This window comes from Trebonia kvetii, from assembly GCF_007827045.1.
Taxonomy (GTDB): domain Bacteria; phylum Actinomycetota; class Actinomycetes; order Streptosporangiales; family Streptosporangiaceae; genus Trebonia; species Trebonia kvetii.
Genome location: NZ_RPFW01000002.1, coordinates 224,526 through 335,387 on the forward strand (window position 1 = coordinate 224,526; position 110,862 = coordinate 335,387).

At 70.9% G+C, this 110,862-nt stretch carries 114 protein-coding genes and 1 pseudogene (2 of these 115 running past the window's edge); 64 read left to right on the forward strand and 51 right to left on the reverse strand.

The window, feature by feature from the left end; genetic code table 11:
• A protein-coding gene (locus EAS64_RS09725; RefSeq protein ID WP_145852615.1) for an NAD-dependent epimerase/dehydratase family protein crosses the window boundary here: on the forward strand, positions 1–670 show its 3' portion. It extends 164 nt beyond the left edge of the window; the window shows 670 of its 834 coding nt (coding positions 165–834); the start codon falls outside the window, past its left edge; it ends in the stop codon at positions 668–670.
• A gap of 82 nt (positions 671–752) precedes the next feature.
• Here the strand turns inward: EAS64_RS09725 and EAS64_RS09730 are convergent, their stop codons facing one another.
• The 3 genes from EAS64_RS09730 to trpS form a co-directional block, all read right to left on the reverse strand.
• Positions 753–2,231, reverse strand: a complete 1,479-nt coding sequence (locus EAS64_RS09730) for a DUF8094 domain-containing protein (RefSeq protein WP_145852616.1) — start codon at positions 2,229–2,231, stop codon at positions 753–755.
• A 113-nt stretch (positions 2,232–2,344) separates the two neighbouring features.
• Entirely contained in the window at positions 2,345–3,490 is a 1,146-nt protein-coding gene (locus EAS64_RS09735; protein WP_145852617.1) for a hypothetical protein, read from the reverse strand.
• An 87-nt stretch (positions 3,491–3,577) separates the two neighbouring features.
• Entirely contained in the window at positions 3,578–4,681 is a 1,104-nt protein-coding gene (gene trpS, locus EAS64_RS09740) for a tryptophan--tRNA ligase (protein WP_145852618.1), read from the reverse strand.
• A 182-nt stretch (positions 4,682–4,863) separates the two neighbouring features.
• Here trpS and EAS64_RS09745 point away from each other — a divergent pair, with 182 nt between their 5' ends.
• The 3 genes from EAS64_RS09745 (at position 4,864) to EAS64_RS09755 (ending at position 8,539) form a co-directional block, all read left to right on the forward strand.
• Positions 4,864–6,225, forward strand: coding sequence for a GGDEF domain-containing protein (locus EAS64_RS09745; protein ID WP_145852619.1), 1,362 nt, complete (start codon positions 4,864–4,866; stop codon positions 6,223–6,225).
• Positions 6,226–6,251: 26 nt separating this feature from the next.
• On the forward strand, positions 6,252–7,259 hold the full coding sequence (locus EAS64_RS09750) for an aldo/keto reductase (protein ID WP_145852620.1): 1,008 nt from the start codon (positions 6,252–6,254) through the stop codon (positions 7,257–7,259).
• Positions 7,260–7,366: 107 nt separating this feature from the next.
• A complete protein-coding gene (locus tag EAS64_RS09755) occupies positions 7,367–8,539 on the forward strand; it encodes a hypothetical protein (RefSeq protein WP_145852621.1) in 1,173 nt (390 codons plus the stop codon).
• Positions 8,540–8,546: 7 nt separating this feature from the next.
• On the opposite strand, the gene EAS64_RS09760 is transcribed toward EAS64_RS09755, so the two are convergent.
• The 3 genes from EAS64_RS09760 to EAS64_RS09770 form a co-directional block, all read right to left on the reverse strand.
• Positions 8,547–8,759 (reverse strand): hypothetical protein, encoded by a 213-nt coding sequence (locus tag EAS64_RS09760; protein WP_145852622.1) that lies wholly within the window; start codon positions 8,757–8,759, stop codon positions 8,547–8,549.
• Between the two features lie 217 nt (positions 8,760–8,976).
• Positions 8,977–10,356, reverse strand: a complete 1,380-nt coding sequence (locus tag EAS64_RS09765) for an RNA polymerase sigma factor (RefSeq protein ID WP_145852623.1) — start codon at positions 10,354–10,356, stop codon at positions 8,977–8,979.
• A 162-nt stretch (positions 10,357–10,518) separates the two neighbouring features.
• The gene (locus EAS64_RS09770) at positions 10,519–11,793 is read right to left on the reverse strand and encodes an AMP-binding protein (protein ID WP_246115611.1); all 1,275 of its coding nucleotides are present in this window, start codon (positions 11,791–11,793) and stop codon (positions 10,519–10,521) included.
• 353 nt (positions 11,794–12,146) lie between these two features.
• Between EAS64_RS09770 and EAS64_RS09775 the strand changes: the two genes are divergently transcribed.
• Both EAS64_RS09775 and menD read left to right on the forward strand, forming a co-directional pair.
• The gene (locus tag EAS64_RS09775) at positions 12,147–13,139 is read left to right on the forward strand and encodes an o-succinylbenzoate synthase (RefSeq protein ID WP_145852624.1); all 993 of its coding nucleotides are present in this window, start codon (positions 12,147–12,149) and stop codon (positions 13,137–13,139) included.
• 154 nt (positions 13,140–13,293) lie between these two features.
• Positions 13,294–15,165, forward strand: a complete 1,872-nt coding sequence (menD, locus tag EAS64_RS09780; RefSeq protein WP_145852625.1) for a 2-succinyl-5-enolpyruvyl-6-hydroxy-3-cyclohexene-1-carboxylic-acid synthase — start codon at positions 13,294–13,296, stop codon at positions 15,163–15,165.
• A 61-nt stretch (positions 15,166–15,226) separates the two neighbouring features.
• On the opposite strand, the gene EAS64_RS09785 is transcribed toward menD, so the two are convergent.
• The 3 genes from EAS64_RS09785 to EAS64_RS09795 form a co-directional block, all read right to left on the reverse strand.
• A complete protein-coding gene (locus EAS64_RS09785; RefSeq protein WP_145852626.1) occupies positions 15,227–16,966 on the reverse strand; it encodes a GH25 family lysozyme in 1,740 nt (579 codons plus the stop codon).
• A gap of 206 nt (positions 16,967–17,172) precedes the next feature.
• Complete coding sequence (locus EAS64_RS09790) at positions 17,173–18,627, reverse strand: MFS transporter (RefSeq protein ID WP_145852627.1); 1,455 nt, start codon at positions 18,625–18,627, stop codon at positions 17,173–17,175.
• A 117-nt stretch (positions 18,628–18,744) separates the two neighbouring features.
• Positions 18,745–19,725, reverse strand: coding sequence for an ABC transporter substrate-binding protein (locus EAS64_RS09795; RefSeq protein ID WP_281283258.1), 981 nt, complete (start codon positions 19,723–19,725; stop codon positions 18,745–18,747).
• A gap of 232 nt (positions 19,726–19,957) precedes the next feature.
• Between EAS64_RS09795 and EAS64_RS09800 the strand changes: the two genes are divergently transcribed.
• The gene (locus EAS64_RS09800) at positions 19,958–20,221 is read left to right on the forward strand and encodes a TOBE domain-containing protein (RefSeq protein ID WP_222849161.1); all 264 of its coding nucleotides are present in this window, start codon (positions 19,958–19,960) and stop codon (positions 20,219–20,221) included.
• A gap of 43 nt (positions 20,222–20,264) precedes the next feature.
• Here EAS64_RS09800 and EAS64_RS44615 read toward each other — a convergent pair whose 3' ends face one another.
• A complete protein-coding gene (locus EAS64_RS44615; RefSeq protein ID WP_222849162.1) occupies positions 20,265–22,109 on the reverse strand; it encodes a glycosyl hydrolase family 28-related protein in 1,845 nt (614 codons plus the stop codon).
• Between the two features lie 200 nt (positions 22,110–22,309).
• Between EAS64_RS44615 and argG the strand changes: the two genes are divergently transcribed.
• A complete protein-coding gene (gene argG, locus EAS64_RS09810) occupies positions 22,310–23,755 on the forward strand; it encodes an argininosuccinate synthase (protein ID WP_145852629.1) in 1,446 nt (481 codons plus the stop codon).
• Between the two features lie 139 nt (positions 23,756–23,894).
• The gene (locus EAS64_RS09815; protein ID WP_145852630.1) at positions 23,895–25,418 is read left to right on the forward strand and encodes an MFS transporter; all 1,524 of its coding nucleotides are present in this window, start codon (positions 23,895–23,897) and stop codon (positions 25,416–25,418) included.
• A 241-nt stretch (positions 25,419–25,659) separates the two neighbouring features.
• Here the strand turns inward: EAS64_RS09815 and EAS64_RS09820 are convergent, their stop codons facing one another.
• Entirely contained in the window at positions 25,660–26,157 is a 498-nt protein-coding gene (locus EAS64_RS09820) for a GNAT family N-acetyltransferase (RefSeq protein WP_145852631.1), read from the reverse strand.
• Between EAS64_RS09820 and EAS64_RS09825 the strand changes: the two genes are divergently transcribed.
• Both EAS64_RS09825 and EAS64_RS09830 read left to right on the forward strand, forming a co-directional pair.
• Entirely contained in the window at positions 26,156–26,797 is a 642-nt protein-coding gene (locus EAS64_RS09825) for a helix-turn-helix domain-containing protein (protein WP_246115612.1), read from the forward strand. The genes EAS64_RS09820 and EAS64_RS09825 overlap by 2 nt on opposite strands.
• Before the next feature lie 199 nt (positions 26,798–26,996).
• Positions 26,997–27,233 carry a DUF3099 domain-containing protein gene (locus EAS64_RS09830; protein WP_246115613.1) on the forward strand — a complete coding sequence of 79 codons (237 nt, stop codon included), beginning with the start codon at positions 26,997–26,999 and terminating at the stop codon, positions 27,231–27,233.
• Between the two features lie 99 nt (positions 27,234–27,332).
• On the opposite strand, the gene EAS64_RS09835 is transcribed toward EAS64_RS09830, so the two are convergent.
• From EAS64_RS09835 to ileS, 4 genes are all read right to left on the reverse strand, one after another.
• Entirely contained in the window at positions 27,333–27,548 is a 216-nt protein-coding gene (locus tag EAS64_RS09835; RefSeq protein WP_145852632.1) for a hypothetical protein, read from the reverse strand.
• A 325-nt stretch (positions 27,549–27,873) separates the two neighbouring features.
• Positions 27,874–28,962: a mandelate racemase/muconate lactonizing enzyme family protein gene (locus EAS64_RS09840; RefSeq protein ID WP_222849163.1), complete on the reverse strand. Its 1,089-nt coding sequence runs from the start codon at positions 28,960–28,962 to the stop codon at positions 27,874–27,876.
• Positions 28,963–29,014: 52 nt separating this feature from the next.
• Positions 29,015–30,175 (reverse strand): PP2C family protein-serine/threonine phosphatase, encoded by a 1,161-nt coding sequence (locus EAS64_RS09845; protein WP_187365815.1) that lies wholly within the window; start codon positions 30,173–30,175, stop codon positions 29,015–29,017.
• Between the two features lie 7 nt (positions 30,176–30,182).
• The gene (gene ileS, locus EAS64_RS09850; RefSeq protein ID WP_145852634.1) at positions 30,183–33,302 is read right to left on the reverse strand and encodes an isoleucine--tRNA ligase; all 3,120 of its coding nucleotides are present in this window, start codon (positions 33,300–33,302) and stop codon (positions 30,183–30,185) included.
• A gap of 434 nt (positions 33,303–33,736) precedes the next feature.
• Here ileS and pyrF point away from each other — a divergent pair, with 434 nt between their 5' ends.
• Positions 33,737–34,579, forward strand: coding sequence for an orotidine-5'-phosphate decarboxylase (gene pyrF, locus EAS64_RS09855; RefSeq protein ID WP_222849164.1), 843 nt, complete (start codon positions 33,737–33,739; stop codon positions 34,577–34,579).
• A 9-nt stretch (positions 34,580–34,588) separates the two neighbouring features.
• On the opposite strand, the gene EAS64_RS09860 is transcribed toward pyrF, so the two are convergent.
• From EAS64_RS09860 to EAS64_RS09870, 3 genes are all read right to left on the reverse strand, one after another.
• Positions 34,589–35,857 (reverse strand): cytochrome P450, encoded by a 1,269-nt coding sequence (locus EAS64_RS09860; protein ID WP_145852636.1) that lies wholly within the window; start codon positions 35,855–35,857, stop codon positions 34,589–34,591.
• A gap of 69 nt (positions 35,858–35,926) precedes the next feature.
• Positions 35,927–36,733, reverse strand: a complete 807-nt coding sequence (locus tag EAS64_RS09865; protein WP_145852637.1) for a class I SAM-dependent methyltransferase — start codon at positions 36,731–36,733, stop codon at positions 35,927–35,929.
• A gap of 31 nt (positions 36,734–36,764) precedes the next feature.
• Positions 36,765–37,343 (reverse strand): TetR/AcrR family transcriptional regulator, encoded by a 579-nt coding sequence (locus tag EAS64_RS09870; protein WP_145852638.1) that lies wholly within the window; start codon positions 37,341–37,343, stop codon positions 36,765–36,767.
• A gap of 107 nt (positions 37,344–37,450) precedes the next feature.
• Between EAS64_RS09870 and EAS64_RS09875 the strand changes: the two genes are divergently transcribed.
• The 4 genes from EAS64_RS09875 (at position 37,451) to EAS64_RS09890 (ending at position 39,389) form a co-directional block, all read left to right on the forward strand.
• Positions 37,451–37,819, forward strand: coding sequence for a DUF2218 domain-containing protein (locus tag EAS64_RS09875; protein ID WP_187365816.1), 369 nt, complete (start codon positions 37,451–37,453; stop codon positions 37,817–37,819).
• Between the two features lie 145 nt (positions 37,820–37,964).
• Entirely contained in the window at positions 37,965–38,330 is a 366-nt protein-coding gene (locus EAS64_RS09880) for an ArsR/SmtB family transcription factor (protein WP_145852640.1), read from the forward strand.
• Positions 38,327–38,809, forward strand: a complete 483-nt coding sequence (locus tag EAS64_RS09885; RefSeq protein ID WP_145852641.1) for an SRPBCC family protein — start codon at positions 38,327–38,329, stop codon at positions 38,807–38,809. The genes EAS64_RS09880 and EAS64_RS09885 overlap by 4 nt, the downstream gene beginning before the upstream one ends.
• Positions 38,802–39,389 carry a TIGR03086 family metal-binding protein gene (locus EAS64_RS09890; RefSeq protein WP_222849165.1) on the forward strand — a complete coding sequence of 196 codons (588 nt, stop codon included), beginning with the start codon at positions 38,802–38,804 and terminating at the stop codon, positions 39,387–39,389. Before EAS64_RS09885 ends, EAS64_RS09890 begins: the two co-directional genes overlap by 8 nt.
• Here EAS64_RS09890 and EAS64_RS09895 read toward each other — a convergent pair.
• Positions 39,386–41,329, reverse strand: coding sequence for a purple acid phosphatase family protein (locus EAS64_RS09895; protein WP_145852642.1), 1,944 nt, complete (start codon positions 41,327–41,329; stop codon positions 39,386–39,388). The two genes, EAS64_RS09890 and EAS64_RS09895, sit on opposite strands and share 4 nt — an antisense overlap.
• A 92-nt stretch (positions 41,330–41,421) precedes the next feature.
• Positions 41,422–42,018, reverse strand: a complete 597-nt coding sequence (locus EAS64_RS09900) for a TIGR03086 family metal-binding protein (RefSeq protein ID WP_145852643.1) — start codon at positions 42,016–42,018, stop codon at positions 41,422–41,424.
• Positions 42,019–42,204: 186 nt separating this feature from the next.
• Between EAS64_RS09900 and EAS64_RS09905 the strand changes: the two genes are divergently transcribed.
• Positions 42,205–44,550, forward strand: a complete 2,346-nt coding sequence (locus EAS64_RS09905) for an ABC transporter permease (protein ID WP_145852644.1) — start codon at positions 42,205–42,207, stop codon at positions 44,548–44,550.
• A gap of 79 nt (positions 44,551–44,629) precedes the next feature.
• On the opposite strand, the gene EAS64_RS09910 is transcribed toward EAS64_RS09905, so the two are convergent.
• Positions 44,630–45,190, reverse strand: a complete 561-nt coding sequence (locus EAS64_RS09910; RefSeq protein WP_145852645.1) for a hypothetical protein — start codon at positions 45,188–45,190, stop codon at positions 44,630–44,632.
• Positions 45,191–45,214: 24 nt separating this feature from the next.
• Entirely contained in the window at positions 45,215–46,846 is a 1,632-nt protein-coding gene (locus tag EAS64_RS09915) for an MDR family MFS transporter (RefSeq protein WP_222849166.1), read from the reverse strand.
• Positions 46,847–46,921: 75 nt separating this feature from the next.
• Between EAS64_RS09915 and EAS64_RS09920 the strand changes: the two genes are divergently transcribed.
• The 7 genes from EAS64_RS09920 to EAS64_RS09950 all read left to right on the forward strand — a co-directional run bounded on the left by EAS64_RS09920 (position 46,922) and on the right by EAS64_RS09950 (position 54,141).
• Entirely contained in the window at positions 46,922–47,857 is a 936-nt protein-coding gene (locus EAS64_RS09920; RefSeq protein ID WP_145852647.1) for a LysR family transcriptional regulator, read from the forward strand.
• 56 nt (positions 47,858–47,913) lie between these two features.
• A complete protein-coding gene (locus EAS64_RS09925; RefSeq protein ID WP_145852648.1) occupies positions 47,914–48,405 on the forward strand; it encodes a hypothetical protein in 492 nt (163 codons plus the stop codon).
• A 274-nt stretch (positions 48,406–48,679) separates the two neighbouring features.
• Positions 48,680–50,158 carry an APC family permease gene (locus tag EAS64_RS09930; protein ID WP_222849167.1) on the forward strand — a complete coding sequence of 493 codons (1,479 nt, stop codon included), beginning with the start codon at positions 48,680–48,682 and terminating at the stop codon, positions 50,156–50,158.
• Between the two features lie 47 nt (positions 50,159–50,205).
• On the forward strand, positions 50,206–51,156 hold the full coding sequence (locus EAS64_RS09935) for a fructosamine kinase family protein (RefSeq protein WP_222849168.1): 951 nt from the start codon (positions 50,206–50,208) through the stop codon (positions 51,154–51,156).
• 126 nt (positions 51,157–51,282) lie between these two features.
• Positions 51,283–51,792, forward strand: coding sequence for a carboxymuconolactone decarboxylase family protein (locus EAS64_RS09940; protein ID WP_145852649.1), 510 nt, complete (start codon positions 51,283–51,285; stop codon positions 51,790–51,792).
• Positions 51,793–51,795: 3 nt separating this feature from the next.
• Complete coding sequence (pdxR, locus tag EAS64_RS09945) at positions 51,796–53,253, forward strand: MocR-like pyridoxine biosynthesis transcription factor PdxR (protein WP_222849169.1); 1,458 nt, start codon at positions 51,796–51,798, stop codon at positions 53,251–53,253.
• Positions 53,254–53,256: 3 nt separating this feature from the next.
• Positions 53,257–54,141: an arylamine N-acetyltransferase family protein gene (locus EAS64_RS09950; RefSeq protein ID WP_145852650.1), complete on the forward strand. Its 885-nt coding sequence runs from the start codon at positions 53,257–53,259 to the stop codon at positions 54,139–54,141.
• On the opposite strand, the gene EAS64_RS09955 is transcribed toward EAS64_RS09950, so the two are convergent.
• Complete coding sequence (locus tag EAS64_RS09955; RefSeq protein WP_145852651.1) at positions 54,062–54,664, reverse strand: amidohydrolase family protein; 603 nt, start codon at positions 54,662–54,664, stop codon at positions 54,062–54,064. The genes EAS64_RS09950 and EAS64_RS09955 overlap by 80 nt on opposite strands.
• 32 nt (positions 54,665–54,696) lie before the next feature.
• Here EAS64_RS09955 and EAS64_RS09960 point away from each other — a divergent pair, with 32 nt between their 5' ends.
• On the forward strand, positions 54,697–55,653 hold the full coding sequence (locus EAS64_RS09960; RefSeq protein WP_145852652.1) for a DUF4037 domain-containing protein: 957 nt from the start codon (positions 54,697–54,699) through the stop codon (positions 55,651–55,653).
• Here EAS64_RS09960 and EAS64_RS09965 read toward each other — a convergent pair.
• The gene (locus EAS64_RS09965) at positions 55,650–56,177 is read right to left on the reverse strand and encodes a maleylpyruvate isomerase N-terminal domain-containing protein (RefSeq protein WP_145852653.1); all 528 of its coding nucleotides are present in this window, start codon (positions 56,175–56,177) and stop codon (positions 55,650–55,652) included. The genes EAS64_RS09960 and EAS64_RS09965 overlap by 4 nt on opposite strands.
• Positions 56,178–56,236: 59 nt before the next feature.
• Here EAS64_RS09965 and EAS64_RS09970 point away from each other — a divergent pair, with 59 nt between their 5' ends.
• Positions 56,237–57,001: an alpha/beta fold hydrolase gene (locus tag EAS64_RS09970; protein ID WP_145852654.1), complete on the forward strand. Its 765-nt coding sequence runs from the start codon at positions 56,237–56,239 to the stop codon at positions 56,999–57,001.
• Here the strand turns inward: EAS64_RS09970 and EAS64_RS09975 are convergent.
• Complete coding sequence (locus tag EAS64_RS09975; protein WP_145852655.1) at positions 56,973–57,611, reverse strand: TIGR03086 family metal-binding protein; 639 nt, start codon at positions 57,609–57,611, stop codon at positions 56,973–56,975. The genes EAS64_RS09970 and EAS64_RS09975 overlap by 29 nt on opposite strands.
• 55 nt (positions 57,612–57,666) lie before the next feature.
• Between EAS64_RS09975 and EAS64_RS09980 the strand changes: the two genes are divergently transcribed.
• Positions 57,667–58,110, forward strand: coding sequence for a MarR family winged helix-turn-helix transcriptional regulator (locus EAS64_RS09980; protein WP_222849170.1), 444 nt, complete (start codon positions 57,667–57,669; stop codon positions 58,108–58,110).
• Here the strand turns inward: EAS64_RS09980 and EAS64_RS09985 are convergent.
• Together EAS64_RS09985 and EAS64_RS09990 are read right to left on the reverse strand one after the other, a co-directional pair.
• A complete protein-coding gene (locus EAS64_RS09985; protein WP_145852656.1) occupies positions 58,103–58,852 on the reverse strand; it encodes an MBL fold metallo-hydrolase in 750 nt (249 codons plus the stop codon). The two genes, EAS64_RS09980 and EAS64_RS09985, sit on opposite strands and share 8 nt — an antisense overlap.
• 143 nt (positions 58,853–58,995) lie before the next feature.
• A complete protein-coding gene (locus EAS64_RS09990) occupies positions 58,996–60,300 on the reverse strand; it encodes a WD40/YVTN/BNR-like repeat-containing protein (RefSeq protein ID WP_145852657.1) in 1,305 nt (434 codons plus the stop codon).
• Positions 60,301–60,375: 75 nt separating this feature from the next.
• On the opposite strand from EAS64_RS09990, the gene EAS64_RS09995 reads away from it, so the two are divergent.
• The 3 genes from EAS64_RS09995 to EAS64_RS10005 are packed head-to-tail and all read left to right on the forward strand — an operon-like array spanning position 60,376 to position 62,558.
• A complete protein-coding gene (locus tag EAS64_RS09995; RefSeq protein WP_145852658.1) occupies positions 60,376–60,648 on the forward strand; it encodes a hypothetical protein in 273 nt (90 codons plus the stop codon).
• A 34-nt stretch (positions 60,649–60,682) separates the two neighbouring features.
• Positions 60,683–62,062, forward strand: a complete 1,380-nt coding sequence (locus EAS64_RS10000) for an alpha/beta hydrolase domain-containing protein (RefSeq protein WP_145852659.1) — start codon at positions 60,683–60,685, stop codon at positions 62,060–62,062.
• Positions 62,063–62,078: 16 nt separating this feature from the next.
• Positions 62,079–62,558 carry a heme-degrading domain-containing protein gene (locus tag EAS64_RS10005; protein ID WP_222849171.1) on the forward strand — a complete coding sequence of 160 codons (480 nt, stop codon included), beginning with the start codon at positions 62,079–62,081 and terminating at the stop codon, positions 62,556–62,558.
• Between the two features lie 153 nt (positions 62,559–62,711).
• On the opposite strand, the gene EAS64_RS10010 is transcribed toward EAS64_RS10005, so the two are convergent.
• The 4 genes from EAS64_RS10010 to EAS64_RS10025 all read right to left on the reverse strand — a co-directional run bounded on the left by EAS64_RS10010 (position 62,712) and on the right by EAS64_RS10025 (position 66,793).
• On the reverse strand, positions 62,712–64,100 hold the full coding sequence (locus EAS64_RS10010; protein ID WP_145852661.1) for an outer membrane protein assembly factor BamB family protein: 1,389 nt from the start codon (positions 64,098–64,100) through the stop codon (positions 62,712–62,714).
• 254 nt (positions 64,101–64,354) lie between these two features.
• Positions 64,355–64,765 (reverse strand): hypothetical protein, encoded by a 411-nt coding sequence (locus tag EAS64_RS10015; RefSeq protein WP_145852662.1) that lies wholly within the window; start codon positions 64,763–64,765, stop codon positions 64,355–64,357.
• 181 nt (positions 64,766–64,946) lie between these two features.
• A complete protein-coding gene (locus tag EAS64_RS10020; protein ID WP_222849172.1) occupies positions 64,947–65,777 on the reverse strand; it encodes a sugar phosphate isomerase/epimerase family protein in 831 nt (276 codons plus the stop codon).
• Positions 65,774–66,793, reverse strand: a complete 1,020-nt coding sequence (locus tag EAS64_RS10025) for a Gfo/Idh/MocA family protein (RefSeq protein WP_222849173.1) — start codon at positions 66,791–66,793, stop codon at positions 65,774–65,776. Before EAS64_RS10025 ends, EAS64_RS10020 begins: the two co-directional genes overlap by 4 nt.
• A 62-nt stretch (positions 66,794–66,855) precedes the next feature.
• Between EAS64_RS10025 and EAS64_RS10030 the strand changes: the two genes are divergently transcribed.
• Together EAS64_RS10030 and EAS64_RS10035 are read left to right on the forward strand one after the other, a co-directional pair.
• Positions 66,856–67,995 (forward strand): aminotransferase class V-fold PLP-dependent enzyme, encoded by a 1,140-nt coding sequence (locus EAS64_RS10030; RefSeq protein WP_187365817.1) that lies wholly within the window; start codon positions 66,856–66,858, stop codon positions 67,993–67,995.
• Positions 67,996–68,048: 53 nt separating this feature from the next.
• A complete protein-coding gene (locus EAS64_RS10035; protein WP_145852666.1) occupies positions 68,049–68,243 on the forward strand; it encodes a hypothetical protein in 195 nt (64 codons plus the stop codon).
• Between the two features lie 83 nt (positions 68,244–68,326).
• On the opposite strand, the gene EAS64_RS10040 is transcribed toward EAS64_RS10035, so the two are convergent.
• On the reverse strand, positions 68,327–68,731 hold the full coding sequence (locus tag EAS64_RS10040) for a VOC family protein (protein ID WP_145852667.1): 405 nt from the start codon (positions 68,729–68,731) through the stop codon (positions 68,327–68,329).
• Positions 68,732–69,091: 360 nt separating this feature from the next.
• Between EAS64_RS10040 and EAS64_RS10045 the strand changes: the two genes are divergently transcribed.
• A complete protein-coding gene (locus EAS64_RS10045) occupies positions 69,092–71,233 on the forward strand; it encodes a DEAD/DEAH box helicase (protein WP_145852668.1) in 2,142 nt (713 codons plus the stop codon).
• Here the strand turns inward: EAS64_RS10045 and EAS64_RS10050 are convergent.
• The gene (locus tag EAS64_RS10050) at positions 71,227–71,664 is read right to left on the reverse strand and encodes a helix-turn-helix transcriptional regulator (protein ID WP_145852669.1); all 438 of its coding nucleotides are present in this window, start codon (positions 71,662–71,664) and stop codon (positions 71,227–71,229) included. The two genes, EAS64_RS10045 and EAS64_RS10050, sit on opposite strands and share 7 nt — an antisense overlap.
• 66 nt (positions 71,665–71,730) lie before the next feature.
• On the opposite strand from EAS64_RS10050, the gene EAS64_RS10055 reads away from it, so the two are divergent.
• Positions 71,731–72,483, forward strand: coding sequence for a phosphotransferase (locus tag EAS64_RS10055; protein WP_222849174.1), 753 nt, complete (start codon positions 71,731–71,733; stop codon positions 72,481–72,483).
• 256 nt (positions 72,484–72,739) lie between these two features.
• Positions 72,740–73,324 carry a DUF1062 domain-containing protein gene (locus EAS64_RS10060; RefSeq protein ID WP_145852670.1) on the forward strand — a complete coding sequence of 195 codons (585 nt, stop codon included), beginning with the start codon at positions 72,740–72,742 and terminating at the stop codon, positions 73,322–73,324.
• Positions 73,325–73,327: 3 nt separating this feature from the next.
• Here EAS64_RS10060 and EAS64_RS10065 read toward each other — a convergent pair whose 3' ends face one another.
• Entirely contained in the window at positions 73,328–73,693 is a 366-nt protein-coding gene (locus tag EAS64_RS10065; RefSeq protein WP_145852671.1) for a YciI family protein, read from the reverse strand.
• A gap of 136 nt (positions 73,694–73,829) precedes the next feature.
• On the opposite strand from EAS64_RS10065, the gene EAS64_RS10070 reads away from it, so the two are divergent.
• From EAS64_RS10070 to EAS64_RS10075, 3 genes are all read left to right on the forward strand, one after another.
• Positions 73,830–74,354 carry a DinB family protein gene (locus EAS64_RS10070; RefSeq protein WP_145852672.1) on the forward strand — a complete coding sequence of 175 codons (525 nt, stop codon included), beginning with the start codon at positions 73,830–73,832 and terminating at the stop codon, positions 74,352–74,354.
• 313 nt (positions 74,355–74,667) lie between these two features.
• Positions 74,668–74,829 (forward strand): hypothetical protein, encoded by a 162-nt coding sequence (locus EAS64_RS43445; RefSeq protein WP_187365818.1) that lies wholly within the window; start codon positions 74,668–74,670, stop codon positions 74,827–74,829.
• Between the two features lie 129 nt (positions 74,830–74,958).
• On the forward strand, positions 74,959–75,942 hold the full coding sequence (locus tag EAS64_RS10075; protein ID WP_246115614.1) for a YaaA family protein: 984 nt from the start codon (positions 74,959–74,961) through the stop codon (positions 75,940–75,942).
• A gap of 35 nt (positions 75,943–75,977) precedes the next feature.
• On the opposite strand, the gene EAS64_RS10080 is transcribed toward EAS64_RS10075, so the two are convergent.
• Positions 75,978–76,202, reverse strand: a complete 225-nt coding sequence (locus EAS64_RS10080) for a hypothetical protein (RefSeq protein WP_145852674.1) — start codon at positions 76,200–76,202, stop codon at positions 75,978–75,980.
• Between the two features lie 174 nt (positions 76,203–76,376).
• On the opposite strand from EAS64_RS10080, the gene EAS64_RS10085 reads away from it, so the two are divergent.
• The 5 genes from EAS64_RS10085 (at position 76,377) to EAS64_RS10105 (ending at position 81,660) form a co-directional block, all read left to right on the forward strand.
• Positions 76,377–78,197, forward strand: a complete 1,821-nt coding sequence (locus EAS64_RS10085) for a thiolase family protein (protein WP_145852675.1) — start codon at positions 76,377–76,379, stop codon at positions 78,195–78,197.
• Complete coding sequence (locus tag EAS64_RS10090; protein ID WP_145852676.1) at positions 78,190–79,047, forward strand: DUF6999 family protein; 858 nt, start codon at positions 78,190–78,192, stop codon at positions 79,045–79,047. The genes EAS64_RS10085 and EAS64_RS10090 overlap by 8 nt, the downstream gene beginning before the upstream one ends.
• A gap of 25 nt (positions 79,048–79,072) precedes the next feature.
• Entirely contained in the window at positions 79,073–80,266 is a 1,194-nt protein-coding gene (gene macS / locus EAS64_RS10095) for a MacS family sensor histidine kinase (RefSeq protein ID WP_246115615.1), read from the forward strand.
• A 17-nt stretch (positions 80,267–80,283) separates the two neighbouring features.
• A complete protein-coding gene (locus EAS64_RS10100) occupies positions 80,284–80,937 on the forward strand; it encodes a response regulator (RefSeq protein ID WP_145853485.1) in 654 nt (217 codons plus the stop codon).
• Between the two features lie 189 nt (positions 80,938–81,126).
• Positions 81,127–81,660, forward strand: coding sequence for a hypothetical protein (locus EAS64_RS10105; RefSeq protein ID WP_145852678.1), 534 nt, complete (start codon positions 81,127–81,129; stop codon positions 81,658–81,660).
• A 127-nt stretch (positions 81,661–81,787) separates the two neighbouring features.
• Here the strand turns inward: EAS64_RS10105 and EAS64_RS10110 are convergent, their stop codons facing one another.
• Positions 81,788–82,090, reverse strand: a complete 303-nt coding sequence (locus EAS64_RS10110; RefSeq protein WP_145852679.1) for an antibiotic biosynthesis monooxygenase — start codon at positions 82,088–82,090, stop codon at positions 81,788–81,790.
• A 96-nt stretch (positions 82,091–82,186) separates the two neighbouring features.
• Between EAS64_RS10110 and EAS64_RS10115 the strand changes: the two genes are divergently transcribed.
• The 3 genes from EAS64_RS10115 (at position 82,187) to EAS64_RS10125 (ending at position 85,745) form a co-directional block, all read left to right on the forward strand.
• A complete protein-coding gene (locus EAS64_RS10115) occupies positions 82,187–82,702 on the forward strand; it encodes a hypothetical protein (protein WP_145852680.1) in 516 nt (171 codons plus the stop codon).
• Positions 82,703–82,986: 284 nt separating this feature from the next.
• Positions 82,987–83,862 carry an Fpg/Nei family DNA glycosylase gene (locus tag EAS64_RS10120; RefSeq protein ID WP_145852681.1) on the forward strand — a complete coding sequence of 292 codons (876 nt, stop codon included), beginning with the start codon at positions 82,987–82,989 and terminating at the stop codon, positions 83,860–83,862.
• A gap of 47 nt (positions 83,863–83,909) precedes the next feature.
• Complete coding sequence (locus EAS64_RS10125) at positions 83,910–85,745, forward strand: glycoside hydrolase family 15 protein (RefSeq protein ID WP_145852682.1); 1,836 nt, start codon at positions 83,910–83,912, stop codon at positions 85,743–85,745.
• 394 nt (positions 85,746–86,139) lie between these two features.
• Here the strand turns inward: EAS64_RS10125 and EAS64_RS10130 are convergent, their stop codons facing one another.
• The 3 genes from EAS64_RS10130 to EAS64_RS10140 all read right to left on the reverse strand — a co-directional run bounded on the left by EAS64_RS10130 (position 86,140) and on the right by EAS64_RS10140 (position 87,496).
• Positions 86,140–86,322 carry a hypothetical protein gene (locus EAS64_RS10130; protein WP_145852683.1) on the reverse strand — a complete coding sequence of 61 codons (183 nt, stop codon included), beginning with the start codon at positions 86,320–86,322 and terminating at the stop codon, positions 86,140–86,142.
• Between the two features lie 63 nt (positions 86,323–86,385).
• A complete protein-coding gene (locus tag EAS64_RS10135) occupies positions 86,386–86,583 on the reverse strand; it encodes a hypothetical protein (RefSeq protein ID WP_145852684.1) in 198 nt (65 codons plus the stop codon).
• Positions 86,584–86,911: 328 nt separating this feature from the next.
• Complete coding sequence (locus EAS64_RS10140) at positions 86,912–87,496, reverse strand: DinB family protein (protein ID WP_145852685.1); 585 nt, start codon at positions 87,494–87,496, stop codon at positions 86,912–86,914.
• A gap of 124 nt (positions 87,497–87,620) precedes the next feature.
• On the opposite strand from EAS64_RS10140, the gene EAS64_RS10145 reads away from it, so the two are divergent.
• From EAS64_RS10145 to lepB, 3 genes are read left to right on the forward strand one after another with little or no spacing between them, the layout of a single operon-like run.
• Positions 87,621–87,947, forward strand: a complete 327-nt coding sequence (locus EAS64_RS10145; protein ID WP_145852686.1) for a PadR family transcriptional regulator — start codon at positions 87,621–87,623, stop codon at positions 87,945–87,947.
• Positions 87,947–88,318: a hypothetical protein gene (locus tag EAS64_RS10150; RefSeq protein WP_145852687.1), complete on the forward strand. Its 372-nt coding sequence runs from the start codon at positions 87,947–87,949 to the stop codon at positions 88,316–88,318. Before EAS64_RS10145 ends, EAS64_RS10150 begins: the two co-directional genes overlap by 1 nt.
• Entirely contained in the window at positions 88,302–88,934 is a 633-nt protein-coding gene (gene lepB, locus EAS64_RS10155) for a signal peptidase I (RefSeq protein WP_145852688.1), read from the forward strand. The genes EAS64_RS10150 and lepB overlap by 17 nt, the downstream gene beginning before the upstream one ends.
• Here lepB and EAS64_RS10160 read toward each other — a convergent pair.
• The gene (locus EAS64_RS10160; protein WP_246115616.1) at positions 88,931–89,353 is read right to left on the reverse strand and encodes an SIR2 family NAD-dependent protein deacylase; all 423 of its coding nucleotides are present in this window, start codon (positions 89,351–89,353) and stop codon (positions 88,931–88,933) included. The genes lepB and EAS64_RS10160 overlap by 4 nt on opposite strands.
• Positions 89,354–89,398: 45 nt before the next feature.
• On the opposite strand from EAS64_RS10160, the gene tnpB reads away from it, so the two are divergent.
• Positions 89,399–90,628, forward strand: a complete 1,230-nt coding sequence (tnpB, locus tag EAS64_RS10165; RefSeq protein WP_145852689.1) for an IS607 family element RNA-guided endonuclease TnpB — start codon at positions 89,399–89,401, stop codon at positions 90,626–90,628.
• A gap of 14 nt (positions 90,629–90,642) precedes the next feature.
• On the opposite strand, the gene EAS64_RS10170 is transcribed toward tnpB, so the two are convergent.
• The 4 genes and pseudogenes from EAS64_RS10170 to EAS64_RS10185 all read right to left on the reverse strand — a co-directional run bounded on the left by EAS64_RS10170 (position 90,643) and on the right by EAS64_RS10185 (position 92,371).
• Positions 90,643–90,918, reverse strand: a complete 276-nt coding sequence (locus EAS64_RS10170; RefSeq protein ID WP_222849176.1) for a Sir2 family NAD-dependent protein deacetylase — start codon at positions 90,916–90,918, stop codon at positions 90,643–90,645.
• Entirely contained in the window at positions 90,915–91,034 is a 120-nt protein-coding gene (locus EAS64_RS46675; protein ID WP_222849177.1) for a Sir2 family NAD-dependent protein deacetylase, read from the reverse strand. Before EAS64_RS46675 ends, EAS64_RS10170 begins: the two co-directional genes overlap by 4 nt.
• 10 nt (positions 91,035–91,044) lie before the next feature.
• Positions 91,045–91,671: pseudogene (locus EAS64_RS10175) on the reverse strand (VIT1/CCC1 transporter family protein).
• 37 nt (positions 91,672–91,708) lie between these two features.
• Complete coding sequence (locus EAS64_RS10185; RefSeq protein WP_145852692.1) at positions 91,709–92,371, reverse strand: lysoplasmalogenase; 663 nt, start codon at positions 92,369–92,371, stop codon at positions 91,709–91,711.
• Positions 92,372–92,526: 155 nt separating this feature from the next.
• On the opposite strand from EAS64_RS10185, the gene EAS64_RS10190 reads away from it, so the two are divergent.
• Together EAS64_RS10190 and EAS64_RS10195 are read left to right on the forward strand one after the other, a co-directional pair.
• On the forward strand, positions 92,527–92,934 hold the full coding sequence (locus EAS64_RS10190; RefSeq protein ID WP_145852693.1) for a YciI family protein: 408 nt from the start codon (positions 92,527–92,529) through the stop codon (positions 92,932–92,934).
• A complete protein-coding gene (locus tag EAS64_RS10195; protein ID WP_145852694.1) occupies positions 92,931–94,076 on the forward strand; it encodes an RNA polymerase sigma factor in 1,146 nt (381 codons plus the stop codon). Before EAS64_RS10190 ends, EAS64_RS10195 begins: the two co-directional genes overlap by 4 nt.
• A 161-nt stretch (positions 94,077–94,237) precedes the next feature.
• Here EAS64_RS10195 and EAS64_RS10200 read toward each other — a convergent pair whose 3' ends face one another.
• A complete protein-coding gene (locus EAS64_RS10200) occupies positions 94,238–95,200 on the reverse strand; it encodes a threonine ammonia-lyase (RefSeq protein WP_145852695.1) in 963 nt (320 codons plus the stop codon).
• 167 nt (positions 95,201–95,367) lie between these two features.
• Positions 95,368–96,654, reverse strand: a complete 1,287-nt coding sequence (locus EAS64_RS10205; RefSeq protein WP_145852696.1) for a lanthionine synthetase LanC family protein — start codon at positions 96,652–96,654, stop codon at positions 95,368–95,370.
• A gap of 200 nt (positions 96,655–96,854) precedes the next feature.
• Between EAS64_RS10205 and EAS64_RS10210 the strand changes: the two genes are divergently transcribed.
• Genes EAS64_RS10210 through EAS64_RS10245 form a run of 8 tightly spaced genes read left to right on the forward strand, consistent with a single transcriptional unit; the run spans position 96,855 to position 103,360 of the window.
• The gene (locus EAS64_RS10210; protein ID WP_145852697.1) at positions 96,855–97,634 is read left to right on the forward strand and encodes an ABC transporter ATP-binding protein; all 780 of its coding nucleotides are present in this window, start codon (positions 96,855–96,857) and stop codon (positions 97,632–97,634) included.
• On the forward strand, positions 97,627–98,394 hold the full coding sequence (locus EAS64_RS10215; RefSeq protein WP_222849178.1) for an ABC transporter ATP-binding protein: 768 nt from the start codon (positions 97,627–97,629) through the stop codon (positions 98,392–98,394). Before EAS64_RS10210 ends, EAS64_RS10215 begins: the two co-directional genes overlap by 8 nt.
• Positions 98,395–98,427: 33 nt before the next feature.
• Positions 98,428–99,306, forward strand: a complete 879-nt coding sequence (locus tag EAS64_RS10220) for a branched-chain amino acid ABC transporter permease (RefSeq protein WP_145852699.1) — start codon at positions 98,428–98,430, stop codon at positions 99,304–99,306.
• Complete coding sequence (locus EAS64_RS10225) at positions 99,303–100,349, forward strand: branched-chain amino acid ABC transporter permease (RefSeq protein ID WP_145852700.1); 1,047 nt, start codon at positions 99,303–99,305, stop codon at positions 100,347–100,349. The genes EAS64_RS10220 and EAS64_RS10225 overlap by 4 nt, the downstream gene beginning before the upstream one ends.
• Positions 100,346–101,704: an ABC transporter substrate-binding protein gene (locus EAS64_RS10230; protein WP_145852701.1), complete on the forward strand. Its 1,359-nt coding sequence runs from the start codon at positions 100,346–100,348 to the stop codon at positions 101,702–101,704. The genes EAS64_RS10225 and EAS64_RS10230 overlap by 4 nt, the downstream gene beginning before the upstream one ends.
• Before the next feature lie 57 nt (positions 101,705–101,761).
• Positions 101,762–102,499, forward strand: coding sequence for a class I SAM-dependent methyltransferase (locus EAS64_RS10235; RefSeq protein WP_145852702.1), 738 nt, complete (start codon positions 101,762–101,764; stop codon positions 102,497–102,499).
• Between the two features lie 29 nt (positions 102,500–102,528).
• The gene (locus EAS64_RS10240; protein WP_222849179.1) at positions 102,529–102,888 is read left to right on the forward strand and encodes a hypothetical protein; all 360 of its coding nucleotides are present in this window, start codon (positions 102,529–102,531) and stop codon (positions 102,886–102,888) included.
• Entirely contained in the window at positions 102,845–103,360 is a 516-nt protein-coding gene (locus EAS64_RS10245; RefSeq protein WP_246115617.1) for a GNAT family N-acetyltransferase, read from the forward strand. The genes EAS64_RS10240 and EAS64_RS10245 overlap by 44 nt, the downstream gene beginning before the upstream one ends.
• Before the next feature lie 13 nt (positions 103,361–103,373).
• Here the strand turns inward: EAS64_RS10245 and add are convergent, their stop codons facing one another.
• Positions 103,374–104,321, reverse strand: a complete 948-nt coding sequence (add, locus tag EAS64_RS10250; RefSeq protein ID WP_187365820.1) for an adenosine deaminase — start codon at positions 104,319–104,321, stop codon at positions 103,374–103,376.
• Positions 104,322–104,401: 80 nt separating this feature from the next.
• Between add and EAS64_RS10255 the strand changes: the two genes are divergently transcribed.
• The gene (locus EAS64_RS10255; RefSeq protein WP_145852704.1) at positions 104,402–104,917 is read left to right on the forward strand and encodes a putative immunity protein; all 516 of its coding nucleotides are present in this window, start codon (positions 104,402–104,404) and stop codon (positions 104,915–104,917) included.
• Positions 104,918–104,995: 78 nt separating this feature from the next.
• Here the strand turns inward: EAS64_RS10255 and EAS64_RS10260 are convergent, their stop codons facing one another.
• Together EAS64_RS10260 and EAS64_RS10265 are read right to left on the reverse strand one after the other, a co-directional pair.
• Positions 104,996–106,429: a M20/M25/M40 family metallo-hydrolase gene (locus EAS64_RS10260; RefSeq protein ID WP_145852705.1), complete on the reverse strand. Its 1,434-nt coding sequence runs from the start codon at positions 106,427–106,429 to the stop codon at positions 104,996–104,998.
• A 60-nt stretch (positions 106,430–106,489) separates the two neighbouring features.
• A complete protein-coding gene (locus EAS64_RS10265; protein WP_145852706.1) occupies positions 106,490–106,864 on the reverse strand; it encodes a TIR domain-containing protein in 375 nt (124 codons plus the stop codon).
• A 59-nt stretch (positions 106,865–106,923) separates the two neighbouring features.
• Here EAS64_RS10265 and EAS64_RS10270 point away from each other — a divergent pair, with 59 nt between their 5' ends.
• The gene (locus tag EAS64_RS10270) at positions 106,924–107,697 is read left to right on the forward strand and encodes a DeoR/GlpR family DNA-binding transcription regulator (RefSeq protein WP_145852707.1); all 774 of its coding nucleotides are present in this window, start codon (positions 106,924–106,926) and stop codon (positions 107,695–107,697) included.
• Positions 107,698–107,730: 33 nt separating this feature from the next.
• Here the strand turns inward: EAS64_RS10270 and EAS64_RS10275 are convergent, their stop codons facing one another.
• Positions 107,731–109,173, reverse strand: a complete 1,443-nt coding sequence (locus tag EAS64_RS10275; RefSeq protein WP_222849180.1) for a DHA2 family efflux MFS transporter permease subunit — start codon at positions 109,171–109,173, stop codon at positions 107,731–107,733.
• A 97-nt stretch (positions 109,174–109,270) separates the two neighbouring features.
• Between EAS64_RS10275 and EAS64_RS10280 the strand changes: the two genes are divergently transcribed.
• Positions 109,271–110,314, forward strand: a complete 1,044-nt coding sequence (locus EAS64_RS10280) for a sigma-70 family RNA polymerase sigma factor (protein WP_222849181.1) — start codon at positions 109,271–109,273, stop codon at positions 110,312–110,314.
• Here EAS64_RS10280 and EAS64_RS10285 read toward each other — a convergent pair.
• The gene (locus EAS64_RS10285; protein WP_145852709.1) at positions 110,286–110,615 is read right to left on the reverse strand and encodes a hypothetical protein; all 330 of its coding nucleotides are present in this window, start codon (positions 110,613–110,615) and stop codon (positions 110,286–110,288) included. The two genes, EAS64_RS10280 and EAS64_RS10285, sit on opposite strands and share 29 nt — an antisense overlap.
• Positions 110,616–110,683: 68 nt before the next feature.
• Here EAS64_RS10285 and EAS64_RS10290 point away from each other — a divergent pair, with 68 nt between their 5' ends.
• A protein-coding gene (locus EAS64_RS10290) for a TetR/AcrR family transcriptional regulator (protein ID WP_145852710.1) crosses the window boundary here: on the forward strand, positions 110,684–110,862 show its 5' end (the start). 409 nt of this gene lie beyond the right edge of the window; the window shows 179 of its 588 coding nt (coding positions 1–179); its start codon is at positions 110,684–110,686; its stop codon lies off the right edge, out of view.

Consider the following 110,862-nt stretch of genomic DNA (forward strand, 5'->3'; position numbering starts at 1 on the left):
CGCGATGACCGCCGCCTGCAAAGGAGCCGACGCGATCATCCACCTGGGCGGCATCCCGTCGGAGGCCGCGTGGGCGCCGGTGCTCGACGTCAACATCAACGGCACCTACACGGTCTTCGAGGCCGCCCGCAGGGCCGGAGTGCCGCGGGTGGTCTTCGCCTCCTCCAATCACGCGGTCGGGTTCGCGCCGCGCGAGTCGTTCCCCGTCCCCGACGCCGCCTATCCCGCGCCCGACACCTACTACGGCGTCTCCAAGGCGGCCGGCGAGGCCGTCGCGGCCCTGTACGCCAGCCGCTATGGCCTCAATGCCGTCTGCGTCCGCATCCTGTCCTGCTTCGAGCGGCCGCTGAACGCGCGGATGCTGTCCACCTGGCTGTCGCCTGACGACGCCGGCCGGCTCTTCGAGGCCTGCCTCACCGCGCCCGCGCCCGGCTTCCGCGTCATCTACGGCGTGTCGGACAACACCCGCGGCGGCTGGGTGTCACTCGACGGCGCCCGGGCTCTCGGCTACGAGCCGCGAGACGACGCCGAGCACTACGCCACCGACGTCCTCGCCGCCGCCGGCGACCCAGCCGGCCCCGACCCCGCCGACCCGGTCTTCCGCTACCTGGGGGGCGACTTCACCCTGCCGTCCCGCGACGCCCCCATCCCGCCCGCCGCTGACAGCTAACCCTCCGCCCGCCGGCGCCGTTGCCGGCCGATGCTCACACGTCCGGCTGACCAGCCGCCGGCCGCGGGCATGGACGGCGGGCCTAGTTCGTGCCGGTGATCCCCGAGTAGTCGGCCACCACGCGCACCGTGCCCGCGCCGACTTGGGGGTCGTAGGTGGCGACCTGCTCCAGGTAGCTCATCCCCGCACGGGACAGTGCCTGGCCGGGGGAGAAGAAGCCGGGGACCGTCAGGTGCAGCATGGTGCCCGGCCGTGCGGTGATCGTCAGCTGCGCGGCGTCGGTGTAGAAGACGAGCGCGCCGCCATCGCTGGTGCGCAGCGCGAACTCCTGTCCGTTGATCCCCGAGGCGGGTGCGTGCGTGTCGGTGACGGCCGCGCCAGGCAGCTTGCCGCGCCAGAACCGCTGGTCGGCCATGTCGGACAGGTTCCCGGGATCGGCCACCTCGTTGCCCATGCCGTCGAGCGTCGCCGCGGTGACCGCGGGGAGCTGGCCAGGGGCGACGGCGAGGGACAGGTCGGTGGGGGAGACCGCCGTGGCAAGCCCGTTGGCGCCGACGTCGATCCGCGGTGCGCTGGTGCCGGGCAGCAGGTAAGGCTCGATCGCGTTCCGCCAGGCCCCGCCGGGGGTGGCCTGGGTGAACAGCAGGTACTCCATGGACGTGACCTGCTTGGGATGCGCGGAGAACGCGTTGGCCACTTGCACCACGAACCAGCGCGGACCGGCCGCCGGCTCGTTGCGCGGGATGTAGTAGGTCGCCTGGACCGGCCCGAACGCGGGGTAAGGCGCCACGCCGAGGCCGCGCTGCCGCTGGTACAGGCCCGTGTCGATCGCGAAGCTCGAGCCGGTCTCCGCCACGGCGAGCAGCGTGTCGCTGCGCTCGGCGTTCGCGCCGTTGTTGACCGTCGTGTACCCGGCGAGCACCCCGTGGGCCTGCCCGAGAGTCAGCGGGCCGGAGGAAGCGGCCGGCGAGGCCGGCGCGCTGGCAGAAGCGGAAACAGTCGGCGTCGCGGTCGGGGCGGTGAAACCGCCGCCGCCCTGCGCGGCATGACCGTTCGGGTGCCCGCTGGTGAGCAGGATCGCGCTGGCGCCGGTGGCGGCCGCGAGCACGATCACCCCGGCCGGGATCAGCCAGCGCGGTCGGGCCCCATGAATAAGGCTGTTGCGGCTGCGGCGGGAAGGGCCCGGCCGTCCCCGGCGGCCGCGCCTGGCGCCGCCGCCGGGGAGGTAGAAATCGCCGGTGTCGGGTTCGTCCTGATCCCCGCGACCTGGGTAGGGCGCGGGAGGCCACGGCCCATAGGACAGGTCCGTGTCCGGCTGGGGGCTCGCCGACGGCCAGGGCTCGCGCTCATAGGTGATCGGATAGGGAGCCGTGCCCTCGTCAAGCACGTCGTCTTCCGCGGGCCAGTCGCCCTCCGCCTGCCAGTCGCCCTCGGCCTGCCAGCCATCGCCTGGCGCCCAGAAATCGTCCGCGGCCCAGGCCCCTGAGCCGCCGCCCGCGCTGGACGCAGGTGCGGGGTCGCGCTGACCCGACGGCGGTCGGCCGAAATCCCAGTGACTCATCGTGCTCCAGAGCTAAAGGCCCGATGTCATGTACTACGCACCGCCCGCCGCCGCGGTTCACGAATCTCCGTTCACGTTAACACCCGCGACGCGCCGTTATCGCGGGAACGCGATCACCGCCACGCACTGCCGTTCCAGCGCAGGATGAAGGTCTTCGTGGCGTTTCCGTTGACGGTGAAGCCGACCGCCCAGGCGTTGCCAGGCGAACTGGCGGCCACACCGCCGAGCTGGACGCTCCCGCCCAGGGTCGGGCTCGCCGTCCGCACCCAGGACGTCCCCGTCCACCGCTCGAGCAGCGGAACGACAGCGGAACCCCGGTAGGCCTCGCCGCCCGCCCACGCGGTCCCGCCGGGCACGGCCGCGACCGCGACGAACCCGGCACTCTTCGGGCTCGGGATCTTCACCCAGCTGCTGCCGTTGAAGTACATGCTGATCGCCGCGTTGGTCAGGGTGTCGGCGTCGCTGCCGACCGCCCACGCCGTGCCGCCGCGGCCCTCCGCCATGCCGTTGATGGTCCAGAAGCGCCCGCGGATCGGGAAGCGTGGCACCAGCGACCACGTGGCGCCGTTCCAGCGCATGAGCATGTCGGAGATCTGCGTGCTCTCCGTGGCGTCACCGCCCGCCCAGGCGCTGGTCGCCGACCGCGCGGCGATGCCGTTGACGCCGCCGCCGCCCGGGATGGCGGGCACCCGCGTCGTCGCCCAGGCTCGGCCGGTCCAGCGCCAGATCAGTCCGTTGCCCGCCGCGGTCGAGCCGGCGGCGAACGCGTATGCCGCCGTCGCGGTCACGGCGCTGAAGGCGCCGTCCACCGGCTTCGGCGTGGTCACCGTGGCCCACTTCCTGCCGTTCCAGTGCAGCAGCAGTGTGCGCGCGGGCACCTTGCCGTAGCCGCCGCTGAAACCGGCCGCCCACGCGTTCGACCGGGAGACGGCGGCCACCGCGAGCAGGCCGCCGGTGCCCGGGGTGAAGCCGGGCGACTTCGCCCAGCTCCTGCCGTTCCAGTGCAGGATCAGGGTCTTCTGGCGGAAGATCGAGCCGCTGTAGCCGACAGCCCACGCGTTACTCGCGGACGTGGCGGCCACGCCGCTCAGCCCGCCCGCGACGGTGTAGCCGGCCGGGGTGGTCACGGCCGCCGTGAGCCTGGCCTGGGACTTGCTGGCCTGCGCGGCATGAGCCGTGCCGCCCCCCGCCGCCACGGCGGCGGTCAGCCAGATCACTCCGGCGACGGTCACGATCCTGGTCGTCCAGCGAATGCGCACGACCGGATATTAACCGCGAAACGGGCGGCGAGCCACGGGCCACGCGCGCGATCGGACAGCTGCCGGCCGGGAACGCCAGCAGCGCCGTCAGTACCGCGTGCCCATCGCGTCCCCGACCTCCTCAAGGGTGTCCACCGCGATCGCGCGGGCGCGGGCGCAGCCGTCGCGCAGCACCTCGCGGGCGTAGCCGGGATCCGCGGCCAGTTCCGTGCGCCGGGCGCGAATGGCAGCGAACCGTTCGTTGACCGCCTCCGTCACGACTCGTTTGAGCGCCGCCGCCCCGCCGCCGCCGATCTCGTGGGCGACCGTCACCGGGTCGCGGTCCAGGCACAGCGCGGCAAGCAGCACCAGCGAGGACACCGCGGGCCTTGCCTCCGGGTCGTAGCTGATGTGCCTGATCGGATCCGTCCGCGCGCCCCTGATCAGCCGGGCGGTCTCGTCCGCGGTGGCGCGCAGGGCGATCGCGTTGCCCCGCGACTTGGACATCTTCCCGCCGTCGGTGCCGAGCAGCAGCGGCGCGTTGGACAGCAGCGCGTCCGGCTCGGGGAAGACGGCAACGCCGCCCGGGCCCGGGTAGCGCTCGTTGAACCGGCGCGCGATCAGCCTGGTGACCTCCAGGTGCGGCAGCTGGTCCTGGCCGACTGGCACCAGGTTCCCCTTGCAGAACAGGATGTCGGCCGCCTGGTGCGCCGGGTAGGTGAACATCAGGCCGCTCACCGACGCCTGCCGCGAATGGGCGATCTCGTCCTTCACGGTCGGATTGCGGCCAAGCTCGGGCACCGTGACCAGGCTGAGGAAAGGCAGCAGCAGCTGGTTCAGCTCGGGGACCGCGCTGTGCGCGAAGATCACCGAGCGGGCCGGGTCGATCCCGATCGCCAGCTGGTCAAGGACGAGGCCGTCGACCCGCTCGCCGAGCCGCTCCGTGACGTCCCGGTCGGTGAGCGCCTGGTAGTCGGCGACGAGGATGAACGTCGCCGCACCGGCGTCCTGCAGCCGCACCCGGTTGCGCAGGCTGCCGAAATAGTGCCCCAGGTGCAGGTCGCCGGTGGGCCGGTCTCCGGTGAGGATCCGGAACGAGTGCGGGTCCTCGCCGATCCGCCGCTCGATGCCAGCCGAGCGCCGCAGCGCGGCGGCGAGGCTTCCCGAGATGGTCGGGGAGATCTCCGGCATCTCGGTGAGGGTGCTTGTCATGGGCTTCTCCTTGCCAGGTTCGTGAGGCGAGGGGCAGCCCGGAAAACGAAAAGGCCGTCCCCTTCCGGCGGACGGCCGTTGATCTAGCGCATGCTCAGTTCGGCAGCCGTCCCTGTCGGGGACGCCACCAGCCCTGGAGCACATACGCGCGCATGCTTTCATGGTAGCGCGCAGGCCCATGGGTGGCCGCCATCGACCAGAATGTGTCTTACAGTGATCATTTGTGCGTGTACAGTTATCACTTCGCATCATGCAGCGTTCGACAGTTCGAGATGAAGGGGTATGACCCGGATGCGCGGCCCAGGGCGGGCGCCAAGCGTGTCCGGCGTCGAGCGGAAGGTCACGGGAAGATGAACCAAGACGTGAGTTCGGAGCGACAGATACCGCGATCTGCTCTGCTGACCGTCAACCGTGCCCTGTCAGCCATCCACTCCGCGGTCGGGTTGCGCCCCACGCTCGAGGCGATCGCGGCCGGCGTGACCGTGTCGACGCCGTACCAGGACGTCGCCGTCACCGTCGCCGAGGAGCCGAACGCGGCTGAGCTGCGTGTCATCGCCGTCATCGGTCCGCCAGACGCTGTGGGGCTGCTGCTCAACACGACGTCTCAACGCACGGCGCTGGTGAAGCACCTAGCCGGTGGGGAGGCCTGGGGATCGCTGCGATTCCTGCCACATGTTGAGACCATCGACGGCATCATCACCTATAGGCCCGAATACCAGCCGCTCGCCGGCCCGGACGCCTGGCAGCCTGAGTATGAGCTGGCAGCGCCGTTGTACGCGCCGGACGGCGAGCTGATCGGTATGTTGTCGATGGACCGCCCGAGGGACGGGCGCATCCCGCCGGCCTGGGTCAACGACGTGCTGGAGCTGTTCGCCGAGCAGGCCGCGATCGCGATACTCAACGCCCGCCGGCACGAGCAGGCACTGCGGGCAATGCAGACGCTGGAACGTGAGAAGGCCGAACTGCACTGGGCATTCGCGCAGCAGCGCGCCCGCGAGACGCACCTGCGTCACGAGGCCCGACGCGACCCGCTGACGGGCCTGGCGAACCGGGTCCAGCTCCAGGAGCGACTCCAGGAGCTGCTGGCCGCGCAGACACCGGTGACGGTGCTTTTCTGCGACCTCGACCACTTCAAGGAGATCAACGATACGTACGGGCACGCCATCGGTGACGAGGTGCTTAAGGTGACTGGCCGGCGTCTGGCTCAGCACTTTGCTGACGCCGAAGTGGTGGCCCGGATCGGCGGCGACGAATTCGTGGTGGTGCTCAGCGGGGCGGACCAGGCAGACACGGAACTGCTGCTCGAGCGCGTCGATGAGGCATTCGCCGGCGAGCCCGTGCATGCCGGAGGGCTCTCGCTTGAGGTGACTTCCTCCGTGGGCCTGGTTCGCGAGCCGGACCGGCCGGAGCGCCGGCTCGCGCCGGGGCGGCGGGTCGAGGAGCTGCTCAGCCGCGCGGACCGGGAAATGTACGCGCACAAGCGCTCGCGGGCCGCGATGGACCGGCTGCTGACGCGTATGGAGACACAGAAGCCGACCGGGTAGCGCCCGGGCTGTGAAAGGCTGGCGGCATGGAGTACACGCACCTGGGACGCTCGGGCCTTACCGTCAGCAGGCTCTGCCTCGGCACCATGAACTTCGGTTCGCTGACGCCGCCCGGCGACGCGCACGTGATCATGGACAGGGCGCATGACCTCGGGATCAACTTCTTCGACACGGCCAACACCTACGGCAGGCGCCAGTCGCCGCCCGGGCAGGTGGCGAACAACGATGAGTCGCACGCCGGATGGACCGAGGAGATCATCGGCGACTGGTTCGCGCTCGGCGGCGGCCGCCGAGAGAAGACGGTGCTCGCTTCCAAGCTCTACGGCGATATGGGCGACTGGCCGAACGAGGGCCGGCTCTCCGCCCTGAACATCCGCCGCGCCTGCGACGCGTCGCTGCGCCGGCTGCGGACCGACTACGTCGACCTGTACCAGATGCACCACGTCGACAGGGACACCCCGTGGGACGAGATCTGGCAGGCGATGGAGGTCCTCACCGCCCAGGGCAAGGTCCTGTACGTGGGCTCGTCGAACTTCGCCGGCTGGCACATCGCGCGCGCCTGCGAGACCGCCCGGGCTCGCGGCCTCGTCGGCCTGGTCAGCGAGCAGTCGCTGTACAACCTGGCCACCCGGTGGATCGAACTCGAGGTGCTGCCCGCGGCCCGCGAGTACGGCGTGGGCGTCATCCCGTGGTCGCCGCTCGAGGGCGGCCTGCTCGGCGGCGTGCTCGCCGCCGAGCGCGAGGGCCGGCGCCGTCTCGCCGGGCGCGCCAAGACAATCGTCGAGGAGCACAGGGACCGCATCGAGGCCTGGGAGGAGCTGTGCGCCAAGCTCGGCGAGGCGCCCGCGCACGTGGCGCTCGCCTGGCTGCTGACCCAGCGGGGCGTGACCGCGCCGATCATCGGCCCTCGCACCCTTGAGCAGCTGGACAGCGCACAGCGCGCGCTTGGCATCACCCTCGACGACGCCGTGCTGGCCAGGATCGACGAGATCTTCCCCGGTTATAAGACGGCTCCCGAGCACTACGCCTGGTAGCGGTTTCTAGCCGGTACCCGGCCATCGGGCGGCCGTGGGCCGTGCCGTTAGAATCGGCTGCCTATGCCGAAGACGCGTTGCCTCCCCCCGGCTGCCTGGAACGCGTTATGCGTCCGGGGACCACGTCAGGAAATGACCCGGCCACCAGGCCGGCGGATCTGTTCAACGACCCGAATCTGGCCGAGCGGTTCGCCGCGGCCCTGGCAGCTGGCGGCGCGTCTTCCTCGGCACGGCCGCGCCCGCGCGACTGGGCGGAGTACCTCGACGAGTGCGCGGTGCGGATCGGCCGGCCGCTGCTGCATTTCGCGCTCGGGCTGCCGCAGCCGTCACCGGTCGACAGCGCGAGCGAACTGGACACGGGCGGCGCCTCCAGGGACGGCAACGAGGAAGGCATCGATGTCCCCGAGCAGGTGCGCGCCCGGTACCGGCGGTGGGCAGCCAAGATGGCGGAACTCAGCCAGGCGCTGCCCATCGCTGAGCGGCTGCTCGCCATCCAGTCGGTGCTATGCGTGGTCGCTCAGGGAGCGTGGGACGACGACGACCAGGGCTGGTATCTCCTGCTGGCCGGGGCGCTGCGCGGACTGTCCGACAGTGACCTGCCCGTCGAGGCGGAGGCAGCCGCGGGGAGCCTGGCGGCGGTCGCGCTGAGCATCCTGCGCGCGAGCACGCCCCGCTACTGGCAGACCCGCGAGACGCATGACTACCTCGAGACCTCGAGGGCCGTCTCCTACCTCCTGCTGGCCGCGGACGAGGACCGGATCGCGGAGTATGCCGGCTGGCTCGGGACCGCGTTCGGCTCCGCCGCGCTGCCCGCCGTCGTGCTCGATGTGGCCACCGAGGTCATGGACCCGGAGCCGCTCGCGGACGCGATCAGCGGGCTGGCGGAAATTGGCCGCGAGGCGCACGCGCACGGCCCGCGGCTCCTGCACCTGACAGGCAAATTCGGCAACCCGGTGCTCGCGGCGCTCGAAGGCGTGGGCGCGGTCCAGGACATGGACTTCACCGGTGTCTGGGCCACCTCGACCACCGGACCGTGGGCGCTGATCATCTGGCGCAGCCCCGACATGGTGATCGTTGACGGGCGTTCGGCTGTGCCGCTGTGGCAGCACAGGCGGCTGACGCCACTGCAACGGCCAAAGGCGCTGGCGGGGGGCAAGAACCTGTCCAGCGCGCCGCTGGTGTCACACGGTCCGCAGAACCGCCCCTTCCCCGAGGCGAGCGCGCTGCTGCACCTGCTGGGGCTGTCCTCGCCGAACCCGCCGGCGGACTGCTCTCCCTAGCAACGGGTTACTCGTCCTCGTCGGACTCCATGACAACGCTGACCGAATCGTTGGACAGCAGGAACGAGATGTCCTCGAGCGACTTGGCGATCGAGAACAGCAGATAGGGAACCGCTGCCTGGGCGTCGCCGCTGAGCATGCCCGCCGCGAGGCGCAGCTGCGGGCTGTAGTCGCCGCCGAGGTCTTCCTGGATCTCGTCAAGCAGGCCGTCGTCGTCCATGGCTGCCCCTCCCCGCGTGTGGCGGTGCTTGGTCCTGGCCCGCCCCGTTTCGGGTCGGCTTGGGAATACTAGTCCAGCAAGGCCGTGAGTGCGCGCCGACCTCGCCCCAACCGCACACAGGCATGGAAAAGCCGCGTGGCCCTGACCCGGCAGAAGCCTGGGTCAGGGCCACGCGGCTGTGGCACGCTCCGTCATTAAGGACGGGGTGCGGCCGTGACTAGGATGCGAAGTCGAGCAGCGGCTGCGCCCGTGACGGGTGCCGCAGCTTCGACAGCGACTGCTTCTCCAGCTGGCGGATCCGCTCCCGGGTCAGCCCGAGCGCGCGGCCGATCTCGTCGAGAGTGTGCGGGTTGCCGTCGTACAGTCCGAACCGCATCGCCATGATCGTCGCCTCGCGCGGGGTGAGCGCGTCGAGGGCCGACCGCAGCTGCTCGGCCATAAGCTGCCGGTCCACGAGCTCGGAGGCCTCGGGCGCGTCGACGTCCTCGATGAGGTCGCCGATCGACGTCTCGCCATCCTCGCCGATCGTGGAATCGAGGGAGATCGGCTGCCGCGAGGTCCGCAGCAGCTCCTCGATCTGATCCGGGGTCCGGTCCAGCTCGACGGCCAGCTCCTCAGGCGTGGGCTCACGGCCGAGGCGCTGGTGCATGTCACGCTCGACGCGCGACAGCTTGGACAGCATCTCGAGCACGTGCACGGGCAGCCGGATGGTCCGCGCGGAGTCTGCGAACCCGCGCTGAATGGCCTGCCTGATCCACCACATCGCGTAGGTGGAGAACTTGTAGCCCTTGGTGTAGTCGAACTTCTCGACGGCACGGATCAGGCCCAGGTTCCCCTCCTGCACGACGTCGAGTAGGGAAAGCCCGCGGTCGCTGTACTTCTTCGCGACCGACACCACCAGGCGCAGGTTGGCCTCGAGCATGTGCGACTTGGCGCGCCGGCCGTCCTCGGCCACCATCTCAAGGTCGTGCCGGAACTCCGGCGACAGGTCAAGATCGGTGTCCAGCTTGTGCTCGGCGAACAGCCCTGCCTCGATTCGCTTGGCCAGGTCCACTTCCTGCTCGGCGGTGAGCAGGCTAGTCCGGCCGATCGACTTGAGGTAGGTGTGCACCGAGTCGCCCATGGCGGGCGTCTGGTCGTCCAGGTCCACCGTGTCGGCGAACGCGGCGACGTCTGCCTCGATCGAGGCCGCGTCGTCATCGCCGAAGTCGCCGTTCGCGTCACCGTCGGCGGCCGTGGTGCTCGCCGCGGCCGCGGCCGGTGCCGCCTCCGTGGTCTTCTTGGCACGCGTCTTGCGTGCGACGGTCTCGGTTGCGGCGGCCTTGCCGGCCGGCGCCTTCGCGACGGTCGCGGCCTTGGTCCTGCCGCGCGGAGCCGCCTTAAGCTCAGTCTCCTCGTCGGCAAGCCGCACTCCGGCCTCGCTCAGCTCCCGCAGAATGGACCGGGCCTCACCGGGCGTCAGCCCGGCCTGCTCGAACGCCGTCCGCAGGTCCGAAAGGGACAGGTGGCCCTGGCTGCGACCACGCTGGATCAGGTCGTCTACGCGAGACGAGCTCGCCTCCTCGTCAGCCGAGGCGGCAGTTGCGATCCGCGGCATGAGGCACCTCCCTCCTTCTGTGTACGTGCGCATTCCATGCGCCGTTCAACATCAACACGTCTTACGGTCCCCGTTGACAATGAGTAACCCAGCTCCGTATGACCGGCTTTCGCTGGGGGCACTTTAAATAACGCTCCGCGCCCGGGATTGTTCCCGTTGGCGTCACGTTCTTGCCACCTTGAGGCTTGCCAGGTCCGGTTTGCCGCTGGGAAGCACAGGGATAGCCTCCGTCAGCACGACCTCGCTTGGGCAAGCGTAACGCGGAAGGCGCGCGCTTACATGCATACGCAGCAATTCTAGACCAGGCGGGTCAGCCGGATCAGCCGGGACTACCACCGCGGTGACCCGTTCGCCCCACTCCCGGTCTGGCCGTCCGACCACCACGACCTCACGCACCCCGGGACACGTCGAAAGCACCGCCGACACTTCGCCGGGGACCACCTTGTGACCACCCGTGATGATGACGTCGTCGGCGCGCCCGCGGATCACCACCCGCCCGCCGCCGTCGACGTACCCGAGGTCGGACGTGACGAACTCACGGCCGCCGTCGGGACCGTGCTCGAAGGCGGCCGCCGTGAGGTCGGGCCGCTCGTGGTAGCGGCTCATGAGCACCGGGCCGGAGATGCGCAGCCGCCCGTCGCCGCCCTCCCGCACCGCGACGCCGTCCAGCGGGACACCGTCGTAGACGCACCCGCCGCAGGTCTCGCTCATCCCGTACGTGGTGACGACCGCGATGCCTGCCGCACGGGCCTCCTCGAGTGCGGCGGCGCCCGCCGCGGCGCCGCCCACCAGGACGGAGGAGAATCCGGCGAGCGCCTCGCGGCCGCCCGGCTCGCCGAGCAGCCGCACCAGCTGCGTCGGGACGATCGACAGGTGTGCGCACCCGGACGCGGCCAGCGCGCCGGCCGACGCGTCCGCGGCGACCGCCGGCCTGGTACCGCCGACCAGCGAACGGACGAGCACCTGCAGTCCTGCCACGTGCGACACGGGCAGGCAGACCAGCCACTGCTCGCCGGGGCGCGCGCCCACCCGGGCCAGCGACGCCCGGGCGGAATGCGTGAGCGCCGCCGCGCTCAGCTCGACACCCTTGGGCTCCCCGGTGGATCCCGAGGTGCCGATGATGACCGCGGTGTCCGCCGCCACCCCCGATGATCCGGAACGCGTTCGTGCTTCGCCATCAGGCCCGATGACCGCGTCCGGCTGGAAGGCGTCGAGCAGCTGCGAGATTCTCGCCGCCGGCAGGGCGGCGTCGACGGGCAAGACGGCGGGCCCGCTGCCGTCGAGCGCGCGGGAGAGCGGGTCGATCAGCCGCTCCGCGTCCGCCACGCCGCGCAGCAGCACGGCGTGCAGCGGCCGCCGCTCGCCGTCGCCCGCTCGCCAGGTAAACCCGGCCCGTGCCGCGAGCCCGGGCAGGCTCGCGGGTTTGCTCATCGTCATCCCGTCCATCACCTCACATGACCGCGCGCGGCCCGCCGGCATTCCCGGTTCCGCCGCTGCGACGCTGACCCCGGTCCGCTACCCGCGGCGCCGCCCGTGATTCCCGTCGGCGCGAATTCGCGCAAAACTCCCCGGCAGTGCCCGCAACGGTACGCGCGCGGCGCGCGGCCGCTGCCGCCGCCCCCACTGCGTCGGCCCCGCTGGCCGCGCCGACGTTCGAGGAGGCGGGCGAGGGGCCGTCACGGTCACGGTCGATAAGGTGAGAGCCCGGACAACGGAAGGTTGCGAGTGGTGAAGACTCACACCGGCGCCGGCCCGCCTGTGCCGTGCTCCCTGGCCAGGTCTGGCCGCCCGTGACGACCGACCTGGCGGAGCTGCTTGGCACGCTGCGGGCGTTCGCCATCCCGATGCGGACCAAGTTCCGCGGCATCACCGTGCGCGAGGGCGCGCTCATTCACGGCCCGGCGGGCTGGGGCGAGTTCTCGCCGTTCGCCGAGTACGGTCCCGCGGAATCAGCGCGCTGGCTGGCCAGCGCGATCGAGTCGGCGACCGTGCCCTGGCCGGCGCCGCTGCGCGATTCGGTGCCCGTCAACGTCACGGTGCCCGCCGTCGGCCCGGACCGGGCCTACGAGATCGTCGCCGCGTCCGGCTGCCGCACCGCCAAGGTCAAGGTGGCGGAGCCGGGCCAGGCCGAGGTCGAGGACGTCGAGCGGGTGGAGGCGGTGCGCGACGCGCTCGACGCAACCGGAGCCGACGGCAGGATCCGCGTGGACGCCAACGGCGCGTGGAGCGTGGAGCAGGCGGCCCGCGTGCTGCGCGAACTGGACCGCTACGGACTTGAGTACGCGGAGCAGCCCTGCGCCACCCTCGGCGAGCTCGCGTCGCTTCGTCGGCTTATCGACATTCCGATCGCGGCGGATGAGTCGATACGCAAGGCAGAGGACCCGCTGCGGGTGCGCGCGGCGGGCGCCGCCGACATCGTCATGGTCAAGGTGCAGCCGCTCGGCGGCGTCCGCGCGGCGCTGCGGGTGGCGGAGGCGTGCGGCCTGCCGGTTGTCGTGTCAAGCGCGGTCGACACCTCGGTGGGCCTGGCCGCGGGCGTGGCGCTCGCGGCGGCGCTGCCCGGACTGCGCCACGCATGCGGCCTGGCCACCATGTCCCTGCTGACCGGCGACGTCACCGCGCACCCGCTGCACGAGACCGGCGGCGAACTGCCCGTCCGCCGCCCCGCCGTCGATGAGGACGCCCTCGCCCGCTTCGAGACCGACCCTGAGTCGTGGCGGCGGCGCGCCCTGGCCGCCGCCCAGTACCTGACCGACGTGCAGGGAACGGAACCCGTCCCGTGATAACAGCAAGAAGCGGCGCCAAGCCGCTCATGGTGGACGTTTGGGTACATCGACGTGTACCCAAACGTCCACCATCCGCCCGCCGGGTCGGCGACACGGCGCTCCACAGCCTGATAACAGCAACAGGCGCCCGCGCCCGAGGCGGGAGGTACCGGTGAACCCGTCGACCGCCTTCGGCACCGTGCTGGCCGATGAGCTCGCGCGGTGCGGGCTGCGCGAGGTGGTCATCGCGCCCGGCTCGCGGTCCACGCCGCTCGCCATCGCCTTCTGGGACCTTGAGCGGGCCGGGCGGGTCCGGCTGCACGTGCGGATCGACGAACGGTCCGCGGCCTTTACCGCCCTCGGCCTGGCCAAGGCCTCCCGCCGTCCGGTCGCGGTGGTGTGCACCTCCGGTACGGCCGCGGCCAACTTCCACCCCGCGGTCATCGAGGCCGACGAGTCCGCCGTTCCGCTGCTGCTGCTCACCGCCGACCGGCCGCCCGAGCTGCGCGGCACCGGCGCGAGCCAGACGGTGGACCAGGTCAAGCTGTACGGATCGGCGGTCCGCTGGTACGCGGAGTCTGGCGTCCCGGAGCGGCGTGCCGGCCTGGCCGGCTACTGGCGCTCGCTTGCCTGCCGCGCCTGGGCGCACGCCGCGGGCGCCCTCGGCACCCTGCAGGGACCGGTCCACCTCAACCTCCCCTTCCGCGACCCCCTCGTCCCCGACGCGCCCCCTGCGCACACCCCGGCCCGCGCCACTCCCCTATCTGATAACAGCAACAAGCGCGCGAGCGCCAATCGGGGCGCCGACGGCTCGAGCGGCGGCCAGGTCGACTGGCCGGAGCCGCTTGACGGGCGGCCGGACGGGCAGCCGTGGACGCGGATCAGCGACGACGCGCCCGCCGCCGTGCCGCTTGAGCTGCCGTGGACCGAGCGCGGCGTCGTGGTGTGCGGCGACGGGGACTACGACGCGGACGCGCTGATCGAGCTCGCGGAGCGGGCCGGCTGGCCAGTGCTCGCCGAGCCGTCCTCCGGTGCGCGGCGCGGGCCGAACGCGCTGACCGGCTACCAGTACCTGCTCGCGTCGCCTGAGTTCATGGCGGCGCTCCGCCCCGCGGTCATCGTCGCCGCGGGGCGTCCCGGGCTGACCAGGCCGCAGTCCGCGCTGCTCGCGCTCGCCCGCCAGCCGGGAGACGGCCAGCCAGGAGCGGCGGACGCGGTCCGGCACATCGTCGTCGCGCAGGGGCCGGGGATGTGGGCCGACCCGCAGCGGGCCGCCACCGACGTCGCCGCCGCCATCCGGCTGACGGGCGTGCCTGGTGCGGTTTCCGGCCGCTGGCTCGCGGCGTGGCGGGACGCGGACGCGGCGGCCACGCAGGCGGCGGGCGCGGTGCTCGACGACTGGCGCGGTGACCCCGGCGAGGGTGCGCTGTCGGAGCCTGAGGTCGCACGCGAGCTGGCCGCCGCGCTCCCGGAGGGTGCGCTGCTGTGGTGCGGGAACTCGCTATCCGTTCGGGATGTCGATCTGCTCATGCCACCGCGAGCCGACGTCCGGGTGATCGCGAGCAGGGGCGCGAGCGGTATCGACGGCACGTTCTCCACGGCCGCGGGCGCCGCCATGGCGCATGCCGCCGACCGCCCCGGTGCGGTCGCGTTCGGGCTGATCGGTGACCTGTCGCTGCTGCACGACGCGCCCGGCCTGGCGATCGGGCCCGGGGAACCGCGGCCCGACCTGTGCGTGGTCGTGGTCAACAACGACGGCGGCGGGATTTTCGCCGGGCTCGAGCCCGCGGCCTTCACCGGGCCGTTCGAGCGCGTCTTCGGCACGCCGCACCGGGCCTCGCTCGACCAGCTGGCCGCCGCGTTCGGGATCCCCTACACGCTCGTCGAGGGTCCTGGCGACCTGTTGAAGGCCGTCGCCGCCACGGCGGGCGGCACCGGACCGCGGATCGTCGAGGCACGGACCGCGCGGGCCGCCAACGCCGGCCTGCGGGCGGCGATGCGCGCCGCGGGCGTGCGCGCGGCCGCCGCCAGCGTGGCGTCCTAAGCCAAGCCCGTCCGTGCCGTGGCGGCGGATGCCAGCGGCACGGACGGGGCCATGTGGCCCGTTACCCGCCCGCGCAGACCTGCGCGGTCAGGTGATGGGCGCAGGTCGGTCTGACCTGCCAGGCGAACGTCGCCTTCTCGATCACGCCGGCGGAGTTCCGCGCCGAGATCGTCACGTGGTACACCCGGGCGGCCACCGGCGCCGCGGACGCGGAGACCGTGCCCGCGATCGTGCCGCTGGCGCTAACCGCCAGGCCTGGCGGCAGGCCGGCCGCCGACCAGGTCACCGCCTCGCCCGCCAGCACGCCGAGCGACCGGACGGAGACCGACACCCGGGCCCGGGTCTTGGCCGCCTGGCTGCCCGGGTTGATCAGGCCGACCAGGCCCGGGTTGAAGATGTCGAGGTCGGTGGCGCCCGGTGTGGCCACCCCTGGGACCGTGCCGCTGCTCGTGTACTGCCAGATTGTCCAGGCGGGCCAGCCGGCGGGCATCGGCGGGCTGGTGAACCCGTAGGCGGCTACCCACATCGGATCGGCGCCGAACGCGGTGGACCCGCCGGTGCAGGTGTTCCACCAGTTCGCCGTCGTGTAGATGACGGGATACAGCCCGGTGATCGACTTCACCGTGGTCACGAACGCGCCGACCCACGCGGTCATCTGGGCCGGCGTGAGGCCGTAGCAGATGTTCGTGTGGTCGCTCGAGGTGTACGGGTCGTACTCGATGTCGAGCATGAGCGGCAGCATCTTGGCGCCCGGCTGGTAGCCGGAGTATTCGAGGGTGTACTGCGCCTGCGCCGCGCCGCCGCTGGCGTTGGGTATCGCGAAGTGGTATGGCGTGATCGAGAGCCCGGCCGCCTTGGCCGCGTTCATGTCGGTGACCGCCCACGGGTTGACGTAGTAGTCGCCCTCGGTCGCCTTGATGGCGACGAACTTGTACCCGGCCGTGGCGACCGAGGACCAGCCCACGGGCTGGCCCTTCGGGTAGGCCTTGGTCACCGGGTGCTGGTAGCCGGCCACGTCGAGGCCGGGCAGCGTGCGGCTCGTGTTCGCCGTGGGGGTCACCGACGGCGTGGGCGTGACGGTCGGCGCCGGGGTCGCGGTGGTTGGCGTGGCCCACGGCGACGCGGCCGGGATCGTGGCGCCGGCCGCCGCGGGGGCCATGCCCGCGCGCGACGCGCCGAGCGCGCTTGACGACCCGGACGGCCTGCCCGTGCCCGTGGGCGCGCCGCCAGTGCCGGTGGGGGAGCCCGTGCCTGCCGGAGTGTCGGTGGGAGTTGGGGAAGCCGTCCCGTCGCCGCTGCTCGTTTTCGCGGGTGTGGCACTGCTCGTGGGCGTGGCGTGTGTCCCGCCGCCGAGTTCGGCGAGCAGGCGCGGCGAGTGCGGCAGGGCGGTGAGAGACCGCCGCGCCGCCGCCATGGCCTGCAGCGCGGGCCGCGCGCCTGGCACGGCGCCGTCGGCGGGCAGCAGGCCCGCCGCGAGCGGGCCCGGTGCCCCCTGGCCGGCCGCACGGGTCAGCGTCCGGCTCTCCGGGGCCGTCCCCGGCGCGTAGCTCCCGCCGGTGGCGGCGGTGGACGGCTGCCCGCTGCCCGGCTGCCCGGCCGGTCCCGACGTGCCGGATTGCCCCGCTCCGCCCCCGCCGGGCACCGTTGCCGTCACCGCTGAGCCCGCCGGCGACGGGAGCGAGGCGGGCGCGATGACGGAGGGCCCGGGCGAGGCCATCGTGATCACCGCGACGGCCCCGCCGCCCACGACCACAAGCGCCAGCGCGGACGCCGCGATCGCCCGCTTTGACTTCAAGTGCATCGCGCCAGGCTAGAGGGGAGCGGACCGCTTGGTCGCGGTTTTCCGTCGCCTTAGCCCGGGAGAACTAGCCAGTAGTCCCGAAGGGCCAGCAAATACTGGGATTTGCGAGACGAAGGAAAACCTAAGACACGCCCGGGTCACCGGAGAATCGTCCCGTAATGAGCTCGGCAGGCGGGCCCCCGAGGTCAGTTCGGGGTCAGCCGGGGTCAGCCCGGGAGGCCGGAGGGGGCCGGCGGCGCGGGCGGCGCCGGCCGGGCGGCGGCGCGGGCGGGCTGCGGGCGGCGCGCGGCGTCCCCGGCCAGCGGGTCAAGGCGCAGCGCCTGGGCCGTGCAGCCGACCGCGATCAGCGCGAGGAAGCAGAACGCCAGCGTGTAGGCGCCCTGCCCGCCGCCGCTGATCGCGGAGCCGGCGCGCAGCGCTACGGTGGCGGCGGCGACTGCGAGGCCGGCGCCGAGTTGCATGGTCGTGGCGGCGAGCGTGTTGGCGTCGCGCATCAGCTCCGGCATCATGTCCGCCAGCCCGACCGTGCTGTACACGGTGAACCCGGTCGACCTGGTGACGCCGCTGGCCAGCGCGAGCGCGGCGATCAGCGCCACCGGCGTGGACGCGGTGGTGAAGGCGAGCGCGGCGACGATCAGGGCGGTGCCAGCGGTGGAGACCACGAGCACCGCGCGGAACCCGAACCGGCGGATCAGCGGCGTGGTGGCCGGCTTGATCCCGACGTTCCCCGCGAACACGAACGCGGTGACCGCGCCAGACTTCACCGGCGACCAGCCGAACTGCACCTGGAACATGAGCGGAAGCAGGAACGGCATCGCGCCGACCACCAGGAAGTACATCGTCATGCCCAGCTGCGACAGCCGGAAGGTGTGCACGTTCAGCGTGCGCAGGTTGAGCAGCGGGTGCGGGGTCCGCCGCAGGTGCGTCACCGCCAGCCCGAGCAGCGCCGCGCTCGCGGCGGCGAACAGGACGGTCTGCAGGGCAGGCGGGGCGGGCAGCGCCACCAGGTGCGCGGCGTAGGTGAGCCCGCCCAGGCCGGCGCAGGTGAACAGCATGCCCGCCCAGTCGAGCGGCGGCGGCGGCCCGGCCGCCGCCGCGCCGTGCTGGCCGGTGACCAGCCGCCAGGCAAGGGGGAACGCGACAAGTCCGAGCGGCACGTTGATCAGGAACATCCAGTGCCAGCTCGCGTAGGTGGTGATCAGGCCGCCGGCCAGCGGCGCTATCACGGGGGCGAGCAGCCCCGGCCACACCACGTAGGAGGTGAGCCGGAGTATGTCCTCCTTGGCGGCGGGTGACAGCACCATGGTCCGGCCGACCGGCACCATCATCGCCCCGCCCGCGCCCTGCAGCACCCGCATCGCGATGAGCATGCCGAGATTGACGCTCGCCGCGCAGCCCACCGACGCGAGCGTGAACACCGCGATCGCGGTCAGGAACACCGCCCGGTTCCCGTACCGCCTGGTCAGCCAGCCGGACAGCGGGATGAGCACGGCCAGGGTCAGCAGGTAGACGGTGACGACCAGGCCTACCTCGGTGGCGGGCGCATGCAGCGACCGCCCGATCTGCGGCGACGCCGTGGTCACGATCGTCCCGTCGAGCATTTCCATGAAGTAGCAGCCTGCGACGAGCAGAGCGATGTTGCGGTGCCGCGCGGTGATCACCTCAGGCCAAACAACGCGGCCAAGCCGGATATGTCCGGCTTGGCCGCGTTGTTTCCGAAGTGTTCGCTGTGTTCGCCGGCCCGCCCGCCGTGACGGCGCGCGGGCCGGCCTGCCGGGTCAGGGTCCGATCATCGGGGTGACGTTGAACCGGGAGTGCAGCAGCCCGAACTGGTACATCACGTCGGCGACCCGCTGGATGCGGACCTGGTCGATGGAGGTGGGGTAGATGTTCACCGCCATCACCGCGGCGACAATCGGCGGGATCTGGCCGTTCATCGGCCCCTTCAGCGCCTCCATGGCCCGCTCGACGGCGCCGCGGCTGGTGTCGGCGATCTCCTGGCCCTGGGACAGCGCGGCGAGGAACGCGCGCAGCGTGCCCGGGTTCTGCTGCACCCAGCTCTTGGTCGCCACGTATCCCTGGATCGGGAAGTTCTGGGTGGCGCCCTGGTTGAGGTCGGCGAGCGGCACCGCGCCGTACTGCTGCTCGGCGGCCGACGCGAACGGCTCGGGCATGGCCGCCGCGTCGATCTTGCCCGCGGCGAGCGCGGCCGCCATCGTCGGGAACGGAATTGGCGCGGTCGGGAAGCGCACCTGGTTCAGCCTGATGCCATTCTCTGTGAGCACAGAGGCGGCCAGGAGGTAGTTAATGTTGAGGGGGGCGTTGATGCCGAGCAGGTGGCCTTTTAGCTCCTTGAGCGTCTTGATCTTCGAGCCGGGCATGGTGTAGATGGCCTGGGTGCCCTGCTGCATCACCGACCCCTCCGCGACAATCTCCAGCGGCTGATGATCAGTCACGTAATGCTGGATGAAGGAAACGTAATTTCCGCCGGTAATGTCGTACTTTCCGGTGAGCTGCTGGCTGATCACCTCCTCGCTGCTGACGGCGGGGGTGTAGTGAATCGTGAGGCCCTGCCTGGCGAACAGGCCCTCATACAGCGCGACGAAAAACCCGGCGGAATCGACCGCCGGCACGACGGCCACGTTGAGCGTTGTTTTTTGTAGCCCGTTCGGGCTAGTGCTTCCGGCATTGGCGGATAGTCCGCCGCAGCCCGAAAGGGCCAGCAAGGCTATTGCCAGCGGTGGCGCGAGAATGCGCATGCGTGAGCGGAACAAGGAAATCCTCCTGATGTGCGGCCTACAGGCGGTATGCCGAAGCGTAAAACAGGAGGAAATAAGGCCTTTGCCTTTTTAGGTAAATAGTGTCATTACCCGTGTAAAGTGGCCGGCTTAAATGCGAGGTGCTCCTGTGATCAGGATGACAAAGCCTTGCCAATGTGACGCCAGAAACTGACGGGAGATCTGCCGCGGCCGCGTTTCGCGGTTTGGCCCCATGAGCGGCCTCAAGGGGGTACATCTCGACGGGACGAACAACGAGGAGCACCTTATGAAGCTCAGCGCACGCAACCAGATTCCGGCCCGCATCACCGCCATCAACTCCGGTGAGGCCATCGCCAACGTCGAACTCGACGCGGGCGGCGTCCGGCTGGTGGCCTCCATCACCGTCGAGGCGGTCCGCCAGCTCGGCCTGACCGAGGGCGCGCAGGTCATCGCCGTGGTCAAGGCGTCGGACGTGATGGTGGCCACCGCCGACTGACGGCGGCACTGCGTCGGGCCGGGAGGCGTTGTGACTGGCAGCGTCAGCGTGACGGAACATTGCCAATGCGCTCAACGATGGTCGCCGCGCAGGTGATCGCCGGGCCGCCGGCGGCGGCCCTCCAGGCGGCGGTTAGCAACAGCGCGTTGGCCTGCGTGGTGTTCACCGGCAGTGCGGCGCCGTTGCGCATGGTGGGCGTGGACGGGCCGGTGCCGTTGCCGCCCCACGTGAACGTCTCGGCGGCCGCCACCGTCCCGGCCGGCCCTGCGGTAGTCACGTATAGCAGGCACTCGTAGGCCCAGGCGAACGACGCGCCGGCAGCAGGCAGCGCCTGCGGCGTGAAGCTGCCGATGCTGCGGCCGCCGAGGGTCACGCCAACGGTCAGGGGCTGCGCGATGCCCGCGGCCTGCGTGCCGGTCCCGAAGCAACGCATCTTGTACACGGTGCCCGCCGTCATGTCGTTGGCCGGGATGCTGGCCGGGGCCGACAGGCTGGCCGGGGCCGACGCTGTCACCGTCGAGCCCGCGCCGGTCGTGCTCTCCGGCATGCCAAGGCCGACACACCCGCGCCTGACCACCGCGTTGGCGTTGTCCACCAGGGCCGACGTGCCGTAGCCGGTGCCCGCGCCCCTGCTGTTCGAGATCGTCACTGCCCTGGCGCCCGCGGCCGTGTAGACCGCGCTGCGCGGCTGGTTGGCCGTGCCGAGACCGGCGAGAGCGTTCACGTTGAAGTGGCAGGCGTCGATGGTCACTTCGGCGGCGGAAGCGCCGATGTTGATCTCGTCGTAGGCGTTGGCGGCGGCCTTGTAGTTGGAGTTACCGCCGAACTCGCAGCCCTTGACGATGAAGCCGGTACCCCCCTGGACCGAGATGGCGTGCCCCTGCATCCCGTTGAACTGGCAGCCCTCGACCAGGGCTGAGCCTTGGAATTTCGGTCCGAAGACCAGGCCGGGCACGCTTGCGGCGACGAACGACCTGGCGTTGGAGAAGAAGCACTCGGTCAGGTAGACCTGAGCTCCGGCATCGAACTCCATGCAGGCGATGCTGTGGTTGTTCGGCTGGACGTTGTAGCCGAAGAACAGGTGCGGCAGGGCGCCCGTGGCATCCTGTCTCCAGAGGATGCCGCGGTCGCCCCGGTGGAAGACCACGTTCTCCATGTTGGCCGTGAGGGTCTGGCCCGAGTAGAGCACGCAGGCCGCCGTGGGAACGCCGGTACCCGCCGGTGTCCAGACCGACGTGTTCGAGACGTTGTTGACCTGGCAGTACCCGGTGAAGGCGATCCCGTTGACGGCCGCGAAGATGTTACAGTTGTCGATGTCGACCTGATTGCATGCGTGGCAGACGATGGCCTGGTTGACCCGCTGTGACGCCGAGCCTTTGTAGAAGCAGACGTCGCTGATCTTCCCGTAGTTGACGCCGCTCAGGTTGAGAGCGATGTTCGTGTTCGCGAAGGCGCCGCTGTAGGTGTCGTTGTGGAACGACAGGCTCTCGATGATGACGGTGCCGTCCTGGCCCTTTTCGTCACCGAACGTGCCGTTCTGGGTGATGCTCAGGTAACTGACGCTGGACGAGGCGCTCGCCATCCTGATCCGCGACGCCTGCGGGCCGTCGCCAAGAATGCGCAGCGGCGCGGTGCCGGCGTAGGTCACGCTCGACGTGAGCTTGTATGAGCCGGTGGGAACGTACAGCACGCCACCGCTTGCGGAGCCGATCGCGCTGAGCGCTGACTGGAAGGCCGCGGTGCTGTCTGCCACCCCTTTCGGGTCGGCGCCGCCCGACCAGGCGGTGTCGAGGACGTTGTACACCGCCAGGGTGCCGGCCGGCCCGGACGCGCCGGCGCCCGGTCCTGCGGAGTGCGGGTCTTCCGAGGTGGCGTTCGTGACTGTCATCGCCCGGCCTTCGTGTCGGAGGGGTACGCGATGTCGGAGGGTGTTCGAGTTAACAATTCCAGATCAACCGGTTGCAGACGGTGCAATTTGTCAAGAAATTCGGCAGCAGGTGATGCACCGTGCGGGTCCGTTCCGTGGAGTCGCGCGAACAGTCGAGAGTCTTTGCATGGTCATGCAGTGGTGTGCATATAATTGCAGTCATGACCAAGGTGCTCGCCTCCCTGCCTGTCGGTGAACGTGTCGGCATCGCCTTCTCCGGCGGCCTCGACACCTCTGTTGCTGTCGCGTGGATGCGCGAGAAGGGGGCGGTGCCCTACACCTACACCGCCGACCTGGGCCAGTACGACGAGCCCGACGTCGCGTCCGTGCCCGGCCGGGCCGGCGCCTACGGCGCGGAGGGCGCCCGCCTCGTGGACTGCAAGGCGGCGCTGGTCGAGGAGGGCCTGGCCGCGCTGACCTGCGGGGCGTTCCACATCCGGTCCGGCGGCCGCGCGTACTTCAACACCACGCCGCTCGGCCGCGCGGTGACCGGCACGCTGCTCGTGCGGGCCATGCTCGAGGACGACGTGCAGATCTGGGGCGACGGCTCCACCTACAAGGGCAACGACATCGAGCGGTTCTACCGCTACGGCCTGCTCGCCAACCCGTCGCTGCGGATCTACAAGCCGTGGCTGGACGCGGCGTTCGTCGGTGAGCTGGGCGGCCGCGCGGAGATGTCGCAGTGGCTCGCCGACCGGGCGCTGCCCTACCGGGCGAGCAAGGAGAAGGCCTACTCCACCGACGCGAACATCTGGGGTGCCACCCACGAGGCCAAGTCGCTCGAGCACCTGGACGCGAACCTCGAGATCGTCGAGCCGATCATGGGCGTGCGGTTCTGGGACCAGTCCGTGGACATCCCCGCCGAGGACGTGAGCATCACCTTCGAGCAGGGCCGCCCGGTCGCCATCAACGGCAAGGAGTTCGCCGACGCCGTCGCCCTGGTCCTCGAGGCGAACGCGATCGGCGGCAGGCACGGCCTCGGCATGTCCGACCAGATCGAGAACCGGATCATCGAGGCGAAGTCACGCGGCATCTACGAGGCGCCAGGCATGGCCCTGCTGCACGCCGCCTACGAGCGCCTGGTCTGCGCGATCCACAACGAGGACACCATCGCCGCCTACCACAACGAGGGCCGCAAGCTCGGCCGGCTGCTGTACGAGGGGCGCTGGCTTGACCCGCAGGCGCTGATGATCCGCGAGTCGCTGCAGCGCTGGGTCGGCACCGCGGTGACCGGGACGGTGACGCTGCGGCTGCGCCGCGGCGAGGACTACTCACTGATCGACACGGCGGGCCCGGCCTTCAGCTACCACCCGGACAAGCTGTCCATGGAGCGGGTGGAGGACGCCGCGTTCGGCCCCTCCGACCGCATCGGACAGCTCACCATGCGCAACCTGGACATCGCCGACTCCCGTGCCAAGCTGGAGCAGTACGCCAGCCTCGGCATGTTCGGCGGCGGGCACGCGGCGCTGATCGGGGCCCCGATGCCGTCCCCAGGCGAGCTGATCGGCGCGATGCCGCAGGGCGGCGCCGAGGCGATCGCATCGGCCGGCCAGGTGCACGAGGACGAGCTGCTCGACCGCGCCGCGATGGAATCAGGCACCGACTAAGTCAGGGGACGTACCCGTTCGGATAACAGCAAGAAGCGCGCAGCGCGTGTCGCCTGTCGGCGTTCAGCGGGCGGGCGGCGGCGAACGGGGGCGTCCCCTTCTGCTGACCCGCAAATTAGTTGAGATGTAAACTTTCCGGGTGACGGAGCCGGCTGGGGAGACAGACGCGGTGGTGACGCGGCCGGCGTCAGCGCAGGCCACGGGGGAGCGGGCGGCACAGCGGACCGGGCTCGGACTGTTTCTCGTCTCGGCGGCGCAGTTCGTCTTGCAACTCGACTTCTCGATCGTGAACGTGGCGCTCGCCACGATCCAGCGGGAGTTCGGCGTGTCCGCGGCGGACCTGCAGTGGATCATCACCGGGTACGCGCTGCCGTTCGGCGCGCTGCTGCTGCTCGGCGGCCGGATCGGGGACCTGACCGGGCACCGGCGGCTGCTCGTGGCCGGGCTCGGCATCTTCGGTGCAACGTCGCTTGCGGCGGGTCTCGCGCCCAGTTCTGGCGTGCTCATCGGTGCGCGGTTTGCCCAGGGGGCCAGCGCCGCCCTCGTCGCGCCCATGGCGCTCGCCGCGGTCACTGACCTGTTTCCCGACGGGCCGGGGCGGGCCCGCGCGCTCGGCATCTACCAGGGCGCGACGGCCGCCGGGGCGAGCACCGGCATCGTGCTCGGCGGGATCCTGACCGAGCTGGCCGGCTGGCGGGCAATCTTCCTGGTGAATCCGCCGGTGATCGCGATCCTGGTGGCGGCGATGCTCCGGCTGCTGCCGCGGGACGCGATGCACCGGGCGCACGGCACCGGGCTGTCCGACGGCACCGGGCTGTCTCAGGGCGCGGCCGCGCGGCGGCTTGACGTGGCAGGCGCGGCACTGGTCACAGTGAGCGTGGCGGCACTGATCTTCGGGCTGAGCCAGGGGCAGCAGAACGGGTTCGGCGCGCCCGCCGCCCTGGCCGCGCTGGCGGCGGCGGTGCTGCTCGGTGCGGCGTTCGTCGCTGTCGAGCGACATGCCCGCGCGCCCATGGTGCCTGTCCGGATGCTCGCCGATCCCGCGCGCCGGGTCGCGCTCGCCACCATGTTCGTTGTCGCCTCGGTCATCGTCGGCTACGTGTACTTCGTCACCCTCTACATGCAGCGGGTTCTCGGGTTCTCGCCGCTGCGGGCGGGGCTCGGGCTGCTCCCCGCGACGCTCACCGTCCTTGTGACGGCGACCTGGCTGACCAGGAGGCTCGCGGCCAGGTTCGGTGCCCGGCCCGTGCTCGCCGCCGGCCTGGTGTCGATCGCGCTTGGCCAGGCCTGCCTGACCCAGCTGTCGGCGTCAGGGTCCTACCAGGTGAACGTGCTGCCGGGGATCGTGCTCACCGCGTTCGGCATGGGCTTGCTCTTCCCCACGGCGTCGGTGCTCGCGACGGCCGGGGTCGCTCCGGGGGACCGGGGCCTGGCCGGCGGCCTGCTCGCCGCCTCGCAGCAGGTCGGCATGGCAGTCGGGCTCGCGGTGCTCGCCACCATCGCGGCGGCGCGGGCCCGCGCCGTCCCCGGGCCAGCGTCGGCGGCCCTGGTCGCCGGCTACCGGCTCTCCTACCTGCTCGCGGTCGCGATCGTCGCCTGCGCCTTCGCCGCGGTGCTGCTCTTCCTGCGCCCCTCGCCCCCCGTGAACCCCACGCGTCCCTAGCACCCGTGCACCCCGCGCGCTCCGCGCGTCCGCCCCCCGTGCGCTTCGCGCCACCCATCCGCGCCCCTTACACCGCAAACGGTGATAACAGCAAGTTTTCTGCCAGGCGGAAGGCGCATAGGGCTTGGGCAGGCGTCTGCCGCAGATGACCCGCGATCACGCCTCTGGTGCGCGGAGGCGTGCCCGGGCATATCTGATAACAGCAAGAAGCGCGGAGCGCAATGCCGCCGCCGGGGGTTGTTCACAGGGCCAGGCTCATCATGGTCAGGTCGAGCCAGCGGCCGAACTTGGTGCCGACCTCGCGGGCGGTGCCGACGGTCTCGAAGCCGTGGCGCTCGTGCAGCGCGATCGAGCGGGTGTTGGAGGCCTCGATGGAGGCCATCATGACGTGCGCACCGGATTCTGTGGCGGCGCTGATGAGGGTCTGCAGCAGTTGGGCGCCGAGGCCGCGGCCCTGGTGGCCGTCGGTCACGTACACCGAGTCCTCGACGGTGTGCCGATAGCCGTCCTTGGGCCGCCAGGGGGACCAGTTCGCGAAGCCGATCAGCGCGCAGTCGGCCTCGGCGACGTAGACCGAGCGGCGGGTCAGGTTGTCGGCGAGCCATTCCCGGTTGCCTTCGGCTGTCACCTGGTGCGTCGTCCACATGGCGGTCGAGTGCGCGATCACGTCGTTGCGGATCGCGCGGATCGCCTCGGAGTCTCCGGCGTCGGCGGACCGAATCTTATATAGTGGAGTCATGTCTACTATAGTAGATTCGATGGCGGCGTTCGGCGAGCGACTTCGCGGCGAGCGGCGGGCCAGGGGCTGGACGATCGACAGGCTCGCCGAGGCGTCCGCCGTCTCCCGGGCGATGATCAGCAAGATCGAGCGGGGCGAGAGCAGCCCGACCGCCGTTGTGCTCGGCAAGCTGTCGGCGGCACTGCAGCTCAGCATGCCGGAGCTGTTTTCCCCGGCACCGGGCCTTCCCGTAGCCGGCCTTCCCGCGATCGGGCCAGGCCAGGCCGGGGAGGCGCCGGCTGCCGGCGGACGGCGGCAGGCCGCCGCGGTGCGCCGGGCGGCTGACTCGGCGCGGTGGCGCGACCCGGAGACCGGGTACCTGCGCCGGCCGGTGTCGTCCCCGGCGTTTCCCGCGGCGGTCACCGAGGTGACCCTGCCGGCCGGGGCCCGCGTGCCGTATCCGGCGGGCGCGTACGCGTTCATCGCTCAGCTCGTCTGGGTGGTGTCGGGAGAACTAACCCTGGCGGACGGACCCGCCGTTCACGTGCTGGGCTCGGGTGACACGTTTGAGCTCGGAGAGCCGCAGGCGAGGGAGTTCCGCAACGAGACCGCGGATGACTGCCGCTACCTGGTCGTGGTCGTCCGCACGGCCACGCCGTAGCCCGACCCAACAGAGCACGACGCACGAGAGTGCGACGCACGCAGGGCGCGACGCTGGAGGGCAGCGTCGGTGCGGAGCCGCACCAGGCCGCGACGGCATCGCGGCGGGCGGTACGGGGGCTGCCGCAACCGTTCGGGATAAGACCGGTGATTCACGCGATCGGGGGAACGGTAGCCGAGAAGGAGGGAGGCGGGTTGCCATGCCGATGCCGGACGACGGCCCGCCGCCGCGGGAGCCGCGCAAGCCGCTTGGCCTGGCGACGCGGCGACGGGCCTACCTCATGATGATGGGCGTGTGCGTACTGCTTATCGTGCTCGCGTGGACCCTTATCTGGCGGTACTCGATCACGGCCGCCGTAGTGATGTCCGCGGTGGCGCTGTGCGTACCGCCGTTCGCGGCGATCGTCGCCAACGCGGGGCCGGCGAACAGGCAGTAGCGGGCTCGCCCGCGCGTTGTCCACAGAGAATTACACAGCTGTGATTTACGCCACCGGCCCGCCCTCGGGCGCTCGTCGCCGGGCCGCGGACCCGCGGCCCTACCCGGCGGCGAAGCGGAATTCGCGATTGCGCAGCCGGTCGGTGAAGCCGATCGACCGGTAGACGAGCACCGGAACCGGGTAGCCGTCGTGGCCGGGCGGCCGCACGACGCCGGTCTTCGCACTGCGCTCCCGCGCGGCGGCCAGGGCGGCGAGCGTGACGCCGCCGCCGAGCCCGCGACGGCGGTGCGCCGTGGCGCAGCCGACTGGCTCCACCAGGCGGTGGCAGTGGGTCCTGGCGGCGACCTCGGACCGTTCGATGTGCCGGAAGAGCGTGAGCCCACCCGATCACCCCGGCGGCCCGGCCGGGGTCACCGTCAGTCAGCGGCGTGCACACCCGCGCCGACACGGCCTGCAGCTCGGGGAGCAGGTCGATGAAGCGTCCCTCGCGATAACCCACAGCGGCTCCAGGAGAATCTCACGACCGGGCGGAACGAGACGAGATGACACGCGATGACCAGATGCGCCAACCACGGTGCGCGACGCGGCACGGCCGCGTCAACCGGATTTCCCGCCGGCCGGGCGCCGCGCGGCGGGACTCTCAGTCGCTTAGGTAACGCCCAAGCACACCGGGGTCCGGATCGGCGCCGAGGCCGGGACCGTTCGGCACCGCGATCCTGCCCGCAGCCGGGACGACGGCCTCGCCGTACGGCAGCGCCTCCAGGTCGGAGTACCGCCATTCGATCATCGCGTCGGCCGTGCCGAGCGCCGCCGTGACGTGGATCGCTGCCAGCAGCCCGGGCCCGTGGTAGAAGGTGTGCGGCAGCACCGCGACGTTGCGCACCGCCGCGACAGGGAACACCTGGCGCAGTTCGGTGACGCCGCCCATCTTGGCGGGGCTCGGCTGGAGCACGTCGACGGCGCCGGCGTCCATCAGCCGGCCGAAGTCCAGCAGCGTGGCCGCGTTCTCGCCCGCGGCGATCGGGATGCCGCACCCCGCGCGCAGCGCCGCCAGGCCGGCGAAGTTCTCCGGCGGCCACACCGGCTCCTCGAGCCAGCGCAGTCCGACGCCGGCCATGTCGGCCGCGGCCTGGCGCGCCTGGGCGAGCGTCCAGGCGCAGTTCACGTCGAGCATCAGCGTCGTGGTGTCGCCTGCCTCCGATCGGGCGGCGCGCACCACCGAGGGCGCCCGCTCGTGCAGCTTGACCGCGCGGAAGCCGGCGTCGAGGGCGGCGCGGACCCCCGCCCGCACGAGCGGCTCGGCGCCGAGCGGGTCGAGGCTCGCGTAGCAGGGCAGGTCAGGGGCGCCGCCGCCGAGCAGCCGGTGCAGCGGCACGCCCGCCGCCCGGCCCGCGATGTCCCACAGCGCGGTGTCCACGGCGGACAGGGCGTGCATGACGGTGCCGCCGCGGCCGAAGACCTGGAGCTTCTGCTGGATCTCCCGCATCAGCGGCCCGATGCGGGCGGCGTCACGGCCCAGGCACAGCGGCGCGATCAGCTCCTCGACCGACCAGCGTGTCATCGGAGCGGCCTCGAAACCGAACGCCTCACCCCAGCCGGCGACTCCGTCGCCGGTGGTGATCTTCACCAGCAGGGAATCCACCGGCGGCCGTGGCGCGGTCGACGACCCGTTGGCCGGCCGGAACGGGATGCGGAGCGGAAACGTCTCGACCCTGGCGATTGCGTCCACGACCGGAATGTCCCCCGTCTCGGCCGTCCGTACCGGCGGGAAGCCCGGGCGGTCAGGCTCCTGCCCAGCGCAGCAGCACCAGCGTGGCGTCGTCGCGCAGGTCGCCGCCCTGATGCTCGAGGACCGCGCCGACCACCCGGCGCAGCAGTTCCTCTGGTTCCTGCTCGCCGGCGGCCTGCTGTTCCAGCAGGTCGACCAGCCGGTCGACGCCGAACAGGTCGCCGTCTGGTGTGTGCGCGTCGGTGACGCCGTCGGTGTAAAGGAGCACCGCGTCGCCCGGTTCGAGGTCGCGGGCGGCCACCACCGGGGTGCCGGTGCCGAGCCCGAACGGGAGGGTGGCGTCGCTGTCGAGTTCCGCGACCACCTTCCTGCCGCGCAGCAGCAGCGGCCTCGGGTGGCCCGCGCAGGTCCACTCCAGCCGCCCGGTGCCGAGGGCGAGCGTGCCGAGGATGCCGGTGGCGAAGGACAGGTCGTCGTACACACCGGCCATGCCCGTGTCGATGGCCGTGTGCATCTCCGCCAGCGGCGACCCGGCGCGGCGCGCGTGCCGGTAGGCGCCCACGGCGAGGGCGGCGAGCAGCGTCGAGCCGGTCCCGTGCCCCATGCCGTCGATGATGGCGAAATGCAGGGTGTCGTCGTCGGCCGCGTAGTCGAAGGTATCGCCCGCGATGTCGTAGGCCGGCTCCAGCATCCCGGCCACGTGCCCGCCGCTGACCCGCACGCTCCACGGCGGCAGCATGTCCCACTGCATCGACGCGGCCAGCGACACACCGTGGCCCGCCCGCCGTCGGATGTGCGGGATGTCGCTGACCCGGATCATCCCGCCGAGGATCAACCCGGCGAACACCCCGAGCAGTTCCGCCTGCCGCAGGTGCGCTGGGCCGTCGTCGGGCAGGGTCACCGCGAGCACGCCAATGCGCGCGGTTTGCTCGAGCACCGGCACCCAGATCCGCGCCTGCCCGTCGCGGGCACTGGCCGTCGGCTGTCCCGTGGTGAATGCCCTGCCCGGCAGCGTTCCCGTCACCTGCTCCGGGGGCAGCGCGGCCGACAGCGGCTGCAACGTCTGGCGGGACAGGTCCGCCAGGTACACGACCGGGTCGCTTCCAGGAGGGCATGCCAGGGCAAGCAGCGGGTCGAGGTCCACCGAGGCGCGTGCGGCCAGGATGCGCAGCGCCTCGGTGTACGCGAACTCGGCGTTCAGGAACTCGGCCACGGCGACGCTACACGCGGGTGACCTGGACGCGGATCTCCCCGTCATCGCCCGCCGGCTGGGGCACGCCAGCCACGCCGTCGGCCGGGGCCACGTCCAGCGACACGGCGAGCGTCTCGCCGGCGATGAACGCCTGGTGCGCGCGCACCGCGTCGGCCGTCGCGCCGTCGGCGCCGATGACCAGCGCGATCCGGTCCGACACGTCCAGCCCGGCATCCTTGCGCGCCTGCTGCACCACGCGGACCACATCCCTGGCGGCGCCCTCCGCGAGCAGCGCCGGCGTCAGCGTCGTGTCCAGCGAGATCAGCCCGCTGCCCGGCAGGGCCAGCGTCGAGTCCGGGTTGGCCGCGGTGAGCTTCAGCTCGTACTCGCCGTCCCGCAGTTCCACGCCGCCGGCCGTCACGGTGCCCGCATCCACCGACCAGTCGCCCGCCTTGACCGCGCGGATCACCTCCTGCACCTGCTTGCCGAGCCGCGGGCCGAGGACGCGCGGGTTGACGGTGAGCGTGCTGGCGCCGAGCGCCGCCGGGTCGGCTCGCAGTGCCAGGTCCTTGACGTTGACCTCGTCCTTGATGATGTCGGCGAACTCGCTGAGCGCCGCCGCCGACGGGTCAGCCACGGTGAGCGTGGCGAGCGGCAGCCGGACGCGCAGCTGCTGGTTCTTGCGCAGGCTCAGCGCGGCGCTGCACACGATCCGCGTCAGGTCCATCGTCGAGGCGAGGCCGGCATCCGACGGCCAGGACTGCACGGAAGGCCAGTCCTCCAGATGCACGCTCTCGCCGCCGGTAAGTCCCCGCCAGATCGTCTCCGCGGTCATCGGCAGCAGCGGCGCCGCCGCGCGGGTGACGGTCTCCAGCACGGTCCACAGCGTGTCGAGCGCCGCCCGGTCGCCGGCCCAGAACCGGTCACGGGACCGCCTGATGTACCAGTTGGTGAGCAGCTCGAGGTAGTCGCGCAGCTCCTGGCAGGCGCCGGCGACCGCGAAATCGTCCATCTGCGCGGCGAGGTTCTCAACCAGCGACTTGGTCTTGCCCAGGATGTAGCGGTCGAGCACGTGCTGGCTGCCGGTGCTGTACGACGCCTGGTACGACTCCGCGTTCGCGTACAGCGCGAAGAAGTAATAGGTGTTCCACAGCGGCAGCAGTGCCTGCCGCACCCCCTCGCGGATGCCCTGCTCGGTGACGACCAGGTTCCCGCCGCGCAGGATCGGCGACGCCATCAGGAACCAGCGCATCGCGTCGGACCCGTAGCTGTCGAAGACCTCGTTGACGTCGGGGTAGTTCCGCAGCGACTTGGACATCTTGCGGCCGTCGTTGCCGAGCACGATGCCGTGCGAGACGCAGGTGCGGAACGACGGCCGGTCGAACAGCGCCGTCGCGAGCACGTGCAGCGTGTAGAACCAGCCGCGGGTCTGCCCGATGTACTCCACGATGAAGTCGCCCGGGTAGTGCGAGTCGAACCACTCGGCGTTCTCAAACGGGTAGTGCACCTGCGCGAACGGCATCGAGCCCGACTCGAACCAGCAGTCAAGGACCTCGGGCACCCGCCGCATCATCGACCGCCCGGAAGGGTCGTCCGGGTTCGGCCGGACGAGGTTGTCGATCCCCGGCCGGTGCAGGTCGTCCGGCCGGACGCCGAAGTCCCGCTCGAGCTCGTCAAGCGACCCGTACACGTCGGTGCGCGGGTAGTTCGGGTCGTCGCTCTGCCACACCGGGATCGGCGAGCCCCAGAACCGGTTGCGGCTGATCGACCAGTCGCGCGCGCCGGACAGCCACTTGCCGAACTGCCCGTGCTTGACGTGCTCGGGCACCCAGGTGATCTGCTCGTTCAGCTCGACCATACGGTCGCGGAACTTGCTGACCTCGACGAACCAGGATGAGACCGCCTTGTAGATCAGCGGGTTGCGGCAGCGCCAGCAGTGCGGGTAGGAGTGCGTGTAGTCGTCGCGGCGCACCAGAGCGCCGTCCTCGCGCAGCCGCGCGATGATCGGCTTGTTCGCCTCGAAGACGTGCATCCCCGCCCAATCGCGCACGACCGGCAGGTACTTGCCCTGTTCGTCGACGGTCAGCACCGTCGGGATGCCCGCCGCCTGGCACGCGGCGGCGTCCGCCTCGCCGTAGGCGGGCGCCATGTGCACCACGCCGGTGCCGTCCTCGGTGGTCACCTCGTCGGAGGCGATGACCCGCCACGCGTCGCCGGTGCCGAACGCCTCGGCGTCGGCGAGGTAGTCGAATAGCGGCTGGTAGCGGCGGCCGAGCAGTTCTTCACCGCGGAACGAGTTGAGCTTCCTCGCCCCGGCGAACTCCTTCTCGTAGGCGGGCAGCCGCGCCTCGGCCAGCACGTACCGCTCGCCGTCTTCGGTCTCCACGGTGACGTAGGTCAGGTCGGCGCCGACCGCGACGGCGAGGTTCGACGGGAGCGTCCACGGCGTGGTGGTCCAGGCGAGGATCCACTCGCCGGTGTCCAGCTTGAACCGGACGGTGACCGACGGGTCGGTGCGGTCGGCGTAGACGTCGTCGTCCATCCGCAGCTCATGGTTGGACAGCGGGGTCTCGCACCGCCAGCAGTAGGGCAGCACCTTGAAGCCCTGGTAGACGAGCCCCTTGTCGTGCAGCGTCTTGAACGCCCACATGACGCTCTCCATGTACGGGAGGTCGAGCGTCTTGTAGTCGTTGTCGAAGTCGACCCAGCGGGCCTGGCGGGTGACGTAGTCCTGCCACTCGCGCGTGTAGCGCAGCACCGAGTCGCGGCAGGCCTCGTTGAACGTCTCGATGCCCATCTTGAGGATGTCGGCCTTGCCGGAGATGCCGAGCAGCCGTTCGGCTTCGACCTCGGCGGGCAGCCCGTGGGTGTCCCAGCCGAACCGCCGGTCCACCTTCGCGCCGCGCATCGTCTTGTAACGGGGGACGATGTCCTTGACGTAGCCGGTCAGCAGGTGCCCGTAGTGCGGCAAGCCGTTCGCGAACGGCGGGCCGTCATAGAAGACGAACTCGCCCGTGCTGTCGCGGTTCGCGATGCTCTTGCGGAACGTCCCGTGGCTGTTCCAGTACGCAAGGACCCGGTTCTCGAGCTCGGGGAAGTCCGGCTGCGCGGGCACCTCGGATGCGCCGGCGCGCGGGTAAGTGGCCATGGTGTGCTGCGTCTCCTCGGCTGCGGTCTCGCCCGGCTCCCGTTGTGCAAGACGGCTGGGCGCTGTGCTGTTGTAGCACTGTGCTGTCCAAACACAGGGCCGACGAGGACGACGCGCCCGCTCCCGTGCGAGCACACCGCGGTACCACCTCGCTTGCCGTCCCCGCGTGACCCGGACCGGGTTTCGCGGGACGGCCGCTCGTTGGCCGGCTATGACGGGCCGAACCCGCCCGGTTCTACTGGGGCGCCGCCCTGCTCCTCGCGGGCCGGGCTGATGCCTGTTCTTCCGGGGGCTCCCCGGTGATGGCCGGATCAACGCCTGATGCGGCCAGTGTAGCGGCCCGGCGCACGCGAATATTCCGCATGCCCTCGGCGGGATGGTGCGGGACACTGGTCGGCAGGCGGGGACTGGCTGATGTCGAGGATGGTGCAGACGTGGGGGAGTCGTTCGCGGCGTGGTTCGCGGCGGTGCGTCAGGCTTACGGGCCGCTGGTGCTTGGCGCGGACCCGCACGGGCAGGTGCTTGCCGACTGGGGGCTTTCCGACGACGCGGACGGGCTCGAGCGGTTCACCGACATCGTGCTCGGCGCGGCGGCGGGGACGGCCGGGCTGATCAAGCCGCAGTCCGCGTTCTACGAGCGGCACGGCTGGCGCGGCATCCGCGCCCTGTCGCGGCTTGTCGCGGCCGCGCGCGGCGAGGGGCTGCTTGTCATACTCGACGTCAAGCGCGGCGACGTGGGCTCGACCAACGACGCCTACGCGCAGGCGTACCTTGGCGAGGGCGCCGCGCTGCGGGCCGACGCCATCACGGTCCACCCCTACCTGGGGCTGGCGGCCATGGGCGAATACATCACCCGGGCGAACCAGTCGGGCGGCTGCCTGCTCGTGGTCGTTCGCTCGTCCAATCCGGAGGGCCGTGCCGTGCAGGGGGCGGACGCCGGGCACGGCCAGACCGTCGACCAGCGGCTGCTCGCGGACATCGGCGCGCTCAACGCCCGGCTCGCGCCCGGCGGCGTCGGGCCAGTGGGGGCGGTGATCGGCCCCGCGGCGGTCGAGCCGCCGCTCGGCGCGGTTCTTGCCGCGGCGAACGGGCTGCTGCTCGCCCCGGGTGTCGGCGCGCAGGGCGCGTCGCCCGCCGACGTCGCCGCCACGTTCGCGGCCTGCCCGGACCGGGTCATGCCGTCGGCATCCAGGTCCCTGCTTGCCGCCGGCCCGGATGTCGCCGCGCTGCGGGACGCCACGGCCAGGCTCAATGAGGAATTCCGCGCCCTGCTGTGACGCATGGCGTCAGGCGGCGGCGCGGACGGGAACGGTCTCGAAGCCGCGCAGCACGAGCAGCGGCCTGCGGACCGGCGTCCCGGCCATCGCCAGGCCCGGGAAGCGGCTGGTCAGCTCCTCGATCGCGATCCGTCCCTCGAGGCGGGCGAGCGCGGCGCCGAGGCAGTGATGGATGCCGAGCGAGAACGACAGGTGCCGCGCGGCCTCCGGCCGGTCGACCATGAGCCGTCCGGGCTCGGCGAAAATGGCGGGGTCGCGGTTGGCGCCGCCGATGGACACGATGACGGGGATGCCCTTTCTGATGACCGTGCCGTCGACCTCCAGGTCCTCGGTCGCCGTCCGCGAGGTCATCTGCACCGGACTGTCGTAGCGCAGCAGTTCCTCGATAGCGCCGGAGATCAGTTCGGGCTCCTTGCACAGCCGGTCCCACTGCGCACGCTCGCCGAGCAGGGCGACCGTCCCGTTCCCGATCAGGTTCACCGTGGTCTCGAACCCCGCGACAAGCAGGAGCAGCGCCGTGCTGACCAGTTCGGCGGAGGTGAGGCTGTCGCCCTCCTCCTCGACCGCGATGAGCGCGGAAAGCAGGCTGTCGTCGGGGTCCGACCTGCGCTTGGCCACCAGGTCCCGCAGGTAGCCGGCGAGGGCGATCTCGGACGCCTGCGAGTGGTGCCTGGCGGCCCGCGAGGTCTGCGGTTCGAGCGTGGTGACGACGTCATGCCCCCAGGCGCGGAACTTGTCCTGGTCCTCGGCCGGGACGCCGAGCAGGTGGCAGATCACCGCGATCGGCAGCGGGAATGCGAACGCGTCGATGAGGTTGAACTCCGGGCCGCGAGCGTCAGCCTGATCGAGGAGCCGGACTGCCCGCTCGCGGATCCACGGCTCGAGCCCGGCGATCGCGCGCGGCGTGAACGCGCCGGACACCAGCCGGCGGATCCGGGTGTGGTCAGGCGGGTCCAGGGTGAGCAGGTCCCCCGCGGGCAGCTCGGCGCGCGGATCGCCGAGCGGGAACGACGGCGGCTGGTAGCCGCGCTGGTGCACCGGCGAGGAGCTGAACCGCCGGTCGCGCAGCACGGTCTCCGCCGTGGCGTGACTCGCGGTGACCCAGGGCCCGAGCGAGCTGCGGACCAGGCCGCGGCGCCGGATGTCCTCATACAGCGGGTAGGGGTCGCCCTTCGACTGCGGCCGCATCCACCGGGCGACGGGGTCGCCGCGCCAGGCGAAGTAGCGGACGATCGAGGGTTCCACGACGCGGCGCATCAGCGGCTCTGCGAGGCTCATCGGATCTCCCGGTCAGGGCGGCATACCCGGCATGTCAACGGTAACCGGAAACGAGCTATTACGCGACTGCTAGCGGTCGGCTCGGGCGATCGCGACGAGGTTCTGGCTGAACCCGAGCAGCGACGGCTCGGCTTCCGTGCGGCGGAGCAGGTCGGTGACCGCAGCGCGCCGCTCCTGGTCGTCGAGCCGCTCCGCGAGATCGGGCAGCGCGATCTTGGCGATACCGGTCCCGCCGACGATCCGGTCTAGCGTCAGGCCCGCGTCGGCGACCTCGGCGGCGAGGTCCTCCGGGCGGTGGAAGTAGGACGTGGTGAACCCGGCGACATCGCCGTCCGGGTTGCGGTACTGGCCGCCGGCGAGGAACTGGGCCGTCGCCGCGGGCGACCGAGGCTTGCCCGCGGCGAGCTCTTCGAGCAGCGGGTAGAACCGGGACAGCCCGACCGCCAGCACGACACCGCCTGGCCTGGTCGCTCGCCGCGCCTCCGACAGCGCCGCGACCCGGTCGTCCCTGCAAGTCAGGTGGTACAGCGGGCCGAACAGCAGCACCGCGTCCGCGCTTGAGTCGGCCACCGCGAGCGAGCGCGCGTCGCCGATGCGGGCGCTTGCGAGGGGAACCGCCGTCCGCGAGTCCTCGATGGCCTGGGACACCAGATGCTGAACCGGGTCGATGAGATGAACCTCGTACCCGACTGCGGCGAGCGGGATTGCGTAGCGGCCGGCGGCGCCCCCCACGTCGAGCACCGTCGCCGGCGCTGCGGGCAGGAACCTTTCGAGCAGCTCCCACATCCGGAGGAACTCGATACCGCGGGCGCCGGAGCCGAGCCGGTCACGTTCGCCGTTGCACTCGTAGTAGGAGATGATCTCCGGGTCGATCATGACCCCACCCTAGGTGGCTGGCGAGCGGTTTTCACCTTGGGGTTTCTGGCCGCAGGCCGGCCAGGGTGACGGCGACCAGCCGGCGAACGGCCGCGCGGGACGGTATGCCGCCGGCGGCGCTCAGCGCGTGCAGGCAGTAGCTGGCCAGCTCGCCTGCCGGGACTCCCGGCCGGATGTCCCCGCTCGCGGCGCAGGCGGTGATCAGGTCGCTGACCAGGACGTGCAGCTGCTGCCTGGCCTCGGTGACGTGCCTGCCGCGGTGCAGCATCGCGACGGGCAGGTCGCTGCCCTGATGCGCGTGCTGGATCTGCGCGAACGCGGACAGCACCGCCTCCAGCCGCGCGCCGGGCCCGTCGGCGGCATCGCGTGCCTGCTCAAGCAGGTGCAGGTGCCGGGTGATCTGCCGCTCATGCCAGGCGACAAGCACCGATTCCACGTCGGGGAAGTACTTGTACAGCGTGGCCCGGCCGATCCCGGCCGCCGCGGCCAGCTGCGACATCGTCACCGACGCCAGGCCATGCTCGGCGAGCTGCGCCGCGAAGGCGTCGAGCGTCGCATCGTGCACGGCACGACGGTGCTCCTCGATCGTCTCGGTCCACAGCCTTGGCACGCCAGTGAGAATACACTACGCCGCTGTCGATACACTACGACTTGATGAAGACAGTGTGTCTTGATAAATCTTGCCTGCCGCCAGGCAGAGACGGAAGGTCACAAGCCATGCCATCAGCGGAAACACGGATCCAGACCGGGAACGCCGCCGCTTACCTGGCCCGGTTCTGCGGGCACCTCGCCAAGCTCGGCGCTCCTGGTCGTTTTTCCGGGCATGCCCCTGGCCGGCACGCCGGCGGCGGCCAGCCGCCCGCGGTGCTGCGTGTCGAGCACACCGCCGACGCCGGAAGCATCACCCTGACGTGGGGCCAGCTGACTCTGCGCGCGACAGCCGGCGAGCTCATGATCCGCGCCGACGCCTCCAGCCAGGAAGACCTGGACCGCATCCAGGACATGGCCGCCAGCCGGCTGCTGAAGTTCGGCCGCCGCGAAGACCTGGACACCCGGTGGACACCGGTGACAGGCGCCGACTGCTGAACCGGGCTGCGCCCGGCCGCCCAAGGCAGCAGGACCGTTCATGTTGATCTGCCTGAACTGCTCTTTCAACCCAATGGTTGACACACTCGCGCGCGTGGCGTAGCGTCTCTTTCAACCAGACAGTAGAAAGGCATGGTGAGCGGCGATGACCGGTGACGCGCTATCGCGGGTCTTCGCGGCGCTCGCGGATCCGACCAGGCGGGACATGGTGGGCCGGCTATCGGCGGGCGACGCCACGGTCAGCCAGCTCGCCGAGCCGTACCAGATGACGTTGCAGGCGGTCTACAAGCACCTGAAGGTGCTGGAGGACGCCGGGATGGTGAGCCGGCCGCCGGGTCCCCAGCCCCGCTCAGTACGGCTGGAAGCGAGGGTCTTCGACCTGATGGACAAGTGGATCGAGCGTTACCGGCGCCAGGCCGAGGAACGTTACCGCCGCCTCGACGACGTGCTGGCGCGGATGAATGACGACACGCCGGGCGACACCGGCGCACGGGAGGAGACAGGGACATGAACACCATCGGAGAAACCACCATCGAGGCGGACCCGAAGGTACCGGTCATCCGCATGAGCCGCGACTTCACCGCCACACAAGAGCAGCTGTTCCGGGCGCACACCGATCCGGAGCTGTTCGCGCAGTGGGTGGGGCCGCGGTCGCTGCAGACGCGGGTTATCGAGTGGGATGCCCGGACCGGGGGCAGCTGGCGGTACGTATCCACCCGCGACGGCGAGGAGTACGGGTTCCGCGGCTGCTTCCACGAGGTGCGGCCGGACCGGATCGTGCAGACGTTCACCTACGAGGGGCAGCCCGACGAGGTGGCGCTGGGGACGCTGTGGTTCGAGGACCTCGGCAACGGTCGTACCCGCCTGCACACGCAGTCCCTCGTGGACAGTTTCGAGGCGCGCGACATGTTCCTGGCCAGTGGCATGGAGGTTGGCGTCAACGAGGGCTACGCCAAGCTCGACGAGATGATCGGCCAGGGCAGTGTCTGAGCCGCTGGTGCTGCCGGACCGGCCCGCGGAGCGGCACCGGGAGATCGGCTGGGTGTTCACCGACCGGGTGCGCGGCACCCGCGCGTGGGACGTGCCCGCGCCGGTCGACGGGTGGGTCGCCCGCGATGTCGTGCGCCACCTCGTCGAGTGGCTGCCGGCGCTCCTCGCCGGCGGCTCGACGGTGCGGCTGCCGGCGGTACCGTCCGTCGACGACGACCCCGTCGGCGCGTGGCAGGCGCACGTCGATGCCGTGCAGGCATTGCTCGACGACCCGGGCACCGCAGGCCTCACCCTGGCCAACCCGCACATCGGTGCGGTTCCGGTGGACCGGGCGATCGATCAGTTCTACACCTCGGACGTGTTCATGCACACGTGGGACCTGGCCCGGGCGACCGGCCAGGACGACCGCCTCAACCCGTCGTTCTGCGCCTCGCTGCTGGCCGGGATGGAACCGATGGAGGACGTCATCCGATCGTCGGGACAGTACGGCGCCCGGGTGCCGGTGCCCGACGACGCCGACGCGCAGACCAGGCTGCTCGGCTTCATCGGCCGCGACCCGTACTGGACAGCGGCGAGCTAGACCGCCGGCCGCGGCAGCGTCTCGCCCGCGGTCCTGGAGAACACCACCCGGTCAAGCTCCCGCCCCTGCTCGTTGATGAAGCGGAGCGTCATCGTGGTGCGCTGGCCGCGCGGCGCGGGCGTGACATCCAGGGCGATGAAACCGTAGTCGTCGTAGCGCGCCTGGGACCAGTCGACGGTTTCGTAGGTCTTGCTGAAGTCGAGCTCGGCCACCCATGGCCCGCTTTTCGCCGTAGGGTCCGCGCTGACGGTCGTGCCGCTGCCCGGCCCGGCGGCGAAGTTGCGGTCGGTGGCGCCGCCGGTCCAGCCGTAGCGGGGCGTCCCCGCGGTGCCGACGACGACGTAGGTGGTGCCGTCCCTGGCGGGCTCCACCTCGGCGGGCTCATCGGGGGAAACCGCCACCGCCTGCCTGGTCGAGCGGGCGCTGTTCGTCGCGGCGTCATACAGCAGCGGGTTGGTGCGCTCGTAGACGTGGTTGTGGCCCTGGACCGCCAGGTCGAGCTGGTACCAGGCGAACAGCGGGGCGAGCGTCGAGCGCACGCCGCCGTCGGAGCTGTGGCCGTTGCAGGTGGAGAACGCGCACTCGTGGAAGAACGCGATGATGAAATCGACCGTCGGGTCGGCGCGCCAGGCCGCGAGCCGCTCCTCCAGCCAGGCGGCCTGCGCGCCGCCGCTGTAGCCGGTCAGGCCCTGGAACTCAAAGCACAGCTCGTTGGCGTCCAGGCTGATGATGCCGACGTTGCCGTAGCGGAGGCTGTAGACCGACGGACAGCCGGACGGGCCGGTCGCCGGCAGGTCGAGCCGCGTCGCCAGGCCGCCGTAGCCGAGCTTGCCGTAGGCGTCGACCGTTGCCTGATCGGCGGCGAGCTGTGCGGAGAACAGCTCGGAATCGTGGTTGCCGGTGGCGAACATCCACGGGATCCGCGCCGCGCTGTGCTCGATCATCGGCAGCCAGCTCGTCCAGACCCACGGGTCGTAGAAGCCCCAGCCGTGACTGGTCGGCGGCGGGGCCGGCGTGTTGCCGTCGGCCGGCTGGCTGCCGTTGGGGCCGTTCGGGTTGATGATCGGCTGGATGTCGCCCTTGCCCTGCGCGTAGCACAGGTCGCCCGCCTGCAGGTTGAACCGGGACGGCGTGCCGTTGGCCAGGTTGCACACCCGCATGATCTGCTTGATCACCGCCGACGTGGTGTTGTGGCCGGTGTTGGCCGGGTCGTCGGGGTCATCAGGCTCGAACGAGCCGTTGTTCCACATGCCCCACGTCTTCTCCGGCTTCAGCGACGGGTCCCGGTCGAGCGACGGTCCCGGGATGCCCTCGTCGCCGAACGCGGTGAACGTGAACGGCTCGGTCACCACGTCGGGGACGGTCATGAACGTCGCGTCGGACGTGGCGCCGTGGTCACCGCCCGTCGCGTACCGGAAGCGGTAGTGGTACTCGGTGCCTGGCGCCAGGCCGGTGAGGTGCGCGTGCACGAAGAACTGATCGGCGTTGAGCATCCGCGACGCGCGCAGCGCGCCCGGCTCGCCGTCCCACACCGGCACGTGGGAGATCAGCTCGCGGATCTCGGCCTCCACGGTCATGCCGTAGGAACGGTCCGCGCCGTACTCCAGCCACACCCGCAGCGACTTCGGCGGCACCGCGTTGTACGTGCGCACGTTGAACAGCTGGCCGCCGACCCACATCTGCGTCCGCGGGTCGTCGCCGTAGGACAGATGGCGGCCGTTGACGAGGAAGCCCTCGGCGATCGTGCCCGCGCTCGCGACGGCCACGCCGGCGGCCGGGCCGGAACCGCTCCCGCTGCCGAGGACGAAGTCGCCCGCGGCCGCGCCGACCGGGGTCTCGGTGAACGCCCGGCGGCTCACCCCATGACGGCGCAGGTGCGCCATCCACTGTTCGTACTGTTCGGCGAGCGGGCGGTGCCGCGGGCCGCGCGGTGCTGACATGGCTGGATCTTAGGGTTGTCCGCGTGCCGCCTGCACGATTCTCACGTGAACCGGCAGTGATGCTTTCCCGCCGGTGCGCAGCCGCCGCTGACTCAGCCCGGCTGCCAGCCGGGCTGGCGGCCGGTCAGGCCGAGGAGCCGGTCCATGACCGGCGCGTCGCCCGGAACGTCAACCGGCGGTCCGAACAGTCCCGGTGTGCCGTCGGGATTCTGCTCGGCGACAGCACTGGCCCAGGCGTGGGCCGTCGTCACCGGCCCGGCGAGCGACGGGTCCTCGCCCGGATAGCGCTGGCCGGTGGCGACGGCGAGGTCCCACCCGTGGACGAGGACCTCGTCCACGGCGGCGGCGCCGGCGACCGGCGCCGGCATCTCGCCGCCGCCCACCACGGTGGTGCCGTCCCACGCGCCCGGCGGCTGCCACGCCGCCGCGAGCTCGTCAAGCTGGACGCGCAGCCGGTCGCGCCAGTCCGTGCCGAGCCGCGCAGCGTCCGGCGGGCGAGGCGCGCCGCCGTCCGGGAGAAGCTGCCTGGACCCGGCGGCGGCAAAGGCCAGCGACAGGTTGTCGATGTGGTCGAGAAGCTCGCCGACCGTGATGCCGCCGCATGGCGTCACCGTAGTGAGCTGGTCGTCGCGCACCCCCTGGACGAGTTCCGCGAGGACAGATGTCGCGGGCCTCAAGTCCGCTGTCATGTCGTCACCTCCAGTCACTCATTCAACCACCGGGCGGCGCGGTGGTGGTGACACGAGGGCAGCCTGGCGGGCTAGCCGCCTGGCCCGAGGCCCCACGTATGCGGCACTATGCAGCCATGCCCATGAGTTCGCCAGCATCGCGGTCGGCGTTGTGCCGGTTTCCTGTGACGTCGGCGTGAGGACCGCATGGATGATGTCCGGGCCGGCCTGCGGGCCCGGTGGCGATCCTGGCTCACCCTGGCCCTGGTGGCGGGACTCATCGGCGGCCTGGTCACCGCGGTCGCCGCCGGAGCGCGCCGGACCGATGCCGCCTACCCGGGACTGACCGCCTGGAGCAATCCCCCTGACGACCTGGTCTCCCTGGACGCGGGCGGAGAGTTCGCCAGCGTCGACGCGGCGGCGGTGCGACGGCTGCCGCAGGTTGCCGCGTCCGCACCGCTCACGAATTACGTCAGCCTGTCCCCGGCTCAGGCGGCCCTGATGGCCCCCGGCGACGCCGCCATCCCGGCTGCCCGCTGGCATCGCAAGCTGCTGTCCGGCCGGCTGCCTGATCCCGGGCGGCCCGATGAGGCCGATGTCTCCTTCACGCTCGCACAGTCCATGCACCTCAGTCCCGGCGACACGGTCCGCCTGCGCCTGCTCGGCGTATCGGGCAAGCCCGTGTCCGTGTGGTTTCGCGTGGTAGGAGTGGAGGCGGCCCCCAGCGAGTTCCCGCCCCAGTACGGCACCGGCATCGACGTCGTGTGGGCGACTCCGGCGTTCAGTCGGCAACAGCGCGGCGCCCTCGTGAGCCAGCGTGATATCGCGCTGTGGCTCCGCGGCGGGGCCGCGGTCGTCCCCGCGGTGGAGCGTCAGATCACCCGGCTGGGCGGCGGCAAGGCGCTCAGCGATTACCCGCTTGCCCCGCAGGCGGCGAATACGAGACGGTCCATCCACCAGCAGGCGGTCACCCTCTGGCTGCTGGCCGGGATGCTGGCGCTGCTTGGGCTGCTTGTCCTCGATCAGCTGCTGGCCCGCCTCACCGTCACCGAGGCGGCGGACTACCGGACGCTGCGGGCGCTCGGCATCTCCGCGGCGCAGCTGACCGAGGCCGGACTCCTGCGGGCAGCGCTGATCGGCACGGCCGGCGCGGTCGCGGGGACAGCTGGCGCGGTCGCCGTCTCCGGGGTGTTCCCCATCGGGCTCGCTGCGGTAGCCCGGCTGGGTCCCGGCGTGACCGCCGACTGGCCCGCGCTCGGCGCGGGCATGCTGGCCACCGTGGCCGGGACAGTATTGTGCGCGGCCTGGCCGGCCTGGCGCGCGGCCGTCGCTGTCACGCGCCTGTCCGACATCCCGGTCACGTCAGCGCGCCAAGCCCGCGTTGCCCACGCCATCCGCCTGGTCACCGCGGCCACCGGGCTGCGGCTGGCGCTGGCGCCGCGCACCGGGCGCAGTGCCATCGCCGCGTCCGTGCTCGGCGTGCTCGGGCTGTCCGCCGCGGTGGTGTTCACCGCGAGTTCCGCGCATCTGCTCGCCACTCCCCGGCTGTACGGAGTGACGTGGGATGCCATCGTGGAAGGCCTGGGGGATGAGCCCATCGCCGCGGTGGAACGGGCCATCGCCGCGGACTCCCAGGTCGCAAGCTGGGCTCCCGCCTATCTCGGCGTCTTGGTCCAGGTCAACGGGAAGCAGGTCGGCGTCATCACGACGAGCGGCGGGGCTGGCGACGCGATGGCGGCCGTCCCCGTACGCGGGCGCCCGCCGCGAGGCCCGCAAGAGATCGTGCTGGGCGAGCGCACGCTTGCCGCCCTCGGTGCCCACATCGGGAGCACCGTCCTGGTGCAGATCCCTGGCATGGGCAAACCCACGGCCAGGACCGTGGTCGGGACCGCGGTTTTCCCCGCCGTGGGCGACCAGAGCCAGCTCGGAACAGGCGCGGAACTCACCACGAGTGGACTGCTGACCCTGGTAGCGCCCCACGTGCCGGTCCCGCCGCCCAGCGGCGTGCTGGTCAGCTTCCAGGGCCAGCACGCTGCGCCAGGCAACGACGGCGGCGGGCAGGAGATCAGTGCCTTGACCGCGATCGTGCAGCGGGCGGGACCATACGGCGTCGTGCCCGCCGACACGCCCGTCGACCTTGTCAACTTCGGCCAGCTGCAAGATCTGCCGCTGCTGACCGGCCTGGGGCTGGGCGGGCTGGCGATGCTGACGATCACGCACCTGCTGCTCACCTCGGTCCGCCGCCACCGACGCGAGCTGTCGGTGCTGCGTGCCCTGGGTTTCACGCCGCGCCAGGTGCGGGCCACGGTCGGCTGGATGGCCGCCAGCTTCGCGACGGTCGCCCTGGCCGGCGTCCCGCTGGGCATCGCGAGCGGCCGGCTGGCCTGGGTGGCGTTCACCGGCCAGCTCGGCATCGTGCCCGTCACGGTCGTCCCAGCCGGCTGGGTGGCCGCCCTCGCCGCCGCGGTGATCGCCTTGTCCGTTGCCGTCGCCGCGGTCCCTGCCAGATCCGCTGCGCGTGCCCGCCTCGCCGCCGTGCTCCGGGCCGAATGACCTGCTCCGCCAGCTGGCGGCTAGGAACGCCGCATGGCAGGGCGGGAAGGAGTCCGCGACCCGCCCGCGCCGGTCCGCGCTAGGCGGGATGCTCGGAGGTGAAGGGCAGAGAATGGTCGCGATCCAGGGCGTCGCTCACGGCCTGCTGGAAGCTCGCGTAGGCGACGTCGGGTGCCGTGCCCTCCTCGATCTGCCGCAAGTACTGCCAGCCGAGACGGCGCAGGTGAAGCTCGTCCCTGCGGTACAGGCCTGCCGTTGCCCGCATGTCCGCGCCCTGGCTGATAGCGGTGAAGACCGCGATGAGCACGCCGATCACGACGAGTGCGGTCGTCGCGGCCGGCGAGCGGGATTCGCCCTGGATCCCGGCGATTCCTGAGCTGACGGCGCCGAGGGCGCCAACGCAGATGCTGATGCTCATGGCCGCGCGCCGGAAGCGGTCGCGGCGGCTCCGCCACACGTAGATTTCGCTGACATAGCGCCGCAAGAAGACCTCACGCAGATCCCGCGTGCCCGCGTCGGCCGGGAGCGCGGCGATGCAGGCGCGTACGCGCTCGATCAGTTCGCTGCGCTCATCGAACGGCCGCTGGCCGCCGTCCAGGCTGGGCACGCCGGACTTCGCGGCTCGAGACATCATGCGCATGGACCACCATGGTAGGGCGCGGCGTTACCTGACGGCGGGTTCCGCCGGAGCGGCGGCCGGGCCGGCGACGGAGGTGCGCAGCGGGAGTTCCTTGATCGCCACGGCGAGCACGAGGGCGGCCGCCATCACCGCGGCGGCAGCGAGGAACGCCACGTCGAGCGCGCTGGTGAAACCCTGACGGAACGGCTGGGCGAGCACGGGATCCATCTGGGTGAGGAACGCCGGGTTGTCAAGGGCGGACTGGCCGCCGGAGGCGGCGAGCCGCAGCAGGCTGGCCTGCCCCGGATGGGCCGCCGCGGCGGCGCGGAAGGCGGGCGAGCCGTTCGACGTCGCGTAGCCGCTGCTGATCGCGCCGCCGGCCGCCGAATAGGTGAGTGACAGGAACAGGGCCACGCCCGCGGTGCCGCCGATCTGACGGAAGAACGTGTTCGACCCGGTGGCGACCCCGAGGTCCGCCTGGGGCAGGGCGTTCTGCATGGACAGCGTGATGGTCTGCGCGTACAGGGTGGAACCCGCCCCGATCACGAACATCACGGCCCCGACGCAGGGCAGCGGCGCCGCGGCCGTCAGCCGGGACAGCAGCAGCATCCCGGCGAGCATCAGCACCGATCCGGTCACCGGCATGATCTTGTAGCGGCCGGTGCGCGTGGTGAACTGCCCGGCGATGACCGAGCCCGCGAGCGTGCCCGCCACCTGGGGCAGCATGAGCAGTCCCGCCTCGGTCGGCGAAAACCCGCGCACCAGCCGCAGGTAGAGCGGCAGCAGCACGATGGTCGCGAACATCCCCGCGTTGGACACCAGCGACTGCCCCGCCCCGACGGCGAAGCCGCGGTTGCGGAACAGGCGCAGTGCGATCAGCGCGTGATCTCCCACCCGCCGTTCCGCGGCTAGGAATCCGGCCGTGCCGAGAGCGCCGGTCGCATAGCAGGCCACCGACGCCGGAGCGCCCCAGCCCCAGGCCTGCCCGCGCTGCGCGACGAGCAGCAGGGGGACGGCCGCCAGCATCAGGGTCGCCGTGCCTGTCAGGTCGATACGGCGTCCGCGGGGCCGCGGCGGACCCGGCCGCAGCACCCGGACGATGACGGCGCAGGCGGCGAGACCGACGGGCAGGTTGATGAGGAAGATCCAGCGCCAGCCGTCTACGCCGAGCAGGGTGCGCTGGCCGGCCAGGGCGCCGCCGGTCACCGGGCCCGCCACGCTCGCCACCGCGTAGGTGGAGACGAAGTACACACCGTACCTGCCGCGCTCCCGCGGCGGGACGATGTCGCCGAGCACCGCCGAGGTCAGCCCGAGCATGCCGCCCGCGCCGATCCCCTGAAAGGCACGGCACGCGGCGAGCATCGGCATCGACACCGCGAACGCGCACAGGGCGGAGCCCACGAGGAAGACGGCGATCGCGGCGAGGAACAGCGGCTTGCGGCCATGGGTGTCCGACAGCTTGCCCCACACCGGGACGGAGATCGTGGAGCTGATGAGAAACGCGGTCGTCACCCATGCCTGCGCGGTCAGCCCGTTCAGGCTCTCGCCGATCCGGTACAGCGCCGCGCTGACGACGGTCACGTCGAGCGAGGCGACGAACGTGGCCAGCAGCAGCCCGGACAGCACCGCGAAGACCTGACGGCGGCCATACCCTTCTGTCAGCGTCGAGGTGTTCACAGGGGATGATCTCATCGCTATTGCGCAGGGAAATCAAACAAGGACCGCCGATCTTCCCACAACCAGGAGTTGTTGATGGAACTCGACCTCGGCGCCGTGCGGACGTTCATCGCCGTGGTCGACGACGGGCACTTCACCGACGCGGCGGACCGCCTCGGCATGACGCAGCAGGCCGTGTCCAAGCGGATCGCCCGCCTCGAATCCGACCTGGGCGCGCCGCTGCTCAGCCGGTCGCGTGCCGGGGTGAGGCTGACCGAGGACGGCGCCGCCTTCCTGCCGCACGCCCGCGCGCTGATCAGCCTGGCCGACCAGGCCGCCGGGATGCTCCGGGTCCGCCGCCGCCCGCTCCGCGTCGACGTGCTTGCCCGCGTCGCGGCGCCGGTCGACATCGTCAGGGACTTCTACGAGGCGACCGAGGCCGACGTCGACATCGTGGTGTCCCGCGGCAGCCTGTCGCGCGCGACCGCGCTCGCCGACGGCTCGGTCGACGCGGCATTCGGCCGCGTCACCGGCAAGCTTCGGCCGGGCATCGAGCGCATCCCCGCCTCGCTTGAGCCGATCCCCATACTCGTCGGCCGCAAGCACCGGCTGGCCAGGCGCAAGCGGGTGCCGATGGCGGAGCTGTCCGGCCTGACCGCGTGGATGCCTGGCAACGCCCGCGACAGCGAGTGGGCCGAGTTCTACCGCTTCCTCAGCGACGACTTCGGCGTCGCGATCGACACCTCGGGCCCGGTGTTCGGCCGCGAGCACATGGTGGAGCGGATCGCCGCGTCGCCTGACCTCATCATGTTCGGCAGCCAGGCACAGTTCTCCGGCCGCCCGCACGTCGTCGAGGTGGCCGTCACCGACCCGACGCCGGTCTACCCGTGGTCACTCATGTGGCATGCGATGAACCGGCACCCGTCGCTATCGCGGCTCATCGGTCACGTCCGTGCCCAGTACCGGCCGGGGGACCAGGGCGGCCTGTGGCTGCCTGCCCCCGATCGCCCGCTGTTTCCCCAGGAGACCTGAGTCGTTTCGTGCAATAGCATGTGTCGATCTTTGCTGATGTGACGAGTCTTGCGAGTGTGACGGTGTATCAGGCGTTCCCAACCCCAGCCCCAGTGCCGGCCGGGCCCGCGCCCGCATCCGTCCGGCGCGCCGTGTACCTGATGTACGCCGGCGCCGTCATATCGCTGATCAGCGGTGTCGTCGGCGTCATCACCGTCGCGAACGCGGGATTCTTCCCCGACAGGAACGCCCCCGGATCGCACGTCCCCGGCGCGGTCGTCGGAGCTGTGAGCGTCGTCGTCGTCGTTGTCGCCGTCTTCAGCATCGTGGTCCCCATCGTGCTGTGGCTCTGGATGGCGTGGAAATGCAAGGCGGGCCGTCCGTGGGCGCGGGTCGTCTCGACGGTGCTGTTCGGGCTGGCGACCTTCGCCACGCTGACCTCACTCGTGGGCACCAGTGCCTGGGGCATGGCCGGGATGATCGCCAGCTGGCTCGCCGGCCTCGGCGCGACCATCCTGTTGTGGCAGCGCCCGTCGTCGTGGTACTTCCGCCCAGGGCCGCGCTACTAGGCTGCCTCCGTCGCACCGCACGGTCGCGCCTTTTAGTGCGCAGCGCGGCTGACAATGCTGATAACTGATAACAGCAAGAAGCGCGGAGCGCTCGCCGCGGTGGCGCGGTCCTGCGCAGAGCGCTCGCCACAGTGGCAAAAAGTCACGCGCGGACAAGAGTTTCAGCCTCATCCGCGGCCAGAGCGCAGGCGGCCAAATTGAATGTAGAGAATGCAATCTTCGCCGTGAGACGATCAGCTCAAAGGTGGTTGAATCCTCATTCAAGGTGGCCAAAGTGACGGCTGAGACAACGGCGGCGGGAACCACTACTGGTTTGCGGCGGGACGCCATCGGCCTGCGCGAAGTTCTCTTCCAGTCCATTACCGGCATGGCCCCGGGCGCGGCCATCGCCGCGTCCATCCCGGCCGGCGCGGGCTTCGCCGGCGGGTCCCTGCCGCTGAGCGTGATCTTCGCCCTTGTCGCGTGCCTGCTGTGCGCCTCGTCGATCGGGCTGCTCGCCCGCGAGATGCCCGCCGCCGGCTCGCTGGCGACCTATGCCGCCCGCGGCCTGCACCCGGCGGTCGGCTTCCTCACCGCCTGGGGCTACATCCTGGTCTCGGTCCTCATCCCGCCGCTTGTCCTGCTCCAGCTGGGCTTCACGACGGCCAGCACGATCAACTCCGACTTCTCCGGCTACCCGGCGAACCTGTGGTGGCCGTGGGCGCTGGCCGGCGCGGTCATCGTGCTCGCGGCCGGGTACTTCGGCATCAGGACGTCGGCGCGGATGGGCACGATTCTCGGCGTGTTCGAGATCGCGGTCTTCGTGGTGCTCGCGGTGTTCCTGATCGTCCACGCGGGCGGGCACAACACGATCAAGGTCTTCGGCACCGGGTACACGCCCAAGTCCTACCACGGCATCACCGGCGTGATCGCGGGCTCGGTGTTCACCCTGCTCGCGTTCGGCGGATTCGAGGGCGCCGCGCCGCTCGCCGAGGAGAGCAAGAACCCGCGCCGCACCGTGCAGCGGGCCGTCCTGTACTCCACGCTCGGCATCGGCATCCTGTACGTGTTCACCACCTACGCTGCCGACGTGGCCTTCGGCCCGGCCGGGTTCTCCGGCTTCACGAGCTCCGGTAACAACTCCTGGGAGGGCATGGCGCGGAACCTGTACGGGCTCTTCTGGTTCTTCGTGTTCCTGGCCATCGTCAACTCCACGATCGCGAACGCGAACGCCGGCGTGAACATCGTCAGCCGCATGTCGTATGCGATGGGCCGCATCCACGCGCTCCCGCACGCACTTGCCAGGGTGCACCCCACGCACCGGTCCCCGGTGCTGGCGATCGTGGTCTCCTTCGTGGCGTCGGTCGCGGTCATGCTCGGCCTCGGTTTCGGCTACGACCCGGTGACCGCGTTCGCCATGCTCGGCACCGCCATCGTGATCGTCCTTGTCGCCATCTACATCCTGATGAACGCCGCCTGCATCGGGTACTTCGGGGCGGCGCGGAACCGGGGAGGCAGGGCCTGGAACCCGTTCCTCCACCTGATCGTCCCGGTCCTCGGTATCGCCGCGTTCGTGCCTGCGTGGCTGACCGCGGCGGGCATCAAGGTCTTCTCGTTCGTCTCGCCGCTCACGCCGCCGTACTCCTACATGGGCCCGGGCGTGGCCGCCTTCATGGCGCTTGGCGTGCTCTACCTGCTCTACCTGTACGCGCGGCACCCGCAGCCGGTCACCGAGGTGGGGCTTGTGCACCTGGACGAGGAGCCGGAGGCCTAGCGAGCGCTGCGCCCCGCCACTGAAAGTGGCGGGGTAGCCTCGGCGGCGTGACGCATCCGCTGCTCGACCCGGAGGTCGTGCACGCGGTGCGGCGGGCCGCCGCGGAACATCGGGGGCGGGCCTGGACACATGCCGGGTTCACCAGCCGCAGTCACCGCGCGTCCCATCCGTGCGGTGTCTTCACCGGGACGCCGTTCTCGGTCTTCGCCAAGCTCGACGCCACACCGGGCGGGCAGGAACAGTTCACCGCCGAACTGAACGGGTTGCGGCTCATCCGATCCCGCACCGCCGTGGCCACGCCGGTCCCGGTCGCCGCCGCGGTCGTTGCCACGCCTGCCGGGACGCTGCTGCTGACCGAGGCGGTCGCGGAGCGCGGCGCCACTTCCGGGCAGGCCGCGGATGGCCGGACGCCGCGGGACTACGCGGCGATCGGGCGGGCGCTGGCCGGGCTGCACCAGGCGCGCGGCGAGCGGTTCGGTCTCGCCGAGTTCGACGGCTTCTTCGGCCCGCTGCCGCAGTGCAACCGGCCGATCGGCATGGACAGCTGGGCCGCCTTCTACGCCGAGCGCCGGGTGCTGCCGCTACTACGGCTCGCGGTCGACTCCGGTCACCTCCCGGCGGAACTAGCGCGAGGTACGGAACGGCTTGTGGCGCGCCTGCCCGCGCTGTGCGGACCGGACCGCGTGCCGTCGCTGCTGCACGGCGACGCCCAGCAGAACAACTTCGTCAGCACCGCCGACGGCGCCGTAGTGATCGACCCGGCTCCGTACTACGGGCACCCGGAGATCGACCTGGCGCTCGTGGACTACTTCTCCCCGGTGGACCCCGCGCTGCTAGGCGGGTACGCGGAGGTCGCGCCGGTCGATCCGGGGTTCGCCGAGCGGCGCGAGCTGTGGCGGGTGCACGCCTATCTGGCGGTGGTCGCCGTCGACGGCGCCAGCCCCTTCGGGAGCTCGTTCGTGCCGCGCATCGCCGCCGCGGTGCGGCAGTACGCATAGACCGGCGTCGCCCAGGCCGGCCGCTCGGCCGCAGAACGGAGCGGTGGCTGCCCGGGGCAATTGGACTGAGTTTTACGCCTCATATTGGCCTTAGAGTCTGGCCAATAACCTCGTAGTGTCGGAGACATGACAACAACTGACAGTGCGGCCGCCCAGGCCGCCTACGTAGAGATCCCGGTTCGCTTCGACTTCGACTCGCTGGCACCGAAGGCTTCCCGTGCCGTCGCCACGCTGCACAAGGCGGCTATCGCCGACCTGGCGGCCGCCGGCGTCGAACAGGGCCTGATCGAGCTCGTCAGGCTCCGGGCCTCGCAGCTAAACGGCTGCGCCTACTGCGTCGACATGCACTCCGCCGACGCGCGAAGCGCCGGCGTCGGCGGGCAGCGGCTCGACATGCTCCCTGTCTGGGAGGACGCACCCTTCTACAGCGCGCAGGAGCGGGCCGCGCTCGCCCTCACCGAGTCCGTCACCCGCCTGTCGGAGACGCACGCGCCGGGGCCGGTGGTGGCCGAGGCACTGCAGGTGCTCGGGGGGCAGAAGACCGCCGCGATCCTCGCCCTCATCGTCTCCATCAACGCGTGGAACGAGATCGGCGTGACGAGCCGCTGCTGGCCAGTTGGCCTGCGCGCGGAGTGAGGCGTGCCAGGCCTTAGTGTGGCTGAGGTGTCCCTCACCCCGCACGCCGACTTGGACCTGCACCTGGAGGTGGGGGAGACCCGGCCGGCCCGCGCTCTGGAGCGCGCGCTGCGCGACGCCATCGTGACGGGCCGGGTCACGGCCGGCTGCCGGCTGCCGACCACCCGCAGCCTTGCCGCCGACCTTGGCGTCGCCAGGACCACGGTGTCTGAGGTGTACGCCCAGCTCGCGGCGGAGGGCTGGCTGGAGTCGCGGGTCGGCGCGGGCACCTGGGTGGCCGAGACGGCGCCCTCGCGGCCGGACCGGGCTGAGGCGCAAGCCGCGGAGCCGGACGGCAGGCCGCGGCCGTACTGGGGCGGTTACCCCGATGCCAGCCTGTTTCCGCTCGGCGAGTGGGCCGCGGCGGCACGGCGGGCGGCGGACGCCGCGACGCTCGCCGAGCTTGGCTATTCGGAGGACCTGCGCGGATCGCTCCGGCTGCGGGCAGAGCTCGCCAGCTACCTGCGCCGCACGCGCGGCGCGCAGGTGAGCCCGGAGCGGATCGTCATTGGCCAGGGGTTCAGCGGGCTGCTCGCCCTGACGTGCCGCGCCATGGCGGGGGCCGGCGCGCGCAGGCTCGCGGTCGAGGAGTACGGGCACCCCGCGCACCGGGAGATCGCCGCGGCGGCCGGGCTGGAACTGGTCCCGGTGCCCGTCGACGGCGAGGGGGCCGATGTCAGCCGCCTCGGCCCGGGCATCGACGGCGTGCTGCTGACCCCGGCGCATCAGTTCCCCACCGGGGTGCCGCTCAGCCCCGCGCGCCGGCGCGCGGTCATCGCGTGGGCGCAGCAGACCGGCGGCCTGGTGATCGAGGACGACTACGACGGGGAGTTCCGCTACGAGCGCCGGGCAGTGGGCGCCCTGCAGGCCATGGCCCCGGATCAGGTGATGTACATCGGCACCGCGAGCAAGGCGCTCGGGCCCGCGGTCGGACTGGCCTGGGCCGCGGTCCCCAAGACCCGCCTGGCCGGACTGATCGCCCAGCGGTCCGTCCTCAATGAGCCGCGTGACACGCTCAACCAGCTGACGCTGGCGGAGTTCATCGCGGCACACTCCTACGACCGGCAGGTGCGCCGGATGCGCGCCGAATACCGGCGCCGCCGGGAGTACCTGGCCGCACGGCTGGCCGCCCGCGTTCCCCGGGCCCGGCTGGCGGGAGTTCCCGCGGGGATCCAGGCGTTCGTCATCCTTCCGGCGGGAACCGACCCCGACCAGGTGGTGGCGGCCGGGCTGCGCAGGGGCCTGGCGTTCAAGGCGCTGCACGAGTACGCGGCCAGCGCGGGCAGCGGCAACCCGCCGGCGATCGTCGCGGGCTTCGGCGCCTCACCCGCCACCCGCGCGCAGTCCGACATCCACCTGGTGGTCGCCGCGATCGAAGAGTCCATCGCCGACCGCTGCCGCCTTAGTGAAGGAGAGAACTGACCGATGTCGGTGACAACGCAGCCGGGACGCCCGATCCCGGATAACAGCAAGAAGCGGGAGACTGTCACCGGGTACCTGTCCCGGCTCGGCCTGCGGGATAGACCAGCCCCGACGGTCGCGGCCCTGACCGAGCTGCACCGGCGCCACCTGGACGCCATCCCGTACGAGAACCTCGCGATCATGCTCGGCCGGCCCGATTCCACCGACCCGGGCCAGACGCTGGCCCGGGTCGCGGCGGGCGGCAACGCCGGCTACTGCTTTCACCACAACGGCGCGTTCGAGCTCGTGCTCCGTGACCTGGGTTTCGCGGTGGAGCGCCGCTTCGGCCAGGTCTGGAACAAGCCGGAGGACCGCGCGGTCCCCGAACTGAACCACCTGGTGCTGCTCGTCACCGTCGACGGCCGTCCCTGGTGGCCCGATCTCGGCCTCGGTGACGCCCTGCGTGACCCGGTTGAGGTCATCGACGGAGAGATCAGGCAGGGCCCGTTCAGGTATGAGATCTCCGGCGCGAGCGCGCAGGGCTGGACCTTCAGGCACGACCCGGCGGCGGGCTCATTCGGCTACGTCGACGTGCGCCCGGCCAGCCCGGCTCCCGCCGATGTCGCCGCGTCGCACCTGATGCTGTCCTCGCCGCCGGACGGGCGGTTCACCCGGGTGCTGGTGGTGCAGCGCCGCGACGACACGGGCACCGGCGTGCTGCGCGGTATCCGGCTGCAGCGGATCGGCGACCAGCCGTTCACCCGCGACCTGACCGCCTACGGCGACTGGCGGGCCGCCCTGGAGTCGATGCGCGTCAGCCTGGCGGGCGTCACCGACGGCGAACTGCGCTCACTGCACGCCCGCATGCTCGCCGCACATGAGGAGTGGGCCGCGGCTGACGGGAATTGACCGGCCCAGCCCTCAATCTGGAGCAGGGCCAGACGCTACGGCCGGACCCTAACGTGACGCGCACCCCGCGGACCACGACCGCCGCGGGGCGGGCGAGCACGCCAGGGTCGTCGCGCGGATCGTCGTCGTAGGTGACGATGTCGCCGTCCGGGTGGATGCCGAGGAAGTCGCGCGCGATCGACCCCGCGGCGGCGATGGCCTGCTCGACGGTGAGACCGTGATCGGAGAGTAGCGCTATCTCCTCCGCTATCGTGCCGACCACATCGTTGCCAGCCAGGATCCGGACTCCGTGGGCGACGGCGTACGAGAGGTGGTCACGGAGCCGCTCGCGCAGCTCGCCGACCTGCCTGCGAACCTCGGGATCGGGGGAGTCGCGCCGTCCGAGCACGGCGCAGAGCGTCGGGGTCCAGGCCCCTCCGCGCGCGCCGAGCGCATCGAGTTCGGGCCGGCTCAGGGCCTGGCCGTGTTCGATCGAGTCTGCGCCGACGCCCACCAGCCCGGAGTCCGGGAGGTTGCAGTGCACCGCAATGCATCGTGTCAAGGATTCCTTTACGCGTGACCGAGCAGGGATGCGGCGACAGGCCGGGCGCGAGCGTGGCAGGATGGCGGGCCGTGGAGCAATCAGGCAGCGCCCCGGGCGCGGAGAACGTCCATGCCGCATGGCGGATGGAGGTCGCCGCGCGAGTCGCCGGGACCTATGCGGGAAACGGCAACCTCGCCGCGCTGGCGGTGGCCGGGTCGGTGGGCGCGGGCCTGGCCGACAGGTTCTCCGACCTGGAACTTGACTGCTACTGGGTCCGGCCACCGGCCGACGCCGACCGCCTCGGACCGGTGGCAGCACTGGGCGGCGAACTGGCGGCGCTGTGGGACTACGACGCGGATGACCAGGAGTGGAGCGAGGACTACCGGGTCGGCGAGCTCGACATCACCGTCAGCAACTTCCTTGTCGGCTCCATCGACCGGTTCCTCGACGACGTGGTCCTCGGGTCGAGCACCGACCCGGTCAGGCACATGCGGCTGGCTGCCATCCAGCGGTCGCGCCCGCTGATCGGGGCCGACCTGATGGCGTCCTGGCGGCTGCGCGCGGACGCCTACCCGGACACCCTGGTGACCGCCCTGGTGGAGCAGGCGCTCGCCCCGGCGGCGCTCGCCGGCTGGGCGGCCCGCGAGGCGCTCGTCAGCCGCGGTGACGACCTCGCGGCGGCGGATCTGCTGACAAGGACGGGACACGCTGTGGTGCGGGCCGTCCTGGCGCTCAACCGCGTCTACCTGCCGCATCGTCAGCTCAAGTGGCAGCGCCAGCTCCTGTCCGGGCTCGCTGTGGCGCCCGCGCGGCTCGCGGAACGGCTTGGCACCCTGACAGCGGGACCGGCGGAGCAGGCACTCGAGGCCGCCGCGGCGCTGCTCGCGGAGACCGCAGCCCTGGCCGAGGCGCACTCCGGCGCCGACATCAGCGCCTTCCGCGAGATTCTGGATGAACGCCGCAAGCCGGTGGACCCGCCGGCCGTCTAGCGGGGCCGCTTGCCCCCGATCCTCGACGCCAGGATGGCGACGCCGGCACCCGTCAGTTCCGCGAGCGCGGCGGGGCGGCCGCACATCGCCATGAGCAGTGCCTCGCCGGGCCCGGTGACCGGCGGGCCGTCGTCGTACCTGATCCACGGGAGGTCGAATGCCTGCAGGCACAGCCCGCCAGTGCGCGCGGGGTAGGTCCGCGCGGCGGTCGCGAGGACGGTGCACAGGACGCTCGCCGGGATCTCGCGTGCCGCGCCGAGCGGACGGCGGATGTCCTGCTGGTGGACGACTGTCTCCAGCAGGGCTGTCCGTGCTTTGATCCGGAGGAACGGCAGCGGGTAGCCACGTGCCAGGACCGCGGTGAGATGGGCGGCGACCTCCCTGACGGTCCAGCCTGCGCACAGGCTCTCCGTCTGCCACTGCGCCGCGGTGAGCCCGCCAAGGAGTTGCGTGAGCTGCTCGTTCTCCGCTCGCAGCAGGTCACGCAATGCTGCCCGGTTCGCCGGGGTTGCGATTGCGGTCATGTCAGACACGACGATCGGGCCCGCGCGGATGTGACACCGGCCTGGTCTAGGCTTCCCCGGTGCGACTTTCCTATGACGAGGCCGGCAGCGGCGAGTGCGTTGTCATGATTCATGGGCATCCCTTCGACCGGACTTTGTGGGAACCGCAGGTGGCCGCGCTGCGCGGCTGCTTCCGGGTGCTCGCGCCGGACCTTCGCGGCTTCGGTGCCAGCCCCGTCACGCCTGGGCGGGTGGCGATGCGGGAGTACGCCGCCGACATCGAGGAACTGCTCGCCGGGCTGGGTATCGCCCGGGCGGCGGTGGTCGGGCTGAGCATGGGCGGCCTGGTGGCCATGGAACTCGCCGCGGCCGCGCCGGAGCGGTGCTGGGCCCTCGGGCTGATCGCGACGACGGCCGAGCCGCCCTCGCCGCAGGACCTGCGGACCAGGGACGAGCGGGCCGACGCGACCGAGCGCGACGGGATGGGCGTGCTCGTCGACTACATGCACACCGGCCTGTACGGTCCGGCCTGCCCGCCCGCGGTCCGCGCCCGGGTCGACGCCATGATGGCCGCGGCCCCGCCGGCGGGCGCCGCGGCGGCGCTGCGCGGCCGTGGCCGCAGGCCCGACTACCGGCCCATGCTCGCCGCCCTCGACATCCCCGCCCTCGTCGTGGCGGGAACCGCGGATCCGTGGTCCACCGCCGCGGTGACGGCCGAGATCGTCGCCAGCCTGAAGCGGCCGCAGCTCGTCGCCATCGACGGCGCCGGGCACCTGCCCAACCTGGAAGCCGAAGCCCAGTTCAACCAGGCACTGCTCACCTTCCTCGGCCGGCATCGCCCGTGAGCCGTAACGCCGGGCGCTTCCAGCCCGGTGAGCGCCCGAGTATCGCCACGATCAGGTCGAGCGTTGAACCGCCGCCCACGGCCAGGGAAGGCGCGAAGGCGGCACCAGGCGCCAGGCGGCTGCCGTCGTCAGGCACGGCAAGCGCCACCCGCAGCGCCACCTCAAGCACGTCCGCCGGGAACTCAGCCTCGAGGCCGAGCGTCTTGGCGACGTCCCACGAGTGCACCACGTAGTCGACGAAGTGGAAGCTGATCGCCTGTCGTCCAGGGACGACAGGCGAGCCGGCGAATTCGGGCAGCGGGAACTGGCGGTCGAGCACCCCGCCGGTGGCGAACGCGGCGAGCACCGTGTCCGCCGCCGCCCGGTAGTCCGCGACGGGATCGCTGCTCAGGCGCCGCGGACGCCACCGCGTTAGCTCGCCGTCGCCCACGGCGGCGGCGGCGAACCCGTAGTGCTGCGCGGCCATGTGCGAGATGAGGCCGTGCAGCGTCCAGTCCGGGCAGGGCGTCGGCGCGGTCATGTCCCGGCCCCGCGCGCGGGACACGAGCGCGACGCTGGCGCGCACCGCGTGCGCGTCGAGTGTGACGATCTCATCGATGATCGTAAGCATGAGCTTATTATAGGCGTACACACACAGTATGTCGAAGCGTATTCTTTGGCGGACGATGGAAGAAGATCACGAGCGGCAGGACCTGGCCGCAATGCTGCAGCCGCTGGTGCGGGCGCTCATCGACGCCGAGCTGCCCGTGCTGGCCAGGCACGGAATCACGATGTGGGGCTACGTGGTGCTCAACGGCCTGCGGGACGCGCCGCAGAGCACCCAGGCCGCGCTGGCGGAGAAGATCGGCGCGGACAAGACCCGGATCATCGCCACCCTGGACGACCTGCAGGCCGCGGGCCTGATCAGCCGCGAGCCTGATCCCGGAGACCGGCGGGCCAGGCTGCTGTCGATCACCGCGGCCGGGGACCGTGTCCGTCGTGCGGTGCAGGGCGAGATTCAGCGCAACGAGGAGCGCCTGCTCGCCGAGTTGACGGCCGCAGAACGCAAGGCGTTCCTGAGCGCCGCGCAGCGCCTGTCGTCGCTGCCGGTGGCGCGGATCCTCAGCTGACCGTCGCGGGCATGGCGAGCCCGGGGACCGCGACGGAGACTCCGCCGTCGTAGCCGGCCGCTGCGGCTTCGATCGCGGCGCCCGGGTCAGTGCCTGGCATCAGGTGGGTCAGCACCAGACTGCGGGCTCCGGCCGTAGCGGCGGTCTGCCCCGCCTGGCGGGCGCTCGACAGGTACTGGACGGAGTCGCCGGGAACCCGTTCTGGATAACTTGCCTCGGCAAGGAATACGTCGGCGTCGCGCGCCAGGGCGGACAGGGCGGGACTCGGGCCGGTGTCTCCGGTGTAGGCGAGCACGGCGCCGCCGACGTGCAGCCGCAGTCCCGCGTTGGGCTCCCAATGGGGCAGCAGCCAGCTGCGCACGGCGAACGGGCCGGTCTCGAAGGCGGTGCCTGGGGCGAACTCGCGCAGCTCGAACGTGTCGTCCAGCATGCCGGGGCGGTCGAGCGCCAGCACCGCGGCGAGCGCGCCGGGCGGCGCGTACACCGGCAGCGGCGGCACGGGAAGTTCCGCGAACGCCCTGGCGCGAAGCAGCGGGTTGAGGTCGACACAGTGATCGGGATGGCCGTGGCTGATGAGCACCGCGTCAACGTCAGCCGCGTCGCAGTGCTCGAGCAGGCGCGGGAACGTCGCGTAGCCGGGATCGATGAGCACCCGGTAGCCGTCGTGCTCGACCAGGTAGCCGCTGCACGCCGTGCCGGCGGTCGGCCACCCGCCGGTTCCGCCGAGGACCGTGAGGCGCATACGACGAACCTATCGACTGTCAGGCCGCTTGCGAAAGCGGACATCTCCGGCGGAAAATGTTTCAAGCTGTGCGGGCACCCGACGATCTGCCGTCTCACCCTCGGGTAGGCGGACGGCTCACGCCGGGTGCCGTCACCCCGCCGTTACTGCTGCCCGATGCCATTGATCCAGGGGCTTGCCCACTGGGTCTGCCAGGTCTTGCCGCCGTCGGTTGTCGCGACGATGCGCTGCTGGTGGCGGCTCTTGCCCTTCGCGGGCACCTCGCTGTAGGTGCCCGCGACCCACCCGGTCTGCGACGACAGGAACGCCGCCGCCTGCGCGAAGTTGAGGCCGCCGACATTGCCCTGCTCGGCGAGGGCCGCGCCGGAGCTCGTCGCCACCGCCCAGGGAGCGGTCCCCGCACCGCACGGTGCGCACGAGTCGATGAAGACCGCCGCCGACGGGCTCAGCGCGGAGAACGGCCCGGAGTAGGCGCCGGGCGAGCGCGTCGTCGGGTCTCCGCTGAGGTGGTAGTACTGCTCGGCGTAGATGGCCGTCACGCCGGAGGCATCCGCGTGGTAGGCGACGTGCGGCTGCTGGCTCATGCCAGCGCCGGGACCCGAGCGCACCGCCCAGGCCGCGTCCGGGCCCGTGCACTGCACGCTCATCTCCGCCACGTAGCCGCCCTCGTTCGTCGCGGGCGGAGAGGTCATCGCGGTCCACGACTGGCCGTGGTCTTCCGTCCGGTACAGCTGGCCGTTCGCGCCCAGCCAGCCGTCCTGCCCGTCGCTGAAGCACACGCTCTGCGCGTTGGCGGGCGCGGCCATCTCTCCCCAGATGTGGCCGCCGTCCTGAGTGACAAGCACGACGCCGCCCGTGTCAGGTATCTCCGTGCCGAAGCCGCCGACCATGGTCACGCCGCCGCCCGCCACCGCGTATCCGTCGAGGGCGGAGGTGAAGTGCACGGAGCGGATCAGCGGGCAGGGCTCGGACAACCGCGTCCAGTGCGCACCGCCGTCGGTGGTGGCGAGCAGCGAGTCGGTGCCCACGGCCCAGCCGTCGCTCGCGTTGATGAAATCGACCGCGGTGAGATCGAGCCGGCCGGTGAGCTGCGCCGCCCAGTGCGCCCCGCCGTCCGACGTGGCGAGGATCGCGCCCTGCCCGACCGCCCAGCCCTGCGACGATGACACGAACTCGACCCCGGTCAGCTCGCCGGTCTCCAGGTCAGGCGACGGCGGCGTGCCGCACACCGCGCCGGAGGAACCAGTGGCAGACGGCGCGGACGGCGGGCCGGCCGGCGACGTCGTAGCGGCCGCCGGGGCGGAGGAGGAACCCGGGGCCGTCGCCGAGGGGGCGCTTATCGCAGGCGGGGAGGAGGCCTGGCCGCCGGCAGGCACGGAGGTCGACGCCGTCGCGCATCCCGCGAGACCGGCGGCGACAACGGCAACAAGGAGGAGTCGCGCTCGCATGCCTCTAAGACGCCGCTTGCGCCGTCGCGGTTGGGGACACTGGACTCAGCGGAGCACAGGAGGCGGCACGGCACGATGACGATTGATCCCGGGCGCCAGGTTCGCATCGGAGTGCAGATCAGGCCCCAGCACGCCGACTACGCGCAGATCCGCCGCGCGTGCTTCGCGGCGGAGTACGCGGAGTACGGCTTCGCCTTCGGCACCCCGGCCGAGCGGTCGCGGCAGCAGGGATTGGCGAGGGCGCCCGCAGCGAGGTCGAACGGTGGGTGGCCTGGCGTGACCAGAGGAACGGGTGAGGTTTTCGCCGGCGCGGGTCTCGTATTTTGGGCGGTCGCCGGAGCAAGATAGACGCGGACAAATCGGATGGCGGAAGGCAGCGGCGATGACGGGACCAGAACAGCGGACCGCGACCCTGAGCGGCCCGGTGACCGGCGGCAGGGGCTGGGCGTTCGGGAGCCCGGCCGATGCCGCCGCCTACGGGTACGTGATCGAGGAATTCCTGCTCGACGGCGTCGCCCAATCCTATGAGCCGGTCCCGGGCACCGCCGTCGGACGCGACGGGCAGTGGACGGTCCAGCCGGGGCAGCCGGCGGAGTACCGGACGCGGATGTACGTCGCCCGCCCGGCCGACCCGGCGCGGTTCAACGGGGTCGTCATCGCGTTCTGGCTGAACGTGACCGCGGGCTTTGACCTCGGCGCGCCGTCGGAGCACGAGATGCGCGAGGGGTATGCCTGGGTGGGCATCACCACGCAAGCCGTCGCGATCGACGGCCAGCCGTCGCTGGGGCCTGGCTTCCCCGCCACCCCGGGCCTGCCGCGCATCGACCACGAAAGGTACGGGACGCTGCACCATCCGGGCGACGCGTACTCCTTCGACATCTTCACTCAGGCCGCCCGCGCCGTCGGACCCGGTCGCCAGACGACCGGCATCGATCCGCTTGGCGGCCTGGAGCCGCGCCTGGTCATCGCCTGCGGCGCGTCCCAGTCGTCGGCGCGGCTCGGCGCCTACCTCAACATCGCCGACGACTCCGAGCGGTGCATCGACGGGTACCTGCTGCTCACCCACTGGGGGCTGTGCGTCTACCCGCCGGACCAGCCGATGATGGTCACCTTCGGGCCGCGCGGCGACGGGCTCTACGGCGGAAGCTCCGCCATCAACGACCGCGGCCGGGTGCCGGTCCTCGTGCTCAACAGCGAGAGCGAGACGCTGCACAACGTCCCTGTCCGCCAGCCCGACTCGTCGACGTTCCGGTTCTGGGAGATCGCCGGCGCCGGCCACATCGGCGAGACCCCCGACATGACCCCGATGCTCCTGCGCGAGGGCATGCCGGTGTTCCCGCCGGCCAGCGACGCCAACACCATGGACTGGCGCTGGGTGCGCAACGCCGCGCTCGAGCACTTGGTGCGCTGGGTGGACGGCGGGACGCCGCCGCCCTGGTTCCCGCTGATCGACGCCTCCCTCGACGCGGGGATCCACCGGGACGAGACGGGCAACGCGACAGGCGGCATCCGCGTACCCGAACTCGAGGCGCCCAGCGCAACCTATTCGGGTACCAGGCCGGGCAACCCGCTCGCGGCGCTCATCGGGCAGACGGTCCCGTACCCCGCGAATCGGCTTTCGTCGCTCTATCCCGACGCGGACGCCTACCTGCGCGCCTGGGACGCCGCGGTCGACCGGGCACGCGAGCACGGCCTGGTGCTCGGCACCGACCTGGACGGCCTGCGGCAGCGGGGACGGAAGATCGCCGCCGACCTGTTCTGAGCCGCCGGATGAGACGATGGCGACCATGACCGATGACGAGACGCTGATCGCTTCGCTTGAGGTGCAGGAAAGAACGCTGGTATTCACCCGGTTCGACAACGCCGACGCGTGGCGGCTCGGCAGCGCGATGGTGGCAGCCGCGACGGAACGGGGACTGCCGGTCACGATCGACATCCGGCGCCACGGCCAGCAGCTCTTCCACGCCGCCCTGCCCGGCACCACGGCCGAGAACGACGCGTGGATCGAGCGCAAGGTCAACGTCGTCAACCGCTTCGCCGCGGCTTCCTACCTGGTGGGTAGGCGCCTCGCGGCACGCGGGCGGGAGCTCGGCGAGGCGCTGGGCGTCGAGCCGCGGCTGTTCGCGGCGCACGGCGGTGCCTTCCCGGTCAGGGTGAAGGATGTGGGCGTCATCGGCACGGTCACGGTATCCGGCCTGCCCCAGGCGGACGACCACGCCTTCGTCACCGAGATGATCGGCGCCTTCCTCGGCATCTGAGTCCGCTCATCCGCTCTCGGGAATTGCGCGGCAATGAATCGCTAGGCAGCGTGTCAGTATTCGAGGGTCAAGCCGGTAGAAGGCTTACTGGCGAATCTCGTCGGAGTATTCGCGTCGAGATGGAGCTTCTATAAGGGCGCTAATCTTCCACGATCATGGTTCCGTGGCCAGCGAGCCGGGCTCGCACTCGCGCGGGTTGAGCTCGATGTAGGTGCCAGAGTTGAAGACACCCGGCGGGGTCAGTACGGCCGCGGGCAGCGCGACCGCGGGATGGAGCTGCTTCCCGTTCTTCCGGTAGACGGCGTAGACCGAGGTGCCGGGCTGCGGGCTGAGCGGGCTGGAATTGACGAGCACCAGGGTGGGGCCGTCGGGCGCGAGGATGTACGCCGGGTCACCGGGCCGGGTCCATCGTAGCGCCCCGTTCTTCTGCTGCCGGTCGTACACGCGATCGACCGGGGGCCGGCCCGGGCCGGCCGCCGCGGCCTGAACGTAGACCAGGTCGGTGTGGAGCATCGCCAGCGCGCCCGGACGGCCGGATACGGACCAGCGCAGGCCCCTGGCCGTGTCCACCTCATAGATCCGGGCCGAGTCGGTGAAGGCGGCCACGCCGGGCGACGTCCACACGCCAGTTACCCAGTGCTTGACTTTGACCCGCCACAGGGTCTTGCCGGTGGCGGCGGCCAGGCCGGTCATCGGGAAAACGGTCGACTTGGGGCTGTTGCCGTAGCCGTTGGACAGCAGCACAGTCCCGCTGACCGCGGCCAGGTGCGGCTGGTTAGGTATGCCGGTCCTCCTCCACGCCCGCTTGCCCGTCGTATAAACGAATCCCGCGGCCGTGCCCGTGGTCGCACCCGGCGTGGCCGCGCCGGACACGGCGACGATGTAACCGCCCGCCCAGGCCAGCTGCGTGTTGTAGGAACCGTCGCGGGCTGGCCGGCCGAATTTCTGCCGCCACAGGACCCGGTTGGTGAAGAGATCGACGGCCACGATCGTGCCGCCGACCGCGAACCCGTACACGTTGCCGTTCGCGTTCACGTTCTCGGCGTAGCCGCCCAGGCTGATCCCCCACAGGGTCTTGCCGGTATTGGGGTCAAGCTCCACCAGGCGCTCGGTCGGCTTGCCCGCGACCGAGTACTTGACCAGGGTGTAGGCAGCCGTGGTCGACGCCCACAGGCCCGCGAAGGAAGCCGGCTCCCCGTTGACCGGGTTCAGGTGGATGTTCCACAGCCGGCCCCCTCCCGCGTTCCGGAAGGCGGTGAGGTCGCTGTCGCCCGCGAAGATGACGACGCCGGCCGCGTTCACCGGGCCCGGCAGCCCTCCGCCGGTCGGGCTCGCGGGCAGTGACCGTATCCAGCCCACGTGGCCCGCGTTGGTGACTGAGGTGCCCCAGGTGTCGGTGGGGCAGACAGTGGCATCCGTTCGGGATGACCCTGATCGTGCTGTTGCGCCACGTGCGCCCGCGGGGACCAGCGCCACGGCGAGGGCGGCCGCGACCGCTGCGAGGGCAACGGGGCCGCGCACGGCGAGCTTCCTTCTCGGCATGCTTGTAAGACGCCGAACGCGGGCGATTGGGTTGCGTCCGCGCGGGCGTGTTTCGCGCCAGGAACCCGGGAGTGCCGGCCGGGGACCCGTGTCCGACTCCGCCCGGGGTCGCCCGGGGCCGGGGCGGTCTGGCCGGGGCTAGCGGCAAGGCCAGTTAGTCAGGGTTTCTCGTCCGCTGGCAAATCAGCGGTGAGGATAGCGATGTCGATGGTGGCGTGGTTAAGTCTCGGGGTGGTATAAACGTCAGCTTCATGTCAGTCCGGCGTTGATTCCGGGGTGACGGTGACGGTCAGTCCCGTGCGACCGTAGGTGGTGTAGACGGCGCTGACGTCCGCCTGCGTGGCAACACCCACGTCGACGGTGTTGTTCACCGTGTCGATCGAAACGAGCGTGATGCCGCTCTCCGTCAGCGGGGTGGCGGTGATCTTCTGGTAGAGGGCATTCAGCTGGTTGTAGCTCAGCGGAACCTGGACGAAATCGATAGCCGAGTTCGCCGGAACCTCGCTGTTCACCAACTGAGTGACGGCGGCGGTCGGCGGGCTTGTCAGGGCAACCATGATGACGCCGGCGCCGGCCTGCTTGAACCAGACGCCGCCGAAGGAAGGCAGTGCAGAAAGAGCATCACCGACAGCGTTCACGTGATCGCCGAGCGCGTCACGCGCCACCAGTTCCGCCAGCTCAGAAGCCGTCACGGGAGTTCCCAGCTTGGTGTCGTTAAGACCAGGCTGGGACTCCAGGCTCCGAATGTAAGGGAGATCAGAGGCGGCGACGACGTCCGCCGGTGCGGATCTCCGTCAGCGGCACCCATGACAGACCTCCGAGCGAGCACGGAGCGATTCTGCTTGATCACTGCCAGCCGATCGACAGTTCGTTGAGTAGCCGCTTCAGCGCCTGGACGGCCTGCCGGAACTTGTCAGGGCCGCTGAAGCCGCCCTGGCGTCCGGCGAGGTCCAGGTGCGGCTCGAGCGACATGTACCCGGTGAAGCCCGAGTCGCGCAGGGCAGACAGCGTCTCGCGCATCTCCCCGTCGCCCTCGCCCGCCGGGGTGACCTCGCCGCCCGCCGCCCGCGCATCCTTGACCTGCAAGTACACCAGGTGCGGCCGGAGCAGCGGATAGGCCTCGGTGAACGGCCGCACCCCGCACTGCACGAAGTTGGCGGCATCGAACGTGGCCCGCAGCGCGGGGGAGCCCACGCTGGTGATCAGGTTGGCGCACCGCTCGGGGACGTCGCCGTAGATCTCCTTCTCGTTCTCGTGGGCGAGGATCAGGCCGCGCTCTTCCGCGATCCGCGCCAGGGCACCCATCCGGTCGATGACCTGCGTCCGGTAACGTTCCGGCGGCTCGCCGGCCGGCAGGTAGAACGAGAAGACGCGCACCAGCGTGGTGCCGAGTTCGGCGGCGATGTCCGCGATGCGGCGCATCCGGTCTAGTTCCGGTTCGAACGGCGCGCCGATCGGGATCTTGCCGATGGGGGAGCCGATCGCCGAGACCCGCACTCCCGCGCTGTCGATCGCGGCGCGGAACGCGGCCAGCTGGGCGTCGGTGAAGTCGGCGACATTCACCGACCACGCGCTGCGCAGCTCCAGGTGCGTGATGGATTCCGCGGCGAGCACGGCGAGCTGCTGCGCGGGGTCGGCGGAGATCTCGTCGGCGAACCCGCTGAGGGTGACGGTCACGGGGCGAGCCTCACCGGGCGGCCGGTGCGCGATGACTCGTAGACGGCGCGGACGATCTCCAGCGCGTCGCGGCCGTCTTGGCCGCTGACCGCGGGCTCGCGCCCCTCGGCGGCCGCCGCGAGCAGATCCGCGAGCTGCGCGGCGTGGATCGTGGCGTCCAGGCCGCCGGGGTCCGCCGCGGCCGGCGGCGCCGAGCCCGCGGCGCTGCCCGTGTCCACGGGCTCCCGCAGGGCGGCGCGGGCAAGCCGGCCGTCCTCGATCGTCACCGTGCCCTGCGTTCCGGTGATCTCCAGTCGCTGCGGGAAGCCGGGGTAGGCGGCCGTGGTCGCGCCGATCGTGCCGACCGCGCCGGAGGCGAACCTGACGACCGCGAGTGAGGTGTCCTCAACCTCGATTTCGTGCGTCTGCGTGGTGCACACCGCGGTGACCTCAATAACCGGTCCCATGCACCAGCGGAGCAGGTCGACGTAGTGGATGCCCTGGTTGAGCAGCGCCCCGCCGTCAAGCGCCCAGGTGCCGCGCCACGGCGCGCTGTCGTAGTACTCCTGGGTGCGGTACCACTTGGTGCTTGCCTCGCCGAGCACCAGGGTGCCAAGCGCGCCGTCGTCGATTAGCCGTTTCAGCGCGATGACACCCGGGTCGAAGCGGTGCTGCGACACCACCGTCAACGCCACGCCTGCCTCGCGCGCCGCGGCGAGCAGCCGGTCGGCGGCCTCCAGGGTGACGTCGATCGGCTTCTCGATGACCAGGTGCTTGCCCGCCTTAGCCGCGCGGATGCCGACCTCGGCGTGCTGGCCGCTCGGCACGCACACGCATACGACGTCGACGTCATTGCGGGCGAGCAGGTCATCGACACTGGGTTCCGCCGCGCAGCCGCGGGCGGCGGCGAACGCCGCGGCGGCACCGGCGGCCACATCGGTGACCGCGATCAGCCGGGCATCCGGCAACAGCTCGATAGCGTCAGCGTGGATGGCCGCGATGATGCCGGCGCCGATAATCCCGAAGCCACGGATCACGGCACCGAGGCTACAGGACCGCGCTGGCGGGGTCACGGGCGGCGTGGGACAGTATGTCGTTCATGGACTCCCTCCTCATCGAGGCCTTCGGACTCGACCCCGACGTCGTCCACCTCAACCACGGCGCGTTCGGTGTCGCGCCGGTCGCAGTGCGCCGGGCAGCCGCCGCCTGGCGTGAGCGCGCCGAGCGCAATCCGCACCGCTTCAACCGCGTCGAGCTACCCGGGCTGATCGCGGAGGCCCGCAAGCACGCGGCCGGATTCCTCGGCATCGACCCGGCGCGCGCGGCGTGGGTCCGCAACGTGTCCGAGGGAGTGTCCGCCGTGCTCGGCTCGCTCGCGCTGCGCCCCGGCGACGAGCTGGTGATCGGCACCCATGGCTACGGCGCGGTCCGCAAGGCGCTCGGTCATCACGCGGCGCGGTCGGGTGCCCGGGTTGTCGAGGCTGCCTTTGCGGTGGGCGCCGCGGACGACGAGATCGTGGCGGCGTACGCGGCGGCCTGCTCGCCGCGCACCCGGCTGGTCGTGGTCGACAGGATCACCTCGCCGACCGCCACCGTCATCCCGGTCGCGGCGGTGACCGCGGCGCTGTCTGACAGCGGGGCACTGGTGTTCGTCGACGCGGCGCACGGGCCGGGCCAGCTGGACGATGACATCGCGGCGCTCGGCGCCGACTACTGGATCGGCAACCTGCACAAGTGGGCCTACACGCCACGCGGCAGCGCCATCTTGTGGAGCAAGCCAGGCGCCGAGGTGGCGCCCACCGTGCTCAGCTGGCAGCTGGAGGACGGGTACGCGGCGGCCTTCGACTACCCGGGCACCTGGGACTACGCCGGCTGGCTGGCGGCCGCCGACGGCCTGGCGTACTGGAAGTCGGCCGGCGGCTGGACAGGCGTCGCCCGGCTCGCCGCCATGGCGGCCGACGGCCAGCGGACGGTCGCCGAGGCGCTCGGCGTCTCGCTGGAGCGGCTGCCCGCGCGCCCCGCGCCGGCCATGCGCCTTGTTCCGCTACCGAACGGGTTCGTGGTTTCACCTGACCAGACAGACTCGTTGTATGAGGCGTTGTCACGGCAGCGGATCGAGGTCGCGCCTGTCCACTTCGGCGGGGCCGGCTACCTGCGCATCGCGGCGGCGCCGTACAACACCGCGGGCGACTACGACCGGCTGGCCGGCGTGATGTGGGACCTGGCGTGCGGAGACTGACAACCGTTCGGCGTTATCATGCGGGCGGAGGGGGAGACAGTACCCGATCCCCGGTGGAGATGCACATGGCCGAGGCCAGGCGGCCCGCGCACTGCCGGCACTGCGCAGGCGACGGCTGCTCCGGTGACTGCATTCTCGATGAGTACCGGTGCATCCACGGCTGGAACGGAAAGCACCCGCGGCAGTTCCAGTGGGGGATGCTGCTGTCCCGGCGATGGTGGCATCAGGCGCTGTGGGGCAGCCACTGAGCTGTGCCTGCCTGAGCTGTGCCTGCCGCGCCGTCATCGCGTGACGGCGCGGGCAGGCGGCCTGGTAGGAAGATTCCCGAGCGTCAGCCGAGCGGCTGACTGAGCCGCAGGTGGTTGCCGCTCGGGTCGCGGACGGCGGCGTCGCGGACGCCATAGACCTGGTCGATCGGCTCCTGGAGAATCTCCGCCCCGGCGGCGCGCAGCGACTCGAAGGTCTTGTCCAGGTCGTCGACCTGGATGAAGACTGCCAAGTCTCCCTTGGCGACAAGCTCGCGCATCGCCTGCCTGTCGGCCGGCGGGATGTGGTGGTCGACCGCGGCGAGCAGCAGGTCGTGATCGCTGCCGGGAGCGCGGATGGTGAGCCAGCGCATCTCTGGCCCCATCGGGACGTCGTCGTGGACCTCGAAGCCGAGCCGCTGCGTGTAAAAGGCGAGCGCCTCGTCCAGGTCGGTGCAGTACACGGGCGTGTGCGTAATGGAGAGTGCCATGGATGTGACCCTACGCAGGGTCGGCCGGTGACGCTTCTCCGATCCTGCATGGCTGCGCGGTGACGCGGGGCAGGGCCGGGAATTCCCCGCCCTTGCCGTTGTTGATAGTGTGAAGGCGGTTGAGATCAGCACGGGACGTCAGACGACTTTCCCGGTGTCGTGATCACCAGCCCATCCGCCGGCGGCTTCGGGTCGGCGTGAAATGCTTGCCGTGGCCAGCTGCGTCGATCCTCGGAGATCCGCAAGCCGGCCAGGCACCCGAAGCAACAGGCCCGCTGCCTGGGCCGTACCCCGCGGCTTCAGCGGGGCTGCGCGGCATGCTGCCGAGCTCAACGAGCCAGGCAGCCAGAGGAGGAGTTTGTGGCTCAAGCAGGCCAGCGCCAGAAGGGCGCTCGCCGTACCGTCCCGCACCGGCAGCAGCGCGTCCGCCGCCGCGACGACGTCGTATCAGTGCTTTCCAGGACCGTGCGGGAGGTCGAGGCGGCCGCCAGGCGCGGCCGGGTGACGCCTGCCGTGCGTGCGAAGTTCCAGGCCGTCGCGATGCTGCTGCGGGACGAGCGTGCCCGTGTCCGGACGGCGCCTGGGAGTAACTCTCATCGGAGTGAGCAGCTCAAACGCCTGGAAGGCATCGCAGCCATCCTCGCGGCGACCGCCGTCGGTGACGCTGGGCTGCTCGCGCTGCTCGCCGAGGACGCCACCATCTCCGACGCTGCCCGGTCGCTCAAGAGGCAGATGGAGCAGGACCTCGGCATCGAGCCGGCGCCGCAGGAGGTCGCGCAGCCGGAGCCCGCGACCGCTCCCGCCGCACCGGAGTCGCGGATCGTGCCGCAGTCGGTGATCTCCAGGAAGCTGGCCAATCCCTTCCTCGCCCCCGACTTCTCCGCCGTGCCGCAGCGCGCCTCCCGTCCGCGCCGCCTGGCCAACTGGGAAGTTCTCGGCCCGCTGTTGAATTCCTTCGAGCGGGCCGGCGCCGGAGCGCCCGCGTGCATGGCTCTCCCCTCGCCGACGGCGCGGTTTACCCCGGCGGGCCTGGAATTGATGCCGCATCAAGGGCAGCTGGTCGCCGCGGCCGCTGCCGGTCACCGGACGTTCCTGCTCGCCGACGAGCCCGGTCTGGGCAAGACGGCCCAGGCGCTGCTCGCCGCGGAAGCGGCGAACGCCTACCCGCTGCTCGCGGTCGTGCCGAACGTCGTCAAGACCAACTGGGCACGTGAGGCGGCCCGCTGGACGCCGCACCGCCCCGTCACCGTGGTGCACAGCGACGGCGAGACTGTCGACGGCTTCGCCGACATCGTCGTACTCAACTACGAGATCCTCGACCGCCACCGTGGGTGGCTGGGTGATTTCGGCTTCCGCGGCATGGTGGTAGACGAGGCTCATTTCATCAAGAACAAGACCTCCCAGCGCTCCCAGCACGTTCTGGCGCTCTCCGACCGCATCCGGCGTCGGACGGTGCGGCCCCTGCTGATGGCGCTGACCGGCACCCCGCTGATCAACGACATCGAGGACTTTCTGGCGATCTGGCAGTTCCTTGGCTGGATCGATGACAGCGAGCCACTCGGCGAGCTGGCAGACGCGCTTGAGGACACTGGCCTGACCCCCGCCGACCGGGGCTTCCACGCCGCGGCGCGCCAGTGCGTGATCGACCTCGGCGTCGTTCGAAGGCGCAAGGTCGACGTGGCGGCCGACATTCCCGCCCGGCGCATCGCCGACCTCCCCGTCGAGCTGGACGGGCGGGCCGGCCGGTCGATCCGGGCGGCCGAGCGGGACCTCGCCGCCCGGATGGTGGCCAGGTATGAAACAGCGCTCGCGAACCGGACCAGTGACGTGCCCGCCGATGGCATCGACCACGAGCTGGTCCGCCGGGTGGCCCGGGCCGAGCTGAAGGACGCGACGGCCGCGCAGTCCGGCGAAAACGTGTTCACCATGATGCGGCGCATCGGCCAGGCGAAGGCGGAACTGGCCGCGGACTACGCGGCGCAGCTGGCCCGCAGCGCCGGCAAGGTCGTCTTCTTCGCCAAGCACCTGGACGTGATGGACGCGGCAGAAGAGTCCTTCACCCGCCAGGGTGTGCGCTTCTCCTCGATCCGCGGCGGCCAGACGACGGCGGGGCGGCAGGCGAGTGTCGACGCCTTCGTGAACGACCCGGACGTCGCGGTCGCGGTGTGCTCGCTGACCGCGGCGGGCGTGGGCCTGAACCTGCAGGTCGCATCGAACATCGTGCTGGCCGAGCTGTCCTGGACCAACGCGGAGCAGACCCAGGCCATCGACCGCAGCCACCGCATCGGCCAATCCGAGCCGGTCACCGCGTGGCGCATCATCGCCGCGCAGACCATCGACACCCGGATCGCCGAGCTGATCGACAGCAAGGCCGGGCTTGCCGCCCGGGCGCTTGACGGATCGGACGAGGAGGTTTCCTCGTCGGCCGAGGTGCAGCTCGATGTGCTGGCCGCGCTGCTGAAGGATGCGCTGCTGACGGCGGATCCAACGCTAGCTCACTGAGGGCCGGTGAGGACCTCTTCGCCGATCCTGCATGGCTGGGCGATCCATCCCGGGCGCGCCCAGGCGCGCGTCATGCACGGCGGGACAGGCACGAGCCGCGAGTGGTCACGCGCCTTGTAGGCGGATGGCGGCTCGCCGACAAGGCGGGCGAACGTGGAGCTGAACGAGCCGAGCGAGGTGAATCCCACCGCCATGCAGACGTCCGTCACCGACAGGTGGCCGTGGCGCAGCAGCGCCATCGCCCGTTCCACCCGCCTGGCCTGCAGGTAGCCGTACGGCGTGTCGCCGTACGCCTCGCGGAACCGGCGGGCGAACAGCGACGGCGACATCAGCGCGGCGCGCGCCATCGTCGGGACGTCAAGCGGCCGCGCGTACTCGCGGTCGAGCAGGTCCCGTGCCCTGCGCAGGTGCGCAAGCTCGCCTGCCTCCATGCGACGACCGTACACCAGCGCGTTATCCGTTATGGCGCGGGAAGTCGCTGCGGCAGACTGGTGGGGGTGAAGGATCAGCAGCCTGGCCCTGTCGTGGTCGACGGTGCCGTCGTCCGCCGCCCGGCCGGCCCGTGGACGGTGGCCGTGCACGCCCTGCTTGATCATCTGGAGCGGGCCGGATTCAGCGGCAGTCCGCGCGCGGTCAGCGCCGACGGCGAGGACGTCGTGACGTACACCCCCGGTGAGTCCGTCCACCCGCACGCATGGAGCGATGAGGGTGTCTTCCAGGTCGGCTGCCTGCTGCGCGGCCTGCACGAGGCGACGGCCAGTTTCGTGTCGCCGCCGAATGCGGCCTGCTATCCCTGGCCGTTCGCCAGCGACGCGCCGGACGCGATCCTCAGCCACCGCGACACCGGGCCGTGGAACATCGTGGCCAGGGACGGGCTGCCCGTCGCGTTCATCGACTGGGTGACGGCGGGCCCGGCTGATCCGCTGGCGGAGATCGCGGCCACGGGCTGGCTGAACGCGCAACTGCACGACGACGACATCGCCGAGCGCCAGGCATTGCCGGACGCGCGCGCCAGGGCCGCGCAGCTACGCCGTTTCGCCGATGGCTACCGGCTGACGGCCGCCGGCCGGCGGGGCCTGGTCACGGCGATGATCGAGTACGCCATCCGGGACAGCGCCGCCGAGGCGGCTCAGGCCGGCGTTACGCCGGAGGCCGGTGATTGCGACGCGCTGTGGGCCATCGCCTGGCGCGCACGGTCGGCTGCCTGGATGGTCCGGCACCGGGCACTGCTGGAGAACGCACTGACCTGAGCCTCGGCAGGAAAATCGGTTGAGCCTTCCTTCGGCGTTCCCGTACGGTTGCCCGCAGCGTGTCGCTGTGAGGACAGTCGCTGTGAGGACAAAGGACAAAACCGCATGACCACGCCTGCTCTGTAGATCTGACACCTTCTTCCGTTCGCTGGTCGCCGACGCTCCCGTCGGTTCTGCCGGGCTGCCGTCGCGCGCCCGGTCCTGCAGCGTGTGAGGCCGCGCGCGTACTCGGCCTCGTGTCAGGTCTAGAGAGATCATGTCTTCACAACCTCATACCGTGCTGCCCTGGGTCGTTCGCCGGACCAGGCTGCCGCTGCTGACAATGCGGTGCGCGGGCTGCCGGTCGGAGTCGGCCACCGCGGGCGCGGGGAGGTTTCGCGTCAACGCTAACGGCAAGCTGCTTGACGTGTGGCTGCTTGTCCGCTGCGTATCGTGCGATCGGACGAGCAACCTCACCGTGCATGAACGAGCGCCGGTCGGCTCCTTCGATCCGGCCGAACTCCACGGCTACCACGTCAACGATCCGGAACTGGTGGCGTCCACGCTGCTTGATCCGCTGCTCGCCCGGCGCAACCGCTTCACCCTGGACTGGACGGACGCCTGGCAGCTGGACACTCCGCCGGCATCGCCTGGCGTGGCGTGGCCGGTCCAGGTCCGGGTCGTCTTCGAGGATCCGGTTCCGGTGCGCCCAGAACGGCTCATCGCGCGCGGGCTCGGCCTCAGCAGGAGCGAGGTGCTGCGCCGGATCAAGTGCGACATTCCGCTGCGCCGTCCCACGAGCACCGGATTCACCTTCACCGTGATGGATCACGCCGTGGGACCGTTCGGCCAGCACGGGTAGCGGTCAGCGTCGGCTGCCCGCCTGGCGGAGCATCGCGTCGAGCTCAGGGTCGGGCCCGAGCGCCCGGACCTCTTGCGGGCAGCGGCAGGCGACGGCGATCTTGGCAGCCCATGCCAGCGCCTCCTCGCGTGAGGGCACCTCGACGACCGTGACTCCGCCGATGGCCTCCGGATAGGGGCCGTCGGTGACCGTCCCGTCGGTGGCCACGATGCTCGCCCGCTGGTCTTCCAGTCCGCCGGCGAGTAGGTACACGCCGGCGTTGATGGCCTCCTGGCAGACCGCGTGCGCGGCCTTGGCCACGGCAGGCAGGTCCTCCTCGGGGATGTGGTCCATGGCGTGGGCGCCGAACGAGATCAGGTACGCCGTCATCCCATGACTCCCTTGTTCCGCGGCTTCCTCCGGCCGCCTCTCACCTGTTATATGACGGCTCGATCCGGCTCGCACGTGTAGCCGGGGGGCCGCAATTCGCTCGCGACCCAGTCAACCCCCGGCATAGGGTGCCGTTATGGCCTGGACTGCACCTGACATCGAGCGCTCAGAGCATTATCCGGAGCGCCGCAACGAACCCGAACTGGAAATGCTCCGCGACTGGCTCGACTGGCACCGGGCGACGCTGCTGCGCAAATGCGCGGGACTGGACGCCGCACAGCTGGCCACGCGGGCCGTGCCGCCGTCGAACCTCTCGCTGCTCGGACTGGTCCGGCACATGAGCGACACCGAGCGGGGGTGGGTCAGGCAGACCTACCGGGCGGAGCAGGCGCCCGACCTGTACTACCGGGCCGATGCTCCGGACGCGGACTTCGCGGAAGCCGACCCGGCCGCCGCCGAGGAGGACTTCGAGCGCTACCTGGCCGAGTGCCGTGCCGTCGACGCCGCGCTCGAGGGCGCGGAGCTGGATGAGACGTTCACCCTCGGGGAGAAGACGATCTCGGTGCGCTGGATGTGGCAGCACCTAGTGGAGGAATACGCACGGCACAACGGGCACGCCGACCTCATCCGCGAGGTCATCGACGGCTCCACCGGCCTTTAAGCCGACAGGTCAGGCCTTGGCCGTGGGCTTGAGGTCGCATCATTCTTCCGCCGGCCAGTCCGTTACAATCTTTGCAACTCGTTAAGACGCGCGTACGATGCTCGCATGGCGAAGATGACCGAGCAGGCACCGCCGGCCTTACCTGGCGTGCCCGGGTGATGGTGGATGAGCACGCGGATCAGCATGGCGGACTGGCCCGAGTCCGAACGTCTCGACTACATGCGCGAGGCGTCTGCGCCTGCTTGTCGACCTCGCCCTGTCCCCGCGCGATCCCGTTTACTACGCATGGACCAAGGCGGTCGACCGGCGCGCCGTGCGCGCCGCGATGGACCGGGTGAAGGCGTGGAACACCCGGCTCACCGCACGGGCCCTCGACGGCCTCGAGGCCATCGGCGGGATCACCGTCTACGGGCCGCGCGACCCCGCGAGGCGGACGGCGCTCGTCGCGTTCACCTGGCCGGCCGCGACCCGGTGAGCGTGGCCGAGGCGCTGAACCAGGCGGGCGTCGAATCCCGGGCCGGCTGTCACTGCGCCACCCTCGCCCACCACGCGCGGCCTGACGCCGCCCGCCAGCTGCCGCCTCAGCTTCGCCTTCTACAACAGCATGGACGACGTCGACCAGGCGGTCGCCGCGGTCGCCGATGCCGCCGCCGGGCACGTCTCCCGGCAGGCAGCGGGCCGTGGTCGCCTGACGGAAGCCCGGCGGCCGGCTCGACCGGCCGCTAATGGCGCCGGTTCGGCTGGCCGGCGGTTTCCCGCTAGGGTGGGCCGCGATCTCATCGGCCTATCACGGAACTGCCCCACGATGCTTATCCTCATCCCGCCATCGGAGACCAAGGCAGTCCCGGTTGCGTCGCCCCCTGTCGAACTCGCTTCGCTGGCGCTGCCCGAACTCGCGCCCGTGCGGACCAGGCTGATTAAGGCACTGGCCCGCCTGGCCCGTGGCCGGGCGCCAGCCGCGCTTGACGCACTGGGCCTGAGCGAGAGCCAGGCTGGTGAGCTGGCCCACAACCGGGAACTGCTCTCGGCGCCCGCCGGCCTGGCGGCCGAGGTGTATACCGGCGTGCTCTACGACGCACTCGAGCTGCCCGCCCTGCACCGCAGGGGCGTCGTGACGGATCAGCTGCTGATCTTCTCTGGCCTGTGGGGAGTGCTCCGGCCTGGTGACCGGATCCCGCACTATCGTTGCTCGGCCGGGGTGAAGCTGCCCGCACTTGGCTCGGTGTCAGCGGCCTGGCGCAAGGCACTGCGCGCCCCGCTGGCCGCGCATGCCGGCGATCAGCTGGTCGTGGACCTGCGGTCGGGCGCGTACGCGGGCCTGTGGGTGCCCGGAGGCAATGCTGTCACCGTCCGAGTGCTCCACGAGCGGGAGTCCGGCGGCGTGGTCAGCCGTTCCGTGGTCTCGCACTTCAACAAGGCGACGAAGGGGCGGCTCACCCGGACGCTACTGGAATCCGGTGAGCAGCCAGCCAAGCCGGACGAGTTCGCCTGGCTGGTGCGCTCGCTTGGCTACCTGGTCGAGCCGGGGCCTGCGGGTACCCGCCCGGATGCCCCGGTGGCGCTGGACATCGTCGTCCGCGAACTCTAATACTGGGCGCTGTACTAGCCCGAATGTCGTCCGGTTCAGCTCTCCCGACTCTCGGCAAGGTGTTTCTGGGCCCGAACCGCAAAGGCTTCCAGGCTTTGGTCTTGGTACCCTTCACCCGTTGGTTCGCCGATGCTGAGGTCAAGTTGTGTATGGACGGCACCGACCTTCAGACCGATCACTTCAATCTCAAGAGCGGTGCAGAAAGCGGGGGCTTCGGTCTGAAGGATGTGGTAGACGTCATTGTACTCGTCAGCCGTCATGAAGATATTAATGGCACCCGATGAGAACTGCAGCCAAACAACGGGACGCCCTAAGCGGCATTGCGCCTATGCCAGCCCGCCGCGCTGAGTACCGGTACCTAGTGCCAATCACGTGGGTTAGTTGAGTAGGTCAGCCCATGCCCGGCCGGTTAGCCGCATGACTGAATGAATGTCATGAACGACGCCTACATCACCGCTACCGCCGCTTTCCTGCCCGGCGATCCGGTCGACAACGAACAGCTCGCCGCCCGGTTCGGTGCGGACACCCGGCGGTCCGCCGCGTTGCGCAGGCGGACGCTGGCGGCGAACGGTATCAAGACGCGGCACTACGCCGTGGACGAGACCGGCATGACGCTGATGCTCAACGAAGAGCTGGCGGCGGAGGCCGCCAGGCGGGCGCTGGCGGACCGGGGCCTTCGCCCACAGCAGGTGTCCATGCTTGCCACCGGCACCACCCAGGGCGACCTGCTCGTTCCGGGGTTCGCGTCGATGGTGCACGGCCGGCTGGGCGGCGGCCCGATGGAGCTGCTGTCGGCCGCCGGGGTGTGCGCCTCGGGCATGGCAGCGCTCAAGGCTGCCGTGTCCGCCGTGCGGCTTGGCGAACACCCGGTGGCGGTGGCGGTCGGCTCCGAGCTGGTGAGCCGTTCGTTCGGCGCCGGCGCGGCGGAAACGCCGGACACCAGCTTCCTGCGCTGGACGCTGTCCGACGGCGCGGGGGCGGTCGTGCTTGAATCGCGGCCACGGCCCGATGGCCTCAGCCTGCGGGTGGACTGGATGCACCTGGTCTCCCACGCGCACAGCCACCCCGTGTGCATGAGCGCGGGGCTTGGCGAGGAGCTCACGCCGGCGGCGGGCGGCACCTGGCTCGACTCGCGGGACGGCACAGCAAGCGCGGAGTTCACCCGTCCCAGGCTGCGCCAGGACATGTCGGCGCTGCCCGCCCTGGTCGACATGGGGGTCGCCGAGTTCGAGGCGCTCGTCAAGGCGGGGCGGATCGACCCGGACACCGAGCACATCCTGTGTCACTACAGCGCGGAGCATTTCCGCGCGACGCTGCTCGACCGGCTGCGCGATGCCGGATACGCCCCCGAGGACAAGCGCTGGTTCACCAACCTGCACACGGCGGGCAACACCGGGGCGGCGAGCATCTTCGTCATGCTCGACGCGGCGCGCGACCGCATGAACCCCGGTGACCGGGTGCTGCTGATCGTTCCGGAGTCGGGCCGCTTCACCATGGCCTTCGCCCAGCTGACCTGCGTTGGCCCCGACGGCGGGCCGAGCCAGGCGGAGCTGGCGTCATCACCGCTCGGCGAGCCGTCGCCCGGCGACTCACGGGGTGTTACCCGGGTGTTCCGCGAACTGGCCGAGGTGTGGGCGGAGCTACAGCGGACCCTGGCCAGGGTGCCGGTCGTGCGGCGGATCGAGGACGGCTCGGCGACGCTTGAGGACTACCGCAGGCTGCTGCTCAACCTGCGCCAGCAGGTCGTCGACGGCGGCCGGTGGATCTCGCTTGCCGCCGCGAACTTCTCTGTCGAGCTGTTCTGGCTGCGCAGCGCCGCCATCAGCCACGCCGCCGATGAGCACCGCGACTACCAGCTGCTCGAACGCGACTACGCGGCAGTCGGCGGCGACCAGGGGCTGACGGGCACGACGAGCGCGAATGTCGGCTCATCGGCGCTGTCCGCGTTCGTCTTCCACCGGGCCGGGCAGCCCGATCCCGTCGACCTGCTCGGCGCGATGTTCATCATCGAAGGTCTCGGCGTGCGGAACGCGGCCGGCTGGGCGAACTGTCTTGCCGCGAGCCTTGGCCTGCGCGACGACCAGCTCAGCTTCCTGAGATACCACGCGGAAGGCGACAGCGAGCACTTCGGGCTGCTCACCGCCGCGCTCCGCTCCGGGCTTTTCGACGATGCCGCGATGAACAGGATCGTGAAGACCGCGCGGGTGACGGCGCGGCTCTACGCACTGCAACTGGAGGAGCTCGATCATGTCTGAGCTAGCCGCGCTTTCCCTGTGGCCGGTCATGACCGCCGATCCCGCGATCCCGATGGACCCGGCCACCCTGCGCCTGGTGATCAGCGACCAGCGGCGCCCCAGCCGCGCCCTGCTCTACCCGTGGATCAGGGTGGCGTCCCGGGTGGCCGTCACGCTCATCGTCGTCGGCAAGCGGCTCTGCCCGGTCCGGTTCGCCGCGCACGCCACGATGGACCGGCTGTGCCTGTGGTTCCTGCGCCGGTTTGTCTCCCCGGCTGCCGTTTCCCTGCTGATCAGGCATTTCGTCGTGGAGACGAACCTGCTGAACTTCTGCGCGCGGAACGCGCGCCTGCCCGGCGCCGCGGCGGTCGGGCTGCGCCCGGTCACGCTGGCCGATCTCGGCGACCGCGCGGTGATCGAGCACGACCTCAACGTGTACCGGGTGCTGTCCGCCCTCGGCAGCGCCCGCGGGCCTGCCCGGCCGCGCGACGACCTCGATTTCAGCATGCTCGAGGTCCCGGAGATAGATCCCGAGCCCGGCACCCGCCGTCTGCTTAACCTGGATATCCAGACCGCGTTGTGCCTGATGAATATCCCGTTCGCCTTCTGCCTGACCCCGGCGGAGTACCGGCGGGCCGTGCACTCGCTGCGGCTGGACACCTCACTGCTGACCGTGCTTGCCGCCCTCACCGGCGATGACGCGTTTTTCCGCTGGCGGGCGACCCTGCCCCCGGTGCGCGTCGACAGCAACGTCGACGTCCCGGCCACGGTGTACGAGCACGCGCTGATCTGCGAATTCGCGCTAGCCCGGCTCTGCCGGCTGCGCGACTCGGCAGCGGGTTCACACCTCTCGCCGCTCAATGACCGCTAAGGCAATTCAATGTAGCTTGGTGATTGTGACGGTGACCGCCGCCTCCGCGGCTGCCAAGCGCTCATTCTCCGAGCCACTATGGCGGGCGCTGGCCGTCTTCCGGTTCGTGAGCGTCGGTTATGCCGCCCTGCGGCTCGCGTTTATCGACCGATCCGAATACAGTCAGCCGGCCTGGGCCTGGGTGGTCATCGCGGTGATGGCGGCGTGGACGGTCGTCACCACCATCGCCTACGCGCGGCCCGCGCGTCGCACGCCGCTGCTGCTTGGCGCCGACCTCGCGGTCACCGTCGCCATCATGATGAGCACAATGCTGCTGCAGTATCCCGTCGCCACCGTGCACGGGGCGCTGCCGGTGACCGCGACCTGGATGGCGGGTCCGGTCCTGGCCTGGGCCATCAGGTACGGCAGGCGGGCAGGCACGATCGTGGGACTGATCGTGGCCGGCTGCGATTTCGCGCTGCTGCGTCACGCGGCGCTCAGCACCGCACTCAACGGGGCGGTGCTGCTTGTGCTCTCCGGATGGAGCGTCGGCCACCTGGCCAGGCTGAGCGCCGAGCTAGCGGCACAGCGCCAGCGCGCCACCGAGGTCGAAGCGGCCAGCAGGGAGCGGGAGCGCCTTGCCCGCGACATCCACGACTCGGTGCTGCAGGTGCTGGCTCTCGTGCAGCGGCGCGGCGCGGAAGCGGGTGGCGCGGCGGCAGAACTCGGCCGGCTGGCCGGCCAGCAGGAAGCCGCGCTGCGGGCGCTGGTGGGCGGAACCTGGGACGGCGACCAGGCGAGCGGCGACGTGGATCTGTGCCAACTGGTCCTGCCCGCGCAGACTGATCGCGTGACGATTTCGGTACCCGCACCGCCGGTGCTGCTTGGCGGCGCGGCGGCCGCCGAGCTGACCGCCGCGGTGCAGGCGGCGCTCGATAACGTGCGGCGGCATTGCGGTGAGCAGACCCGCGCGTGGGTGCTGATCGAAGACGAGCCAGACCTGGTCCGGGTGACGATCCGCGACGACGGCCCGGGAATCCCCGACGGCCGGCTGGCCGAGGCGGCGGCGGCCGGGCGACTCGGGATCAGCCATTCGATTCGCGGACGGCTGCGCGACCTCGGTGGTTCGGCCGTCATCAGCTCAGCGGTCGGCGAGGGCACCACGGTGGAGCTCTGCCTGCCGCGGGCGTCGGGCCGCCCGGTGGCGGCGGCACAGGCAACAGCTAGGGTGCGGACGTGAGCGTTCCTATCCGAGTCATGGTGGTGGACGACCACCCAATGTGGCGCGACGCGGTCGCCAGAGATCTCACGGAGGCCGGGTACGACGTCGTCGCCACGGCGGCCGACGGCACGCAGGCGCTGCGCATCGCGGGTGCGGCCCGGCCGGACGTGGTGGTGCTCGACCTGCAGCTGCCCGACATGTCAGGCGTCGAGGTGACCCGCGGTCTGCAGGCGGTTTACCCAGCCGCGCACGTGCTTGTCCTGTCGGCGAGCGGCGAACAGCAGGATGTGCTCGACGCGGTGAAAGCCGGCGCGGTCGGCTACCTGCTGAAGTCAGCGGCGCGCCAGGAGTTCCTTGACGCGGTGCGGCGCACGGCGAGCGGCGACGCGGTGTTCACCCCCGGGCTCGCCGCGCTCGTGCTCGGTGAGTTCCGGCGGCTGTCAGAAGTGCCGGCCGGCGTCGGCAAGGGCGTACCGCAGTTGTCCGAGCGGGAGACCGAGATCCTCCGGATGGTCGCCACTGGCATGTCCTACAAGCAGATCGCCACCCGGCTCGTCCTGTCCCACCGCACCGTGCAGAACCACGTGCAGAACACGCTGGGCAAGCTCCAGCTGCACAACCGGGTCGAGTTGGTGCGGTACGCCATCGAGCACGGCCTTACGGGCGAATCCGAGTCGAGCGGCGACTAACCGCAGGCCGCGGGCGGCTGCCGTACCACGGCCAGCGCGGCATGAGGCGGTCAACGGATTGGCGTCCGGTTGGTCCGCTGAACACCTAATTGGCACAGTTTCTCACACATCAAACATTTCTCCGCCTGCTCAAACGGAAGCGGCGCATAATCGCCGCGGAGTTCCACTAAGACAGGGGAGGCAGTTGAAATGAAAAAGAAAGTCCTGATCGCCGCCGGGGTTATTGCGGCGATGCTCGCATCCGCGGGCGCGGCCGTGGCGGCGACCGCCGTGAGTTCCGCGCCCGTCACTGGCAAGGCCTGCGTGACCGCGAGCGGCCAGCTCAGGCTGACCTCGAAGACAGGCACGTGCGGCACCGGCCAGAAGGCGACGACCGTCCTGGCGAAGGGCGGCCCGGGCACCGCCCTTGGGTACGCGCACATCCTGCCGGGCGGTGCGTTCGACGCATCCCGCTCCTACAACGTCAAGGCGTCCAACGTGGTGTCGAACCGCGTCGGCTTCACCTGCTTCCGTGGCCTCGGCTTCACCCCGCACAACGGCGCGGTCACGCTCGACTACAACGGGCTCTTCAATGGCCAGCTCCCGCAGGCAACGCTCATGATGCCGGCGCAGCCGAAGCTCTGCGGACTGACCTCCGCGCAGGCCGAGGTCTTCACCGGCCTGGTTACCCCGGGGACCAACACCCCCGGCGCCAAGCTCGGCTTCTACATCGTCTTCTACTGATAACCCGGGGACCGCACGGTCTGCGCGAAGCGCACAGGCCGGATATCCGCCGATGAGCTCGTGGCCGGGCGCGTGCCCTCGATGAGGGTTATCCGCGCCCGGCTCCTGGCCTGCCCCTCGCCTGAGATCAGCCGGCCGCCGACGGGACGCGCTCGGTCACGACGGCGTACAGCCGCGGGACCGAATGCCGCACCAACTGCGCCTGGGCTTGCGGGCTGTTCATGATCTGACCGAGCTTCGGCAAGAACGCCCGCGCGGCCGTCTCGTCACGGAACTCCAGGGCGATGAGGACCTCGTTCGGCTCGGTGACGCTGCGGCTCACCCGGTAGGACTGCACCCCTTGCTCGGCCCGGAACCGCTCGTACTTATCGAAGTTCGCCTTCCAGGTGTCGAAGTCCTCGACCGTGTTCTCGATGTGGACGGTGGTCATGTTTCCTCCTCGGATCGGTGTAAGACCAGACTGCGCCGATGACACGCGCCGTCCTATCCCAGATCCGGGGGATCTTTGCCGCCCTATGCTGAGCTGATGGCGGCCTCACACGAACTGGCCGACCGGGCGGCGGCCGTGTGCCGTCGGCCGCTGCCGGCCAAGGCGCTCCGCGAGGAACTCGTCGCGCTGGTGCGCGGGGCCGTCCCGTTCGGCGGGTACAACTTCCCGCTCACTGACCCGGTATCGCGCGTCGGCACCTCGCCGCTGGCTGACGTGCCCGGCCTTTCCTGGCCACGGCTGCCCGAGCTGATCCGCTCCCGGTACCTCACTCCGTACTGCCGCTGGGACCGCGTGCTTGAGGCGGGAGTCACGGCCACCTCGCTGATGCGCGAGACGCACGGGCATCCCGACCGGTCACTGGTCTGGCGCGACGTGCAAAGCCAGCTCGGCGTCAGCGACACCGCGATCGTCGTATTCGCCGACCGGCACGGCTGCTGGGGCCTGCTCGACCTGTGGCGCATCCGCAGGCCCTGGCGTAGATGTCCAGGCGGTCCGCCGCGGTGCTCGGCTCTATCGACACGGCGATGTCCTCGCCAAGCCGCGACCCTTTGACCGTCACTCGCCAAGACCGGAGCCCGCACCCGGCAGCTCCTCCTCGCCCGCGGACTGGGCACGCGGTAACGGCGCTCCGCCCTGTCGTCAACTCGACCTCCGGCTGGAAATAGCCGACCACCTGCCCGTCTCGTGAAGCGCCTCGGATCAGCGGTGCGGCATCGCCTCTGCCGGGTTCGGGTTATGCTGCGGCGTTACCCGATCGCCGGCCGCAGCTGATGGGTAGCCTTGCGGCTCGGCATCGCCACACTAGCCCTCCCGGCTATCGCAACAGGAGAAGTTACATGCCTGAGCTTCCAGAGGTGGAATCCGCCCGGGCGGTGATCGAGCGGAACGGACTCGGGCGATGCATCACTGACGTCGATGACTCCGATACGTATGTGTGCCGCCCGCATGCGCCGGGAGAAATTCGCCATGCGCTGCTGGGAAGAGAGCTCACTTCCGCGATGCGCCGGGGAAAGAGCATGTGGTGCCAGACCGGCCCTCCATCGGAGGCGGTCACGCTGGGCATTCACCTCGGCATGTCGGGCAAGGTCGTAATCGCTGACGCCGACGGAGCTGAGATCGACGGTGGCGACTACTGGGAGGGGCGCCGCGAGCCGGGGGACTATCGTTGGGCTCGATTCACCGTGACCTTCGAAGACGGCGGCCGGCTCATGCTGGTCGACCCGCGGCGCCTGGGCCGTATCAGGCTCAACCCACCCGTCGACCAGCTAGGCCCTGACGCTCAGCTGATTACGCCGGAGCAGTTCCTGACGATGCTAGCGGGCACCTCGGCACCCATCAAGGCACGGATCATGGACCAGCGGCGGATCGCCGGCATTGGCAACCTGCTAGCCGATGAAATCCTGTGGCGCGCCCGGATCCACCCCGCGCGCATCGCAAGCAGCCTCACTCCACCAGAGCAGAGACGGATGCTCAGATCCAGCCGTGACGCGATCAGGGCCGCTCTCCGGGATGGAGGCGTGCATGCGCTGAAAATCATTCCGTATCGACGTGCGGGAAGCACTTGCCCGCGCGATCACGCGCCAATGGAGACGGGTCCGGTCGATGGGCGTACGAGCTGGTGGTGCTCGGCCGAGCAACTATTGATGCCAGGCAGCGGCGGCGTGGCCTTCCCGCGCGGTGTTCGTACCGGGCAGCACGGTCCCGGGGTGTGAATGCCCGTAGGAGGGTGAAATCTCGCCACTCCGGAAACATCTATCACATGGAGCACAGCTACGCCGGAGCAAGGGCCGGCCGCGTCGGCTCATCGCGGGCCTATCTGCCGATCGAAGAGCACGGCATCGTCGGCGACCTGCGCACGGTGGCCCTTGTCGGCACCGATGGCACGATCGACTGGTTCTGCCCGGCCCGGTTCGATGCCCCGAGCCTGTTCGGCGCCATCCTCGACTCACGCCGGGGCGGCTACTTCTCACTGAACGCCCGCACCAACTACGCCCGGCCGAAGCAGCGCTACCTCCACGACACCAACATCCTGCTCACCCGGTTCCAGGGCAAGGAAGCCGTGGGCGAGGTCATCGACTTTATGGTGCCGGAGACTCACACCGCCGGCCAGGCCCGGGATCTCCTCGTGCGCCAGGCCCGCGCGGTCCGCGGCCGGACGCGGTTCGAGGTCGCCTGCCACCCCGCATTCGACTACGGCCGCATGTCGCATGACACCGAAATTATCCAAGGCGTGGGGGCCGTCTTTACCTCCCCCCTCGGCCGCGCCGTGCTGCGGGCCAACGTCGGCCTCAAGGCCGAGGACAACGGTGTCGCCGCCTCGTTCACCCTGGAAGAGGGCGAGACGGCCGACTTTCACCTGGAGTGGAACGGCACTGTCCACCCGGTGCTCGCGGGCGAGACGCGCGAGCTGTTCACCCGGACGCAGGACTTCTGGCGCAACTGGCTGGCCCAGTCGCGGTACACGGGCCGCTGGCGAGAGGTCGTGCACCGCTCCGCGCTGGCGCTCAAGCTCCTTGTCTACCACCCGACCGGAGCCCTGATCGCGGCTCCGACCACGTCCCTGCCGGAGGAGCTCGGTAGCACGCGCAACTGGGACTACCGCTACTCCTGGCTGCGGGACGCCTCGTTCACCGTGTATTCGCTGATGCAGCTGGGCTTCCTGGAGGAGGCGGCCAGTTTCATGGACTGGCTGCAACAGCGCTGCGAGCTGGCCACCGCCGAAGGCGACATTTCGATCATGTACACCATCGACGGCAGCGACCACATCCCCGAGGAGATTCTCGGTCACCTGGAGGGCTACCGGGGCACGCGTCCGGTGCGGATCGGAAACGCCGCGGTCGGGCAGCAGCAGCTCGATGTGTACGGCGAGATCATGGACTCGGTCTATATCTACAACCGGGATGTGCCAATCTCATATGACCTCTGGTGCGCCTTGTCCAGCCGACTCGACTGGCTGAGCCGCCACTGGACCGAGGCCGACGAGGGTATCTGGGAGATCCGCGGCCCGCGCAAGCGCTTCACCTACTCCGCCCTGATGACCTGGCTGGCCTACGACCGCGCCAGGCGCCTGGCCGACGACCGCGGGCTGCCCGCGCCCATAGAGCGCTGGCGCGACCTGGCCGCCCAGGCCCACCGCTTCGTTCAGGAGCAGTGCTGGGACCCCGGCCTGAACAGCTACGTGATGTATCCCGGTAGCCAGCTGCTCGACGCCGCCCTGCTGATCATGCCGCTGGTCAGGTTCGCCGGCCCAACCGATCCGCGGTTCCTGGCCACCCTGGAACGGATCAGTGAGGGGCTGGTCGCCGATAGCTTGGTCCACCGCTACGCCCTCACCGGCCACGACGGCATCGCCGACAGCGAGGGCACATTCAGCCTCTGCACCTTCTGGTATGTCGAGGCCCTAACCCGGGCCGGGCGCACCCACGAGGCCCGCGGGGTGTTCGAGAAGATGCTGACCTACAGCAACCACCTGGGGCTGTTCGCCGAGCAGATCGGCAGCTCGGGCGAGGCGCTGGGCAACTTTCCCCAGGCATTCACCCACCTGGCCCTGATCAGCGCCGCGGTCGGGCTGAATCAAGCGCTCGACCGCAGATGAGCCCACGGAGCGGTGAGAGTGAAGGTGATCGCTGCGGTGGTCAGCAGAAGCCGGGTACGTCGGTGGTTTTGCATGGCTACCTCCGGGCTCGTCTGGTTTGATACGGCAAGCGCGTCGGCGCGCGGGTCGTAGCGGCAATTGCCCGATGGTCGTAGTCCCAGTCCCCTTGCCGGACCCCGGTGGCCGGTAATTGAGTGGCGGGCGCGGCCGGCCGTGAGCAGGATCGGGGGATGAGCCAAGATGCGGGCGCCTTCGACCGGGTGACCCGGGAGATCGGCGGCCCCGATGTCGTCGCGCGGCTGGCCGCGCTCAGTGCCAGCGACTTCACCAGCCTGATGCTCGACGTCTCGCGGCGGCGGGCGGCGGCGGAGACGCCGGCCAGCGTGCTGCGCCGCTACCGGCGCGACCGCTTCACCCGGCCGTCGGACATTCCCGCACGGGCGGCCCGGCGGGCCGAGGACACGCTGCTGCGCTGCCTGCCCGACGGCACGGAGCTGGTGACGCTCGCGCCGCTTGTGCCGCTCGGCGCGCACTCGGTGGTCGCCCCGCTCAGCCAGCACAAGGTCGTGACCACCATCCGGGCCTGCGAGGTGGCGGCCGACCCGACCAACGCGCTTGCGCTTGAGGCAGCCGTACGCCGTCAGGACGCGCCACGGCAGGCGGGTGCGCCCGGAGAGCTGGTGCGGCTGGCCGCGATCCAGCGGGTGGTCCGCGCGCAGCGCTTCGCCCCGGGGATGTCGGCCCACTTCGGCCTGTTCGCCATGGTCACCGCCGGGCGCGACGAGGGCAGCCTGCGGTTCGAGACGGCCGCGCTCGCCGAGCACCTGCGCTTCGCCACCGGCGCCCTGCGTGCCGTCGGCTCGCCAGCCGTCACGCTGGCGCTGACGCCGCTATCCGATGCGGGAGAGCGGCTCGCGGCCGCGGCACGGGAACAGTTCGCCGGGACCGAGGTCGCCGTCGTGGCGGCGCCGGCCGAGGCCGGCAGGCAGGCGTACTACCGTCACCTGTGCTTCAAGGTGTACGCGGTCGCCGACGGCGTGACCACGGAGATCGGCGACGGCGGCTTCACCGACTGGACGGCCAGGCTGACAGGCACCGGGAAGGAGCGCCTGCTGATCAGCGGCTACGGCACCGACAGGCTCGCCACGCTGGCGCCAGGGCCGCGGTTAGCCTGCCGCGGCGCGTGCGGCGCGCTCGACCTGGTCCCGGTAGTCGCGCCACCAGGCCGGGTCGTGCGAGGACATGTTGTCGCTGCCTTCGAGCAGGCCGACAGCCCCGTCGACCAGCTCGCGGACGATGTCGGCGTGGCCGGCGTGCCGCTGCGTTTCCGCGGTCATGTGCACCAGGATGGCGCCGAGCGTCATCTCCGTCCCTTCGCCCCACCACGGCACCGCCGCCGTGGCGTCGAGCGGCAGTTCCGCGATCGCGGCGTCCGCGTGTTTCCATACCCGCCGGTACAGGCCGGTGATGTAGTCCCTTGTCTCCTCTGGCGCCGCCCACATGCCCGCGTTCGGATCGGCGCCCCGCGCCAGCCACGGCAGTTGCTCGCCGTGCGGTCGGCCGAAGAGGTCGCAGAAGTAGATGAGCTCACCGCCCGCCTGATGCTTGACGAGGCCGAGAAGATTGGTGCCCGTCGGGGTCAGCGGCCGGCGGATGTCGTACTCGCCGAGCCCGTCAAGCTTCCACAGCAGCGTCTCTCGGGCACCCTGCAGGTAGTCAAGCAGGCTCGCCTTGGCATCGAATCCCGTCATCCGCGAAGTATGTCAGCCGAACGGTTCAGTGCTCCGACAAACAGCGACACGCCGTCTGCGACCACCCGACGACTAGCCGACTATTACGTTGACTGATATATTGGTCGACGTAGTAGGAGGGCAGATGAGCGCACGAGAGCGAGACGTGCTGCGCCGCGCGGGTGAGGCGTCGGTACTGGTCCTGATCAGCCTGGCCGGCGGCCCGAAGCACGGCTACGCGCTGATCCAGGATGTCAAGCAGTTCGCGGGTGTCGAGCTCGGGCCGGGCACGCTGTACGGCGCGCTCGACCGGCTGGAGAAGCTCGGCCTCATCGAGCCGCTGCCAGCCGACGAGCGGCGCCATCCCTACCGCATCACCGAACCGGGTGCGGCGGCACTGCGGGTGCACCTCGATTCCCTGGAGCGCGTAAGCGCGGCCGGACGGCTGCGCCTGCAGCCCGGCGGCGCCTGATGAGCGCCACGCATGTCCCGGACAGGCTGGTCGGCGCTGCGCTGCGCTGTTACCCGGCCCGCTGGCGGCGGCGTCACGGCGACGAGGCCGCCGAGCTGGCGGCACTGCTCATCAGCGACGGTGCGCCGGCCGCATCGGTCGCCTTGAGTTACCTGCTCGGCGCGGCCCGCGAATGGCTGGCCCCGCCTCCCGGCCGGTCGCTCAGCACGGTGACCGCGGCGCTGCTGGCCGCGGCGTGCCTGCTCGGCTTCTCCGCGGCGCTCATCGCCGAGACCGTGCCGGCCAAGGCGGCGGGCACCACCCAGTCGCCGTCCCGTCCGCACCACTCCGCGTCCCCGTGCCGGCCGGCTGCGCATGTCCGCTCCTGCTGACCTTGGTCCCGCGAGCGACGGTCCGGCCAGCGCCGAGTCCGCGCGAACCGGCCGGATGGGGCGGAGCCGGTGGCGGCGGAGACTGACCGAGACCACCATCACGATTCTCGCGGCGGTGCTGCTGTCAGTCCTGGTCCGTGCGTACGCGTTCGAGACGTTCTTCATCCCGTCGGGATCGATGATCCCGACGCTCGGCGTGTACGACAGGGTGCTGGTGCAGAAGGCTTTCTTCGACTGGCACGACGTCCATGAGGGCGACATCGTGGTGTTCGCCCACCCGCCCCTCGACCACTGCCCGGGCCCGCAGGACGGAGACCTCATCAAGCGCGTCATCGCGCTGCCCGGCCAGACGATCTACTCCGCCGCCGGCGCCGTCTACGTCGACGGCCGTCGGCTGGCTGAGCCGTACCTGCCGTCCCCCGATCCGCTCGGCGCGCCGATCGCGAGCAGCACGCACCCGTACCGGGTTCCGGCGGGCGAGTTCTACGTCCTTGGCGACAATCGCGCGGTCTCCTGCGACAGCCGCTACTGGGGGCCCGTGCAGGGCTCGAGCATCGTCGGCAAGGCGATCGCGGTCATCTGGGACGACAGCCATCCCGAGTTCCGCGGCCTTTAGCGCCCTGTGAGGGGCAGTTCGCTCAGCAAGCGGGGCAGCGCCTCGCTGATCGGCTCGCGCACCACCTCATCGGCGACCGCGTCGTAGGGCGTGGGCTCGGCGTTGACGATGACAAGGCGCGCACCGCGGCCGGCCGCCAGGTCAACCAGGCCGGCGGCCGGGTAGACCTGCAGGCTGGTGCCCACCGCGAAGAAGACGGTGCAGGCGCGGGCCGCGGCCGCCGCCTCGCCGAGCACGCGCGGATCCAGGCTCTCGCCGAACATCACCGTGTCCGTTTTCAAGATGCCGCCGCACGTCAGGCACGGCGGATCCGGCTCGCCCGCGTCGATGCGGGCGAACGCGTCCTCGACGGGGTTGCCAACTGCTGTCGCAACGGTGACCAGTAGCGCTCTTCGGTGGTCGATAGTGACGAGATGCACGGCAGAAATGGTGGCATCTAAGAGTTCGATGGCGAGCCGGAATGTCTGCGCTCGCACGCGGGGGCGGCGCGGTTCGCCTGGAACTGGGCCCTGGCGGCGTGCCTGGAACGCTACCGCGCGGAACGCAGGTGGTACTCCGGTGCGGAGCTGCACAAGCGGTGGAATGCCCGGAAGAAGGCCGACCCGGGGCTGGCCTGGTGGGAGCAGAACTCCAAGTGCGCTTACCAGGAGGCGTTCCGTGACCTGGACCGGGCGCTGCGGGACTTCGTAAGGTCGAGCAAGGGCGAGCGGAAGGGGCGCCGGCTGGGGTTCCCCCGGTTCAAGAAGAAGGGCTACTGCCGGGACTCGTTCCGGCTGACCGGGACGCTGCGCTGCGGGCGGGGCACGGTCACCCTGCCCCGCCTGGGGGTGATCCGGACCCACGAACCGACGCGGAAGCTGGCCCGGCGGCTGGAGGACGGCACCGCCCGGATCCTGTCCGCGACGGTGTCACGCAGGGCGCAGCGCTGGTTCGTGTCGTTCACCGTCGAGGTCGACCGGGCGGAGCCGGCCCGCCATGCCAGGCCCGGCACCGCGGCCGGGGTGGATCTCGGGGTCAAGGCGCTGCTCACCGCGGTCGACGACACGGGGGCGGTGATCACGATCCCCGGGCCGCGGCCGCTGAAGGCGGGGCTGCGCCGGCTGCGGCGCGCCGCCCGCGCGCACGCCCGGAAGAAACCCGGATCGGCGGGCCGCCGCAAGGCGGCCGCCCGGCTGGCCCGCCAGCACGCCCGCATCGCGAACCTGCGCGCCGACGCACTGCACAAGGCCACCACGATCCTCGCCGCCCGCTACGAGACGATCGTCGCCGAGGACCTGAACGTGGCCGGGATGACCCGCAACCGGCGCCTCGCCCGCGCCCTATCGGACCAGGGATTCGGGACCGCCCGGCGGATGCTGGCCTACAAGACCGCCTGGCGGGGCGGGAGGCTGGTCCTCGCGGACCGGTGGTATCCGTCCACGAAGACCTGCTCGGCCTGCGGCACGGTGAAAGCCAAGCTGGCCCTGGCCGAGCGCATTTACCGGTGCGACGCGTGCGGCCTGGTCCTGGACCGGGACGTGAACGCCGCCCGGAACCTGCTGTCCCTCGCCGCCAGTGGGGCGGAGAGGCGAAACGCCGGGGGAGGGACGGTAAGACCGCGCGCCGCGCGGCACGACCCGCCGAACCCGGAACCCGGCAACCCGCACGGGGGCAAGACCGGGACCGCCGCCCGGCAACAGGCGGCTGCGGCATGAGCGCCCCTGAGCACTCAACCGCAACGGGTCCGCGCTCCGCACGCGGTGCACGCCACCGTGCGCGACGTGCCGTGCAGCTCGAGCACCATGCGCGCGGGCAGGCCTGCCCGCTGATGCAGGCCGTCGGTGTTCTGCGTGATCACCCGCAGCGCTGCCGAGCCGGAGCGGGCGAGGTCGGCGATCGCCTGGTGCGCGGCGTTCGGCCGCGGGTCAAGCGCGTGCGTCTGACGGCGCAGCTGCCAGGACCGGCGGCGGATCTCCGCGTCGGTCATGTAGTACTCGACCGTCACGAGCTTTCGTACTCCGGGTGCAGCGTCCACAGGCCGCGCGGGCCGCGGTAGTCGGGAATGCCCGAGTCGGTGGAGATCCCGGCGCCGGTGAGGATCACGACAAGCGGCCTGCACATGTCACTCACGTTACGGGTAGAGGAAGTGGCCGGCGACGTAGGTGATGAGCATGGCCAGGCCGCCGATGCCCGCCGTGCGGATCATCGGAGCCAGCGGGTTCACCCGCGAGATGCGCGCGGTCACCCACCCGGTCAGCGCCAACGCCGCCAGCACGATCGCGAAGGTCGTGGCCCCCCTGACTGATACGGGAATCAGCACGATCGACAGCCAGGGCAGGACGGCACCGGCCGCGAACGCGATGCCCACCGCGAGCGCGTCACGCAGCGGCGCGCTGCGGGAGTCGGACATAATGCCGTACTCCGCCTCCGCATGGGCGGCGAGCGCGTCGTGTGCCGTCAGCTCGACCGCGACCTGCCGTGTCAGGGGGGAAAGGCCGCGCGACACGTAGAGCCCGGCGAGTTCGTCAAGCTCGGCGTCGGGAGTGGTGTCAAGACGGACCCGTTCGACGGCGAGCTATGCTGTCTGCCTGTCCTGCTCGGCGCGCAGCTTCGAGTACTCAACCGCCCCCATGGCGAGCGTCCCGGCCACCAGCCCGGCGAACCCGGCGAACGGCAGCACACTTGAGCTGACCCCGGCGCCGGCGAACCCCTCGCAGATGCCCGCGGAGGTCAGGATGCCGTCGCTGGCCTCCGGCATGTGCGGGCGTAGCCGCCGGACGACATTCACGGCTGCCTCAGGGTTCCGCGGTGCCGCGTTGCGAGCGCAGGAAGCCGGCGGCCAGCAGGAACTGCGCGGCGACGTAGGTCGGCATGACGGCCGATTCCTGGCGGGGGACCGCGTTGACGCCCGCGAGGCCGCAGGCGATCAGGGCATCGGAGACGACGAACAGCGCCCCGCCCGCGGCGGCCTCGCGGTTGCGGCCGGAAGCCAGCACTGCCATGGCGACGAGCAGCAGGCTGTAGGCGGCGACGGGAACGCGCAGGCTGCCGAGGCCTCGCCACAGCACCGCGATGAGGACCGCCCACGCCGCCGCGTAGCAGGCGGCGACGCGCGGACGTACACCGCGGGCAGCGCCGTCCCTGGCGAGCGCGGCGATGTAGCAGGCGTGCGCCGCGGCGAAGGCGCCCATGCCGGGCACGAACCAGCTCTCCGAACCGAGCAGGGCGGTGTCGCCGAGCCCGGACAGGACCATCCCCGCGGCGGGGAGCCGCACGTCCTGCTTCCTGTCGCCCGCCGCGACGAGCGCGAACGCGGTCAGCACCGGCATGAGCAGCGGCTTGGTCGCCCATTCGCCCGTGCGAAAGCGGTTCGCGGCCGCGGCCGAGTTGGCGATGCCGAGAGCCGCGTACAGACCCGCCAGGGCTCTGGCGCGGGCGCGGCCCGTCAGACGAGACATGCGCGAAATGCTACTTCCCTGGCGGTCAGCGGGAGGCTGCTGGGGACGCTGCCGGATTTCTTGGATAGGTTTCCGTCCCAGGTGTCGAGAACGCGGCGCCGGCTCCGTCCCAGGGATACGAGCGGCCAGCGGGCCGCACGGCGAAGAGGAGGATCATCATGAAGTACCTGCTGCTCAAGCACTACCGAGGTGCCCCGACTCCCGTCAACTGCGTGCCCATGGACCAGTGGACGCCGGAGGAAGTCGACGCGCACATCAAGTACATGTACGACTTCGGTGCGCGCCTGGAGAAGACGGGCGAGTTCGTCGCCGGCGAGGGTGTGGCACCGGACGGCGCGTGGGTCCGGTACGACGGGGAAGGCCGGCCGCCGGTGGTCGACGGCCCGTTCGCCGAGACCAAGGACCTCATCGCCGGCTGGATGATCATCGACGTGGAGTCCTGGGACCGGGCAGTCGAGCTGGCGGGGGAACTGTCCGCCGCTCCCGGGGCCGGCGGCAAGCCGATCCACGAGTGGCTCGAGGTGCGGCCGTTCATGACCGCCCCGCCCACAGTGACCGAATGAACGAGCCGTTGCTGCGGGAACTCGCGCCCGCGGTGATCGGTGTCCTCGTCCGGCGCGGAGCGGACTTCGCGTCGGCCGAGGACGCCGTCCAGGAGGCCCTGATCCGGGCGCTGGACAGCTGGCCCGACGATCCGCCGCGCGACCCGAAGGCATGGCTCGTCGCGGTCGCCTGGCACAAGTTCATCGACACCGCCCGCGCCGAGGCGTCGCGGCGCGGACGGGAACTCGCCGTGGACGCCGAGCCGGCCGCCGGGCATGCGACCGCCACGGATGACACGCTGCGGCTCTACTTCCTGTGCGCGCACCCGACCTTGCCGGAGAGTTCGGCCGTCGCGCTGACGCTGCGCGCCGTCGGCGGCCTGACCACGCGGCAGATCGCGGCGGCCTACCTGGTGCCGGAGGCGACCATGGCGCAGCGGATCAGCCGGGCCAAGCGGCGGATCGCCGGGCTGCCGCTCGACCAGCCCGGCGACCTCGCGACCGTGCTTCGCGTGCTCTACCTCGTATTCAACGAGGGATACAGCGGTGACGTCGACCTGGCGGCCGAGGCGATCAGGCTCACCCGCCAGCTCACTGCCCTGACCGACGAGCCCGAGGTCGCGGGCCTGCTCGCGCTCATGCTGCTGCACCACGCCCGCCGCGCGTCCCGCACCGGCCCCGGCGGCCGCCTGGTGCCGCTCGGCGAGCAGGACCGCTCGCGGTGGGACACCGGCATGATCGCCGACGGCGTGACGATCCTGCAGGCCGCGCTCGCTCGCGACCGGCTCGGCGAATACCAGGCCCAGGCCGCGATCGCCGCGCTGCACGCGGACGCCGCGGCGACAGCGGAGACGGACTGGGTGCAGATCGTGGAGTGGTACGACGAACTGCTTGCCCTCACCGGCAGCCCGGTGGTCCGGCTCAACCGCGCGGTGGCGGTCGGGGAGGCCGACGGGCCGCAGGCCGGCCTGCTGGCGCTCGCGGACCTGGACCCCGGCCTGCCCCGGTACGTCGCGGTGCAGGCCTACCTGCACGAGCGGGCCGGTGACCTGGAGCGCGCCGCCGTCCTGTATGCCGAGGCCGCCCGCGCCGCCACCAGCGTGCCTGAACGCGACCACCTCACCCGCCAGGCGGCCAGGATGCGGCAGCTGCTGCGCCCGTGACCGGCGCCCGCTGATCGGCAACCGCGCCCGCGACGCTCCCGATGGCGCCCGGCCAGTCGCCCTGCGCTTCTTCGCCGTGCCCGACGACGCAGCGGTGGAGGCACGGTGAAGCACGCAACCGTTCGGTATGTCGATCTGCTGATCCGGGGCCTGGCCGGTCGTCACGGCAACGGCGAGCCGACCCAGCGGCGATAAGTATCTATGTCGACATTGCTGCCGCACACGATGGTGACGACATGCCGGTCCGCGAAACGGTCCCGATCTTCGAGGATCGCGGCGATGCCGAGCGCGGCCGACGGTTCGACGACGAGGCCGGCGCGCTCGAGGAGCAGCCGCAGGCCGGCGAGGATCGACGCCTCCTGGACCAGGACGGCGTCGTCGGCGACCTGGAGGAGATCGTCAAGGACGGCGGGGATGGGCCGCCGGCCGGCCACGCCGTCCGCGATGGTGTCAGTCGTGTCGGTCGTGACGACGCGCCGCTTGCGCCACGACAGTGTCATCGCCGGCGCGCCAAGCGGCTGGACGCAGATCACCTCGACCCCGGGTGCCAGGGCCTTCATGACATGGCCCACGCCGGTTGCCGGCGTGCCACCGCCGAGTGCGATCAGGACGGCGCCGAATGGCGCCGCGGCGTCCGCCAGTTCCAGGCCGATGGTCCCCGCGCCCTCGCAGGTCTCGATGTCCAGGCTGTCTTCGACCAGCCGGATGCCGTCGCGGGCGGCGATGTCCGCCGCCCGCTCGCGGGCCATGTCGAAGTCGCCGTCCACCAGCTCAAGCGTGGCGTCAAGCGCGCGGATCCGGTCAAGCTTGGCCGCGGGCGCGAAGCGGGACGCCACGACGGTGACGTCGAGCCCCCGGCCGCGGCCGGACCAGGCGAGTGCCTGGCCGAGGTTGCCCGCGCTTGCGCACACCGCGGCTTGGCCGGCGAGCAGGCTCGCGATGACTTCGGTGCCGCGGCCCTTGAAGCTGCGCACCGGGTTCGCCGTTTCGAGCTTGATGCTGACCGCGCACCCGAGATCGGGGTCGAGCGCCTCGCAGCGAAACAGGGGAGTGTCGAGGAAGACTGGGTGGATCAGCCGGCGAGCCGCACGGATCCGTGCGATGTCGAGGCGCGTTTCCGGCATGGCACAGCAGCGTAGCGCCGGCACCGCTGTCCTCCTGCAGCCGTCGTCTTACATCCCAGCTGATCAACGTCGTCCCTCGGCCGAGTCGACAGCGGATAACAGCAACAAGCGTGGAGCGCTAGGCGGGGTGAAGCGCACCGTGGGACTGCGGGGGTTAACGAATCAAACTAGCCCGGGGGCAAAAAGTCGGGGCCACTGCTGACGGCAGGATGGTCGGGCCAGGGGACTGCGTAGGCAGGATCGCGTCCAGTGGCGGCGCGGGCGAACCTGAGTAGTTCGCGGATGATGCCGGCGCTGCCCATCGCCCACCCGGTAAGCGGGTCCAGTGTGCTCGGGGTGGCTCGGTGCTCGTGATTCGACCAGCGCAGGCCGCCCGCATCGGCCGTCGCCCGGTCTGCGAGGTCGGTGACGAGCACGTCGGCGAAGCCCAGACCATCCGCCTGCTCGACGTGCCGGTCGCACGCCAGTGCCAGGACTCCCGCGGTCCCGCAGCAGTGACCGCTGTTGTCCCAGAACCCGGGCCGGAGCTGGCGCGGCAGGCCGCAATGGGTCACGGTATGCCAGCAGCTGCCGGCGAGCGTGGCCCAGGCGGGATCGCCGGTGACCGCGCCGAGCAGCCGGAACACCTGAGCGTCACCCGCGGGGCCGTTGCACCAGCCGTAGCTGTAGCGTTCGATTAGGTCGGGCCGGTGCGGCGGGTCAGAATGCGGGACGACGAAGCCGTCCGGTCCTGCTTCGTTGCGCGACACGACATCGGCGGCGCCCGTCAGCGCGAGCTCGATGAGGTCGCGCCGCCCGACGGCCGCGCCGACGGCCGCGATTGCGTACGCGATGCCAAGCGTCCCGTGTGCCATGTGATGGGAGCGCGACGGACTGGGCCGATTCGCCCAGTTGACGCCGCCGGGCGTCGGATTGGCGGTGCGCAGGTACGGCTCCACCGCCAGGACGGCCAGCTCAGGATCGCCGGCGTGCAGCGCTCCCAGCGCGATGCCCGCGTTGCCGAAGAGCAACTCGAACATCGCGCCCCAGCGCTCCCCGTCGAAACGAGAGCGCACCTTATCGAGAGCGCGGCCCGCCGCCGCACCCGCCGCGGCGTCGCCCAGCTGGAGATGGACCGCGTGCAGGGCGACCGCCATGCCTGCCAGGCCGAAATACAGCGAGCAGTCGTCCTCGCCGTCGACTGCGGCCGCAATGGCCGTCGACCCGCGCACGGCGGCGTCCCCGTAGGCGTCGTCACCGAAGTGCCGCTGAGCCTCAAGCAACACGTGCACGATCCCCGCCGAACCGTGATACAGCGTGAAGTTCGCCTTGTCGCCGGGAACGGCAGCCGCCCATGTCAGGCCTGCCTCGGTGCCGCGCGCCGAACCGAGCAGCCAGCCCAGGGCGCCAAGGGCCAGGCCTTCTGCCGCCTCACCCCGCGCTTCATCTGGGACGCCGATGCCATTCGCAGCCATGCGCCCATCACACCAGACAGGCGTTGCCAGACTGCGTGAACCGTGTCCCGACATGATGCTGTATTTCGTCACTGTGAGTCGCGGTTCAGTTGCAAATAGACAACAAGTGCTGCTAGCAGGCTTGCCGAGTCTCTCGCGCGACGCCTTGAATGGAGATTCCTAGGCAGGAAGCGCTGCCTGTGAAAGCTGGAACTTGTGTTATGGAGCACAGTTCAGTCCTTGAGGTCAACGACGTCAGCGTTCGCTTCGGCGGCCTGACGGCCCTTGACGCGGTGTCGCTAAAGGTCGCACCCGGCGAGATTGTCGGCGTGATCGGGCCGAACGGGGCGGGAAAGACAACGCTGCTCAACGTCTTGTGCGGCTTTACCCGGCCCGATGAGGGCCAGGTGCTCATTGACGGCCGCCGCCATCAGCACCTGCGCCCGCACCAGCTGGCCGGGCTGGGTGTCGCCAGGACACTGCAAGGGGTGGGCCTGTTCGACGGGCTGTCCGCGATCGAGAACGTCATGGTCGGCACGAACTGCCGGGCCAGGGCCGGATTCTGGTCCGCGCTGCTCGGGCTGCCCCGCTCCGACCGGGAGGAGCGCAGGCTGCGGGAGGCGGCCGGCCAGGCACTTGACCGGGTGAGAGCGGGTGAGGTGGCCGCCTCCCGCCCCGCCGAACTGCCCTACGGCATGCGCAAGAGGGTCGCGCTGGCGCGGGCGCTCGCCGCCCAGCCCGAGCTCCTGCTGCTCGACGAGCCAGGCAGCGGCCTTGCCGAGGGTGAGCTTGCTGAGCTGGGCAGGCTCATTCGCGAGCTCGCCGCCGGGATGTCCCTCGTCATCGTGGAGCACCACATGGACTTCATGATGTCCGTCTGCGATTCGCTCGTCGTCCTGGACTTCGGAAAGGTGATCTCACGCGGGTCGCCGCGGGAAGTGCAGGCCGATCCCGCGGTGGAAGCTGCTTACCTCGGCTCGAGCGGACCTGGCGGTGAATAGCCCAGCCGGGGCCCGCGCGGCCCAGCCGCATGGAGCAGCGTCGCTCGCGGTGGAGGACCTGGTCGCGGGTTACGGCGACGTCCTGGCGCTGGATCGCGTCACGATCTCGGCGACGGCGGCCGGCATCACGGCGGTGCTCGGCGCCAACGGCGCTGGCAAGACCACGCTGCTGCGGGCGATCAGCGGCATGGTGCGGCCGCGCCGCGGGCGGATCCTGCTCAACGGAGCGAATCAGGCAGGGCGCAGCCCGGAGGACATGGCCAGGGCCGGAATCACTCACGTCCCTGAGGGACATGGCGTCATCGCGGAACTCACCGTGGAAGAAAACCTGCGGCTCGGCATGATGTCGTGGCCTGGCATGACGTCGCGGCGGGCTGACCGGGCCGCCGCGCTCGCAGAGGCATACGAGCGCTTCCGCGTGCTGGCCGATCGTCGCCGCAAGCTGGCCGCCAGCTTGTCCGGCGGCGAGCGGCAGATGCTGGTCATCGCGCGCGCACTGGTGGCGCGCCCGCGTGTGCTGCTGCTCGACGAGCCGTCGCTCGGCCTGGCGCCAAGAGTCATGACGCAGGTCATGGACATGGTGATGCGGCTCAGCAAGGAAAGCGGCATCACCACCGTGCTGGTGGAGCAGAACGCGCGCGCCGCGCTCGCGATCGCCGATCACGGGGTGGTGCTCAACGTCGGCCGCGTCGTCGCCGCGGCCGACGCCCGGACGCTCGCCGCCGACGTCGCGCTGCGACATCACTACCTCGGGTTCTAGCCCGCGGTGCCCCAGCAGAGGGAGGAGGAGGGGATGACCGAATTCCTTCAGTTCACGCTCAGCGGTATCAGCTTCGGGATGATCTACGCCGCGATAGCGCTGTCCCTCGTGCTGATCTGGCGGGGCACCCGGCTGCTGAACTTCGCGCAGGGCGGGATGGCGATGTTCACCACCTACATCGCGATTGAGGTGATCTACCACACGGGTTCCTACTGGGCCGGGTTCGTGGTGGCGCTCGCGGCCGGGATCGTGCTCGGCGCCGTGGCGGAGCTCACTGTCATCCGGCCCGCCCTGGGCAGGCCGGAGCTCAACTCCGTGATCATCACGATCGGGCTGCTCATCCTGCTCGAGGGCCTGGCGGGCATCTTCTACGGCGGGCAGTACCGGTCCTTCCCCGCAGCCTTCTCGGTGATCGGGCTGCGAGCGGGCTCGACGCCCCTTGGCGTGTCGCGTTTCGACGTGTTCGTCGCGGCGGCGGTGCTGGCCACGACGCTGCTGCTTGCGGCCGGCTTCAGGTACACGAGCGCGGGGCTGCGCATGCGGGCGGCGGCGTTCAACGCCACCATCGCGCGGCTGTCCGGGATCCGGGTGGCGCGGGTGATCACCGTCGGCTGGGCGCTGGCGGGCCTGCTCGGGGCACTCGCGGGCCTGCTGGTCTCGCCGTCGACGTTCCTCTATCCCAACAGCATGGACACGATCTTCGTGTTCGGCTTCACGGCCGCGGTTATCGGCGGTCTCGACAGCCCCGTGGGCGCGATCGTCGGCGGGCTGCTGCTCGGCGTGGTGCTCAGCTACGCCGGCGGGTACCTCGGCTCCCAGACGACCGCGCTTGTCGCCCTCGGCATCCTGGTCGTGGTCTTGATGATCCGCCCGGCGGGCATCTTCTCAAGCGCCCGGGTGCGGCGAGTATGAGCACGCTGTCGCTGCCACGCATCCTGCTCGCCGCCCTCGCGGGGGCCGTGCTCGTCGTGATCTTGTCCATCAAGCTGAACGCGTTCAGGGACTTCCAGATCGCCCAGATCGCCGTCGAGGTGACGGCCGTCTCCGGGCTCACGGTGCTGACGGGCCTGAGCGGCCAGGTATCGCTGGGAAACGGGGCGTTCATGGCCATCGGCGCGTACACGACAGCGCTGCTGATCCTGCATCTCAGCTGGCCTTTCATCGCCGCGCTCGCCATCGCCGCCGCGGTCACCGCCGTGGCGGGCACGATCGTGGGAGTCGCCGCGGCCCGGCTGCACGGCCCGTACCTCGCTGGCGTGACGCTCATGCTCGGAGTCGCGCTCCCGTTCCTCGCGTACATCTACCCGGCAGCCCTCGGCGGTGACCAGGGCCTGAACGTCGTGTACACCACCCCGGGCTTCCTCGGCGCGAATTTCCCGCTCTACCGGTGGCAGGCATGGGTCTGCTCCGCCGTCGCGCTTGGCACCATGGTGCTGCTCGCGAACCTGAGCCGCAGCAGGGTCGGGCGTAACTGGCGCGCCGTGCGCGACGATGAGGTGGCCGCCGCGCTGGCCGGGGTGAACGTGGCCCGCGCTCGCATCCTTGCCTTCGTGGTCAGCGCCGTCTGCGCCGGGATGGCCGGCGCGCTGCTTGCCATCATCACCGGGCTGGTCGCGCCCGGAGCCTTTACGATCACGCTGTCTATCGCACTGCTGGCGGCCGCGGTGATCGGCGGACTTGGCACCCTGCTCGGGGCGGTCTGGGGAAGCCTGGTGATCGTCCTGGTGCCGACCTACGTCACCGACGTGGCCACCAGCCACGGCCTGTCCACGTCCGTCGCGTCCAACATCCCTGTCGCGGCCTACGGCGTAGTGCTCATCCTCGTCATGCTCATTTTCCCGCAGGGGATCCAGGGCGGAGTGAGATGGCTTCTCGGCTTTTCCGGGATCTCCTCCGCCGCCCTTGGCCAAAGGCGTCCAAGCCGGATGCCGGATAAGAAAGAAGGCACTCAATGAAGAGTTCTCACGGGCTTCGCGTGCCAGCCATCGCCGTCGCGGCGGCTGCGGCGCTCGCCGCCGCCGGCTGCTCCTCCGGCACGAGCTCTAGCTCCGGCCATGCCACGGGCAGTGCCGCCGCCTCCTCGGGCGGCGCCCTGACCGCATCCGCGCCGGGCATCACGTCGAGCACCATCACCATCGGCAGCCATCAGCCTCTCACCGGGCCTGCTGCCGCCGGCTACAGCGAAATCGCCCCCGCGTCGACGGCGTACTTCGCTTACGTCAACGCGCACGGCGGGGTGGACGGCCGGAAGATCGTGTACAAGTACCTCGACGACGCCTACAACCCGACGCAGACCTCCACGGTGGTGCGCGAGCTGGTCCTCCAGGACAACGTGTACTCGATCTTCAACGGCCTCGGGACTCCCACCCACCTGGCGGTGGAGAGCTTCCTCAACTCGCAGAAGATTCCCGACGTGTTCGTCGCGTCCGGCTGCGACTGCTGGAACCAGCCGACGACAGCTCCGGAAACCTTCGGCTATCAGCTTGACTACATTCGCGAGGGCAAGATCCTCGGGCAGTATGTGGCCAAGCACTTCGCCGGCAAGAAGGTCGCCTACTTCTACCAGGACGACGAGTTCGGCATGGACGGCGTGAAGGGGCTCGACTACGAGATCCCGCACTCGCTGGTGGTCGCCAGGCAGACCTACGTCCCGACCAACGTGAACATCGCGCCGCAGGTCGCGGCGCTGCACGCATCGGGCGCACAGGTGATCGTCGCGTTCTCGATTCCCGCGTTCACCGCGCTGCTGAGGCTGTACGGCCTGAAGCTCGGCTACAGCCCGACGTTCGTGGTCAGCAACGTGGGGGCGGACCCGATCACCCTGTCCGGGCTCCTCGAGGCGTACGCGAAGCAGGGCGGCGCGACCGTCAACGGCAACCAGCTCACGGCAGGCATCATCACCGACGGCTACCTGCCGACCCTCGGTGCCACCAGCAACAGCTGGATCGCGTTGTTCAAGAAGGTGCATGACCAGTACGACGCGAAGGCGCCCTTCGACGGGAACGTGCTCTACGGCGAGGCCGTCGCGTACACCTTCGTGCAGGCGATGCTCAAGGCGGGCAGGAACCCGACCCGGGCGGACTTGGTGTCGGCGATCAACGCAGGGCTGCCGCAAGGTCCCGCGGTCGCCCCCTACGCGTACTCGTCAACCAACCACGCGGGAGTCACCGGCGCCTACATCGGCATCATCAGCAACGGCGTGCTGACCCAGGAGGGGCCTGTCTACACCACGGACTCTTCGACGGGCGCCATCACCACCGTGTCAGCAGCCCAGCAGCAGGCACCGTCCACCGGCATCCCCGCACCCTGACCGACCCTATGCTGGGCGGTGCCGCCGCCAGCCGCGCTCGCGGCGCGAAGGAGACCGATGCCGAGCGTGACCGCGGGGGCCTTGCCCGACTTCAAGCCCGCTCCCAACCAGGGCGGCAATATCGAGCTGTACGAGGTGGAGAACCGGGCTCTTGACCCGGATGGCCACATCCTCGCCGCGATGCGGGCGCGTGCGCCCTGGGCCGGGCGCACGCTGCTTGACCTCGGGTGCGGCAGCGGTTACTGGCTTGGCGGTTACGCCGATGAGGCGGCGGAGGTGATCGGCGTCGAGCCGGATCCGCGCCTGCTGCCGCTGGCGGCTGACAGGGGTCCGCGGGTCCGGGTGCTGCACGGATCCGCGGAGCACATTCCGCTGGACGACCAGTCGGTCGACGTCGTGCACGCGCGCTTCGCCTACTTCTTCGCGCCGGGCTGCGACGCGGGGCTGGCCGAGGTCATGCGGGTGCTGCGTCCCGGCGGCACGCTCGTCGTCGTCGGGAATGACCTGCGGGCGGGGGAGTTCGCCGAGCTGCTGCAGGCCGCGACGGGTGCGCTCGTGCTGGCTGGCGGGGAGGAGACCGACGCCTGGTGGGCGGCGCGCGGCGCCGACCGCAACACGGTGCGCACCGCGTGGCGCTTTACCGGCCGGGCCGATTTCGAGGCCGTGCTCCGCATGGAGTTTCCGCTGAAGGTCGCCGATCCGTGGCTGGCCGCCCATCCCGGCGCGGTCGGTCTCAGCTACAGCTACACGCTGTTCGCCGTGGACAAGCCGGCAGCACTGCTGCGCGCCCGGTGATGCGGCCGGCGCGGTGGGATACTGAGTCTGTGCGCCAGGCATTCGTCCACGACGCGGTCGTGACCATGGAAGCGGACGGCGACGCGCGGGCACCGGGTGGCGCCATTACGGTCGCGCTCTGCGGACACTGGGACCACGAGCCGCCGTGCCCGCTCGCGCCGCACAGCACAGACGCCCAGCGCTCCGGCGACCAGGTACGACTGCGGGTGCTATTCGCGGCCGAACCCACGGCGGAGACCGAGGTGCGCGGGCGGATCGACGCGGCCCTGTCCCGGGGCAGTCTCACCGGCCCGGACGGCGTCACCACACGCTGGCTGCTGCGTGACGCACGGCCGGGCCTGCTGCGTGACGACGAGGCCGAGCACGCCGACCGGCTCATCAGGCACTGACGATGGTCACCCCGATGGATACTTCCGGCGGCACTGGCTGGCTCGGGAGATCAGGCCCGCCGGGGCTGGTGATATCGACGGCGTGGCGGCTCTGGCCGCCGAGCTTGCGCTGTCGTTCGAGTTCTCACCTGAGCAGTTCGGCGTCAGCTATCCCGCCCTGCTCGCGGCCGACGGCGCATGCCTGCTGCTTGCGGTGGACGGGAGCGAGTACGCCGGTTACCTGCTTGGGTTCCGTCACCTCACCTTCTACGCCAACGGGCCGGTGGCCTGGGTCGAGGAAGTCGTGGTGCGCGACCGCGACCGCAGACGAGGCGTCGGCAGGATGCTGGTGGACGCCTTCGAGGGCTGGGCGGCAGGCGAAGGGTGCGCGCTTGTCGCGCTAGCGACCAGGCGGGCGGCACCGTTCTACCGTGACCTGGACTACGAGGAGTCCGCCATCTACTTCAGAAAGCTGCTCGCAGCCAGGACATGAAGTAGACGCGGACTCAGCTGGCTAGCCATCGATCGATCTCGGCGTCGAGCTGTGTCTTCAGCTGCGCTGGAGCGAAGCTAGCCGCCACGGAGGCGCGCGCGAAGCCGGCCAGGTCGGTGTCGCTGTAGCGGAAGATCTCCCGGGCGCGCTGGTACTCCGCCGCAAGCGGCGTCTCCCCGTCGGTGTTCAGCGTGACCGTCAGGCCGGCGTCGACCAGGTGCGGGAGCGGATGCCCGGCCAGTGACGGGACCAGCCCGAGCAGGACGTTGGAGAAGGGGCACACCTCCAACGGCACGCGACGTGCCCGCAGTTCGGCCACCAGGTGCGGGTCCTCAAGCGCCCGGATCCCGTGGCCGATGCGCTCGGCATGTCCCCTGGTCAGCGCTTCCCGGATGCTGGCCGGGCCGGCGGTCTCCCCGGCGTGGTGCACCACGTGCAGGCCCCTGTCACGGGCGGCAACGAAAACCTCGGCGAACGGTGCGGCCGGGTAGGACTCGTCTCCGGCCAGGCCGACAGCGATCACCTGGGGATGCCCGGCGGCCAGGGCAAGGCTGCGCCACAGCCGCTCGACAGGGCGGCGGCGCGAGTGGTCCAGGATGACCCGGGTCTGGATACCGTACCGCTCCGCGCCGGCCGCCAGTCCTTCCAGCACCGCCTCCAGCGGCATATCCGGATCGCCCACGCGTTCGCCATGCGCCGCCGCGGTGAAGGTGACCTCCGCGTAGCGGACACCCTGAGCCGCCTCGTCCTGGCAAAACTCCTCGGCGATCCGGCGAAAATGCTGGCGGTCGACCAGCAGCGCGCGCATGATGGCACGCTGGTCGGCGAACTCCCGGAAACTGGTGAACGGCCGGTCCTGGGCGGGCGGCTGGCCGCCAAGCTCGCGCAGGGTGCCGGGACGGATCGTGCTTTCCAGGTGCGTGTGCAGATGAGCCTTGGGCAGCAGGCGAAGATCCCTCACCGCGCGACCCTACACCGGGCCCGCATTGGCAGCGCGCCAGGCAGACTGTGAAGAACGCAGTACGGAGGGGAGCACCAGCCATGATCCTGCCGCCGGTGCGCGACCCGCGCTTGGTGACGATCCGCCGCGGCGGGACCCTGACGGACGCCGATCACCATCGGCTCGCCCTGTGGGCCGCCGCCTGCGCTGAGCATGTCCTGCCCCTATTCGAGTCCGCGCACCCCGGCGATCCGCGGCCGCGTCAGGCCATCGAGCATGCCCGTGCCTGGGTTCGGGGCGAGGTGAAGATGATGGAGTCCCGCGCGGCCGGCGGCCATGCCATGGGGGCGGCGCGAGACAAGCGAGGTGCGGCGCGTTTCGCGGCGTACGCGGCCGGCCAGGCCGGGGTCGTGGCGCACGTCGCCGCGCACGATCTCGGCGCGGCCGCCTATGCGATCAAGGCCGTGCGCGCCGCGGCGCCGGACGGCGAGGCCGACGCCGCGGGCCGGCGCGAGTGCCGGTGGCAGCGCGACCAGCTTCCGGAAGCGATTCGCGAGCTCGTCCTTGAGGACCAGCGGCTGCGGAACGAGATCTGCTGGTCGGTCTTCGACTCCTGACGTCGTTGTCGGCTATCGTGGCGGCATGTGCTGCTGCGCCATGAACATCCGGACCGCCGCTTAGCGGCGGGCAGTGCGTTACGCGGCCACCTGCGGGAAGGCGACGGGGCTGCGGCGCCCCGCCGTGTCCACCGCGCGCAGGCCGAACTGCACGTTGTCCTTGGATATGTCCAGCGTGACCGAGGTGACGTTGCCGACGGCGATCGAGCTTGTCCAGTCCGCCGCAGTGGTCGCCCGCATCACGACCTCGTAGCCGGCGATGTTGGACTCGGGGTTGGCGTTCCAGCTGAGCGTCGTCAGGTTGGTGCCCGACAGGGTGCCGGGCGGCGTCGTGTGGATCAGCATGCCCTTCGGCGTGCCGGGATTAGTGGCCAGCGCCCACATGGCGGCGGCGTTGACCGCGGCCACCCGCGCGGTGTAGTCGAAGTCCACGAACTCGATCAGGTCTCCGAATTGCACTCCGTCGGTCACCTGGGTGTTCTGGTGCTCGTGGTCGAAGTTCTCGCGCTGCTCGGTGAACCGGGCCGCCGGGTAGCCCTGCTGCTGGAACGAGATGTGGTCGCTGCCGCGCAGGTAGCGGTCACGCCGCCAGATCGACCGGATGTTCATCTTGGTCAGGTCGAACGGCGCGACCTCTCCGACGAACCTGGCCAGCTGGTGCGTCGCCCCGTCGTTCTCGCCGCCGACCAACTGCATGAGAGCGATCTGACTGGCGGTCGCCGCGGTCGGGATGCCCTCGATGAACAGGCGCAGCGTGTGCGGGTCGGGCGGGTGGCCGTCGAACGAGTGGCTCGCGCCGACGATGTCGTTGCTGAACATGCCCTGCACGTCATTGCCCGCGGCGGCCATCTGCGCCGCCATGTGGGCCGAGCCGTACAGCCCTTGCTCTTCTCCGGCGACGGTGGCGAACACCAAGGTGCCGGGGAACTGGTGGGTGGCGAACACCCGGGCGAGCTCGAGCACGACCGCCACACCGGAGCCGTCGTCGTCGGCGCCGGGGGCGTCGCTGGTGAAGTCGAGCACGTCGGTCACCCGGGAGTCCAGGTGGCCGGTGACGACGTAGTACCGCGCGGGCGTCGCGGTGCCCATCAGCGTCGCAATGACGTTGGTGATCGTGGTCGGCACCGGGATCCGCGACGATACCGGCTGGACGAAGGACTGCTGTTGTACGGTCATGTTGCCGCCGGAGGCGGCCGCGAAGCCCTGCATCTGGGCGAACACCCAGGCGGTGGCCGCGCCGATGCCGCGCACCGGATCGGTCTGGCTGGACGACGTGTGCCGGGTGCCGAACGAGACCAGCTTCTCGATGATGGCCTCGATCCGGTCCGGATCGATCTGGCTGATCAGGTGCCGCAGCTCGGGGTCGGGGTGGTGGGTGACGAGCGCCGGACCGGTCACCGCTGCCCGTGCGGCACCGGTGAGGAAGGGGACGGTGGCCGCCGTGACAGCCGACGCGGAGAGGAAAGTGCGGCGGGTGGCGCCAAGGCGACCCGCGGAATGCTTGTCTGCCATAGCTAACAATCATCGACGCGACCTGTCACATGTCAACGACCGGACGTAGCCAGATCTGTCTTACCTTGGGGAGTGGCGCGGGACCTGCGTGATGTCGTAGTAGACGGGCAGGCCGAGTTCGCGCGCGGTCGCGACGTCCTGGTCAGCGCCGGCCGACTGGCCGGGCAGCCGCAGGACGGCGTCGCAGTGCCGCAGCAGGCGCTGCGCGGTCGGGTAGAGAACCTGGTCGGCGAGCGGGTCGGTCACGGCCGCGCCGGCGGAGCGAAGGACCGGGAGGGCGACCCACTCGCCGATCATCGGGACATGGCCCGCCTCGAAGAGCGGCCACGCGGCCTCCTCGAGCCGCCGGAGGTTGGCCGCCATGGCGTCCGGATCACCGCCGGTGCCGGATTTGTAGGGGCCAGCGATCAGGACGAGCATCGGTCGCACCGTCATGGGCGCTAGACTAGCAGCAGATCGTGCAGAAACATGCAACAACGGGAAGGATCGGGAAAATGCTGGCCGCGCAGCGCCGCGAGTACCTGCTCGACGTCCTTCGCCGGGACGGCAAGATCGTCGCCAAGGAGGCCGCCGACGCCTTGGGGATCTCTGAGGACAGCATCCGCCGCGACTTGCGCGACCTGGCCGCCGAAGGGCTGTGCCAGCGGGTCTACGGGGGAGCGCTGCCCGCTTCCCCGGCGACCGCGGGCCTGACGAAACGGGCCACGGTCTCCGTCGCGGGCAAGCAGCGGGTCGCCGCCCTCGCGGCCGGCCTCATCCGCCCGGGCGCGACGGTGATCATCGACGGCGGCACCACCGCCCTCGCGCTCGCGCGCGCCCTCCCGGCCAGCCTGGCGTGCACGGTGATCACCCATAGCCCGGTCGTCGCCGCCGCCCTCGTTGAGCACCCCGCCGCCGAGGTGCTCATCCTCGGCGGCAGGCTGTTCAAGCACTCGGCCGTCGCCTGCGGCGCGCTGGCGGTGGAGGCGGCCCAGCGGGTTTCGGCCGACACGTTCTTCATGGGCGTCACCGGCGTCCACCCCGACGCGGGGCTGACCACCGGCGACGCCGAAGAGGCCGCGATGAAGCGCGCCCTGGCCGGGCGCGCGGGGGAGTGCTACGTCCTGGCGTCCGCGGAGAAGATCGGCGCCGCCTCCCCCTACCGCGTCATCCCGCTCGCGCAGGCAACCGCCGTCATCACTGACGCTCCGCCGGGCAACGCCACTGTCCGGGAGTTGCGGGCGCGTGCCGTCGAGGTCATCACGGCGGCCGCGAGCCCCGGCTCTTGACGGGTGAACACTCCACCGTTCCGTGGCGGGTTTTTATTGGGCGGAGGTCGTGTCGAGCGTGCGGGTGGCGCTGGACTCGGACGGCACGCCGACAGGCTGCCGCCGCGGGGGTATGGCCAGGCCGACGATGGCGCCGGCCAGCGCCAGGCACGCACAGGCGCCCATCGCCGGGCCGAAGCCGTCGGTGAACGTCGCGGGGGAGGCGTAGCTGCCGTACGCGGCGAAGATCGCGGCGCAGATCGCGACGCCGAAGACCCCGCCGAGCTGGCGCAGCATGTTGAACGTGCCGGAGGCCTTGCCGATGTCCGCGGGCGACACGGCCGTCATCACCACGCTCTGCGTCGGCGGTATGGCCACCGATATCCCGGAGCCGGCCAGGATCAGCGGCACCACCATGTCCGCGTAGGGCAGGCCCGGCCTGGCGATCAGCGCTATCCAGATCAGGGCTCCGGCGAACGCCGTCAGCCCGCCCGTGATGAGCAGCCGCTCACCGAACCGGCGGATCAGCGTGCCCGCGAACGGCGCGATCACCACCAGCGTTCCCCAGCCCGGCAGTAGCCGCAGGCCGGTGCCGAACGGTCCGTAGCCAAGACCGGTCTGCAAGAACTGCGCCATGAAGAACACCAGGCCGAACAGCACGGCGAACACGCACAGACAGGCGGCGTTGCCGGCCGAGTACGCACGGATGCGGAACAGCCGAAGCGGCATCATCGGATGAGCGGCCCGCAGTTCCCAGGCGATGAAGACGCCGGTGAGCGCCGCCCCGGCGGTCAGCGTCACGACGATCTCCGGGCTGCTCCAGCCAAGGCTGGTGGCACGGATGAGCGCCCAGACAATGCCGAGTGCGGCGCCGGTCGCCAGCACCAGGCCCAGCGGATCGAGCCTGGCATGTGCCCGCGTGGTGGCGCTGAGCCTGGTCAGGACCAGCGGGACCAGGATCACGCCGATCGGGACGTTCAGCCAGAAGATCCACGGCCACGCGATGCCCTGCGCGACCGCGCCGCCCACCACGGGACCGGTCGCCACCGCCAGTCCGGTGACGGAGGTAAAGATGCCGATGGCCCACGCCCGGCGCTGCGGGTGAAATCCCGCCGACAGCAGCGCGAACGCCAGTGGCAGGACCAGTGCCCCGCCGGCGCCCTGCACCGCCCTGGCCGCGATCAGTGCGCCCGCGTTCGGCGCCAGCGCGCACGCGGCGGAAGCGGCGGTGAACAGCCCCATGCCGACGGCGAGCATCCGCCGCTGTCCCAGCCGCTCGCCGAGTGCCGCGCCGGGCAGCAGTAGTACGGCGAAGGTCAGCGTGTAGGCGTTCACCGTCCACTCAAGCGCCGCGAGCGATGCGTGCAGCTGCACCCTGATCACCGGCAGCGCGGTGGCCACCACCTGGGTGTCAAGCGACACCATGAAAGACGCCACCGATGTAACCGCCAGCACCCAGCCCTGCCCGGGCGTCAGGCGCTTTCCCTCTGTTCTCACGTTTCCTCCCTGCAGCGATCTGCCGTCAGGGATACAGACACCCGGCCGCGCGGAAGCTCGCCGATGACTTTCCGCCGTGACCGGTGTCGGTACAGAGGTGACGAGCACAGACATCATGCTGGAGCGTGTTCGCGCGGGAGACGCTCAGGCCTTTGCCGAACTCACCGGCCCGTACCTGTCCGAACTCCGGCTGCACTGCTACCGGATTCTCGGTTCGGTCCAGGACGCCGAGGACATGCTGCAGGAGACCCTGCTTGCTGCCTGGCGCGGCATTGGCCGGTACGAGGGCCGCGCCTCGCTGCGCACCTGGCTGTACCGGATCGCGACCAACTGCTCATTGAACGCGCTGCGGGCCAGCGGCAGGCGCCCGCGGCCGGAACCGCCGGAGCCGCCGTTCGAGGCGGTCACGCCGACCCGGCGCGGTGAGCCGGTCTGGCTCCAGCCGTACCCGGACGCCCTGCTGGACGGGATACCGGACACCATCGCGGGACCGGACGCGCGCTATGAGGCGAAGGAGACGATCGCGCTCGCGTTCGTCGCCGCGGCACAGCACTTGCCGCCACGGCAGCGCGCGGTGCTGCTGCTGCGCGACGCACTCGGCTTCCGGTCCGCGGAGGTGGCGGACATCCTCGATACCAGCGAGACGTCCGTGAACAGCGCTCTGCAGCGGGCCAGGGCTACGATGGCGGCGGTGCTGCCCGTCCGTGATCGGGACAGCGCGCCGCTGCCGCGGTCGGCGAAGGAACGCGACCTGGCGCAGCGATTCGCGGCGGCCTACGGGGACGACGATATCGACGGCGTGATCGCGCTGCTCACTGACGACGCCTGGTTCACCATGCCGCCTGCCACGCTGGAATACCAGGGTCCCGCCGCGATCGCGAGCTTCCTGGCCCAGAGCTCGCGGTACCGGGGCAGCCGGCACACGTGGCTGATTCCGACCCGGGCAAATGGTCAGCCCGCGTTCGGCTGCTACGTGCCTGACGAGCACGCCGGGATCTGCCACGCGCACGGTGTCATGGTGCTGACCATGCAAGGGATGCGGATATCCGCGATAACTCGCTTCGTCGACGGCGGCCTGCTGCCGCACTTCGGCCTGCCGCGCACCCTGCCGGTCAGATGGTCCAGTCGATCGGGTAGTTGACGATCGGGGTGAAGGTGACACCGACCTTAACTCCGTCTCGCCGGGCATCCTCGATCATCACCTTGAGCCGGTCCATCTGCTGTGCGTGCTCCTCGGTCTCCCAGATGCTGACATGTACCCCGGAGCCGTCGGGCGAGGTGCCCACGTAGTAGCTGATCAGGCCGGGCAGTGCCTTGATGGCCGGAATCAGGTAGTGGCTGATCGCGACGGACATCTCCTGAACCTCGGGGAACCGGACGGGATCGAAGTTGCCGCGTGAGACGCGGATGACTGCGGTCGGGGGGAGCGGGCCGGCGGTCACGGTAAGCCTCCTGCGCTATTTACGTTCCGATAGGGCATCATAATATAATCAGGCCAGGAGGATGTGAAGTGAGACCTGCCGCCGTCCGCCCTGCGGGGCGGCCGAGAAATCCCGAGCTGGACCTGGCAATCCTGGCCGCGGCCGAGCAGCAGCTCCGCGAGTCCGGCTACGGGGGAATGTCCCTGGAGTCGGTGGCCGCCGCCGCCGGCACGACAGTCCCTGCCGTCCGCCGCCGGTTCCGCAGCAA

What these genes read in the sequence shown, in the direction of transcription:
- EAS64_RS10130 (WP_145852683.1), bottom strand. Translation starts at nt 86,322, where the DNA reads ATGGTGGTCACGACCTTGTGCTGGCTGAGCGGGGCGACCACCGAGTGC.
- EAS64_RS09940 (WP_145852649.1), top strand. Translation starts at nt 51,283, where the DNA reads ATGACAACAACTGACAGTGCGGCCGCCCAGGCCGCCTACGTAGAGATC.
- EAS64_RS10085 (WP_145852675.1), top strand. Translation starts at nt 76,377, where the DNA reads ATGAACGACGCCTACATCACCGCTACCGCCGCTTTCCTGCCCGGCGAT.
- EAS64_RS10005 (WP_222849171.1), top strand. Translation starts at nt 62,079, where the DNA reads ATGGCGACCATGACCGATGACGAGACGCTGATCGCTTCGCTTGAGGTG.
- EAS64_RS09750 (WP_145852620.1), top strand. Translation starts at nt 6,252, where the DNA reads ATGGAGTACACGCACCTGGGACGCTCGGGCCTTACCGTCAGCAGGCTC.
- EAS64_RS09825 (WP_246115612.1), top strand. Translation starts at nt 26,156, where the DNA reads ATGTCTACTATAGTAGATTCGATGGCGGCGTTCGGCGAGCGACTTCGC.
- EAS64_RS10230 (WP_145852701.1), top strand. Translation starts at nt 100,346, where the DNA reads ATGAAGAGTTCTCACGGGCTTCGCGTGCCAGCCATCGCCGTCGCGGCG.
- EAS64_RS09730 (WP_145852616.1), bottom strand. Translation starts at nt 2,231, where the DNA reads ATGAGTCACTGGGATTTCGGCCGACCGCCGTCGGGTCAGCGCGACCCC.
- EAS64_RS09765 (WP_145852623.1), bottom strand. Translation starts at nt 10,356, where the DNA reads ATGCCGCGGATCGCAACTGCCGCCTCGGCTGACGAGGAGGCGAGCTCG.
- EAS64_RS10060 (WP_145852670.1), top strand. Translation starts at nt 72,740, where the DNA reads ATGTCTTCACAACCTCATACCGTGCTGCCCTGGGTCGTTCGCCGGACC.
- EAS64_RS09885 (WP_145852641.1), top strand. Translation starts at nt 38,327, where the DNA reads ATGAACACCATCGGAGAAACCACCATCGAGGCGGACCCGAAGGTACCG.
- EAS64_RS10075 (WP_246115614.1), top strand. Translation starts at nt 74,959, where the DNA reads ATGGACGACGTCGACCAGGCGGTCGCCGCGGTCGCCGATGCCGCCGCC.
- EAS64_RS44615 (WP_222849162.1), bottom strand. Translation starts at nt 22,109, where the DNA reads ATGACAGTCACGAACGCCACCTCGGAAGACCCGCACTCCGCAGGACCG.
- EAS64_RS10205 (WP_145852696.1), bottom strand. Translation starts at nt 96,654, where the DNA reads ATGGCTGCGAATGGCATCGGCGTCCCAGATGAAGCGCGGGGTGAGGCG.
- EAS64_RS09990 (WP_145852657.1), bottom strand. Translation starts at nt 60,300, where the DNA reads ATGCGAGCGCGACTCCTCCTTGTTGCCGTTGTCGCCGCCGGTCTCGCG.
- EAS64_RS10185 (WP_145852692.1), bottom strand. Translation starts at nt 92,371, where the DNA reads ATGTCTCGTCTGACGGGCCGCGCCCGCGCCAGAGCCCTGGCGGGTCTG.
- EAS64_RS09965 (WP_145852653.1), bottom strand. Translation starts at nt 56,177, where the DNA reads ATGACCGCAATCGCAACCCCGGCGAACCGGGCAGCATTGCGTGACCTG.
- EAS64_RS09755 (WP_145852621.1), top strand. Translation starts at nt 7,367, where the DNA reads ATGCGTCCGGGGACCACGTCAGGAAATGACCCGGCCACCAGGCCGGCG.
- EAS64_RS10050 (WP_145852669.1), bottom strand. Translation starts at nt 71,664, where the DNA reads ATGGAGGCAGGCGAGCTTGCGCACCTGCGCAGGGCACGGGACCTGCTC.
- EAS64_RS10235 (WP_145852702.1), top strand. Translation starts at nt 101,762, where the DNA reads ATGCCGAGCGTGACCGCGGGGGCCTTGCCCGACTTCAAGCCCGCTCCC.
- EAS64_RS10210 (WP_145852697.1), top strand. Translation starts at nt 96,855, where the DNA reads ATGGAGCACAGTTCAGTCCTTGAGGTCAACGACGTCAGCGTTCGCTTC.
- EAS64_RS09980 (WP_222849170.1), top strand. Translation starts at nt 57,667, where the DNA reads ATGGAAGAAGATCACGAGCGGCAGGACCTGGCCGCAATGCTGCAGCCG.
- EAS64_RS10125 (WP_145852682.1), top strand. Translation starts at nt 83,910, where the DNA reads ATGGAGCACAGCTACGCCGGAGCAAGGGCCGGCCGCGTCGGCTCATCG.
- EAS64_RS09900 (WP_145852643.1), bottom strand. Translation starts at nt 42,018, where the DNA reads ATGACAGCGGACTTGAGGCCCGCGACATCTGTCCTCGCGGAACTCGTC.
- EAS64_RS09795 (WP_281283258.1), bottom strand. Translation starts at nt 19,725, where the DNA reads ATGCGCATTCTCGCGCCACCGCTGGCAATAGCCTTGCTGGCCCTTTCG.
- EAS64_RS10065 (WP_145852671.1), bottom strand. Translation starts at nt 73,693, where the DNA reads ATGACGGCGTACCTGATCTCGTTCGGCGCCCACGCCATGGACCACATC.
- ileS (WP_145852634.1), bottom strand. Translation starts at nt 33,302, where the DNA reads ATGGCCACTTACCCGCGCGCCGGCGCATCCGAGGTGCCCGCGCAGCCG.
- EAS64_RS10080 (WP_145852674.1), bottom strand. Translation starts at nt 76,202, where the DNA reads ATGACGGCTGACGAGTACAATGACGTCTACCACATCCTTCAGACCGAA.
- EAS64_RS10265 (WP_145852706.1), bottom strand. Translation starts at nt 106,864, where the DNA reads ATGACGGTGCGACCGATGCTCGTCCTGATCGCTGGCCCCTACAAATCC.
- EAS64_RS46675 (WP_222849177.1), bottom strand. Translation starts at nt 91,034, where the DNA reads ATGTGCAGGCCGCTTGTCGTGATCCTCACCGGCGCCGGGATCTCCACC.
- EAS64_RS10140 (WP_145852685.1), bottom strand. Translation starts at nt 87,496, where the DNA reads ATGACGGGATTCGATGCCAAGGCGAGCCTGCTTGACTACCTGCAGGGT.
- EAS64_RS10115 (WP_145852680.1), top strand. Translation starts at nt 82,187, where the DNA reads ATGGCGGCCTCACACGAACTGGCCGACCGGGCGGCGGCCGTGTGCCGT.
- EAS64_RS09905 (WP_145852644.1), top strand. Translation starts at nt 42,205, where the DNA reads ATGGATGATGTCCGGGCCGGCCTGCGGGCCCGGTGGCGATCCTGGCTC.
- EAS64_RS10000 (WP_145852659.1), top strand. Translation starts at nt 60,683, where the DNA reads ATGACGGGACCAGAACAGCGGACCGCGACCCTGAGCGGCCCGGTGACC.
- EAS64_RS10030 (WP_187365817.1), top strand. Translation starts at nt 66,856, where the DNA reads ATGGACTCCCTCCTCATCGAGGCCTTCGGACTCGACCCCGACGTCGTC.
- EAS64_RS10105 (WP_145852678.1), top strand. Translation starts at nt 81,127, where the DNA reads ATGAAAAAGAAAGTCCTGATCGCCGCCGGGGTTATTGCGGCGATGCTC.
- EAS64_RS10225 (WP_145852700.1), top strand. Translation starts at nt 99,303, where the DNA reads ATGAGCACGCTGTCGCTGCCACGCATCCTGCTCGCCGCCCTCGCGGGG.
- EAS64_RS10195 (WP_145852694.1), top strand. Translation starts at nt 92,931, where the DNA reads ATGAACGAGCCGTTGCTGCGGGAACTCGCGCCCGCGGTGATCGGTGTC.
- EAS64_RS10255 (WP_145852704.1), top strand. Translation starts at nt 104,402, where the DNA reads ATGATCCTGCCGCCGGTGCGCGACCCGCGCTTGGTGACGATCCGCCGC.
- EAS64_RS09865 (WP_145852637.1), bottom strand. Translation starts at nt 36,733, where the DNA reads ATGATCGACCCGGAGATCATCTCCTACTACGAGTGCAACGGCGAACGT.
- EAS64_RS10070 (WP_145852672.1), top strand. Translation starts at nt 73,830, where the DNA reads ATGGCCTGGACTGCACCTGACATCGAGCGCTCAGAGCATTATCCGGAG.
- EAS64_RS09800 (WP_222849161.1), top strand. Translation starts at nt 19,958, where the DNA reads ATGAGCGGCCTCAAGGGGGTACATCTCGACGGGACGAACAACGAGGAG.
- EAS64_RS10100 (WP_145853485.1), top strand. Translation starts at nt 80,284, where the DNA reads ATGGTGGTGGACGACCACCCAATGTGGCGCGACGCGGTCGCCAGAGAT.
- EAS64_RS10270 (WP_145852707.1), top strand. Translation starts at nt 106,924, where the DNA reads ATGCTGGCCGCGCAGCGCCGCGAGTACCTGCTCGACGTCCTTCGCCGG.
- EAS64_RS09830 (WP_246115613.1), top strand. Translation starts at nt 26,997, where the DNA reads ATGCCGATGCCGGACGACGGCCCGCCGCCGCGGGAGCCGCGCAAGCCG.
- EAS64_RS10110 (WP_145852679.1), bottom strand. Translation starts at nt 82,090, where the DNA reads ATGACCACCGTCCACATCGAGAACACGGTCGAGGACTTCGACACCTGG.
- EAS64_RS09820 (WP_145852631.1), bottom strand. Translation starts at nt 26,157, where the DNA reads ATGACTCCACTATATAAGATTCGGTCCGCCGACGCCGGAGACTCCGAG.
- EAS64_RS10040 (WP_145852667.1), bottom strand. Translation starts at nt 68,731, where the DNA reads ATGGCACTCTCCATTACGCACACGCCCGTGTACTGCACCGACCTGGAC.
- EAS64_RS09950 (WP_145852650.1), top strand. Translation starts at nt 53,257, where the DNA reads ATGTCGGTGACAACGCAGCCGGGACGCCCGATCCCGGATAACAGCAAG.
- EAS64_RS10145 (WP_145852686.1), top strand. Translation starts at nt 87,621, where the DNA reads ATGAGCGCACGAGAGCGAGACGTGCTGCGCCGCGCGGGTGAGGCGTCG.
- EAS64_RS09875 (WP_187365816.1), top strand. Translation starts at nt 37,451, where the DNA reads ATGCCATCAGCGGAAACACGGATCCAGACCGGGAACGCCGCCGCTTAC.
- EAS64_RS09760 (WP_145852622.1), bottom strand. Translation starts at nt 8,759, where the DNA reads ATGGACGACGACGGCCTGCTTGACGAGATCCAGGAAGACCTCGGCGGC.
- EAS64_RS09785 (WP_145852626.1), bottom strand. Translation starts at nt 16,966, where the DNA reads ATGCACTTGAAGTCAAAGCGGGCGATCGCGGCGTCCGCGCTGGCGCTT.
- EAS64_RS09895 (WP_145852642.1), bottom strand. Translation starts at nt 41,329, where the DNA reads ATGTCAGCACCGCGCGGCCCGCGGCACCGCCCGCTCGCCGAACAGTAC.
- EAS64_RS09975 (WP_145852655.1), bottom strand. Translation starts at nt 57,611, where the DNA reads ATGCTTACGATCATCGATGAGATCGTCACACTCGACGCGCACGCGGTG.
- EAS64_RS10200 (WP_145852695.1), bottom strand. Translation starts at nt 95,200, where the DNA reads ATGCCGGAAACGCGCCTCGACATCGCACGGATCCGTGCGGCTCGCCGG.
- EAS64_RS10120 (WP_145852681.1), top strand. Translation starts at nt 82,987, where the DNA reads ATGCCTGAGCTTCCAGAGGTGGAATCCGCCCGGGCGGTGATCGAGCGG.
- EAS64_RS10220 (WP_145852699.1), top strand. Translation starts at nt 98,428, where the DNA reads ATGACCGAATTCCTTCAGTTCACGCTCAGCGGTATCAGCTTCGGGATG.
- trpS (WP_145852618.1), bottom strand. Translation starts at nt 4,681, where the DNA reads ATGACAAGCACCCTCACCGAGATGCCGGAGATCTCCCCGACCATCTCG.
- EAS64_RS10150 (WP_145852687.1), top strand. Translation starts at nt 87,947, where the DNA reads ATGAGCGCCACGCATGTCCCGGACAGGCTGGTCGGCGCTGCGCTGCGC.
- argG (WP_145852629.1), top strand. Translation starts at nt 22,310, where the DNA reads ATGACCAAGGTGCTCGCCTCCCTGCCTGTCGGTGAACGTGTCGGCATC.
- EAS64_RS09770 (WP_246115611.1), bottom strand. Translation starts at nt 11,793, where the DNA reads ATGACGATGAGCAAACCCGCGAGCCTGCCCGGGCTCGCGGCACGGGCC.
- EAS64_RS09860 (WP_145852636.1), bottom strand. Translation starts at nt 35,857, where the DNA reads ATGAGCCTCGCAGAGCCGCTGATGCGCCGCGTCGTGGAACCCTCGATC.
- EAS64_RS09995 (WP_145852658.1), top strand. Translation starts at nt 60,376, where the DNA reads ATGACGATTGATCCCGGGCGCCAGGTTCGCATCGGAGTGCAGATCAGG.
- EAS64_RS09920 (WP_145852647.1), top strand. Translation starts at nt 46,922, where the DNA reads ATGGAACTCGACCTCGGCGCCGTGCGGACGTTCATCGCCGTGGTCGAC.
- lepB (WP_145852688.1), top strand. Translation starts at nt 88,302, where the DNA reads ATGTCCGCTCCTGCTGACCTTGGTCCCGCGAGCGACGGTCCGGCCAGC.
- EAS64_RS09985 (WP_145852656.1), bottom strand. Translation starts at nt 58,852, where the DNA reads ATGCGCCTCACGGTCCTCGGCGGAACCGGCGGGTGGCCGACCGCCGGC.
- EAS64_RS09880 (WP_145852640.1), top strand. Translation starts at nt 37,965, where the DNA reads ATGACCGGTGACGCGCTATCGCGGGTCTTCGCGGCGCTCGCGGATCCG.
- EAS64_RS10010 (WP_145852661.1), bottom strand. Translation starts at nt 64,100, where the DNA reads ATGCCGAGAAGGAAGCTCGCCGTGCGCGGCCCCGTTGCCCTCGCAGCG.
- EAS64_RS09910 (WP_145852645.1), bottom strand. Translation starts at nt 45,190, where the DNA reads ATGCGCATGATGTCTCGAGCCGCGAAGTCCGGCGTGCCCAGCCTGGAC.
- EAS64_RS10090 (WP_145852676.1), top strand. Translation starts at nt 78,190, where the DNA reads ATGTCTGAGCTAGCCGCGCTTTCCCTGTGGCCGGTCATGACCGCCGAT.
- EAS64_RS10260 (WP_145852705.1), bottom strand. Translation starts at nt 106,429, where the DNA reads ATGGCAGACAAGCATTCCGCGGGTCGCCTTGGCGCCACCCGCCGCACT.